115 protein-coding genes and 1 other RNA gene (1 of these 116 running past the window's edge) are annotated in these 112,772 nt (G+C 46.2%); 46 read left to right on the forward strand and 70 right to left on the reverse strand.

What is annotated here, in order from left to right:
- Positions 1 to 49 precede the first annotated feature (49 nt).
- Positions 50 to 721 (reverse strand): tail fiber protein, encoded by a 672-nt coding sequence (locus FOT42_RS12005; RefSeq protein WP_151890820.1) that lies wholly within the window; start codon positions 719 to 721, stop codon positions 50 to 52.
- A gap of 115 nt (positions 722 to 836) precedes the next feature.
- Between FOT42_RS12005 and xerA the strand changes: the two genes are divergently transcribed.
- Positions 837 to 1,655, forward strand: a complete 819-nt coding sequence (gene xerA, locus FOT42_RS12010; protein WP_192938388.1) for a site-specific tyrosine recombinase/integron integrase — start codon at positions 837 to 839, stop codon at positions 1,653 to 1,655.
- Positions 1,656 to 1,769: 114 nt separating this feature from the next.
- A complete protein-coding gene (locus FOT42_RS12015) occupies positions 1,770 to 2,702 on the forward strand; it encodes a peptidylprolyl isomerase (protein WP_151890822.1) in 933 nt (310 codons plus the stop codon).
- Positions 2,703 to 3,137: 435 nt separating this feature from the next.
- On the opposite strand, the gene FOT42_RS12020 is transcribed toward FOT42_RS12015, so the two are convergent.
- Both FOT42_RS12020 and FOT42_RS12025 read right to left on the reverse strand, forming a co-directional pair.
- On the reverse strand, positions 3,138 to 3,332 hold the full coding sequence (locus tag FOT42_RS12020; RefSeq protein ID WP_072877311.1) for a cold-shock protein: 195 nt from the start codon (positions 3,330 to 3,332) through the stop codon (positions 3,138 to 3,140).
- 83 nt (positions 3,333 to 3,415) lie between these two features.
- Positions 3,416 to 4,054 (reverse strand): peroxiredoxin, encoded by a 639-nt coding sequence (locus FOT42_RS12025; protein WP_151890823.1) that lies wholly within the window; start codon positions 4,052 to 4,054, stop codon positions 3,416 to 3,418.
- A gap of 162 nt (positions 4,055 to 4,216) precedes the next feature.
- Here FOT42_RS12025 and FOT42_RS12030 point away from each other — a divergent pair, with 162 nt between their 5' ends.
- Positions 4,217 to 4,759: a YfiT family bacillithiol transferase gene (locus FOT42_RS12030; protein WP_151890824.1), complete on the forward strand. Its 543-nt coding sequence runs from the start codon at positions 4,217 to 4,219 to the stop codon at positions 4,757 to 4,759.
- 29 nt (positions 4,760 to 4,788) lie between these two features.
- On the opposite strand, the gene FOT42_RS12035 is transcribed toward FOT42_RS12030, so the two are convergent.
- The 3 genes from FOT42_RS12035 to FOT42_RS12045 all read right to left on the reverse strand — a co-directional run bounded on the left by FOT42_RS12035 (position 4,789) and on the right by FOT42_RS12045 (position 7,634).
- Complete coding sequence (locus tag FOT42_RS12035) at positions 4,789 to 5,349, reverse strand: thioredoxin family protein (RefSeq protein ID WP_151890825.1); 561 nt, start codon at positions 5,347 to 5,349, stop codon at positions 4,789 to 4,791.
- 80 nt (positions 5,350 to 5,429) lie between these two features.
- Positions 5,430 to 5,804 carry a PUR family DNA/RNA-binding protein gene (locus tag FOT42_RS12040; RefSeq protein ID WP_151890826.1) on the reverse strand — a complete coding sequence of 125 codons (375 nt, stop codon included), beginning with the start codon at positions 5,802 to 5,804 and terminating at the stop codon, positions 5,430 to 5,432.
- A gap of 78 nt (positions 5,805 to 5,882) precedes the next feature.
- On the reverse strand, positions 5,883 to 7,634 hold the full coding sequence (locus tag FOT42_RS12045; RefSeq protein ID WP_151890827.1) for an ABC transporter ATP-binding protein: 1,752 nt from the start codon (positions 7,632 to 7,634) through the stop codon (positions 5,883 to 5,885).
- 179 nt (positions 7,635 to 7,813) lie between these two features.
- Here FOT42_RS12045 and nusB point away from each other — a divergent pair, with 179 nt between their 5' ends.
- The 4 genes from nusB (at position 7,814) to FOT42_RS12065 (ending at position 11,023) form a co-directional block, all read left to right on the forward strand.
- The gene (gene nusB / locus FOT42_RS12050; RefSeq protein ID WP_151890828.1) at positions 7,814 to 8,761 is read left to right on the forward strand and encodes a transcription antitermination factor NusB; all 948 of its coding nucleotides are present in this window, start codon (positions 7,814 to 7,816) and stop codon (positions 8,759 to 8,761) included.
- 38 nt (positions 8,762 to 8,799) lie between these two features.
- The gene (locus tag FOT42_RS12055; RefSeq protein WP_151890829.1) at positions 8,800 to 9,276 is read left to right on the forward strand and encodes a DUF1573 domain-containing protein; all 477 of its coding nucleotides are present in this window, start codon (positions 8,800 to 8,802) and stop codon (positions 9,274 to 9,276) included.
- Positions 9,277 to 9,289: 13 nt separating this feature from the next.
- Complete coding sequence (gene yajC / locus FOT42_RS12060; RefSeq protein WP_151890830.1) at positions 9,290 to 9,583, forward strand: preprotein translocase subunit YajC; 294 nt, start codon at positions 9,290 to 9,292, stop codon at positions 9,581 to 9,583.
- Between the two features lie 90 nt (positions 9,584 to 9,673).
- Positions 9,674 to 11,023, forward strand: a complete 1,350-nt coding sequence (locus tag FOT42_RS12065) for a Gfo/Idh/MocA family protein (protein WP_151890831.1) — start codon at positions 9,674 to 9,676, stop codon at positions 11,021 to 11,023.
- A gap of 167 nt (positions 11,024 to 11,190) precedes the next feature.
- Here FOT42_RS12065 and FOT42_RS12070 read toward each other — a convergent pair whose 3' ends face one another.
- The 4 genes from FOT42_RS12070 to pepT all read right to left on the reverse strand — a co-directional run bounded on the left by FOT42_RS12070 (position 11,191) and on the right by pepT (position 14,145).
- A complete protein-coding gene (locus tag FOT42_RS12070; protein WP_151890832.1) occupies positions 11,191 to 11,568 on the reverse strand; it encodes a hypothetical protein in 378 nt (125 codons plus the stop codon).
- A gap of 161 nt (positions 11,569 to 11,729) precedes the next feature.
- Positions 11,730 to 12,278, reverse strand: coding sequence for a DUF7010 family protein (locus tag FOT42_RS12075; RefSeq protein ID WP_151890833.1), 549 nt, complete (start codon positions 12,276 to 12,278; stop codon positions 11,730 to 11,732).
- 45 nt (positions 12,279 to 12,323) lie between these two features.
- On the reverse strand, positions 12,324 to 12,914 hold the full coding sequence (locus tag FOT42_RS12080; RefSeq protein WP_151890834.1) for a YdeI/OmpD-associated family protein: 591 nt from the start codon (positions 12,912 to 12,914) through the stop codon (positions 12,324 to 12,326).
- A 1-nt stretch (position 12,915) separates the two neighbouring features.
- Positions 12,916 to 14,145, reverse strand: a complete 1,230-nt coding sequence (gene pepT / locus FOT42_RS12085) for a peptidase T (protein ID WP_151890835.1) — start codon at positions 14,143 to 14,145, stop codon at positions 12,916 to 12,918.
- A gap of 100 nt (positions 14,146 to 14,245) precedes the next feature.
- Here pepT and FOT42_RS12090 point away from each other — a divergent pair, with 100 nt between their 5' ends.
- The 5 genes from FOT42_RS12090 to FOT42_RS12110 all read left to right on the forward strand — a co-directional run bounded on the left by FOT42_RS12090 (position 14,246) and on the right by FOT42_RS12110 (position 17,875).
- Positions 14,246 to 14,665 (forward strand): hypothetical protein, encoded by a 420-nt coding sequence (locus FOT42_RS12090; RefSeq protein WP_151890836.1) that lies wholly within the window; start codon positions 14,246 to 14,248, stop codon positions 14,663 to 14,665.
- A gap of 55 nt (positions 14,666 to 14,720) precedes the next feature.
- Positions 14,721 to 15,761, forward strand: coding sequence for a quinone-dependent dihydroorotate dehydrogenase (locus FOT42_RS12095; RefSeq protein ID WP_151890837.1), 1,041 nt, complete (start codon positions 14,721 to 14,723; stop codon positions 15,759 to 15,761).
- Between the two features lie 5 nt (positions 15,762 to 15,766).
- Positions 15,767 to 16,423 (forward strand): LysE family translocator, encoded by a 657-nt coding sequence (locus FOT42_RS12100; protein WP_151890838.1) that lies wholly within the window; start codon positions 15,767 to 15,769, stop codon positions 16,421 to 16,423.
- Between the two features lie 20 nt (positions 16,424 to 16,443).
- Positions 16,444 to 17,307 (forward strand): hydroxymethylglutaryl-CoA lyase, encoded by an 864-nt coding sequence (locus FOT42_RS12105; protein WP_151890839.1) that lies wholly within the window; start codon positions 16,444 to 16,446, stop codon positions 17,305 to 17,307.
- Between the two features lie 70 nt (positions 17,308 to 17,377).
- A complete protein-coding gene (locus FOT42_RS12110; RefSeq protein WP_151890840.1) occupies positions 17,378 to 17,875 on the forward strand; it encodes a hypothetical protein in 498 nt (165 codons plus the stop codon).
- Between the two features lie 3 nt (positions 17,876 to 17,878).
- On the opposite strand, the gene FOT42_RS12115 is transcribed toward FOT42_RS12110, so the two are convergent.
- Complete coding sequence (locus FOT42_RS12115; protein ID WP_151890841.1) at positions 17,879 to 18,229, reverse strand: DUF6686 family protein; 351 nt, start codon at positions 18,227 to 18,229, stop codon at positions 17,879 to 17,881.
- Positions 18,230 to 18,390: 161 nt separating this feature from the next.
- Here FOT42_RS12115 and guaB point away from each other — a divergent pair, with 161 nt between their 5' ends.
- Complete coding sequence (gene guaB / locus FOT42_RS12120; RefSeq protein ID WP_151890842.1) at positions 18,391 to 19,863, forward strand: IMP dehydrogenase; 1,473 nt, start codon at positions 18,391 to 18,393, stop codon at positions 19,861 to 19,863.
- Between the two features lie 39 nt (positions 19,864 to 19,902).
- Here guaB and FOT42_RS12125 read toward each other — a convergent pair whose 3' ends face one another.
- Together FOT42_RS12125 and lysA are read right to left on the reverse strand one after the other, a co-directional pair.
- Entirely contained in the window at positions 19,903 to 20,418 is a 516-nt protein-coding gene (locus FOT42_RS12125) for a thioredoxin family protein (protein WP_151890843.1), read from the reverse strand.
- Positions 20,419 to 20,515: 97 nt separating this feature from the next.
- Positions 20,516 to 21,754 carry a diaminopimelate decarboxylase gene (gene lysA, locus FOT42_RS12130; protein WP_151890844.1) on the reverse strand — a complete coding sequence of 413 codons (1,239 nt, stop codon included), beginning with the start codon at positions 21,752 to 21,754 and terminating at the stop codon, positions 20,516 to 20,518.
- 205 nt (positions 21,755 to 21,959) lie between these two features.
- On the opposite strand from lysA, the gene FOT42_RS12135 reads away from it, so the two are divergent.
- The 5 genes from FOT42_RS12135 to FOT42_RS12155 all read left to right on the forward strand — a co-directional run bounded on the left by FOT42_RS12135 (position 21,960) and on the right by FOT42_RS12155 (position 25,658).
- Entirely contained in the window at positions 21,960 to 22,598 is a 639-nt protein-coding gene (locus FOT42_RS12135; protein WP_151890845.1) for an LON peptidase substrate-binding domain-containing protein, read from the forward strand.
- A gap of 118 nt (positions 22,599 to 22,716) precedes the next feature.
- Complete coding sequence (sucC, locus tag FOT42_RS12140) at positions 22,717 to 23,910, forward strand: ADP-forming succinate--CoA ligase subunit beta (RefSeq protein ID WP_108423446.1); 1,194 nt, start codon at positions 22,717 to 22,719, stop codon at positions 23,908 to 23,910.
- A gap of 352 nt (positions 23,911 to 24,262) precedes the next feature.
- Entirely contained in the window at positions 24,263 to 24,598 is a 336-nt protein-coding gene (locus FOT42_RS12145; RefSeq protein ID WP_151890846.1) for a hypothetical protein, read from the forward strand.
- Positions 24,599 to 24,665: 67 nt separating this feature from the next.
- Positions 24,666 to 25,118, forward strand: a complete 453-nt coding sequence (locus FOT42_RS12150) for a TerB family tellurite resistance protein (protein WP_313788429.1) — start codon at positions 24,666 to 24,668, stop codon at positions 25,116 to 25,118.
- Between the two features lie 114 nt (positions 25,119 to 25,232).
- Positions 25,233 to 25,658, forward strand: a complete 426-nt coding sequence (locus tag FOT42_RS12155) for an Hsp20/alpha crystallin family protein (RefSeq protein ID WP_151890848.1) — start codon at positions 25,233 to 25,235, stop codon at positions 25,656 to 25,658.
- 92 nt (positions 25,659 to 25,750) lie between these two features.
- Here FOT42_RS12155 and uvrB read toward each other — a convergent pair whose 3' ends face one another.
- From uvrB to FOT42_RS12175, 4 genes are all read right to left on the reverse strand, one after another.
- A complete protein-coding gene (gene uvrB / locus FOT42_RS12160; RefSeq protein WP_151890849.1) occupies positions 25,751 to 27,739 on the reverse strand; it encodes an excinuclease ABC subunit UvrB in 1,989 nt (662 codons plus the stop codon).
- A 49-nt stretch (positions 27,740 to 27,788) separates the two neighbouring features.
- Complete coding sequence (locus FOT42_RS12165) at positions 27,789 to 29,486, reverse strand: T9SS type B sorting domain-containing protein (protein WP_151890850.1); 1,698 nt, start codon at positions 29,484 to 29,486, stop codon at positions 27,789 to 27,791.
- A gap of 61 nt (positions 29,487 to 29,547) precedes the next feature.
- Positions 29,548 to 30,381: an ABC transporter permease gene (locus tag FOT42_RS12170; RefSeq protein WP_151890851.1), complete on the reverse strand. Its 834-nt coding sequence runs from the start codon at positions 30,379 to 30,381 to the stop codon at positions 29,548 to 29,550.
- A gap of 12 nt (positions 30,382 to 30,393) precedes the next feature.
- On the reverse strand, positions 30,394 to 31,290 hold the full coding sequence (locus FOT42_RS12175) for an ABC transporter ATP-binding protein (protein ID WP_151890852.1): 897 nt from the start codon (positions 31,288 to 31,290) through the stop codon (positions 30,394 to 30,396).
- Positions 31,291 to 31,460: 170 nt separating this feature from the next.
- On the opposite strand from FOT42_RS12175, the gene FOT42_RS12180 reads away from it, so the two are divergent.
- Positions 31,461 to 32,537: a hypothetical protein gene (locus FOT42_RS12180; RefSeq protein WP_151890853.1), complete on the forward strand. Its 1,077-nt coding sequence runs from the start codon at positions 31,461 to 31,463 to the stop codon at positions 32,535 to 32,537.
- Here FOT42_RS12180 and FOT42_RS12185 read toward each other — a convergent pair.
- Genes FOT42_RS12185 through FOT42_RS12210 form a run of 6 tightly spaced genes read right to left on the reverse strand, consistent with a single transcriptional unit; the run spans position 32,534 to position 38,271 of the window.
- On the reverse strand, positions 32,534 to 33,592 hold the full coding sequence (locus FOT42_RS12185) for a nucleoid-associated protein (RefSeq protein WP_151890854.1): 1,059 nt from the start codon (positions 33,590 to 33,592) through the stop codon (positions 32,534 to 32,536). The genes FOT42_RS12180 and FOT42_RS12185 overlap by 4 nt on opposite strands.
- Before the next feature lie 38 nt (positions 33,593 to 33,630).
- Positions 33,631 to 34,143, reverse strand: a complete 513-nt coding sequence (locus FOT42_RS12190; RefSeq protein ID WP_151890855.1) for an IS1096 element passenger TnpR family protein — start codon at positions 34,141 to 34,143, stop codon at positions 33,631 to 33,633.
- A 42-nt stretch (positions 34,144 to 34,185) separates the two neighbouring features.
- Positions 34,186 to 35,199 carry a COX15/CtaA family protein gene (locus tag FOT42_RS12195; RefSeq protein ID WP_151890856.1) on the reverse strand — a complete coding sequence of 338 codons (1,014 nt, stop codon included), beginning with the start codon at positions 35,197 to 35,199 and terminating at the stop codon, positions 34,186 to 34,188.
- Positions 35,196 to 36,626: a CCA tRNA nucleotidyltransferase gene (locus FOT42_RS12200; protein WP_151890857.1), complete on the reverse strand. Its 1,431-nt coding sequence runs from the start codon at positions 36,624 to 36,626 to the stop codon at positions 35,196 to 35,198. Before FOT42_RS12200 ends, FOT42_RS12195 begins: the two co-directional genes overlap by 4 nt.
- 1 nt (position 36,627) lies before the next feature.
- Positions 36,628 to 37,188: an L-threonylcarbamoyladenylate synthase gene (locus tag FOT42_RS12205; protein WP_151890858.1), complete on the reverse strand. Its 561-nt coding sequence runs from the start codon at positions 37,186 to 37,188 to the stop codon at positions 36,628 to 36,630.
- A gap of 12 nt (positions 37,189 to 37,200) precedes the next feature.
- Positions 37,201 to 38,271: a hypothetical protein gene (locus FOT42_RS12210; RefSeq protein WP_151890859.1), complete on the reverse strand. Its 1,071-nt coding sequence runs from the start codon at positions 38,269 to 38,271 to the stop codon at positions 37,201 to 37,203.
- Positions 38,272 to 38,347: 76 nt separating this feature from the next.
- Here FOT42_RS12210 and FOT42_RS12215 point away from each other — a divergent pair, with 76 nt between their 5' ends.
- On the forward strand, positions 38,348 to 39,181 hold the full coding sequence (locus FOT42_RS12215) for a glycosyltransferase family 2 protein (protein ID WP_151890860.1): 834 nt from the start codon (positions 38,348 to 38,350) through the stop codon (positions 39,179 to 39,181).
- Here the strand turns inward: FOT42_RS12215 and FOT42_RS12220 are convergent.
- On the reverse strand, positions 39,163 to 39,966 hold the full coding sequence (locus tag FOT42_RS12220; RefSeq protein ID WP_151890861.1) for a glycosyltransferase family 2 protein: 804 nt from the start codon (positions 39,964 to 39,966) through the stop codon (positions 39,163 to 39,165). The two genes, FOT42_RS12215 and FOT42_RS12220, sit on opposite strands and share 19 nt — an antisense overlap.
- A 225-nt stretch (positions 39,967 to 40,191) precedes the next feature.
- Positions 40,192 to 41,301 carry a UDP-galactopyranose mutase gene (gene glf, locus FOT42_RS12225; protein WP_151890965.1) on the reverse strand — a complete coding sequence of 370 codons (1,110 nt, stop codon included), beginning with the start codon at positions 41,299 to 41,301 and terminating at the stop codon, positions 40,192 to 40,194.
- 98 nt (positions 41,302 to 41,399) lie between these two features.
- Between glf and FOT42_RS12230 the strand changes: the two genes are divergently transcribed.
- Positions 41,400 to 42,440 carry a glycosyltransferase gene (locus FOT42_RS12230; protein WP_151890862.1) on the forward strand — a complete coding sequence of 347 codons (1,041 nt, stop codon included), beginning with the start codon at positions 41,400 to 41,402 and terminating at the stop codon, positions 42,438 to 42,440.
- A 5-nt stretch (positions 42,441 to 42,445) separates the two neighbouring features.
- On the opposite strand, the gene FOT42_RS12235 is transcribed toward FOT42_RS12230, so the two are convergent.
- Positions 42,446 to 43,261, reverse strand: a complete 816-nt coding sequence (locus tag FOT42_RS12235) for a 2,3,4,5-tetrahydropyridine-2,6-dicarboxylate N-succinyltransferase (RefSeq protein WP_119618852.1) — start codon at positions 43,259 to 43,261, stop codon at positions 42,446 to 42,448.
- A 98-nt stretch (positions 43,262 to 43,359) separates the two neighbouring features.
- On the opposite strand from FOT42_RS12235, the gene ruvX reads away from it, so the two are divergent.
- The 3 genes from ruvX to FOT42_RS12250 are packed head-to-tail and all read left to right on the forward strand — an operon-like array spanning position 43,360 to position 44,862.
- Positions 43,360 to 43,770: a Holliday junction resolvase RuvX gene (ruvX, locus tag FOT42_RS12240; RefSeq protein WP_151890863.1), complete on the forward strand. Its 411-nt coding sequence runs from the start codon at positions 43,360 to 43,362 to the stop codon at positions 43,768 to 43,770.
- 4 nt (positions 43,771 to 43,774) lie between these two features.
- Positions 43,775 to 44,365: a peptide deformylase gene (gene def / locus FOT42_RS12245; RefSeq protein WP_151890864.1), complete on the forward strand. Its 591-nt coding sequence runs from the start codon at positions 43,775 to 43,777 to the stop codon at positions 44,363 to 44,365.
- A gap of 53 nt (positions 44,366 to 44,418) precedes the next feature.
- A complete protein-coding gene (locus FOT42_RS12250; RefSeq protein ID WP_151890865.1) occupies positions 44,419 to 44,862 on the forward strand; it encodes a DUF5606 family protein in 444 nt (147 codons plus the stop codon).
- Between the two features lie 3 nt (positions 44,863 to 44,865).
- Here FOT42_RS12250 and FOT42_RS12255 read toward each other — a convergent pair whose 3' ends face one another.
- Both FOT42_RS12255 and FOT42_RS12260 read right to left on the reverse strand, forming a co-directional pair.
- On the reverse strand, positions 44,866 to 46,440 hold the full coding sequence (locus tag FOT42_RS12255; protein ID WP_151890866.1) for a family 20 glycosylhydrolase: 1,575 nt from the start codon (positions 46,438 to 46,440) through the stop codon (positions 44,866 to 44,868).
- 13 nt (positions 46,441 to 46,453) lie between these two features.
- Positions 46,454 to 47,098: a GDSL-type esterase/lipase family protein gene (locus FOT42_RS12260; RefSeq protein ID WP_151890867.1), complete on the reverse strand. Its 645-nt coding sequence runs from the start codon at positions 47,096 to 47,098 to the stop codon at positions 46,454 to 46,456.
- Positions 47,099 to 47,265: 167 nt separating this feature from the next.
- On the opposite strand from FOT42_RS12260, the gene mazG reads away from it, so the two are divergent.
- From mazG to FOT42_RS12285, 5 genes are all read left to right on the forward strand, one after another.
- Positions 47,266 to 48,039, forward strand: coding sequence for a nucleoside triphosphate pyrophosphohydrolase (mazG, locus tag FOT42_RS12265; protein ID WP_151890868.1), 774 nt, complete (start codon positions 47,266 to 47,268; stop codon positions 48,037 to 48,039).
- Between the two features lie 160 nt (positions 48,040 to 48,199).
- Positions 48,200 to 49,567: an MATE family efflux transporter gene (locus tag FOT42_RS12270; RefSeq protein WP_151890869.1), complete on the forward strand. Its 1,368-nt coding sequence runs from the start codon at positions 48,200 to 48,202 to the stop codon at positions 49,565 to 49,567.
- Between the two features lie 36 nt (positions 49,568 to 49,603).
- Positions 49,604 to 49,831 carry a hypothetical protein gene (locus FOT42_RS12275; protein WP_151890870.1) on the forward strand — a complete coding sequence of 76 codons (228 nt, stop codon included), beginning with the start codon at positions 49,604 to 49,606 and terminating at the stop codon, positions 49,829 to 49,831.
- Positions 49,831 to 50,400, forward strand: coding sequence for a phosphatase PAP2 family protein (locus FOT42_RS12280; RefSeq protein WP_151890871.1), 570 nt, complete (start codon positions 49,831 to 49,833; stop codon positions 50,398 to 50,400). The genes FOT42_RS12275 and FOT42_RS12280 overlap by 1 nt, the downstream gene beginning before the upstream one ends.
- On the forward strand, positions 50,397 to 52,055 hold the full coding sequence (locus FOT42_RS12285) for an ArnT family glycosyltransferase (protein ID WP_151890872.1): 1,659 nt from the start codon (positions 50,397 to 50,399) through the stop codon (positions 52,053 to 52,055). The genes FOT42_RS12280 and FOT42_RS12285 overlap by 4 nt, the downstream gene beginning before the upstream one ends.
- Here the strand turns inward: FOT42_RS12285 and FOT42_RS12290 are convergent.
- The 3 genes from FOT42_RS12290 to meaB are packed head-to-tail and all read right to left on the reverse strand — an operon-like array spanning position 52,043 to position 54,943.
- Positions 52,043 to 52,921 carry a lysylphosphatidylglycerol synthase transmembrane domain-containing protein gene (locus FOT42_RS12290; RefSeq protein ID WP_151890873.1) on the reverse strand — a complete coding sequence of 293 codons (879 nt, stop codon included), beginning with the start codon at positions 52,919 to 52,921 and terminating at the stop codon, positions 52,043 to 52,045. The two genes, FOT42_RS12285 and FOT42_RS12290, sit on opposite strands and share 13 nt — an antisense overlap.
- Entirely contained in the window at positions 52,902 to 53,864 is a 963-nt protein-coding gene (locus FOT42_RS12295) for a glycosyltransferase family 2 protein (protein ID WP_151890874.1), read from the reverse strand. The genes FOT42_RS12290 and FOT42_RS12295 overlap by 20 nt, the downstream gene beginning before the upstream one ends.
- A gap of 35 nt (positions 53,865 to 53,899) precedes the next feature.
- A complete protein-coding gene (gene meaB, locus FOT42_RS12300; protein WP_151890875.1) occupies positions 53,900 to 54,943 on the reverse strand; it encodes a methylmalonyl Co-A mutase-associated GTPase MeaB in 1,044 nt (347 codons plus the stop codon).
- Positions 54,944 to 55,141: 198 nt separating this feature from the next.
- Here meaB and FOT42_RS12305 point away from each other — a divergent pair, with 198 nt between their 5' ends.
- The 4 genes from FOT42_RS12305 (at position 55,142) to FOT42_RS12320 (ending at position 58,258) form a co-directional block, all read left to right on the forward strand.
- Positions 55,142 to 55,567: an organic hydroperoxide resistance protein gene (locus FOT42_RS12305; RefSeq protein ID WP_151890876.1), complete on the forward strand. Its 426-nt coding sequence runs from the start codon at positions 55,142 to 55,144 to the stop codon at positions 55,565 to 55,567.
- 151 nt (positions 55,568 to 55,718) lie between these two features.
- Positions 55,719 to 56,255, forward strand: a complete 537-nt coding sequence (locus tag FOT42_RS12310; protein ID WP_108423475.1) for an RNA polymerase sigma factor — start codon at positions 55,719 to 55,721, stop codon at positions 56,253 to 56,255.
- On the forward strand, positions 56,245 to 56,847 hold the full coding sequence (locus FOT42_RS12315; RefSeq protein ID WP_151890877.1) for a hypothetical protein: 603 nt from the start codon (positions 56,245 to 56,247) through the stop codon (positions 56,845 to 56,847). The genes FOT42_RS12310 and FOT42_RS12315 overlap by 11 nt, the downstream gene beginning before the upstream one ends.
- Entirely contained in the window at positions 56,819 to 58,258 is a 1,440-nt protein-coding gene (locus FOT42_RS12320) for a splicing factor U2AF large subunit (protein WP_151890878.1), read from the forward strand. Before FOT42_RS12315 ends, FOT42_RS12320 begins: the two co-directional genes overlap by 29 nt.
- Positions 58,259 to 58,377: 119 nt before the next feature.
- Here the strand turns inward: FOT42_RS12320 and msrA are convergent, their stop codons facing one another.
- Positions 58,378 to 59,070, reverse strand: a complete 693-nt coding sequence (gene msrA, locus FOT42_RS12325) for a peptide-methionine (S)-S-oxide reductase MsrA (protein WP_151890879.1) — start codon at positions 59,068 to 59,070, stop codon at positions 58,378 to 58,380.
- A gap of 374 nt (positions 59,071 to 59,444) precedes the next feature.
- On the opposite strand from msrA, the gene FOT42_RS12330 reads away from it, so the two are divergent.
- Positions 59,445 to 59,681 carry a hypothetical protein gene (locus FOT42_RS12330; RefSeq protein ID WP_151890880.1) on the forward strand — a complete coding sequence of 79 codons (237 nt, stop codon included), beginning with the start codon at positions 59,445 to 59,447 and terminating at the stop codon, positions 59,679 to 59,681.
- Between the two features lie 119 nt (positions 59,682 to 59,800).
- Here FOT42_RS12330 and FOT42_RS12335 read toward each other — a convergent pair whose 3' ends face one another.
- The 8 genes from FOT42_RS12335 to FOT42_RS12365 all read right to left on the reverse strand — a co-directional run bounded on the left by FOT42_RS12335 (position 59,801) and on the right by FOT42_RS12365 (position 69,452).
- On the reverse strand, positions 59,801 to 60,970 hold the full coding sequence (locus FOT42_RS12335; RefSeq protein ID WP_226789885.1) for a sensor histidine kinase: 1,170 nt from the start codon (positions 60,968 to 60,970) through the stop codon (positions 59,801 to 59,803).
- 208 nt (positions 60,971 to 61,178) lie between these two features.
- Entirely contained in the window at positions 61,179 to 64,541 is a 3,363-nt protein-coding gene (gene secA, locus FOT42_RS12340) for a preprotein translocase subunit SecA (protein ID WP_151890882.1), read from the reverse strand.
- Positions 64,542 to 64,674: 133 nt separating this feature from the next.
- Entirely contained in the window at positions 64,675 to 64,899 is a 225-nt protein-coding gene (locus FOT42_RS12345; RefSeq protein ID WP_013551418.1) for a DUF2795 domain-containing protein, read from the reverse strand.
- A gap of 123 nt (positions 64,900 to 65,022) precedes the next feature.
- Positions 65,023 to 65,583, reverse strand: a complete 561-nt coding sequence (locus FOT42_RS12350) for a cob(I)yrinic acid a,c-diamide adenosyltransferase (protein ID WP_151890883.1) — start codon at positions 65,581 to 65,583, stop codon at positions 65,023 to 65,025.
- Positions 65,584 to 65,704: 121 nt separating this feature from the next.
- Complete coding sequence (locus FOT42_RS18105) at positions 65,705 to 65,866, reverse strand: hypothetical protein (RefSeq protein WP_192938389.1); 162 nt, start codon at positions 65,864 to 65,866, stop codon at positions 65,705 to 65,707.
- 17 nt (positions 65,867 to 65,883) lie between these two features.
- Positions 65,884 to 66,384: a hypothetical protein gene (locus tag FOT42_RS12355; RefSeq protein WP_151890884.1), complete on the reverse strand. Its 501-nt coding sequence runs from the start codon at positions 66,382 to 66,384 to the stop codon at positions 65,884 to 65,886.
- A gap of 1 nt (position 66,385) precedes the next feature.
- Positions 66,386 to 68,260 (reverse strand): ABC-F family ATP-binding cassette domain-containing protein, encoded by a 1,875-nt coding sequence (locus FOT42_RS12360; protein ID WP_151890885.1) that lies wholly within the window; start codon positions 68,258 to 68,260, stop codon positions 66,386 to 66,388.
- Between the two features lie 22 nt (positions 68,261 to 68,282).
- Complete coding sequence (locus FOT42_RS12365) at positions 68,283 to 69,452, reverse strand: lipoprotein N-acyltransferase Lnb domain-containing protein (RefSeq protein ID WP_226789886.1); 1,170 nt, start codon at positions 69,450 to 69,452, stop codon at positions 68,283 to 68,285.
- Between the two features lie 226 nt (positions 69,453 to 69,678).
- On the opposite strand from FOT42_RS12365, the gene FOT42_RS12370 reads away from it, so the two are divergent.
- Positions 69,679 to 70,404: a CDP-alcohol phosphatidyltransferase family protein gene (locus tag FOT42_RS12370; RefSeq protein ID WP_151890886.1), complete on the forward strand. Its 726-nt coding sequence runs from the start codon at positions 69,679 to 69,681 to the stop codon at positions 70,402 to 70,404.
- Between the two features lie 6 nt (positions 70,405 to 70,410).
- Here the strand turns inward: FOT42_RS12370 and lptB are convergent, their stop codons facing one another.
- Genes lptB through FOT42_RS12390 form a run of 4 tightly spaced genes read right to left on the reverse strand, consistent with a single transcriptional unit; the run spans position 70,411 to position 73,356 of the window.
- Positions 70,411 to 71,151 (reverse strand): LPS export ABC transporter ATP-binding protein, encoded by a 741-nt coding sequence (gene lptB, locus FOT42_RS12375; protein ID WP_072877456.1) that lies wholly within the window; start codon positions 71,149 to 71,151, stop codon positions 70,411 to 70,413.
- Positions 71,152 to 71,208: 57 nt separating this feature from the next.
- Positions 71,209 to 71,559, reverse strand: coding sequence for a carboxymuconolactone decarboxylase family protein (locus tag FOT42_RS12380; RefSeq protein WP_108423488.1), 351 nt, complete (start codon positions 71,557 to 71,559; stop codon positions 71,209 to 71,211).
- Entirely contained in the window at positions 71,549 to 72,391 is an 843-nt protein-coding gene (gene tatC / locus FOT42_RS12385; protein WP_151890887.1) for a twin-arginine translocase subunit TatC, read from the reverse strand. Before tatC ends, FOT42_RS12380 begins: the two co-directional genes overlap by 11 nt.
- The gene (locus FOT42_RS12390; protein WP_151890888.1) at positions 72,391 to 73,356 is read right to left on the reverse strand and encodes a KpsF/GutQ family sugar-phosphate isomerase; all 966 of its coding nucleotides are present in this window, start codon (positions 73,354 to 73,356) and stop codon (positions 72,391 to 72,393) included. Before FOT42_RS12390 ends, tatC begins: the two co-directional genes overlap by 1 nt.
- 186 nt (positions 73,357 to 73,542) lie before the next feature.
- On the opposite strand from FOT42_RS12390, the gene recQ reads away from it, so the two are divergent.
- Positions 73,543 to 75,744, forward strand: coding sequence for a DNA helicase RecQ (gene recQ / locus FOT42_RS12395; protein ID WP_151890889.1), 2,202 nt, complete (start codon positions 73,543 to 73,545; stop codon positions 75,742 to 75,744).
- On the opposite strand, the gene FOT42_RS12400 is transcribed toward recQ, so the two are convergent.
- The 3 genes from FOT42_RS12400 to FOT42_RS12410 are packed head-to-tail and all read right to left on the reverse strand — an operon-like array spanning position 75,741 to position 76,725.
- Positions 75,741 to 76,058, reverse strand: a complete 318-nt coding sequence (locus FOT42_RS12400) for a CCC motif membrane protein (RefSeq protein WP_151890890.1) — start codon at positions 76,056 to 76,058, stop codon at positions 75,741 to 75,743. The two genes, recQ and FOT42_RS12400, sit on opposite strands and share 4 nt — an antisense overlap.
- A 6-nt stretch (positions 76,059 to 76,064) precedes the next feature.
- The gene (locus FOT42_RS12405) at positions 76,065 to 76,391 is read right to left on the reverse strand and encodes a CCC motif membrane protein (RefSeq protein WP_151890891.1); all 327 of its coding nucleotides are present in this window, start codon (positions 76,389 to 76,391) and stop codon (positions 76,065 to 76,067) included.
- Between the two features lie 13 nt (positions 76,392 to 76,404).
- A complete protein-coding gene (locus tag FOT42_RS12410) occupies positions 76,405 to 76,725 on the reverse strand; it encodes a DUF2752 domain-containing protein (RefSeq protein WP_151890892.1) in 321 nt (106 codons plus the stop codon).
- Between the two features lie 80 nt (positions 76,726 to 76,805).
- On the opposite strand from FOT42_RS12410, the gene FOT42_RS12415 reads away from it, so the two are divergent.
- Positions 76,806 to 77,348 carry a Smr/MutS family protein gene (locus FOT42_RS12415; RefSeq protein ID WP_151890893.1) on the forward strand — a complete coding sequence of 181 codons (543 nt, stop codon included), beginning with the start codon at positions 76,806 to 76,808 and terminating at the stop codon, positions 77,346 to 77,348.
- On the opposite strand, the gene FOT42_RS12420 is transcribed toward FOT42_RS12415, so the two are convergent.
- Positions 77,345 to 77,866 (reverse strand): hypothetical protein, encoded by a 522-nt coding sequence (locus FOT42_RS12420; protein ID WP_151890894.1) that lies wholly within the window; start codon positions 77,864 to 77,866, stop codon positions 77,345 to 77,347. The two genes, FOT42_RS12415 and FOT42_RS12420, sit on opposite strands and share 4 nt — an antisense overlap.
- A gap of 109 nt (positions 77,867 to 77,975) precedes the next feature.
- Here FOT42_RS12420 and FOT42_RS12425 point away from each other — a divergent pair, with 109 nt between their 5' ends.
- Positions 77,976 to 79,124 carry a cysteine desulfurase family protein gene (locus tag FOT42_RS12425; RefSeq protein ID WP_151890895.1) on the forward strand — a complete coding sequence of 383 codons (1,149 nt, stop codon included), beginning with the start codon at positions 77,976 to 77,978 and terminating at the stop codon, positions 79,122 to 79,124.
- Position 79,125: 1 nt separating this feature from the next.
- Here the strand turns inward: FOT42_RS12425 and FOT42_RS12430 are convergent, their stop codons facing one another.
- Positions 79,126 to 79,773, reverse strand: a complete 648-nt coding sequence (locus FOT42_RS12430) for a hypothetical protein (RefSeq protein WP_151890896.1) — start codon at positions 79,771 to 79,773, stop codon at positions 79,126 to 79,128.
- A 140-nt stretch (positions 79,774 to 79,913) separates the two neighbouring features.
- On the reverse strand, positions 79,914 to 81,605 hold the full coding sequence (locus FOT42_RS12435; protein WP_151890897.1) for a M23 family metallopeptidase: 1,692 nt from the start codon (positions 81,603 to 81,605) through the stop codon (positions 79,914 to 79,916).
- A gap of 168 nt (positions 81,606 to 81,773) precedes the next feature.
- On the opposite strand from FOT42_RS12435, the gene FOT42_RS12440 reads away from it, so the two are divergent.
- The 4 genes from FOT42_RS12440 to rny all read left to right on the forward strand — a co-directional run bounded on the left by FOT42_RS12440 (position 81,774) and on the right by rny (position 84,157).
- Entirely contained in the window at positions 81,774 to 82,064 is a 291-nt protein-coding gene (locus tag FOT42_RS12440) for a hypothetical protein (protein WP_151890898.1), read from the forward strand.
- A 14-nt stretch (positions 82,065 to 82,078) separates the two neighbouring features.
- Positions 82,079 to 82,372 carry a cell division protein ZapA gene (locus tag FOT42_RS12445; protein ID WP_151890967.1) on the forward strand — a complete coding sequence of 98 codons (294 nt, stop codon included), beginning with the start codon at positions 82,079 to 82,081 and terminating at the stop codon, positions 82,370 to 82,372.
- Positions 82,373 to 82,427: 55 nt separating this feature from the next.
- Positions 82,428 to 82,534: non-coding RNA, 6S RNA (ssrS, locus tag FOT42_RS12450), on the forward strand.
- A 51-nt stretch (positions 82,535 to 82,585) separates the two neighbouring features.
- Positions 82,586 to 84,157: a ribonuclease Y gene (rny, locus tag FOT42_RS12455; protein ID WP_151890899.1), complete on the forward strand. Its 1,572-nt coding sequence runs from the start codon at positions 82,586 to 82,588 to the stop codon at positions 84,155 to 84,157.
- A gap of 12 nt (positions 84,158 to 84,169) precedes the next feature.
- Here rny and FOT42_RS12460 read toward each other — a convergent pair whose 3' ends face one another.
- Entirely contained in the window at positions 84,170 to 85,429 is a 1,260-nt protein-coding gene (locus FOT42_RS12460; protein WP_151890900.1) for a DUF7477 domain-containing protein, read from the reverse strand.
- 224 nt (positions 85,430 to 85,653) lie between these two features.
- Between FOT42_RS12460 and FOT42_RS12465 the strand changes: the two genes are divergently transcribed.
- Positions 85,654 to 86,073, forward strand: a complete 420-nt coding sequence (locus FOT42_RS12465; RefSeq protein WP_151890901.1) for a CBS domain-containing protein — start codon at positions 85,654 to 85,656, stop codon at positions 86,071 to 86,073.
- 40 nt (positions 86,074 to 86,113) lie between these two features.
- On the opposite strand, the gene FOT42_RS12470 is transcribed toward FOT42_RS12465, so the two are convergent.
- From FOT42_RS12470 to FOT42_RS12530, 13 genes are all read right to left on the reverse strand, one after another.
- On the reverse strand, positions 86,114 to 88,156 hold the full coding sequence (locus tag FOT42_RS12470; protein ID WP_151890902.1) for a DUF349 domain-containing protein: 2,043 nt from the start codon (positions 88,154 to 88,156) through the stop codon (positions 86,114 to 86,116).
- A gap of 142 nt (positions 88,157 to 88,298) precedes the next feature.
- A complete protein-coding gene (locus tag FOT42_RS12475; protein ID WP_226789887.1) occupies positions 88,299 to 89,036 on the reverse strand; it encodes a shikimate dehydrogenase family protein in 738 nt (245 codons plus the stop codon).
- A complete protein-coding gene (locus FOT42_RS12480; RefSeq protein WP_151890904.1) occupies positions 89,005 to 90,042 on the reverse strand; it encodes a DUF368 domain-containing protein in 1,038 nt (345 codons plus the stop codon). Before FOT42_RS12480 ends, FOT42_RS12475 begins: the two co-directional genes overlap by 32 nt.
- A 20-nt stretch (positions 90,043 to 90,062) precedes the next feature.
- Positions 90,063 to 90,980 carry a polyprenyl-phosphate transporter gene (locus tag FOT42_RS12485; RefSeq protein WP_151890905.1) on the reverse strand — a complete coding sequence of 306 codons (918 nt, stop codon included), beginning with the start codon at positions 90,978 to 90,980 and terminating at the stop codon, positions 90,063 to 90,065.
- Positions 90,981 to 91,005: 25 nt separating this feature from the next.
- Positions 91,006 to 92,406 carry a tetratricopeptide repeat protein gene (locus FOT42_RS12490; RefSeq protein WP_151890906.1) on the reverse strand — a complete coding sequence of 467 codons (1,401 nt, stop codon included), beginning with the start codon at positions 92,404 to 92,406 and terminating at the stop codon, positions 91,006 to 91,008.
- Between the two features lie 86 nt (positions 92,407 to 92,492).
- Positions 92,493 to 93,689, reverse strand: a complete 1,197-nt coding sequence (locus FOT42_RS12495) for an aspartate aminotransferase family protein (RefSeq protein WP_151890907.1) — start codon at positions 93,687 to 93,689, stop codon at positions 92,493 to 92,495.
- Positions 93,689 to 95,392: an OstA-like protein gene (locus FOT42_RS12500; protein WP_151890908.1), complete on the reverse strand. Its 1,704-nt coding sequence runs from the start codon at positions 95,390 to 95,392 to the stop codon at positions 93,689 to 93,691. Before FOT42_RS12500 ends, FOT42_RS12495 begins: the two co-directional genes overlap by 1 nt.
- Positions 95,393 to 95,483: 91 nt before the next feature.
- Positions 95,484 to 95,963, reverse strand: coding sequence for a Dps family protein (locus FOT42_RS12505; protein ID WP_151890909.1), 480 nt, complete (start codon positions 95,961 to 95,963; stop codon positions 95,484 to 95,486).
- Positions 95,964 to 96,134: 171 nt separating this feature from the next.
- Positions 96,135 to 97,403 carry an adenylosuccinate synthase gene (locus FOT42_RS12510; RefSeq protein WP_151890910.1) on the reverse strand — a complete coding sequence of 423 codons (1,269 nt, stop codon included), beginning with the start codon at positions 97,401 to 97,403 and terminating at the stop codon, positions 96,135 to 96,137.
- 12 nt (positions 97,404 to 97,415) lie between these two features.
- The gene (locus FOT42_RS12515; protein ID WP_108423512.1) at positions 97,416 to 97,871 is read right to left on the reverse strand and encodes a Fur family transcriptional regulator; all 456 of its coding nucleotides are present in this window, start codon (positions 97,869 to 97,871) and stop codon (positions 97,416 to 97,418) included.
- Between the two features lie 41 nt (positions 97,872 to 97,912).
- Positions 97,913 to 100,117 carry a RelA/SpoT family protein gene (locus FOT42_RS12520; RefSeq protein WP_151890911.1) on the reverse strand — a complete coding sequence of 735 codons (2,205 nt, stop codon included), beginning with the start codon at positions 100,115 to 100,117 and terminating at the stop codon, positions 97,913 to 97,915.
- Between the two features lie 44 nt (positions 100,118 to 100,161).
- A complete protein-coding gene (locus FOT42_RS12525) occupies positions 100,162 to 101,394 on the reverse strand; it encodes a M48 family metallopeptidase (RefSeq protein ID WP_151890912.1) in 1,233 nt (410 codons plus the stop codon).
- Between the two features lie 3 nt (positions 101,395 to 101,397).
- On the reverse strand, positions 101,398 to 102,201 hold the full coding sequence (locus tag FOT42_RS12530; RefSeq protein ID WP_151890913.1) for a TrmH family RNA methyltransferase: 804 nt from the start codon (positions 102,199 to 102,201) through the stop codon (positions 101,398 to 101,400).
- A gap of 66 nt (positions 102,202 to 102,267) precedes the next feature.
- Between FOT42_RS12530 and FOT42_RS12535 the strand changes: the two genes are divergently transcribed.
- Positions 102,268 to 103,071, forward strand: a complete 804-nt coding sequence (locus FOT42_RS12535; RefSeq protein WP_151890914.1) for a DUF6503 family protein — start codon at positions 102,268 to 102,270, stop codon at positions 103,069 to 103,071.
- 69 nt (positions 103,072 to 103,140) lie between these two features.
- On the opposite strand, the gene FOT42_RS12540 is transcribed toward FOT42_RS12535, so the two are convergent.
- The 6 genes from FOT42_RS12540 to FOT42_RS12565 all read right to left on the reverse strand — a co-directional run bounded on the left by FOT42_RS12540 (position 103,141) and on the right by FOT42_RS12565 (position 111,351).
- Positions 103,141 to 104,409, reverse strand: coding sequence for an amidohydrolase family protein (locus tag FOT42_RS12540; protein WP_151890915.1), 1,269 nt, complete (start codon positions 104,407 to 104,409; stop codon positions 103,141 to 103,143).
- 96 nt (positions 104,410 to 104,505) lie between these two features.
- The gene (locus tag FOT42_RS12545; protein WP_151890916.1) at positions 104,506 to 107,445 is read right to left on the reverse strand and encodes an amidohydrolase family protein; all 2,940 of its coding nucleotides are present in this window, start codon (positions 107,443 to 107,445) and stop codon (positions 104,506 to 104,508) included.
- 64 nt (positions 107,446 to 107,509) lie between these two features.
- A complete protein-coding gene (locus FOT42_RS12550) occupies positions 107,510 to 108,583 on the reverse strand; it encodes a DUF3810 domain-containing protein (protein WP_151890917.1) in 1,074 nt (357 codons plus the stop codon).
- An 86-nt stretch (positions 108,584 to 108,669) separates the two neighbouring features.
- Positions 108,670 to 109,776 (reverse strand): peptidylprolyl isomerase, encoded by a 1,107-nt coding sequence (locus FOT42_RS12555; protein ID WP_151890918.1) that lies wholly within the window; start codon positions 109,774 to 109,776, stop codon positions 108,670 to 108,672.
- Positions 109,777 to 109,789: 13 nt separating this feature from the next.
- On the reverse strand, positions 109,790 to 110,338 hold the full coding sequence (gene gldI, locus FOT42_RS12560; protein WP_151890919.1) for a gliding motility-associated peptidyl-prolyl isomerase GldI: 549 nt from the start codon (positions 110,336 to 110,338) through the stop codon (positions 109,790 to 109,792).
- Positions 110,335 to 111,351, reverse strand: coding sequence for a DHH family phosphoesterase (locus tag FOT42_RS12565; RefSeq protein ID WP_151890920.1), 1,017 nt, complete (start codon positions 111,349 to 111,351; stop codon positions 110,335 to 110,337). The genes gldI and FOT42_RS12565 overlap by 4 nt, the downstream gene beginning before the upstream one ends.
- Positions 111,352 to 111,425: 74 nt before the next feature.
- On the opposite strand from FOT42_RS12565, the gene FOT42_RS12570 reads away from it, so the two are divergent.
- Both FOT42_RS12570 and FOT42_RS12575 read left to right on the forward strand, forming a co-directional pair.
- Complete coding sequence (locus FOT42_RS12570) at positions 111,426 to 112,460, forward strand: alkaline phosphatase D family protein (protein ID WP_151890921.1); 1,035 nt, start codon at positions 111,426 to 111,428, stop codon at positions 112,458 to 112,460.
- Positions 112,461 to 112,510: 50 nt separating this feature from the next.
- On the forward strand, positions 112,511 to 112,772 hold the 5' portion of the coding sequence (locus tag FOT42_RS12575; RefSeq protein WP_151890922.1) for a nucleoside-diphosphate kinase. The gene runs 158 nt beyond the window's last position; only the first 262 of its 420 coding nucleotides appear in the window; it begins with the start codon at positions 112,511 to 112,513; the stop codon falls past the right edge of the window.

Genomic DNA, 112,772 nt, shown 5'->3' on the forward strand with positions numbered 1-112,772 from the left:
TAAAGAACTGGACTAGGGCTTTTCATAGGATACTTTGTTATAAGCCGTTTTAATTTTTCAATTCGAGTAATTTTTCAATTTGAGCCAATCTTTTCTCTAATAATTTTAGTCTTTCTATTTTTTTTTGTTGAGCAATAGTGTATAGAGTTAATTCCTCAATTTTTTTCAAAAGATTCATGTTCATTTCTGCAAGCATAATCCCATTTTGCTCAAATTCTTTTGCAGATGGTATTTCAGGAAGGTGACCATTTTCAATAATGTATTTTTCTAATTCCTCAATAGTTTTTAGATTATATCCATTTTCAAACACATAATCAGGTGCAGGAACACTAAGATCAATTTTAACTTCTTCGGCATGAATGTTCCCTTTAACTGTTAGTTTCATATCAGGGTTTGTAGTCCCAATTCCAATATATCCGTTTCCTTTAACGACCATTCTAATATCATCTCCATTACCCGTAACAAATAGAATATCTCTTAAAGCTGAAGTTCGAGGTTGTATTACTAGATGACCCAAACCAGCGGATTCTGTAAAAGGATAGAGTAAGTTTGTTCCGTTTTTAGTACTCCAAATCCAAGGGTTATGATGATTGGTAATAAATGATGTTTGCGATCCTCCTCCTCTAGATATTTCAATTGGTGTAGCAACGAAATGTTGGCTATAAATAACGTTGCTGGAGATTATTACAAATAATATTAAAATTGAGACTCTTTTTTTCATAGTAATTTGTTTTTATGGCTTATAACTATTGGATACAAAGAACTTTCCCTATATCCCTTTTGCATTGTCATAAATATAGTACTTTTCCGCAGGAATTAGGTATATTCACATGATCATGTCAGTTCTCGATTTTGTGAAAATATTGGAAGTTAAACGGTATAGTAAGAATACCATAGATAGCTATGCCTCCATCGTGAAAATGGCAAGGCACTTCTTTGGCAAGTCTTTGGACCAGGTGGATGAGACTGAACTCCACCGCTACTTTTACCATATGGTGCACACCAAAAAAGTCTCCTATTCATATCAAAAGCAGATTGCCATGGCCCTCAAGCTCTATTATCGTGAGATGTTCCGACAATCCATAAACCTAGAGCTTTTGTTCCCCAGCAGAAAACCCGGAAAATTGCCCGTCATCATCGCAAAGAGCGACGTGGAAAAGATCATAGAAAAGGCGAACAATGGTAAGCATAAATGCATGATAGCTCTTGTTTACAGTACTGGATTAAGGGTAGGAGAACTCATCGACCTGAAAATCGCCGACATAGATTCCACACGCATGGTCGTCCACATCAAAGCAGCCAAAGGGGGTAAGGATAGGATAGTCCCACTTTCGCACAAGGTGCTGCACATGCTCAGGGATTATTATAGGGAATTTGTGCCAAAGAATTATTTGTTTGAGGGGCAAAAGGGGGGGAAGTACACCTCGTCCAGTTTCAACAAGTTGTTGAAATCGGCGGCAAGGAGGGCAAAGATCGACAAGCATATCACGGCCCATACCCTTCGCCACAGTTATGCTTCCCATTTACTGGAAAAAGGAACGGATATCAGGGTCATCCAAAAACTTTTGGGACACAGTTCCATCAAGACCACCATGATCTACACCCAAGTTTCTGAACCTGCCCTGCTGAACGTCACAAGTCCTTTCGATGATTGAGGGACGGCCCAATTCAGGCAATTCGGCGAGGTATTGCCCCATAAAACCCCTACCTTTGCAACCTTGGAAAAACTCCGGGCATTGAAAATCGATTAATCATCTAATAAAAAAGACATGCAAGACGGAATCTATGCAAAGTTCAATACCCCAAAAGGGGAAATACTGGTGAAACTCACCCATGACAAGACGCCGGGAACGGTCGGCAACTTTGTTGCACTCGCCGAGGGCAACATGGAAAACACGGCAAGGCCCCAGGGCAAGCCCTATTACGACGGATTGAAGTTCCACCGTGTCATAGCCGATTTTATGATACAGGGCGGATGCCCACTGGGCACAGGCACTGGCGACCCCGGCTATAAGTTTGATGACGAGTTCCATCCCGAACTTGTCCACAACGGGCCTGGCGTACTCTCCATGGCCAATGCAGGACCGGGCACCAACGGGAGCCAGTTCTTCATCACCCATGGTCCGACCCCTTGGTTGGACAACAAGCACACCGTTTTCGGTTTTGTGGAGCAGGGTCAGGAAGTGGTGGATGCCATCGCCCAGGGCGACCAAATAGAAAGTCTGGAAATTGTACGGGTGGGCGATGAGGCCCAGAACTGGAACGCCATCGAGGCCTTTAGGGTATTCGAAGGAGCCAGGGAAAAACGTATTGCAGAGGCCAAGGCCAGGGCAGAGGCCGAAATGGAAAAACTCGCCGCAGGTTTTGAAAAGACACCGAGCGGACTCAGGTACAAGATTGTCCAAAAAGGAAACGGGGCCAAGGCCGAGAATGGAAAAATCGTGTCCGTGCACTATGAGGGCAGTCTTTCCAATGGGCAAGTTTTTGATTCCTCTTATAAAAGAAAGCAGCCTATCGACTTTACCTTGGGCATAGGTCAGGTAATCCCAGGTTGGGAAGAAGGTATCGCCTTATTGAGTGTAGGGGACAAGGGGCGTTTTGTGATTCCATCACATTTGGCCTACGGTAGTGCCGGTGCCGGCGGGGTGATTCCCCCGGACGCCACCCTTATCTTCGATGTGGAGTTGATGGCGGTGAAGTAACCGTTACAGCAGTGACAATAATAAAAAAAGCTTCCGAAAAAGGGAGCTTTTTTATTTGGTACGGTTCACACTTACCAGAAGCAGACAAAGGTTTAGGGCAAGCAAAAGAAGCAAAATACTAAAAAAGGTATTCATGGTTATGCTGTTTACTACGTAACAATTGAACGGTAAAATACCCTACCTATTGCCCAGAACCTTGAAATCATTTTTTAGATCCGTTAACGCTGAGCACCAACAAAAGTGCGTTGACGACCAAAAGAAAAGACAATACTCCAAAAAAAGTGTTCATGTATTCATGGTTTAAAGGTTGTGGGGAACTATGTCAATCTCAACCTTTAGATAAGGAAAAATGGAATGGTTGCGTCAAAAAGGGAAGAAAAATAAAAGGCCCGGGCAATTGCCCGGGCCTGATGTATAAAAAAGTGTGCTGGTACCTTAATCTATAACTTGTACGTTAACGGCGTTCAATCCTTTTTTACCTTGCTGTAGTTCGAATTCTACAGCGTCACCTTCTCTGATTTCATCGATTAAACCTGAAACGTGTACAAAGTGATCTGCGTTTGAACCTTCTTCAGTGATAAAGCCATAGCCTTTAGAATCGTTGAAGAATTTTACTGTTCCTTTACTCATAATAAAAATTAAAAAATTAAATCAGGGGCAAAGGTACATTTAATTTCTTGATAATTAGGAATTTTCGCAAATTTATTGAAAAATCAAGCAGAAGGGTCAGGGGTCAGGCGCAGATAGGGCTTTACTTCCTCCACGCCCTTGGTGAATATTCCCTTGGCTTCCTCGGTGGGTATCGCCGGGCTCACCACCACTTTTTGTCCATGTTCCCAATTGGCGGGAGTGGCCACTTTATGGTTGGCGGTCAGTTGCAGGGAGTCCACCACTCGGAGCAGCTCATAAAAATTACGCCCGGTGGATGCAGGGTAGGTCAGTGTCAACTTCACCTTCTTGTCCGGACCGATGATGAACACCGAACGTACGGTAAGGGTGTCGTTGGCATTGGGGTGGATCATGTCGTAAAGGTCGGAAACCTTTCTGTCCTCATCCGCTACAATAGGGAAGTTCACGGTCGTGTGCTGTGTCTCGTTGATGTCCTTGATCCATTCCTTGTGTGAGGCGGCACCATCCACGCTAAGGGCCATCATCTTCACGTTCCTTTTGTCAAATTCATCCTTGAATTTGGCAGCAGTGCCCAGTTCGGTGGTGCAAACAGGCGTAAAATCAGCAGGGTGCGAGAATAAAATGCCCCAACCATCGCCCAGATATTCATAAAAATTAAGGGTTCCTTCAGAGGTCTCTGCCGTAAAGTCGGGAGCGGTATCGCCCAATCTTAGAGTTGCCATATATGTCTTGTTTTTAAGTTGATAAATCAATATCCTACAAATTTAGTAGATAAATCAATGACATCATTTAATTTCAGTTAAAAGTGTATTAAAATTGATTTTTATGCCCCTTTGGAAATGTCACGCTTCTTTTTGCGACCCATTGTTTATTAATTTTATACCATGGAAAACAATCAACTGGAACAACTGCGTTACCCGATCGGGAAATTTGAGGTCCCATCCGCCATCACGAAGGAAAAATTGGAAGAATGGATCAGTATCCTGGAGCACTTGCCCCAGCGTTTGCAGGATTTGGTCACCCCACTTACGGATGATCAATTGGAAACCCCGTACAGGCCCGGCGGGTGGACGGTGAGGCAATTGGTGCACCATATATCCGATAGCCACCACAACAGTTACATTCGGTTCAAATGGGCACTTACCGAAAACAATCCTGTCATAAAACCGTATGACGAAAAAGCCTGGGCCAATCTTTTCGATTCCAAAACGGCGCCCATACAAATGTCCCTGGACCATCTAAGGGCGGTGCATGCCAAATTGGTCTATCTGTTGAAAGGTCTTTCTGAGGATGACCTGCAGCGGAAATTCATCCACCCCGATGGAAATATGGAATCCACTTTGGAAGTGAACATAGGGCGTTATGCTTGGCATAGTAACCACCATTTTGCGCATATTGCCAATTTGGTACAGCGGGAGGGCTGGTAGATTGGGACGGTTACGGAAACTTACTCAAACTATGCTTCTTTCCATTTAATGTTGCAGCCTATACTCGGTTTTTGGTTGGGGTCGATGGTATTGCCCTCCAAAAGTGCATCCATGGCGTCTTTCAGGTCGTTTCCGCTCAATGGAATCCCATTGCCGGGCCTTGAATCGTCCAATTGTCCGCGGTACACCAATTCCAGATCGGCATCGAAGAGATAAAGGTCGGGCGTGCAGGCCGCATCGTAGGCCCTTGCCACTTCTTGGGTCTCATCATACAGGTAGGGAAAGGTGTATCCCTCTTCCTTTGCTTTCTCTTTCATCAAATGAGGGGCATCCTGTGGAAAGTTGACCACATCATTGCTGGAAATAGCGATAAAACCGATTCCCTTGGCCTGATACTCCCGGGCGAGCTCTGAGATTTTGGGGTTGACATGGATTACGAAGGGGCAATGGTTGCAGATGAACATGATCACCGTGCCCTTGTTACCATGTATAGCTTTTAGGGACAGGTTTTTCTCCGAAACGGTGTCCCAAAGTTCAAAATCGGGTGCCTTTGTCCCCAAAGGGAGCATATTGCTGGGTGTCCTTGCCATGTGTGCTGCTTTTTGTGGTATAAAAATAAAAAACGGCCTGCGGAATGGCAGGCCGTTTTCTGTTTTTTTATGGGTGACTCCTAGATGTCGTCAAAATCTACATCGGTGAAACTTTCGGGAGTACTACCGTTTTCGTTTACCGTGGTCTCTTCTTCCTTCTTGAAATCCTTCTGATGGCGTTCGGATATCACTTCCTGTCCCTTTTCATCGATGATGTAATCCATCATCTCATCCATGATCTCCTTGAAGGCAGTAAAGTCTTCCTTGTAGAGATAGATCTTGTGTTTCTTGTAATGGAAGGAACCGTCGTCATGGGTGAACTTTTTGCTTTCGGTGATGGTCAGGTAATAATCACCTGCCTTGGTGCTCCTCACGTCAAAAAAGTAAGTTCTTCTTCCGGCCCTTAAAACTTTCGAGTAAATCTCTTCCTGATCCATTATATCTTTCTCGCCCATATGGTATAGTGTATTTAGAACAATGTTGAATTACACTACCAAAAATGTAAAAAAAATGCTAATTCAGCAAGTTTTTTATCATTCTTTGCCCGAAAGTTGGTTGAGATAGAGTTCCTTATAGTAGCCATCCACAGCGTTCAGCTCTTGGTGGGAGCCCTCCTGTATTATTTTGCCATTGTCCAGCACAATGATCTTGTCGGCATTTTTTGCAGAGGATACCCTATGGCTCACGATGAGGGTGGTCTTGCTCTCCGACACTTTTTTCAGGTTGTTCAGGATTTCTTCCTCGGTCTCGGTGTCCACGGCGGATAGGCAATCGTCGAACAGGTAGATCTGTGGGTTCTTGAGCAATGCCCTGGCAATGGATACCCGTTGTTTCTGCCCCCCGCTCAGGGTAATGCCCCGTTCTCCTAGGATGGTATCGTATTTTTTGGCAAACCCTTCTATGTTCTTGTGCACCACGGCTTTTTTTGCAACGGCCACAATTTCATCATGGGAGGCATTTTCATTGCCGAAGCGTATGTTGTTCTCAATGGTGTCGGAGAAAAGAAAGGCATCTTGCGGAACGGCACCTATGGAATTCCGTAGGCTGTTCAGGTTGAGTTTCTGTACGGGCACCCCATCGATCAATACCTCGCCCGAAGTGACATCGTACAACCGTGCCACCAAATCCAAGATGGTGGATTTTCCCGATCCGGTCTTGCCCAGAATGGCCACTGTCTGTCCGGCCTTTACTTTGAAGGAAATGTCTTTAAGCGCGGTTATGTCGGTGTCCTCATAGGTGAAGGTCACGTTCTTGAACTCAATATCACCATGAATGACCGTGGGTTGGAGCACTTCGTTCTTGATGGAAGGCTCCGCCTTCAAAAATTCGTTGATCCGCTTTTGGGAGGCCTCTGCCGTTTGGATGATGGACGTGAGCCACCCCACAATGGCCACGGGCCAGGTGAGCATGTTCACGTACAGGATGAATTCCGCGATCACCCCAATGGATTCAATGTCGCCGTTAATATATTGTCTGCCACCGATATAGACCACAAAAATATTGCTGATACCGATCAATAAGATCATCAGTGGAAAGAACCAAGCGTTCACTTTGGCAAGGGACATACTGGTGTCCTTCCCTTGATTGGCCAGTACCCTAAGCTCCGCATTGATTCGGGGCTCTATGCCATAGGCCTTGATCACCGAAATCCCGGAAAAGGATTCTTGGGTAAACGTGGACAATGTGGACAGGAATTCCTGCACCTTGGTGCTGCGCTTGTGGATCACCTTGCTGATCTGATAGATCAAAACCGACAAGATGGGCAAAGGCAATAGGGTATAGGCCGCCAAGGTGGGCGCTTTTATGAACATCAATGGCACAAGACAGACAAAAAGGGTGAGTGTCTGGATGCCATACATGATCGCAGGTCCGGCATACATCCGCACTTGGTTGATGTCCTCGCTGATGCGGTTCATCAGGTCGCCTATCCTATTTTTTTTGTAGAAATTGAGACTGAGCAATTGGTAATGGTCAAAGACCTCGTTCTTCAGGTCGTATTCGATATAACGCGATACATTGATGATGGTTTGTCGCATCAAAAAAGTGAAAAGGGCGGAGAGCAGGGCCGCTCCCACAATGACCAGGATGTATTGCAACAGCATGCCCTTGGCCTCGGAAAGGGAAATGGTGTCCGCCATAAACTCCTCCACGGCCTGAATGGACTTGTTCACATAGGAGGGCATGATCAGGGAAAAAATACGGGCTATAATGGTGATCAGCACCCCGATCAGCAACTTGAACCAGTATTTTTTAAAGTATTTGTTAAGGTGTTTTAGCTCCTTCATAAAAGGGAAAGACGGTTTTTGATTGTCAATGCAACGGGACAATCAAGCAAATATATGGCATAGCATACAAACAAAATGTTATAAAACTGATAAGAAAGCAACTTTGGTAGGTAAGATTGAAATATAAGGTTACTTTTGTGGCGTGAAAGCCAATCAACGACTTTAAAAGTTCTTTACAAATGCTCACCAGAAGGCATATCAGAGTAAAAGTGATGCAGTGTATCTATGCACTGATCCAGTCCAAGGACGATTCCTTGGTGAAGCAGGAAAAATTCCTAAGAATGAGCATAGAAAACATGTACGTGCTCTACCTCCTTATTTTGAGCCTTTTGGCCGAACTGCACCGAATGGCCGAAAAACACGTGGGACATGCATCCAAAAAGTATGTGGCCACTGAGGAGGACAACTACCCCGATCGGGAAAAATTCACAAAGAACCGCTTGTTGCTCCAAATAGCGAACAATGCCTCCCTAAAGAACGAACTCTCCAAGAGAAAACTGAACAATTGGTACTTGAACGAGGAGTATATCAAAATCCTCTACAAGGAAATTGTGGCGAGCGATATTTACAAGGAGTATATGACCAATGCGAAGGACAGTTATGAGAACGATCGTGACGTGATCATCCAACTGTTCAAGGAAATAATTGCCCCCAACGAAAAGATCTACGAATACTTCGAGGACGATAAACTTACATGGGTCGATGATTTTCCCATTGTGAACACCTACCTGGTAAAACGATTGAAGAAAGCCACCGAAAATTCGGGCGACAAGTTCTTTTTGCCCGCCCTGCTCAAGGACGCCCAGGACATGGATTATGCCAATGACCTCTTGACGAAGACCTTGCTCAATGATGCCAAATGGGAAAAAGAGATAGAGGGGAAGACCCCCAACTGGGACAACGACCGGATAGCGGAGATCGACTCCATCATCCTGAAAATGGCCATCTGTGAGCTGCTGAATTTCCCATCCATTCCAGAAAAAGTGACCTTGAACGAGTATTTGGAAATAGCCAAGGAATATTCGACACCCAAGAGCAGCATCTTCATTAACGGGGTTCTGGACAAACTTGCCAAGGAATACAAAACAGAGGGCAGATTGCAAAAAATAGGAAGAGGGCTGCAATAAACAATAATTGATTATTTTTGGGAAAACAAATTTTTATCATGAAAAGAATAACAACACTTTTTAGCTTGGTCTTCGCTATGGCCCTGGTGGGTGTTTCCTGCAAGGACAAGGCCTCCAACAAAATAGTTGCGGACAATGTTGAGAATGCCACTTCCAGGGACGAGGCACAAAAATTGGTTCCGGTAATGACTTTTGAAAAGTCTGAGCATGATTTCGGAACCATTGAGCAAGGAACCCCCCAAGAAACCATCTTCAAGTTCACCAACACGGGCAATGCCCCTTTGATCATCACCGATGCAAAGAGCAGCTGCGGATGTACTGTCCCCGATCCACCTAAAGAACCTATTGCTCCTGGAGAAACAGGCGAGCTTTTGGTGAAGTTCAATGGATCTGGACAAAACCAAGTGACCAAGACCATCACGGTCACTGCCAATACGGCCAAGGGTTCAGAGATCTTGAGGATCAAAGCATTTGTTAATCCTAAGAACGCAGTGCCCGCCGGCCCTGTGAAATAAGTAAAATACCTAAATGGAAAACTTACAACAGTTTTTGCCCCTGATATTGATTTTTGGTGTGGCCTATTTCTTTATGATCCGCCCACAGATCAAACGTCAGAAGGATGAGAAAAAATTTACCACGGAGCTGAAAAAAGGTGATAAGATCATCACCAAAAGTGGGCTTCACGGCAAGATCGTGGAATTGAACGACAAGGATTTTTCCTGTGTCATCGAAACCATGGCCGGCCGCCTAAAGTTTGACCGATCGGCCATTTCCATGGAAATGAGCAAGAAGTTGAACGTTACTCCAGAAAGTAAGGCATAGTCAAAAGACGCACCTTTTACCAATAACCGTCCCTCGGAAATTTCATTTTCGAGGGACGTTTTTTTGTACCTTATCCCAAATTTGAAAAAAATGGGTACACGCAGACAATTTGTAAAAAGAAGCACATTGGGTATGGCCGGATTGGGCACTTCGTTTCTGTTTCCCGCGGAAATGTTGGCAACCATACGAAGAACCATAAGCCCGAACGATAAGATACAGGTAGGGCTCATCGGCTGCAAAGGCATGGGTTTCACGGATTTATTGTCCCTCTTGAAAAACAGTGAGGTAGAAGTGGTGGCCCTTTGTGATGTCGATGAAAATGTGCTCGCGCAAAGAACGGCAGACCTTGAAAAAGGGGGCATCAAAAAACCAAAGTGGTATACCGATTACCGCAAAATGTTGGAGGACAAGGATGTGGACATGGTGATCATCGGTACGCCCGACCATTGGCATTGCCTGCAACTCACCGATGCCATTGATGCAGGAAAAGATGCCTACTGCGAAAAACCCATTGCCAATTCCGTGGCCGAATGCGAGGCCATGTTGGCCAAGGTGGATGCCAGTGACCGCATGGTACAGATAGGCCAGTGGCAGCGGAGCCAGCCCCATTTTGTGGATGCGATAAACTATGTACACTCTGGGAAGCTGGGACAGATACGATTGGCGAAGACCTGGGCCTATCAAGGATGGATGAAGCCTGTTCCCGTGCAGCCCAACGGAACCGCACCTAAAGGTGTTGATTACCAAATGTGGCTCGGACCGGCACTGGACCGACCTTTTAATGAAAATCGGTTCCATTTCAATTTCAGGTGGTTTTGGGACTACGCAGGCGGACTGATGACCGATTGGGGCGTGCACCTCATTGACTATGCGCTCTATGGCATGAAAGCCTCGTTGCCTAAATCAGTGATGGCCATGGGCGGTAAGTTCGCTTACCCCGATGATGCTTCCGAAACTCCCGACACCCTCCAGACCGTTTATGAATTTGATGGTTTTTCCCTGTTGTGGGAACACGCCACCGGCATTGATGGCGGAAATTATGGACGGAACCACGGTATCGCCTTTATCGGGAACAATGGGACTCTGGTGCTGGACCGTGGGGGCTGGGAAGTGATCCCCGAACGCAACAGACCTGATTGGAGCCAAGACCTTGGCCCCAAAATAGAAGCGGTTCCCCTACAGCAGGTGGATGCCAACGGATTGGACCTGCATACCATCAACTTTCTCGATGCCGTGAAAAAAAGGGACAAGACCCTCTTGAACGCTCCCATCAAAATTGGCTATGATGCCGCCATGGTGAGCCACATGGGCAACATTGCTTACAAAACCGGCGACCGACTGTTTTGGGATGCCGAAAAAGGGAAGTTCAACCATGCCGAAGCCGATGTCCTTTTGACCAAGGAGTACCACAATGGGTGGGAGTTTCCGAAGATGGGGTAGGCTATACTTTTTGAAATAAAGGAGTTTTTTTAAGAGGACACTTATCGGTTTTTTTGTAAGCCTCAGTAGAGTACTTTCTGCTGATGTATCTGATTCAGTTATTATTGTGCTTAAACACATTTTTAGACACAGTTTTTTATTTCAGTCGATTTTATTCAATTCCAACTTTATATTTTTTCAACCAAAAAGTCTTTAAATAAAGTATGGTCATTAAATTCAAACGTGTTTTTTTTAATGGTTTCAGAATTTGGTGATCGGTTGTAATTGTTCTTTATCACCCAATATTTAAATTCCGATTCCACTCTTTTATTTCCAGATTTTACTATAATCCATTCAGAATTATGAGATATTTCCAATACTGTCATAGGAACTATTTCTGTTCCTGTATTTGCACATTTTTCTTTTTTGTATAAAATTCGTCTGTCCACATTATCATATTCCGATGGATAGATATTATTCCCGAGATGATTTTCATTCGTTCCGAAACAACAGGAATTCAGCACAATTAAAAAGGTCAAATTGTAAAATATTAATCTCTTTTTCATTTGTTGCTCAAATTATCCCTGTCGGCAACAGGAATAAGGTTAATGGGTTTTTGCTTAAAACTCCAATTGAAATTTACGAATGCACCATGTGATTGACGGATGCCCAAATAGCGATAGGAAACGGACCATCAAAATGGGAGTGGTTTCAAAAATGAAGCAAACTATGCTTTCTTTCGGTTCCTTAGGATGATGATGGTGAGGATATAGATCAAAACAATCGCAAAGGGAATGGTGATAAACCGAAGTTCAGGAAACAGGTACCATAGCACAAGCACCAAAACGGTCCTCGTCAGTGCATGGAACATTCCGACCCAATGGTTGATCATCCACGAAAACGGCAACCACATCAGCCCGGACAGAATACCTACGGTTAGTGGCAGGGAAGTGTAGTCCTCAAGGAAAAATGGAATCGCGATGGAATAGACCAAGACCGCTTGCCCGACCGTGTAAAAGAAGAGGGTGTCAAACTCATTTTTGGGTTTCTGCTTATCGAGGAAATCCTCCCCGGTAAATTTGGAAATGAACATCCCCAGATAGACAATGCAGCCCGTTGCAATGAACAGCACCCAAACCGTGGTCTGATCAGGAAATAGCATACCGGAAATTCCAACCAGTGTCCAAGCTATCAGACCTGCCAAGGGTGTGGCCAGAAACTTTCCATTTTTAAATTCGGTTCGTTGTTCTTCGAGGGTTCTTTTGATGGGTTCCATGGATTTTGGTGTTTCAATTATGATTTAAATTGGCTACAGTGCAGATCATCGATACCCATCATTCAACCCAACCCCTTTTTCGATGAGGGGAAGAATTTTCTCCAACCTACGCAATTTGGTGGCTTCCTGCTTGGCTTCGGTGATGTATTCGCAGAACTCCTTTTGTTTATATGGGGTGAATTTTTCAAAACTGGATTGTAAGGCCTTATTCCGGTCCAATGCAGCTTGCAACTGTTCAGGAATGAGCACTTTCGAAGTTTTCCCCGCTTTTACCTCCAATCCTTTTTCTTGATTTTCCAGACTTTCCAGCATATAGGCAAACACCCCTTTTTCATCCAGTTCCTCCATGGAGTTGAATTTCCAATGCCGCATGCCCTTGGTTTTTCCCTCTTGGGCATTTTCCAATACCTTTTTGGGGTCTTTCAAGAACACACCATTAAAAAACCAAACCCCAAAATAGGATTTGAACTTGCAGATGCCGAACACATTCTTGCCGCTCAAGGTATAGACAGGGATGCTCCATTTAAAATTCTCCTCTGCCCCGGATTGCAGGGCCAACTCCCGTAGACGAGCTATGCCATCCTTAAAAGGATGCTCTTTTTCATAATAGGTTTCCAGTTTTTTGGCCTTTTCCATCCTATTTGATTTGACGGGCAGTGAGTTCACACACCTTTACAATCACCTCGACAGCTTTTTGCATGCTTTCCAAAGGAACATACTCATACTTTCCATGGAAATTATGTCCGCCTGCAAAGATATTGGGGCAGGGCAGCCCCATAAAGCTCAGTTGGGATCCATCTGTACCACCTCGGATCGGTTTGATGATGGGCTCAATGCCCACCGACTTCATGGCCTCTTCGGCAATCTCCACTATATGAAAAACGGGCTCTACCTTTTCACGCATGTTGCGGTATTGGTCCTCAATGACCAAATCCACATAATCGCCATGCTTCTGGTTGAGCTTGTCCACAACTTCCTTCAATAATTCCTTTCGGGCCTCAAAATGGACGGCATCATGGTCACGGATGATGAGCTCGATTTCGGCTTTTTCAATTTCCCCTTTGATCTTGTGCACATGGAAAAAACCTTCCATGCCCGTGGTGTGTTCGGGAACCTCGCGTACGGGTAGCAGACTCATAAATTCATTGGCAATGCCGATGGCGTTCACCATCTTGTTCTTCGCATAGCCTGGGTGCACACTTTTGCCCGTAAAAGTGATATTGGCCTTGGCCGCATTGAAGTTTTCGTACTCCAGTTCGCCAATTTGGCTCCCATCCATGGTATAGGCCCAGTCGGCCCCGAATTTTTTCACATCGAATTTATGTGCTCCCCTGCCAATTTCTTCATCGGGCGTAAAGGCGATACGGATCTTGCCATGTTTGATTTCAGGATGCTGCACCAAATATTCCATGGCCGTGACAATTTCGGCCACTCCCGCCTTATCATCGGCACCCAAAAGGGTAGTGCCATCGGTGGTGATCAAGGTCTGGCCTTCGTATTGCAACAGATCTTCGAAATAATCGGGAGACAGTACTATGTTCTTTGACTTATTCAGCACAATGTCCTTGCCATCATAATTTTCAATGACCTGCGGTTTTACATTTTTCCCTGAAAAGTCTGGGGAGGTGTCCATATGGGAAATAAAGCCGATGGTAGGTACTTTTTTGTCCACATTGCTGGGCAAAGTGGCCATGATATAGGCATTTTCATCGATGGAAACCTCTTGCAAACCAATTTGATGCAGTTCCATGACCAGTTTTTTGGCCAGGTTCCATTGTTTCTCAGTGCTCGGAGTGGTTTTGGAGTAAGGGTCACTCTGGGTGTCCGTGGTCACATACTCAAGAAATCGGGGCAATAGTTTTTCCATAGCAGGGATTTCACCAAAAATAACGCATATTCGAGGGTTAAATTAAAAAACAAATGGTTTAAAAAAGTATCTTTCCCGAACTTTTAAAAACCAGCTTTCATTGAAAAGGGTGATTTTTTATCTTTTTTTGATATCGGGTCTTTATGGGTCGGCCCAGATGGATTGTATTTTGGGTGTAGGTGGACCTGACGGAGACACCATGGTCCAAGTTTTCCAGTTGAACGAGGAGCAGCAGGAAAAGCTCAAAAGTTGGGCGGCCGAACTGAAGGTGCGGAATGATATTTTGAGGGAAAAGGCCGAATATTTGATGAAAAAGAACGAGAACAGTACCCCTGAAGTCTTGTTGGAAGTCTCCAAGCAGTACAGGGCCATCCAGGATAGCATGTTCCTGAACGTGCGCATGATGGACAAAAGGTTGCTGACCATTTTCAATGACAAGCAATACCAGCGCTACTTGGGCTTCTGCAACGAGCTTGCCTTGCGTCCTATCCATGTAAACAGGTCGATTGACGAAAAATAGTCGAATAGCAGAAAACTTTTTTAAGAGTTTTTATTTTTGTCCAAACCAATTTTGAATGTACAAAATCCTCATCCGACCGGTACTTTTTTTATTTGATGCAGAAACGGCCCACCACTTCACATTTGGGGCGATTGGGGTTTTTTCAAAACTGGGACTCAACCGGTTCTTCCGAAAATCATTTGTGCTGGACGACCCCAAGCTGGAGCGAGAGGTGTTTGGTGTAAAGTTCAAGAACCCAGTGGGTTTAGCGGCTGGTTTTGACAAGGATGCCAGACGGTACAACGAATTTTCCGATTTTGGTTTTGGATTTGTGGAAATCGGTACAGTGACCCCCAAGCCGCAAGACGGGAATCCCAAAAAGCGGTTGTTTCGTTTGTTGGCGGACAAGGCCATCATCAACCGGATGGGTTTTAACAACAAAGGGGTTTTTGAGGCCGTAGAGCAATTGAAAAAAAAACATCGTGTCATCATAGGAGGCAACATTGGCAAAAACAAGGTGACCCCAAATGAGGATGCCATAAAGGACTACCTGATCTGTTTTGAGGCACTTTTTGAACATGTGGACTATTTTGTGGTGAATGTGAGTTCGCCCAACACCCCCGGGCTTCGTGAACTTCAGGACAAAGCACCGCTGACAGATCTCTTGAAAAAGCTGAAACGGCAGAACAGCAAACAGGCCAAAAAACTGGTACAGAAGGAAAAACCCATCTTGCTCAAGATTGCGCCGGACCTTACCGACGACCAACTTTTAGATATCATCGACATTGTAAGGATTACTGAGATCGATGGGGTGATCGCCACCAATACGACTATCGAAAGAAAGGGATTGAAGTCGCATTTGATCCTATCCGAAGAACAAGGCGGGCTCAGCGGTAAACCTTTGGGCAACAGGAGCACCGAGGTCATCCGCTTTTTATCCGAAAAGAGCAACAAGGCCTTCCCGATCATTGGGGTGGGCGGTATCCATTCGCCTGAGGATGCTCTGGAAAAATTGGATGCGGGTGCCGATCTCATACAATTGTACACCGGTTTCATTTATGAGGGTCCCGGTCTTGTCAAGAAAATCAACAAGGCCATTTTGGAGCGGACTACCTAAAACCCATGCACAGCTTACTTTTATTTAGCGGAGAGACCATAAACTATCCCATCCTTATTGGGTTTGTGCTATCTTCTTCCGCTTTGGCCATTTCCCCTGGGCCTGATAATATTTTTGTGCTTACCCAAAGTATTTCAAATGGGGTCAGGGCAGGACTGGCAACCGTTTTAGGGTTGGTGAGCGGCTGTTTGGTGCACACCACATTGTTGGCCTTCGGGGTTTCGGAGATCATCAAACGTAGTGATGCCCTCTTTTTTGGCATAAAGCTGTTTGGGGCGATTTACCTGTTCTATCTGGCCTATAAAGTTTTCAAAAGTGATGGTGATATCCTATTGGAGGACAAAAAAGCGGCCAAAAGTCCAAAGAATCTCTTTTGGAGGGGTTTTACAATGAACGTGCTCAACCCCAAGGTGACGATTTTCTTTCTGGCCTTTTTTCCTGGATTCCTCTTCAGTACGGAATTGGACCCAGTGGTGCAGTTTTATGTGCTGGGTCTCCTGTTCATGCTGTCCGCCCTCATCATTTTTGGGGCCATTGCCCTGTTGGCCGGAAGTATTTCCAATTATTTAAAAGGCTATAACAAGGTCGGGTTTTACCTAAAATGGGTACAGATCATCGTTTTTTCCGGCATTGCCGTTTACCTCTTGCTATCGGATAAATAGTGCTATTTTTACGGGAGCCTATGTCAAAGATCAAACTCATAGAATGTCCGAGGGACGCCATGCAGGGTATAAAGACCTTCATTCCCACCAAGGAAAAGGTGAAGTATATCCAATCCTTGCTGGGTTGCGGTTTTGACACCATTGATTTTGGCAGTTTTGTGTCGCCCAAGGCCATTCCGCAAATGCAGGACACGGCCGAGGTATTGGCCCAGTTGGACCTCACGCGGACCAAAAGTAAACTTCTGGCCATTGTTGCCAATGTTCGGGGAGCAGAGGATGCCTGTCAGCATGGCCCGATAGACTATTTGGGTTTTCCGTTCTCCATTTCTGAAAACTTTCAGATGCGGAACACCCATAAGACTATTGCGCAGTCCGTGGAAACCTTGAAGGAAATACTGGACCTTGCCCGTACCCACGACAAAAAAGTGGTCACCTATATCTCCATGGGGTTCGGGAACCCGTATGGGGACCCTTGGGATGTGGAAATCGTGGGGGAGTGGACCGAACGGTTGGCAGCCATGGGGACCAGCATTCTTTCCCTCTCGGATACCATTGGAAGTTCTACCCCGGAAGTGATCGATTATCTTTTTTCCAATTTGATCCCCAAATATCCGGATATTGAATTTGGGGCGCACCTGCACACCACGCCTACCCAATGGCATGAGAAAGTGGATGCCGCATACAAGGCTGGATGCCGCCGTTTTGATGGTGCGATACAGGGGTTTGGAGGCTGTCCCATGGCCAAGGATGAACTCACAGGGAACATGCCCACCGAAAAAATGTTGTCTTACTTTACTGCAGAAAAAGCTGATGCCGGAGTGAATTGGATGGTTTTTGAGGCTGCGTTCAACAAGGCTACGGAGCTATTCTCTGTGTATCATTGAGGGCACTGCCCTGCGTTCATCTTTTTATTCAGTCTAAATCAATATATTTGGGCAGCTAATACGCACCACAATGACATACAATGGTCTGCTGGCGACTTTTCCCAAAGAAATCCGATTTTTCATAGCCACTTTTGTGGTGATACTTTCCGTTGGGTTCTTCACGGGCCTACTGTTCATCAAAGAGACAGAATCCACCACACCGGCAGGAATAGAGGAAAACTACTTGGGCAACGAGGATGATGAAGAGGCCACCGAGATGAAGTTCAAGAAAGGGGATAGGGAAATGCTCACCATTGTGCACACCCATATCCTTTCCATGTCATTGATTTTTTTCTTGCTGGGCGGGTTGGTATGGATCTCCAAAGCACCCAAAAAGTGGAAACTTTTGCTGACCATAGAGCCTTTTCTTTCGGTCATCTTGACCTTCGGGGGAATTTATCTGATGTGGATCGGGATCAGTTGGTTCAAGTATGTGGTGATTTTTTCGGGGACATTGATGACCCTAAGCTTTACAGGGGCAGCCTGTTTGGTCCTTTGGCAATGCTTAAAACCACCAAAGGTGGAATAGGGGTCAGTTTTCTATAAATTGATAATCAATATCCTGATAATCCAATAGTTCAATTTTGGTCTTTTCATAGCAAAGCAGGTTCATGATTTCATGGACTTCTTCCCGGTTCACCAAAATGATGAAATGTTTTTTCCCCACTGAAATGGGAATTCTGCGTTGATGTGCCCAATGCTTCAGATGGCTTTCCCAATAGGCAATGTCCAGTTGGCCAATGTATTCCTTCAAGGCCTCAAGTTCCCATTCATACAGCTCAAAGCACAGGTTGTTGAAAATCAATTGGAACAGTTTGCTATGGTTGCAAAAGGTCAATATTCCATTTTTGGAACGGCTCAAAGTATTCAAGGATCTGCACATAAATTCTTGTATTGGACCATAAAGATAATAATTATTTATATTAAGTCTAAATAAGTATAATTGGATTGAAATTTCTGGGCCAAAAAAAATGTCTGAGACAGCAAGAGGGTGTATTCAATAAAAATAGTGGTATATTTGCACGCAATTAATCCGTAATTGCAATGGAAGCCCACCTAAACAAAATTGTCGGCGAAGGACTTACTTATGATGACGTTCTTCTTGTGCCCGCTTATTCCGAAGTACTTCCCCGGGAAGTCAATATCCAGTCAAAATTCACCAAGAACATCACCATCAATGTGCCCATTGTTTCTGCGGCCATGGACACGGTGACCGAATCACGAATGGCTATTGCGATGGCTAGGGAGGGTGGTATCGGTGTGCTCCATAAAAATATGACCATTGAGCAACAAGCGCTCAAGGTGAGAAAAGTGAAGAGGGCGGAGAGCGGCATGATTATGGATCCTGTGACCCTTCCTTTGGAATCCAAGGTCCGAGATGCCAAGGCAAGCATGAAAGAGCACAGTATCGGCGGAATTCCGATTGTGGACGGAAACAAAAAATTGTTGGGGATTGTCACTAACCGTGACCTTCGTTTTGAAAAGAACAATGATCGTCCCATAGCAGAGGTCATGACCTCCGAAAATTTGGTCACAGTTGCAGAAGGAACCTCTTTGGAACAGGCCGAAGTGATTCTTCAAGAAAACAAGATTGAAAAACTTCCCGTGGTCAATGATAAGGACGAACTTATCGGTTTGATCACATTCAGGGACATTACCAAGCTTACCCAAAAACCCATTGCGAACAAGGATCAGTACGGTCGGTTGCGTGTCGCTGCTGCCATTGGTGTTACCGCTGATGCCGTGGACAGGGCAGGGGCCTTGGTCAATGCAGGTGTCGACGCCATCATCATCGATACGGCCCATGGGCACACCAAAGGTGTGATCGGTATTTTGAAAGAGGTAAAAAGGACATATCCCGAACTTGAGGTGGTCGTGGGCAACATTGCCACCGCAGAAGCGGCCAAATATTTGGTGGAAGCTGGGGCAGATGCCGTAAAAGTAGGGATTGGGCCAGGTTCCATTTGTACCACCCGAGTGGTGGCCGGGGTCGGTTTTCCACAGTTTTCCGCGGTATTGGAAGTGGCTGCGGCCATAAAAGGCAGTGGCGTTCCCGTGATTGCCGATGGAGGAATCCGTTATACGGGTGATATTCCCAAGGCCATTGCTGCCGGAGCTGACACGGTCATGTTGGGCTCGTTGTTGGCAGGCACCAAGGAATCCCCAGGGGAGACCATTATTTATGAAGGCCGAAAATTCAAATCCTATCGCGGTATGGGTTCTGTGGAAGCCATGAAAGAGGGCAGTAAGGACCGTTATTTCCAAGATGTGGAGGACGATATCAAGAAACTGGTGCCGGAAGGCATTGTGGGACGTGTACCCTATAAAGGTGACCTATACGAGAGCATGCACCAATTTATTGGTGGATTGAGGGCCGGAATGGGGTATTGTGGGGCCAAGGACATTGACGACCTGAAGGAGAAAGGACGGTTTGTCAAAATCACCTCAAGCGGTATCCACGAGAGCCACCCACATGATGTGACCATCACCAACGAAAGTCCTAATTATAGTCGGTAAAGGGTTAGTAAAGTGAAATGCTGGGAAAAGGGAACGTCCTTATTTTCCGGCATAGGTCTGCCAATCTTTGTCCTTGTAGATATTGTCGCCAAAATAGCGGGCAATCTGCATAAAAGGCTCCACTTTTTGGTAACCGGGCACAGGGGAGAGCATGTTTCGTTGCTCATCCAAGAAAACTACGGTAGGATAACTCAGTTTGCCCTGTAGCAGTGCTGCGGCCAATTCATGGTAGCCTTTTCGGCCCGAAGGAACGAACTTAAAGGTTTTTCCTTGGTATTCGATAGGGTCTTTGCCCTCAGCGTCCAATTTAACCATGTAGAAGTTGTCCTGCATGTATTTGGAGACTTCAGGATGTTGAAAAGTGTCCTTGTCCATTTTTTTGCACCATCCGCACCAATCGGTATATACATCGATGAATATCTTTTTGGGTTTGGCATCTGTCTGGGACAATTGCACTGCTTCATCCCAAGAAATCCATTTAATGTCTTGAGCATGGGACTGAAAACCCATCAATAGAAGAAAAAACAAGCTGATTTGGGTAAAAGTAGCGCGCATAATTTCTGTTTTTGGAACTTTTGTCGTTCCATCCATACAAAAATAACGAAAATTGTGCCAGAAAAGTATCTGGTTATCAGTACGGGAAAACCGTGGCCTATTTAACCACTTCTTTCTTAGGAGCTTCGAATAGATTTTTGACATCCACTTGGTTTCGCACGATGTCATCAAAAGTTTCCCGCTCCCTGATCAAATGCGCTTTTCCTTTGTACCAAAGTACTTCGGCAGGCCTGTATCTGGAATTGTAGTTGCTGGCCATCGTAAAGCAATAGGCCCCTGCATTTCTGAAGCAGAGGATGTCCCCTTCGGAAATCTCATTGATCCTACGGTTGCTGCCGAACGTATCGGTCTCGCAGATGTAGCCCACCACGGAATAATAGCGTTCCCTTCCATTGGGGTTGGAAATGTTCACGATCTCGTGGCTGGAACCATAGAGCATGGGACGGATCAAATGGTTGAAACCGGAATCCACGCTGGCAAAAACCGTTGACGTGGTCTGTTTTACCACATTCACCTTGGCCAAGAAATAACCTGCCTCGCTGACCAAGAATTTACCTGGCTCAAAAGTCAAGGTGAGTTCCCTGCCATATTCCTTACAGAATTGGTTGAACCTTTTGGTGAGTTTTTTGCCCAACTCTTCAATATTGGTCTGGATATCTCCTTCCTTGTAAGGCACTTTAAAGCCACTGCCAAAATCAATGAACTCCAGATCTTTGAAATTTTTGGCCGTTTCAAAAAGGATTTCGGAAGCATAGAGAAAGACATCAATGTCCAGAATATCGCTCCCTGTATGCATGTGGATACCATTGATGTTCATCTTGGTCAAATCCACGATCCGCAACAAATGAGGTATTTGGTGTATGCTGATCCCGAATTTGGAATCGATATGGCCTACTGAAATTTTTGAGTTGCCGCCCGCCATCACGTGGGGGTTGATACGGATACAAACGGGAATATCAGGGTGTTTGCTCCCGAATTGCTCCAGAATCGATAGGTTATCAATGTTCACTTGGACACCAAGTGCTGCAGCCGCCTCGATTTCCTCGAGGGAAACACCATTGGGCGTAAAAATGATGGATTCCGGCTTGAAACCTGCCATAAGGCCCAGTTTTACCTCTTGGATGGACACGGTGTCCAGCCCACTGCCCAAATGGTCCATTAACCTAAGGATGCTGATATTGGAAAGCGCCTTGGCGGCATAGTTCAGCCTGAGGCTGGAAACACCTTCAAAAGCCTTGGTGAGCCTTTGGTACTGCGAAGCGATTTTGTCCGCATCATAAACATATAGGGGAGCACCAAATTGCTCTGTGAGTTTCAATAGATCCTTAGGGTTCATGCCGTATCAATATTTAACCGACAAATCTAAAGTTTGTCTTTCGGTTTTACAAGAATAAAAACATATTTCGATGATTTTATAACAAAATGTTCTATATGCAACAATTGGTTTTTGAAGTCGATGAAATTCCTGAAGCTTCTGTAAGGAGATTCCGCTTCATTTGCCGCTTTGGTCCCCGTATAGTATTTTTAGGCAAACTCCATGTATGAAGCTACCTTTCTTCCCTTTGCAGTCCGTTTTTTTCCCCGGTGAGACCGTGCCGCTCCATATTTTTGAGGAACGGTACAAAGAGTTGATCCAAGATTGCCGGAAAGAGGCCTTGACTTTTGGCATCCCTGTTTTTATCAACAATTCCATTTCTCATGGCACCGAAGTGCAGTTGGTGGAGGTGGTCAATACATATGAATCAGGTGAAATGGACGTGGTGTGTGTGGCCCGGCAGGTGTTCAAAGTACTTTCGTTTGAGAACCAGATGGAGGGCAAACTCTACGCTGGTGGGGAAGTGGAGTTTTTGGACATGGAGAGCGATGCGGATGATGGGCTCAGAGAAGAGGTGATGCAGAAAGTGGAGGCTTTGTACGACCTAATGGATGTGCCGTTCACCAAGACGCCGCCCAAACAGTTCAACAGTTATGCCCTTGCCCATAAAATGGGGCTTTCCTTTGAGCAGGAATTTGAATTGCTGCAGATGACCAGCGAAAAGAATAGGTTGCTCTATATCAAGGCCCATTTGGAGACTACGGCCCATGTTTTGAGCGAGGTGAACCGCACCAAGGCCACCATCGAAATGAACGGTCATTTCAAGAATTTTGATCCGTTGGACTTCCCTGATTTCAAGATTTAGATTCCCTGCTGAACAAAACGGCCTTTTTAAGAACGGATATGGGCAATTATTCTTTTTTGCCCTTCTATTTGTCGATGGTGTTTTCTATTTTTGTGGGCAAACAAAAGTTAAATCGCAGATGAATCTTCACGAATATCAAGGAAAAGAGATTTTGGCCAGCTTTGGCGTTAGAATTCAAAGGGGCATTGTGGCCCGAAATGCCAAGGAAGCGGTGGATGCCGCAAAACAACTTACCCAAGAAACCGGTACCGGATGGCACGTCATCAAGGCACAAGTGCATGCTGGTGGCCGTGGAAAGGGTGGCGGTGTAAAATTGGCCAAAAACCTGAAGGAAGTGGAAGAACTGGCAGGAAGCATCATTGGGATGAACCTGATCACGCCACAGACATCTGCAGAAGGAAAAAAAGTACACCAGGTTTTGATTGCCGAGGACGTATACTATCCAGGTGACAGCGAAACCAACGAGTTCTATATGTCCGTTTTGTTGAACAGAGGGACGGGAAGGAACATGGTGATGTACTCCACCGAAGGAGGTATGGATATCGAAGAGGTGGCCGAGAAGACCCCTCACTTGATCTTTACCGAAGAAATTGACCCGGGATTGGGATTGTTGCCCTTCCAGGCAAGAAGAATCGCCTTCAACTTGGGATTGTCCGGAACGGCTTTCAAGGAGATGGTGAAATTTGTTACCGCCCTCTACAAAGCTTACGAGCAGAGTGATGCCAGTCTTTTTGAGATCAACCCTGTATTGAAAACCTCAGATGACAAGATCATGGCGGTGGATGCCAAGGTGTCCATTGATGACAATGCCCTTTATAGAAGAAAAGTATATGCAGAGATGCGCGACCTTCGCGAAGAGAACCCCATTGAGGTGGAAGCCCGTGAAGTTGGTCTCAACTATGTGGATCTCGATGGAAATGTGGGCTGTATGGTGAACGGGGCCGGACTGGCCATGGCCACAATGGATTTGATCAAAATGGCAGGTGGCGAACCAGCCAACTTTTTGGACGTTGGAGGTACTGCCGATGCCAAAAGGGTGGAAGAGGCCTTCCGTATCATTTTGAAAGACCCGAACGTAAAGGCCATATTGATCAACATCTTTGGTGGAATAGTACGTTGTGACCGAGTGGCGCAAGGTGTGGTGGATGCCTACAAGAACATGGGGGATGCCATCCAGGTGCCGATCATTGTACGTTTGCAGGGTACCAACGCTGAGTTGGCGAAGGAAATCATCGATAATTCAGGATTGGCGGTACATTCCGCGGTTCAGTTCCAAGAAGCTGCCGATAAGGTAAAAGAAGTATTGGGATAATTTTCCCGATAGCAATAACCGAACAAGACCGGGGTAACGTTGTTTTAACGTTGCCCTTTTTTATTTTTCTCGATCTTATCCCCAAAATGCCATTTTCTTTCTAAGGGTCCAAGTGTTTCCATTGGCCTTTTTCTTGTCTTTTCCTAAATGTGATGAAAAGATTTCTCAACGGGTTTTGATAAAGGTGGTTAGTGCCAATATTAGCGAAATGTTACAGAAATTAAACCTCGGTTAAATGCTGTTTTGCTGTTCGTTTTTTTGGATGTCTTCGCAGTAATTTTGGCCTGTCCTTAAAAAGAAACGTTCATTCCGAAATCAAAAACCCATTCATCATTTAATCAAAAAACAAAACATGAAAAAAATCAAAGTTATTTACGTAGCGCTTGCATTGTTGGCCACAATGGGTGTTTTTGCGAACAAGGGAATCAACATCAAAATGGAAAAAGACCTTTCATCCCAAATTTATGAGATGTTGAAACAATATCCTTTAGAGTTGAAATCGGACGATTTGACCGCTGAGGTGCGCTTCACCATCAACAATAAGGGAGAGCTGGTGGTACTTTCTGTGGAAACCCAAAACGACTTTTTGGAGAACTATGTGAAAAGCCGTTTGAACTACAAAAAAGTGGATGTTGGACACGGTGGTTCAGGTAAAATTTACAAAATCCCAGTGCGGATCACTGCCTAGTCGGCAGAATTTAGTTTGAGTTAGTCAGTCAGGCCCTGAAACTTTCAGGGCTTTTTTGTGCACTAAAATGAGCAACATTGGAGTTATCTATACAAGTGCAGGGCCAAAACTGAACCATATGGGTACTTATGAGGAAAAATTGGGCATTCTTTCGGAACTGATCTCTTTTGCGAGAGTGGACCATTCATTGAAGCGGTCCGAATATGAGTTTTTGTTGAAGGTGGCCTCCAATTTAGGGGTGGACAAGGAAGTCTTTGATGGGCTCCTGAGAAAAGAGTCCCCAAAAGTGAAACTGAAGACCCAAGCGGAGCGTATTGTACAGTTCCATAGGTTGTTGCTCCTAATGAACATAGACCAGGAGCAGCATAAAAAAGAGATAGATACACTGTACAACATTGGACTCAAAATGGGTTTGCCGCCTGCTGCCATGGCGCAGGTACTGGAAATCATGCACCGCTATCCCAATAAGGTGGTGCCCCCCGATGTGTTGATCAATATCTTCAAGGCGCACTACAATTAGCGACACTTTGTCATCTTATTTTCTTTGATTAATGCCATAAAGTCATGTTTTTGGCGTTGGTACAGGTTTTGTCTATGGTTGGGTGTTCGAAGTTTAATTTAAAATTGAATCACCATGAGTATAGTAAAAAGAAACAACCTGTTTTTCCCTGCTTTGATGAACGATTATTTTGCCCCAGACTGGTTTGGTGGCACAGAAAAGTGGAATGCTTCCGCTCCCAAGGTCAATATAAAGGACAATGAAGGGGAGTTTGAATTGGAACTTGCCGTTCCAGGTATGAAAAAAGATGATTTCACTGTGGAGGTGGACAATGATGTGCTCACCATTTCAAGTGAGATCAAATCAGAGAACGAGGAGAAAAAGGACAATTACACCCGAAGGGAATTTTCGTTCACTTCTTTCAAAAGAGCCTTTACATTGCCAGAGACCGTGGACGGCTCCAAGATAGATGCTAAATATGAAGATGGAATATTGAAGCTGACCTTGCCCAAGAAGCAAGAAGCTTTACCCAAGCCCAAGCGATTGATTTCGATTGGATAAGATATTGAAGGCACCAACTCGGTGTTTCATGATGGTTGGATTAGTTGGTTAGTTTGTTGGCGCGCCCCTTGCATAGCTTGGGGCGCGCTTATTTATTCTTTCTCTTGCAATACCTTTATTTCGTCCCTTAATTTGGCCGCCTCCATAAAATTGAGCTCTTTGGCGGCTTTCTCCATGGCCTTTCGTTTTTCCCGGATCAACTTTTCTTTTTGATCTTCGGTCAGGTAGGCCAGATCAGGTTCTGCGGCACGCAGTTCTTCCTTCTGAAAATGATAGGTGGAAACGGAATTTTTGGCAAGGGCATTGTCCAAGCTTTTGTTCAGGGCCTTTGGGGTAATGTTGTGCTCTTTATTGTAGGCCATCTGCTTTTCCCTACGGTAATTGGTCTCATCAATGGTCTTTTGCATGCTCTCTGTAATCTTGTCGGCATACATGATGGCCTTCCCATTGAGGTTACGGGCTGCACGGCCAACCGTCTGTGTCAGCGAACGGTTGCTTCGTAAAAACCCTTCTTTGTCCGCGTCCAATATGGCCACCAAGGAAACTTCGGGCAGATCCAATCCCTCTCGGAGCAGGTTTACGCCGATAAGTACATCGAACAGGCCTTTCCGAAGGTCCTGCATGATCTCTACACGCTCCAAAGTGTCTACGTCACTATGGATGTACCGACAGCGTACATCGATCCTGGATAGGTATTTGGTGAGTTCCTCGGCCATTCGTTTGGTCAAGGTGGTCACCAAGGTGCGCTCATCCAGTTCCACCCGTTGTTGTATCTCTTCCACCAGATCATCGATTTGGTTGGCACTGGGCCTCACTTCGATGACGGGGTCCAAAAGCCCTGTTGGACGTATGACCTGTTCCACATAGACCCCACCACTCAGTTCCAGTTCATAATCGGCCGGGGTGGCACTCACATAGAGGGCTTGGTTCTGAAGGGCCTCAAATTCCTCAAATTTTAAAGGTCGGTTGTCCATGGCTGCGGGCAATCGAAAACCATATTCTACCAAGTTTTCCTTACGCGAGCGGTCACCTCCGTACATGGCGTGTACTTGGGGAATGGTCACGTGGCTTTCATCGATCACCATCAGATAATCATCCGGGAAATAGTCCAACAAACAGAATGGCCGTGTGCCCGGTTTTCTACCGTCCAGATAGCGGGAATAATTTTCAATACCTGAGCAATAGCCCAGTTCACGGATCATCTCAAGGTCAAAATTGGTGCGTTCCTCCAAGCGTTTGGCTTCCAATGGTCTGCCTATTTCTTTGAAATAGTCCACTTGTTTCACCAGATCGTCCTGAATTTCCCGAATGGCATTTTGCAGCACATCGGGAGAGGTGACGAACATATTGGCCGGATAAATGTTCAGGGAATCATAAATCTCGATGACTTTATTGTTGAATGGGTCCAATGCCTCAATTTCCTCGATCTCGTCGCCAAAAAAATGGATGCGGAAGGCATGGTCGGCATAACCGGGGAACACATCCACCACATCCCCCTTCACCCGGAAATTGCCATTTTTGAAATCGGCCGTGGTGCGGGAATACAGGCTCTGCACCAATTGTTTCAAAAATTTGGTACGGGAAATCACTTGCTCCCTATGGATGGAGATCACGTTCTTCTGGAACTCAATGGGGTTCCCGATACCATACAGACAAGATACCGATGCGACCACCAGCACGTCCCTTCTTCCTGAAAGGAGCGAAGAAGTGGCACTCAAGCGCAGTTTTTCGATGTCCTCATTGATGGACAGATCCTTTTCGATATAGAGTCCGCTGGAAGGAATATAGGCTTCTGGCTGATAGTAGTCGTAGTAGGATACAAAGTATTCCACGGCATTGTTCGGAAAAAACTGCTTGAATTCCGAATACAATTGGGCGGCCAAGGTCTTGTTATGGGCCAATACCAAGGTGGGTCGCTGCACGGCCTCCACCACATTGGCCACGGTGAACGTTTTGCCCGAACCCGTTACCCCGAGCAGGGTCTGATGCCGTTCATTTCCCTCAATGCCCTCCACCAATTGCTTAATGGCATTTGGCTGATCTCCCGTAGGTTTGAATCCCGAAACTACCTGAAATTTCATTCGATAAAAATACTAAAGGATGCACCCAAACGGAAGCAAAAGGGAAAGATTATCTTTTCAGGGTAAAATGGCCCTTTATTTCCCTATTGGAATCATCTGTGGCCACAAACCAATAATCTCCGGAAGGCAGCAATTTTCCCTGAAAAGTACCATCCCACCCCAAAGAGTTTTGGGAAATCTGCTTTAGGAACTTGCCATAACGATCAAAAATCCGGATCTGTTGCAGCTCCACTGGGTCCGAGTCCTTGGGTTGGATGAACTGCCAAAGGTCATTGACATTATCCCCATTTGGGGTGAAAAATTTTGGGAACCCCTCCACGGTCAAATCCTGTGTGAATGTTCTTTCTGCCACACCACATCCATTGATGTCACGGACATAAAAAGTGTGCGTTCCGGGTTCCAGACCACTGAACACATTGTTGTTGGAATAGGGACCATCAATGTTCCCTGTTGCATATTCATAGGAGCCATTGCCTGAGGCCATGACCGTTACCTGAATGGTGCTTCCCGTGCTTTGGACCCTAAGGTCTTCAATAGTGGGTGTTTCAGAAGCTACTACTTCAAATGTTTTTGAGGTGGGACATTCTATGGTGTTGCCAAATTGATCTACCGTATTGTAGGCCTCATATCGATATAGCCCATTTTCGGTAATGGATACTTCCGAGGTTTCCGAGATCAAGGTTTCAGTATTGAATTGGTTTAGCCGGTACCATCGATAACCTTCAGCGATATCTGTTGCGGTAATCACCAACGGTCCATCGTTGGAACAAGTGGAAAAGTAATCGGGTAGGTCCGTTTCCGGATTGATGACCACATATTCACCGGTTTCAAAATCCAAATAGGGGCCACAGCCCAATAAGGTGGTAAAGCTGGTTTGCACACAGCCTTCCGCCTGACCTGCTTCATTGAATGGGGTGATGGTCATGAAAAAGGTCTTGTTGGGTTCAAAGTTGAAAATAGGGGTGGAGTTTGTATAGAAAGTGGAACTGTTGAGGATATCGCTGCCAGATGGTGTGGTTCCAATGTTCACGATGTAACCTGTTGCATCGGGTATCGCATTCCATTCGATTACAGGGTTCAAGGGCACATTGGTATCCCCATCTAAGGGATATATCACATCGGTGCAATCCGGTATTGCGGAGGCTGTACGGGTCGTGAATTGTTGGGAAGCACATCCTACCGCTGTGCCCAAATCGTTATAGGGAATAATGGTCACGTAAATAGTGGTTTCCGAAGAAAGGTCCACAGGAGGGTTAAAGCTGAGTGAGTTTTCCGCATCATAATTGTTCAGGATGTCTCCACCACCGGGTGTTGTGCCCAAGTTGACAAAGTAACCTGTGGCACCATATTGATAGGACCATGCTATGTTGGTGTTTGGGTTTACATCAATGGACATATCCGCAGGACGGGTCATTTGGGTACATGCAGGAATCCCTGGCAATGATTCGGTAGTGAACACGAAGCTGGGACAGGTAATGTTCGGTGCATCAAAAAAGAAAAGCGTAATGGTCACATAAATGGTGGTACTGGCCGGAAGTCCCATGGGCGGGGTGTAGGAGGAACCACTAGCAAACTGGGAGGTCAGAATATCATCCGCTCCAGGACTTGTTCCCAAAATGATATTGTATGAAGGCACACCTTCCACTGATTCCCAATCGATGGTAGCATTGAGGGGAACACCTGAAGTACCATTGGCAGGATATACAATGTCAGGGCATTCCTGAGCCGAACCCCAAGTGACGGCCAAAAGGACCCATATAAAAAAAAGTCTGTTCAGTTTTTAGCGTGATTTATGCATCTACAAGATACTATAAATCACGTTTTTTCAACAAAGCATAGGATAAATAGATGAAAATGGCTGTCCAAACGATGACAATCAAGAACTCGTACCAATACACATGATAATCAAACTTCATGTCTTCGCCGATTTGTTGCCCGATGTTCTGTACGGCAGAAAGTCTGGTAAACGGTTCTTTGATCAGATTTGACATGGATTGTAACGGGAAAAAGTCTTTTACCATCCGTGCAGCATCCCAACTCATGACTTTCCATCCCATAAGACCGAACACCACCTGCTCCAAAATGGTCCACAGGATGAGAAACCCCAACGCAAAAGCGGAACGTTTCACCAAAATCCCCAAAAAGAGACAGAAGGAGAAGAAACCGATCAGCTTAAAAAAGAAGGCAGGTAAAAATTCCAGATCGGAAAAAATGATGGACAATTCATTGTAATCCGAATAGGCAAGCCCCAAAATCATGGAAACCACAAATACGAACACGGTCGATATCAAGGCAAAGGATACCACAGTAAGCACTTTGGAAAGGATGAACTCTTTCTTGGAGAGGCCATCTATTAGGTTTTGTTTGATGGTCTTGTTGCTGTACTCATTGGACATCATGGAAACGATGACAATGGCCAAAAAAAGTTTGAAGAGGGCAGTCACAAAGGTGTTGAAGTGCCAGATGTAGGGAAAGTTGAAGATTCCTTGGTCGGCCAAATGGAACTGGACCGGACCAATGTCAAATTTAATGGCAGCAATCAGTGCAATGGAGGTCAAGAGTACAAAGTAGGCAATGATGAGTACCTTACTCGCCCTATTGTTCCAAAGTTTTATGAATTCTATTTGTAGGAGACGTAACATTCGTTTTTTTGATTAGTTGTTCTTGGTCAAGGTTAAAAATTGTTCTTCCAGGCTCTCTTTGCGTTTCACCAAATGGGAGAGTACGATGCCTTTCTCAAAGAGCATCTTGTTGAGTGTCATGGCGTCCATTTCTTCCTTGAGGTAAGCAGTCAGTGTCCCGTTGAAGTTCTCGATCTTTCCAAAACTGGCATTTTTCTCCAATAGCGATTTTAATTGATCCATTTGTTGGCAACGGAGCTCAAAAAAACCATGGCTTGCCAGCATGCTGTCCACCGGACCTGAGTATAGGTTTTCCCCCTTTCGGAGAATGACCACGTGCGAACATACTTTTTCCACCTCGTCCAGCAAGTGGGAGGCCAACAAAATGGTGGTACCCTGACCTGCAATGGTCTTGATGATTTCCCGAATTTGATGGATCCCTTGGGGGTCCAGACCGTTGGTGGGCTCGTCAAGTATCAGTATTTCCGGGTCGTTGAGCAGGGCAGAGGCAATGGCCAAACGCTGTTTCATCCCCAGGGAATAGGTCTTGAACTTGCTGTCTCTACGGTCCCAAAGTCCGACCAGTTCCAACTTTTCCTGAATTTTGGTCTCCGGCACCTCCTTGATCTTACAGACCAGTTTTAGGTTTTGGATGGCCGTCATGTAAGGGTAGAAGTTGGGTCGCTCGATAATGGCCCCTACCTTTTTCAAGGCCTCGTGGGTGGAGGTGTTGCCATCGAACCAACTGAAATCGCCCGAAGTGCGGTTCACTACGTTGAGGATGATGCCCAAAGTGGTGGATTTTCCACTTCCGTTGGGCCCCAAAATGCCATACACGTTGCCCTTTTCAATGGTAAAGGAGAGGTCTTTGACAGCAGTGAGGTACCCGAATTTTTTTGTGAGATGGTTTACGGTCAGTATTGTTTCCAAGCCGGAATCGTTTTTTGATTTGTTTATAGTAACTTGACGAGGTTTAATGGAATTTGTTACAATAAAACTAAATTTTTGACCATATAGGACAAATAAGGGAAGTTGAGAAGTCGGAAGTCGGACATCTCATACCTTGTTTCCTGTGTCCTATATCCAGAACCATAAAGAATATGTCCGAGGAGAAATTGATGTCGAAGAAAAAACCAGCCTATCCGGTCAACAAAAAACTGGACAGCTATCTGCACAGGTACAACCGAAAAATAGAGATCCCTATTTTCTATGATGATCTGTTGCGCTTTTCCGGTTCGGTGGTCGTTTATGATAACGATGGGGAGGATACCCTTTGGGTACGGGTCTATTATTCTGATTTTGATCGAAAGGAAATCGATATCAGCCTAAAAAAGGTCTATTCCATCCTGCATTCGGATGGTAGTGACCGTATCCAGGAATATTTGAACGTGGATGCCGTAGATTTCTGCACCTTTGGCAATTCCAAGCCGTTCCGCATCAAGGTGAGGAACATCCTCAATGACAACTACACCTATTTTTATGTGAAGAAGACCGATGCTTCACGGATTTATGGGTTGGAGCTGGAACACATGCTCTCCCCCTATAACCTTAACTTTTTGGTGTACAAGGACACCCTGATCGAGGAACACATTGCGGGCATTCCGGGCGATGTGTTCATCAATTATATGCTGCCCAAATGTTCGGCGTCCGAGAAGGCCCAATTGGCCAAGGAGTTTGTGAAGTTCAATGAGCGTTGTATGATCCGTTTGTTGGGCGATATGCGCTCCTACAATTATGTGATTGTTCCCGTGCACGATTTTGACCATGTGGTCTATAAGATCAGGGCCATCGATTTTGACCAACAGTGCTTCGAGGGGAAACTGAAGGTGTACCGACCCCAGTTTTTCAAGGAAAACTATAAAATGGTGGAGCTGGTGCGCGATAAATTGCAGAAAAACTCTGTGGACCAGTACAAAATAGAGGAACGGTCCATTGTTGCCAAGCGGATCCTCAGTTCGGGCAACCGCATCAAGCGTTTGATAGCCGCCGCAAGACCGGATACCATATCATTGCCGGAAAACATCGACCGACTAAAACACGAAATTTATGACCTCACGAAGGACATTGATTTCAAAAAAAGCAGCACCATGGGCGAAGTACTGTCCCTGGCCCTTGATTTTGTAAAGCGTAACTACCAGGATGTCAGTATGAAGCAGATTATCGAGAAGAAGTTCTAGCTCTTCTGCTCCTTGTTGAAATACACCAGATAATAGTACATCTGTCGCTCCTCGTCCCAGCCCTTTTCCACAAACTTTTCGGCGGATTCAGGGTTGATGAAATCCAGTTTTATCTGGATATTGGTGTCGAGGTTGATGACATTCTTTATTTTTTTCCGGGCATCTGAAACGGCCTTGTTGGCGATGTCAAAATTTGAGACGTCCTCAATGCTGTACTTTGGCCCCTTTTCCACTTTGTAATGCTTGAACTCGGGAATCAGTTCCGGGTTTTCCATCACTTCGTTCAAAAAGGCGGTCTCTTCAAAGGCATCGTTTTTGGCAAAATGGTTCACCGCCCGGTTCATGAAAAGGACCTCTTGCTGCTTGTCCTCAGCCGGAAGAACCACGTCCTTGGCAAAGTTCTGGCAGAATTTCAGGTAGTTTTTGGTGTAGAAATTCTCGTCGGTCAATGGGACCAAACCTAAAAAATTCTCCAGCCAATATTTGGCATCATAGCGGTTACTGTCCACGGATAGGACTTTGTACCCTTCTTCCTTGTCCACATTGAAAACGATACAGCCCTTGTCCAACTTGTTGATGTTGATGCCCTGTTTGATAAGGATCTCCAAGTTTTGCTCCTTTTCCCGGAACTGAAGGAAATCATGCTTCAACTCACTTTTAAAAATGCCCACGGCATCCGTTTTTTTGTTGTCGATGACCATGTCCGAAAAATGGACGACATATACCTCCCCACTTTTAATGTGCGGGTGGTTGGATTGGTCAAAAAGGTGCTGGGTTATTTTTTTGGAAACCTGGTGCCCGTTCGTTGGATTTTCAAACAGTTCCGAAACGGATTTGAACACTTCGTTGAACTCCAGGTCCACTTCATGCGCAAACCTGAAGTAGTTCTCTTCCTTTTCCCGAAACGGCCTAAAGAAATACTCCTTTAGCAAACCGGCCATCTCATCGTTGAGCAAAAAAGGCTCGGCGGACATAAAAGCAGCTTCATTTTTGCTCTTGTTGCCCACGCGGTGGAGCGAGATGCTTTCAATCTGGGCGGTATATAGGTTCAGCATATTTTTGGGTAAAGTGTTATAGGTTAAAGTAAGGAGGGCTAGTTCCAGTTTTCGTCAAAATCCATATCGTCATAGCTGTCGAGGAAATCATCGTCGTCACCAAAGCTGTCCTCCAGATCACCTTCCTCTGCTTCAAATTTTTTCTCCGGTGGGGAGTCCGGTAGTTCCCCGAAACTGAACAATAGACTGGGGTAAATTCTTCCGTCTTGATTTTCAACCACGTCGGCCAGTTCTACAAAGAAGGTCCACATGTTGAAAAAATCATACACATAGATCATTTTTGGGCTCTGTTCCGACAGTACGTCGTCCAAGGTGGTCTCGTTCATCAACCGGATATCGGAACCATTGTCGCTCATATCGAAGAGTGCAATTTCCTCATCTTGGTTCCAGTCCTCGTCGCAGGTATAGAAGGAGGCCATTTCACCTCCTTCAAATCCAAAGGCCTGGGTTATGGCATTGTGGAAATCTTCCAGTGTATCGTTTTCGTCAATTTCGATATCCCGAAAGATATCTTCCTCAGCATCAAGTATTATCCTGATTTTATAGATCATCAAACAAAATTAAAATGTGTGCAAAGTTACAATAAATACCCCTTATTTGGTGAACCGGTGCAAGGTAAAGGTCATGGCGGCCAAAAGGAAAAAAGCTCCAATTTGGTGCGCAATGCCTAGCCACAGAGGAACGGCGTAGATCAATGTCAGTACGCCCAGTACAAATTGTAGGAATACCAATCCCAATAGAGTTTTGAGGCCGTTTTCCTGTATGGGTGTCCGTTCCACTTTGCGGGTGCTGAACCATATCCAAAGGATAAAGCCCACTACAATATAGGCCAGATAACGGTGCACGAACTGCACCCCGCTCTTTCCTTCATAAAAGTTTTTGATGACGGGCTGGTGCTCTATGTACACGGTTTCGTGCATCAATTTTCCTTCGTTCATCAGGGGCCAGTGGTTGTGGATGAACCCGGCATCCAGACCGGCCACAAAGGCGCCCCAGATGATCTGGAGCAAGAGAACGGCCAGCCCCGCCCTGATGAGGTTCCTGATTTTTGTATTGACTTCTTTTTTGTTGGGATATATCAAATCCAAGGCCACCCAAAGGCTATAGGCAAAGGTGATGAAGGCCGTGGTCAAATGGGCGGCAAGCCGGAAATGGGACACATCCGGACGGTCAACGAGGCCGCTTTTGACCATGTACCAGCCCAAAAATCCTTGAAAGCCTCCCAAAAAAAGCAGGACAAGACATTTTTTGATAGTGGGCCTGTCCAATTTTTTGGTAAAAAGAAAGTATAGGAAGGGCAGGATAAAAACGACTCCAATAAATCGCCCAATAAATCGATGCAACCACTCCCAAAAATAAATATCCTTAAAATCCTCTAGATCAAAATGGGAGTTGAGTTTTTGATACTCAGGGTATTGTTTGTAAAGTTCAAAAGCCTCTTCCCAAGCCTGCTCGTTCATCGGAGGCAAGGTCCCGTGGATCAATTTGTAATCGGAAATGGAAAGTCCGGAATGGGTGAGCCGGGTAATGCCACCGACGAGGACCATTACAAAAATGAGGGCACAGCCCGTCAATAGCCAATAAACTACAGCTTTGTTATTTTTCATTCCGTATGGACTTTTAGGTTCATTTCTTTGCCCTTTTCCAGCATAAATTGGTAAGCGGCATCATATTCGTTGGGAATTTCACCTTCCAGAATGGCCTCTTTTATGGCATCCTTTATAATCCCGATTTCCTTGGAAGGTTTTAGATTGAAGGTTTGCATGATCTCCTCACCGGAAACAGGGGGCTGAAAGTTGCGCACGTGGTCCCTTTCCTCGACCTCCACTATTTTTTGGCGTACAATCTGGAAATTGTTCTTGTACTTTTTCTGTTTTTTGGGGTTTTTGGTGGTGATGTCCGCTTCGCAAAGGGTCATGAGGTCGTCCACGTGGTCCCCGGCATCAAAGACCAAACGACGGACGGCTGAATCGGTGACATGGTCCTCGGCCAAGATGATGGGGCGTGAACTCATCAGCACCATTTGTTGCACGAACTTCATTTTCTCGTTCAAGGGCATCTTGAGTCGTTTGAACAGTTTGTACACCATTTTGGATCCCACAAACTCATGTCCGTGGAAGGTCCACCCGATTTTTTTGTGGAACTTTTTGGTAGGGGCCTTGCCTATGTCGTGAAGCAGGGCGGCCCACCGCAACCAAAGGTTGTCCGTGGTTTCGGCAATGTTGTCCACCACTTCCAGGGTATGCCAAAAATTGTCCTTGTGTCGTTGACCCTCCACCTCTTCAATACCCTGAAGGGCAGTGAGTTCGGGTAGGATATAGGGTAAAAGCTCTGTTTGGAGCATCAACTTGAACCCAACGGATGGCTTGCGGGCCATCGTTATTTTGTGCAATTCATCCACAATACGTTCCTTGGAAACGATTTTGATACGGTCCTTGTTTTCCGTGATGGCCTGAAGCGATTTCAGTTCAATGCTAAAACCCAATTGGGTGGCAAAACGGATGGCGCGCATCATGCGCAGCGGGTCGTCGGAATAGGTGATGCCTGGCTCCAGTGGGGTCCTGATGGTTTTTTTGTCCAAGTCGGACAATCCATCAAAAGGATCCAAAAGTCGTCCAAAGCTGTCCTTGTTCAGCGACAGGGCTATGGCGTTGATGGTAAAATCCCTTCTGTTTTGGTCATCTTCCAAGGTACCGTCCTCCACAATGGGTTTTCGGCTGTCCCGTTGGTAACTTTCCTTTCGCGCGCCCACAAACTCGAGTTCCATGCCCTGATGTTTGATCATGGCCGTACCAAAATTCTTGAACACGGAGACCTCAGGTTTTCCCTTGAGTTTGGAAGCCACTTTTTGGGCGAGTTCAATTCCGCTCCCAATGGCCACAATGTCTATGTCCTTCGGAGTGTTTCGTTGTAAAAAGTAATCACGTACATAGCCGCCGATCACATAGGAGTCGATGCCCAGTTCATCAGCGGTTGAACCGATCAGCTCAAAAATGGGATGTTGTATGGCTTCTGTATGGAATTCCTTCGTCATTCTATTCCCGGATTACCTTCACCTGGCCGTCATTGCTCAATTTGATGATGGAGGAAGGGGAAGGGTTTTTGTTTTCGTCCGGCAAATTTACCACATAGTCCACTCCTTTTAAAATTTCCGGGGCTATATCCTTGAAACGTTTTGGTGTTGGCTCTCCGGAGATGTTGGCCGAGGTGGAAACAATGGGTTTTCCAAATTTGTTGATGAGGTACTGGCAGAATTTGTCCGACGCGACCCGGATGGCCAGTGTGTTGTCTTCTGCAACGAGATTTGGGGCCACGCCCTTCGGTTCGTCAAAGACGATGGTGGTGGGCTTGGTGGCCAGGTCCATGATGTCGTAGGCCACTTCGGGCACCTGTTTCACATGGCGTTCCAGCATCGCTTGGTTGGCCACGAGGCAGATCAGGGCCTTGCTGTCCGCCCTTTTTTTGAGGGCATATACTTTTTTAACGGCTTCGGGGTCAGAGGCATCACAGCCAATGCCCCACACGGTATCGGTAGGGTAGAGGATAAGGCCCGCTTCTTTCAGCACTTTGATGCAGTTGTTGATTTCTTCGGTCATTGGATGAAAATTCTAATTGCTTTCCAAAAAGGTGATATATCGGTTTTTCTGCTCCAAAAAATCCCACTTTTTGGAAACGTATTCTTTTTTGTCGCTTTTTCCGGTACGTATGCTTTCAAAAACTTCGGATAGTCCATCGGCACCTGTGTAAAAAAGGGAGTGGGATTCCATATCCGGGATATGTTCAAGTCCGGTAGGGGAAATCAGGTTTTTTCGGTATCCGAATGCCTGATTGTAGCACCCCATGATCTTGTATTTGGCATAATTGTCCCCAACGGAATCCAAGGGAATCAATATATAGTCCGATTTTTGGATGTAATCGTGGAACGTGTCGTTGTCCAGAAAAGCATCAAACGTGATAAAATTATCTTGAAGACCAAGGATTTTGATATGGTCCAAAAATTCTTGGCTTTTTGGATCGTTGGCATTGGTGCTGCCCAATATCAGGATCTTTAAGTTGGATTTTGTCAAAGTCTTTCGAAGTGCCTCTACCACCAAAAAATAGTCCCTCCGGCCAAAATCCAGTTTCCCGGGAATACTGATCCAGACCTCTCCTTCTGGTTTTGAAGGAGCGGTACTGTCATATTCTGGGAAGAAAATGGGGTAAAAAGCTTCCAGTTGAAGGGAACTGTCCTCCAACTTGACGGAATCCAGCAAAAAATCATTCAGCACGAAGAATTTCTTTATGGCCTTGTTGATGAGTTTTTGGGAAAAACTGTGGTTTGCTTTTTTCAAGTTGTGGAGAATCCCGAAAAGTTTTGTTTTTCGTTTCAACAAATGGCTCAGCAAGATGACTTCCAATCGGGAACTCGCCGTGTTGAAGATGAGCGTTTCCACCTTTTTCTTTCCCAAGAACCTGCTCAGACCAAAAACAAAGGCAATACGCTTGAACAGATTTTTTTGTGATGAACGTTGGAAAATGACGACTTCTTCCGCAAGGTGAATATACTCGGAAGCCCTTTCATGGATCTGTTCGCTGATGATGAGGGTTACCGAATGTCCTGAATCCGTCAAAAACCTGATCTGCGAGTACAGGCATTCGTCATGATAGGAGTTGAACTCGACAAGGGCTACTTTTCCCATGGACAGGTTTTTTGAAAAGACAGTACTTTTTTGCAAAGTTATCTTTTAAATTACAGACTTTACTATTTTTGCCTGAATGAGCCACGAAGAACGCGAAGTACCGAAAATATCCGTAATAGTGAGCACCTACAATGCCGAGGAGTGGCTGGAAAAGGTGCTTTGGGGCTTCAATTGTCAGATTTTCAAGGACTTTGAGGTGGTGATTGCGGACGACGGCTCGGGACCCAAGACCAAGGAACTTCTGGAGGAACTTTCTGAAAAGGTGTTCTACAACATTGTGCATGTGTGGCAGGAGGATGATGGGTTCCAGAAATCAAGGATCTTGAACAAGGCCGTGGAGGCCTGTAATGCGGAATACATCATCATGACGGATGGGGACTGTATTCCCCGGGAGGATTTTGTGGAGGTACATTACATCAATAAGGAACCCGGATATTTTATCTCGGGCGGTTACTACATGCTGCCGATGAACATTTCCAAAATGATCACTTTGGACGATATTGAAAAGCAAAATTGCTTCAACATCCATTGGCTGATGGACAAGGGCATTCCAAAAACGTTCAAGAACAACAAGCTCACTGCGAGCGGTTTCATTTCAAAATTGCTGAACACCTTCACCCCGACCAATGCCAGTTGGAACGGCCACAATTCATCGGGATGGAAAAAGGATATCCTCAATGTGAACGGTTTTGATGAGCGTATGCAATATGGCGGTCAGGACCGGGAATTGGGCGAACGCCTCTTCAATTTTGGGATAAAGTCAAAGCAACTGCGCTACAGTGCGGTCTGTGTGCATCTAGATCATAAAAGGGGCTATAAGACACCGGAGTCCATCGCCAAAAATCAAGCCATACGAAAGGAAACAAGGTCCAAAAAAGCGGTCTGGACGCATTACGGCATTACCAAATAGTAGGCCAGCTCGTTCTTTTTTTCCAGTCTTTTCAACTCCCTGAACCTTTCCAGAACACCAAGTGCATTGAGATAACAAATGGTGATTCCCTTTTTGCCGTCCAAAAAGCCCAACCTGATCACGTAGTGGTTGAAGAATTTCCACAATGGTTTTACCGTCATCAATAGGTAATTGAAATGTTTTTCCTTGTAAAAATCCTCTTTGGCCTTCAATTGACCGTATTTCAGCATCTTGCCTTTGTAGTCCTCGTAGTTCTTATAACAGTAGTGGGTCAGTCGTTGTTTGAGGATACCAGAACTTCCCTCTACCTCAAGGGTCTCGTGCACCAACTTTTTATCCGTGAACTGCACCTTGCTTTTTCGGAAAAGTCTATGGTTTTTATCGGTCTGCCAACCACTGAAATGCAACGGTTCATTTTGGAACATAAACTTGCGATAGAACCAATAGGCCTCTTGGGCATTGGGTTTGTTTATGGTCTCGATGATTTCTTTTTGGAGCTTTTCAGTGACCACTTCGTCCGCATCCAGGAACAGGACCCAATCATGGGTCGCTTGCTTGAGGGTAAACGATTTTTGTGCGGTAAAATTTTCAAACGGATTTTGGATGACAGTCACTTTGGGGTGGTTCACCAAATATTCGTAGGTTCCATCCGTACTATAGGAATCCACAACAAGAATCTCATCAGCAAAGCAAACGGAATCTATACATTTTTCAATGTAGCCCATTTCGTTGTAAGTAATGATGAGTGCTGATAATTTTTGCTTTGGGGCGCTCAATCCAGCCATATTATTGGTATGGGGTTAATGGTTTACAAATCTATAACAAAAAAAGAGGAGGAAAATTGTTTTTCCGTTTCTTTTTCTTACAACAACTGACTGCTTGAATCCCCTACCATTGTTGTTCCAATAAGGGTTCTTTGCAATGCAGTTTCTTTCCTTTAGATAGGCCCCCGCAGTGATGGTTGCGTAAGGATGTGGTTTTTTTGTCCTATTGTAGATGTGGGAAAGTTCTCAGGGCAGTAGTTTCCTTGTTTTGGCCAGAGCGGCACCGATCACTTGGTGCATGTCATAGTATCTGTACTCTGCCAATCGGCCCCCAAAAATTGTCGTTGTCTCCTGCTCAGCCATTTTTTTGTACGTATTGAACAGATCGGTGTTCTTGGCATCGTTGATGGGATAGTAAGGTTCATTGTCCGAAGAGGCCTCCAGCGGGTATTCTTTGGTGATCACCGAAGCCTTTTGCTTGCCAAACTCAAAATGCTTGTGTTCAATGATCCTCGTATAGGGGATGGAGGCTTCCGTATAGTTCACCACGGCGTTGCCCTGATAATTGTCCTGATCGAGGGTCGTGTGCTCAAAATGAAGGCTACGGTATTCCAGCTTGCCATGGCGATAATCAAAATATTCATCGATTTTTCCGGTAAACACTACTTGTTTGGCCAGGCTTTCCAATTTTTTTCGGTCCTTGAAAAAATCCACATTTGTTCGGCATTCAATGCCCTCCAGAAGACCTTCGGTCAATTTGTTGTAACCACCAACGGGGATACCTTGGTGATCATCGTTGAAATAATTGTTGTCATACGTAAATCGTAAGGGCAACCTTTTGATGATGAAGGCCGGAAGCTCCGTTGCTTTTCTGCCCCACTGTTTTTCGGTATAGCCCTTGATCAATTTTTCATAGATGTCCTTGCCCACCAGCGAAAGCGCCTGTTCTTCCAAATTGGACGGTATCTTGTCCTTGTATTCCTTCGTCTGTTCCGCTATGATGGCCTTGGCCTCATCTGGAGTGGAAATCCCCCACAATTGACGAAACGTGTTCATGTTGAACGGGAGATTGTAGAGTTCACCTTTGTAGTTGGCCAACGGGGAGTTGGTATATCTGTTGAAGGGAACAAAACTGTTCACGTAGTCCCAAATAAACTTGTCGTTGGTGTGGAAAATATGGGCCCCATACTTGTGTATGTTGATGCCGTCCACATCCTCACAGTAGGTATTGCCGCCAAGATGTTCCCTTTTATCGATCACCAAACATTTTTTCCCCTTTTTGTGGGCTTCATGGGCAAAAACGGCACCATACAGTCCAGCACCTACAATCAGAAAATCATATTCGGGTTCACGCATGTTGTCCACAATCTTTGGTTTATAATTTAAAGGCGATTGGTCGCAATTTATGGATTCGAGAAAATAAAAAAGGATATTTTTGAAAAAAACGGACCAAAATGCCAAACCGAAAACTGTTCTATATCTCCAGAAATTACAAGTTTTCCAGAAATGCGGCCTCCAAGCCCAAAATGGACTGTGAGGAAGTGCTGTCCAAATCCGGATTCAAAAACCTTGGATTCCGGCAAAGCAACCATCCCAGTTCGGCCATTGGGGCGATCATCAGCTTTTTTGGCATCACATGGGGATTGGTCCGGTTGCCATTTTCATCGGTGCTCTGTATGCAATATCCGCTCAGTAAATTTTTCGGTTATAAGGTGGCCGTGGCCAAGCTGAAAAGGTGTAAACTGATTTTGATCGTACACGATGTAAAAACGCTCATGGGTAAGAACAGGGATGCTGGAAAGGAGATGAGGCGGTTCAACAAGGCCGATGTGCTCATATTGCACAATCAGGTGATGATGCAGTGGTTCGCCGAAAATGGATACAAGGGAAAAATGGTTCCCTTGTACCTCTTCGATTATCTGTTGGCCGATGGGCAGAAACTGCCCGAACAGTCTTTGGGCCAAGGGAATGAAATCGTTTTTGCAGGGGGACTGGGCATGGAAAAAAGTGCCTTTCTCTACCAATTGGATGAATTGCATCCGAACTTTACCCTCAAACTTTATGGAAACGGCTTTCAAAAGGAGAAAGTAAAAGAAGGTTCCGCATTGCACTACCAAGGAGTTTTTGCCCCCGATGAGGTCCTGGACCACTTGAAGGGAAATTTTGGCCTCGTATGGAACGGAAATGCCATCAGGGAATGCGATGGCGACTTTGGCAAGTACATCCAATACAACAATCCACACAAAACGTCCCTGTACCTATTGGCGGGCCTTCCCATCATCATTTGGGACAAAGCGGCCGTTGCCCAATTGGTGGAAAGGGAAAAAATAGGGTTTGCGATTGCCTCCTTGGAAGAATTGTCGGAAAAACTAGCCCAAATCGATGCGACCACCTACGACCAAATGGTCGCCAATGTGCACACCATGAGAAACAAGATTGCCAATGGCCACTTCTTACAGGAAGCCGTTGCAAATGCCTTGGCAGAGTTGGGGTAGTAGGGTTACACCGCTACGTCGTGCTCCCTTAGGGCGTTGTTCAAAGATGTTTTCTTGTCTGTACTTTCCTTACGTTTCCCGATGATGAGGGCACAGGGAACTTGGTACTCACCTGCGGGGAATTTTTTGGTGTAGCTTCCAGGGATCACCACCGATCTTGCAGGCACCCTTCCTTTCAATTCTATAGGTTCGTCGCCCGTTACATCAATGATCTTGGTGGAAGCGGTAAGGACCACATTGGCTCCCAGTACGGCCTCTTTTTCCACACGGACCCCTTCTACAACGATACAGCGCGAACCGATAAAGGCATTGTCCTCAATGATCACAGGGGCGGCTTGCAAGGGCTCCAACACCCCGCCAATGCCAACACCACCGCTCAAGTGGACGTTCTTCCCGATCTGGGCACAACTGCCCACCGTGGCCCAAGTGTCCACCATGGTACCTTCATCCACATAGGCGCCAATGTTCACGTAGCTGGGCATAAGGATGGTTCCCTTGGAAATGTACGCGCCATGTCTGGCCACCGCATGGGGCACCACACGCACGCCTTTCTCTTTGTATCCTCTTTTCAGTGGAATCTTATCGTGATATTCAAAAATGCCAGCTTCAAGGACCTCCATTTTTTGGATGGGGAAGTAGAGTACCACCGCTTTTTTCACCCACTCGTTGATTTGCCATCCCTCTTCGGTAGGCTCTGCACAGCGCAATTGGCCCAAATCGATTAGGTCTATAACCTTACGAATGGCCGTTTGGGTCGTTTCCTCTTCCAACAATGTTCTATTGTCCCACGCTTTTTCTATGAGCGTCCTTAATTCTGTCATTTCCTTAAATTTTTCGCAAAGATACGCCCCTCCACAGAATATTGCCCCCATTTTTAAGGCCATAACATTTTTAGGGTTATTTTTGCCAAAAAATTGTCTTGGCAAGAATTTTGGCTTTGGATTATGGTAAGGTGAGGACGGGAATTGCTGTCACGGACGAGCTCCAACTGATTGCTTCCGGGCTTACCACGGTGGAGACCAAAGATCTGATCCCGTTTTTGGAAAATTATTTTAAAAAGGAACAAGTGGAACGGATCGTGGTGGGACTTCCCAAGCAGATGGACAATACGCCCTCGGAATCCGAAGCCCTTATCCAGGAATTTTTAAAGAAAATGTCGGCCAAGTTCCCTAGCTATCCCGTGGAGCGCCAAGATGAAAGGTTCACTTCCAAAATGGCGGTACAATCCATGTTGGACAGTGGAATGAAAAAGAAAAAGCGCCAAGACAAGGCCTTGGTCGATGAAATAAGTGCCACGCTCATATTGCAGGCCTACTTAAACCGATTTTAGTTTTATGATTTTACCCATTGTTGCATACGGTGATCCCGTTCTACGAAAAAAAGCAGCTGACATTGCCCCCGAACACCCAAAGTTGGAAGAGTTGATCTCCAACATGTGGGAGACCATGTACAATGCCCATGGCGTTGGATTGGCGGCTCCCCAAGTGGGATTGCCCATACGTTTGTTCGTTGTGGACACCACCCCTTTTTCCGATGATGAAGATCTGAGCCCTGAAGATCAGGAAAAGTTGAACGGTTTCAAAAAAGTGTTCATCAATGCCAAGATCACAGAGGAGACCGGAAAGGAATGGGATTTTAACGAAGGTTGTTTGAGCATACCCGATATCCGGGAAGATGTAAAACGCAAACCCGAGATCACCATCAGCTATTTGGATGAAAACTTCAAGCCACATACCGAGACTTACGATGGTCTGTTGGCAAGGGTGATCCAACACGAATATGACCACATTGAGGGCATCATGTTCACGGACAAGCTGTCTTCCCTCAAAAAACGCCTGCTCAAAGGCCGTTTGGAAAAGATTTCCAAAGGAAAGATCGATGTGGACTACAGGATGAGGTTCCCCAATATCAAAAAAGGACGTTAAAAAAATCACAGTTTCCGATAATACCATATTTTTGCCCGCATAAAATATTTTAAATGGCACTAGACAAGATTTTATCTATTGGCGGAAAGCCCGGACTTTACAAACTACTGACCCAAACCAGAAGCGGCTTTGTCGGCGAATCCCTATTGGACGGCAAGCGTGTTACCGTGGGATTGCGGAGCAATGTGAGCGTACTTTCCGAAATCGCCATTTATACCTTGGAAGAGGAAGTGCCACTTCGTGAAGTCTTTCAAAAGATAAAAGAAAAGGAAGACGGCAAAAAGACCACCATCAACCACAAGGCCGACAAAATTGAGTTGGAGGAATATTTCTTCGAGATCCTCCCCAATTACGACGAGGATAGGGTGTATGCCAGCGATATCAAGAAAATCATCCAATGGTACAACATCCTGGTCGATAACAAGATCACCGATTTTGTTGTGGCCGAAGACGCTGAAGAAGTCCCCGCTGAAACAGCTTCCAGCGAGGAAGAATAAACTTTATTCCTTGGCCCAGTCCACCAACTTTGTTGGGTAATAATTGATTTTCATCTCGTTCAGATAGGGCACTTGCTGCGCCAAACGCTTTCTGTAGTTCTCCCAATCGCAATGTTCCGTTGTGGACCAGCCCAGTTCAGCATACCCAATGGCACGGGGAAAGGCCAAATATTCCATTCCGGCACTGTCGTCGATGGTCTCGGACCACAAAGGGGCCTCAATACCAAGGATGCTCTCCACGGGAAGGCCCTCCACCAAGGTTTCAGGGAGCCAATTGTAGGCCACGTCCACAGGGATAAGGCCTGCCCAGGTCAACCCATATTCCGAAATGGAATCGTACTTCATGTCCATATAGGTCTTTCCGGCCATCGAAATAAGGATCTTGGAACCGTTTTTGGCCGCTTTGGTGGCATGCTCCGGTTCGTTCCATAGTTGGACCACGGTGGAGGCATCTATGTCAGCTTGCGCAATTTCGTTCCAGCCAATGGATCTTTTGCCGTGCTTCAGTACAATCTTCTCCACTTTTTCCACAAAGTGGATGTAGTCCTTCTTCTTGGTCACATGGCTTTCATCCCCACCGATGTGGAAGTACGGGCCAGGGGTGATGGCTGCTATTTCGCCGATCACGTCATCCAGGAAACTGTAAACGGTATCTTTTTGGGCGTCAAAAGTGCTGAAACCAACTTTTGTCCCGGAGTAAGGTTTCACGGGTTTTCCATTACCGTTCAAAAAAGGATAGCTCACCGAAGCAGCGTTCGTATGTCCGGGCATGTCCACTTCGGGAACAATGGTGATGTGTCTTTCAGCGGCATATCGAACCAATTCCTTATAATCCTCTTGGGTGAAAAAACCACTTTTGCCACCACCTACTTCGGTCGCTGCACCGATCTCTGTCAATTTTGGCCACGATTTTATCTCGATCCGCCATCCTTGGTCGTCCGTAAGGTGCAAGTGCAGCGTGTTGTATTTGTAATAAGCGAGGATGTCCATGAATTTTTTCACTTCGTCCACTGTAAAGAAATGTCGTGCCACGTCCAGCATGGCCCCACGATAGGCAAACTTGGGTGCGTCCAGTATTTTTCCAGTCGGTATGAGCCACAAAGGATGGTCGGTAAGTGTGTCATTGCTTTGCTGTGGGATAAGCTGTCTAAGAGTCTGTATGCCCCTAAAGGCGCCCGCAGCGGTTTTGGCGTTCAAAAGGATCGAATCTTTCTTGATGTAGAGCTGGTAGGCCTCGGCCGACTCCAGTTCCAAACTGTCCGATTGGTTGATATAGATCATCCGTTCCACCTTGTTGTCAGGTGTGGCGTTCACCGCAAGGTCCAGACCGGTCTTTCCCTTTATTTTTTCGGACAGGTATTTGCCCACCTCCTCAAATTTGGGGTCAACCGTCGAGGTATAGATGGTCGTACTGCTGTCCAGTCCAAAGGCACTGTGTGTGGCAATCGTCTTGACAGGTTTGGGGATCAAGGGAACAGTGGTCAAATCTGTTTTTGGAAAAATGATTTCCTTTTTTTCGGTTTGACAGGCGGCCAAACACACGATGGCAGCGAACAGTACTAAGGATCGGTATATCATAATGATCGATTGGTTATTCTACGTAATTTTTGATGACATCGTACCAGATGTCATACCCTTTTGAATTCATATGGAGTCCATCTTCAATAAAGATGTCCTGTTTTAGTTTCCGTTTCTCCAACATCGGGTACCAGACATCCACAAACTCCACACCCTCGGTTTTTGATGCCAATTGGGCCAATTTTCTGTTCAAACGCCTGTACTTGCCCCGCAACTTCCATCTTGAAATACTGGGTTTGGGCGAAATAAGGACAATATCCATGTCCGGTTTTCTTTCCTGAAGGGTCTGTATGATCTTTTCAGATGTGTTGAGGATGTCCCTTAATCTTTTTTTTGCAGAAATGTCATTGTCCCCTTCATAAATGAAGACCTTGGTCGGGGTGTAGGCCAGGATAAGATCATCAAGATACAGGGCCAGATCCGAAAACTGGGAGCCACCAAAACCCGTGTTCAACACTTGGTGGTCTGGAAAACGTTCTTGGAGATCGTTCCAAAATCGGATACTGGAACTTCCCGTGAATACTATAGTGGGCTGTGATGCATCCCAAATCGTGTCATATTTTTTCTGGATATCCACCACCTCTTTTTCGAAAGGTCCGGGGGATTGCGAATGGCCAAGGTAGGAGAGGAGCAATAGGGCAACTAGGATTCTCTTCATGGATCGAGATGTTTTCCCAAAAATAAGACATATGAACTTCATCCTAGGCTTGTCCTTTCTATTCCGTTTGAAAAAGTGTTGAAAAATGGTTGATACTCTTCACAAATAACACCAAGATCCATGTGGTCTAAAGTAGGGGATTTGTACTTTTGGCTAAAATATTATAGATGAACGCAAGACCAGAGCAGCTAAAAGCATTGGAACGCCTGTTGAACATCATGGACGAACTCCGTGAGCAATGTCCTTGGGACAAAAAACAGACCATGCAGACCCTCCGCCACCTCACCATAGAGGAAACCTACGAACTGGGTGATGCCATTCTGGACAATGACCTTGATGAGGTGAAGAAGGAATTGGGTGATTTGTTGCTGCACATTGTCTTTTATGCCAAGATCGGTTCCGAAACCCAGGATTTTGACATTGCTGATGTGGCCAATGGTATTTGCGAGAAATTGATCAATAGGCATCCACACATTTATGGCGATGTCAAGGTGCAGGACGAGGAAGAGGTGAAGCAGAACTGGGAGAGCATCAAACTGAAGGAAGGGAAAAAAAGTGTACTCGAGGGTGTGCCCAATAGCCTTCCGGCATTGGTGAAGGCCAACCGCATCCAGGAAAAAGTGGCCGGCGTGGGGTTCGACTGGGAGCACCCGGAACAGGTCTTTGAAAAACTGAAGGAGGAATTGGCGGAGCTCCAGCATGAAGTGAAGCAGAATGACATGGACAAGATGGAGTCCGAGTTTGGGGATGTACTGTTTTCCATGGTGAACTATGCCCGTTTTCTGAAGATCAATCCAGAAAATGCCCTGGAGCGTACCAACAAGAAATTCATCAAGCGTTTCCAATATTTGGAGGGCAAGGCCAAGGAATCGGGAAATACCTTACGGGAAATGACCTTGGCCGAGATGGATGTTTTTTGGGAAGAAGCAAAAGGTCTTTGAACAATACCATTCTGACCAAAAGAATTACTTACTGAACTCCATAGAGGCATTGTCCCCTTGAGGGGACTTTAGGGGTGTTTTATCCCAAAAAGTTTATACAGATTCGGGGTGAAAAAAATTCCGATCCCACTATCTTTACGCTCTTTTTTAAACCACCGAAGTGTTCCAGCAATACACCAAAGAATTCGCCTATAACCTCAAGTTGTCCTACCCCGTTATCTTGGGGATGTTGGGGCATACTTTTGTGGCCTTTGCCGACAACATCATGGTAGGGCAATTGGGTACGGCCGAATTGGCCGCAGTCTCCCTCGGAAACAGTTTTGTGTTCATTGCCATGTCCTTGGGCATTGGCTTTTCAACGGCGATAACCCCTTTGGTGGCGGAGGCCGATGGAGCAGGGGACCAAGCAGCGGGCAAGAATGCTCTAAAGCACGGTTTGGTACTCTGTACACTACTGGGACTTTCCCTGTTCGGGGTCATTTTGCTTTGCAAGCCCTTGTTGTACCATATGGAGCAACCTCCCGAGGTGGTGGAACTCGCTATCCCATATTTGGAATTGGTGGCCTTTTCCTTGGTCCCTTTGGTCATGTTCCAAGCGTTCAAACAGTTTTCTGATGGATTGTCGCAGACCAAATACCCCATGATTGCCACCATTTTGGCCAACATGGTGAACATTTCCCTCAATTACCTGCTTATTTTTGGTTCATTCGGATTTCCCAAGTTGGGGATTGTCGGTGCTGCCATCGGGACCTTGGCGTCACGTGTGGTAATGGTTGCCTTTATTTGGTTTTTGTTGAAGCAAAAGAAAAAGTTCAAGGTTTATGTGACCCACTTCAATTTTAAAAAGATTGAAAGAAAGGTCATGAAGAAAATCATCAACCTTGGGTTCCCCTCTGCTTTGCAGATGTTCTTTGAAGTGGCCATTTTCACGGCGGCGATCTGGCTGAGTGGGGTATTGGGAAAAAATGCACAGGCGGCCAACCAGATTGCCCTCAACCTGAGCAGCATGACCTTCATGGTGGGCATGGGTCTCAGCGTGGCGGCCATGGTGCGCGTGGGCAACCAAAAGGGACTCCAAAATTTCAGGGATCTCAAGCGCATAGCCGAATCCATCTTTTTTCTGACATTTTTATTGGAAATCGTATTTGCCGCCCTCTTTTTGATGGGCAGGCACTGGTTCCCCACCATTTATTTGGATGTGGACGACTTGATGAACCAAGCGGACAACACCGAGGTGATTGTCATAGCGGCCAAGCTGTTGCTGGTCGCCGCCTTTTTTCAGATATCGGACGGATTGCAAGTGGTGGTGCTCGGGGCACTTCGTGGGCTTCAGGATGTAAGGATCCCAACGCTCATCACCTTTGTGGCCTATTGGTTGATAGGGTTCCCGATCAGTTACTATTTGGGACTGTTCACGGATTTTGGCAGCACGGGCATCTGGATCGGATTGCTGTCGGGGCTAACAGCATCGGCGGTAATGTTGTATATTCGATTCAACTATTTGACGAAAAAATTGATTTCCCAATAACAAGGCTCCCAATGTTTGGGACCAAATTGAAAACACATGGAACTACCTAAATTTTTATTGGCCGATAATACCGATTATCCTACGGCCATTTTCATAGTCCATACCGAATATCCACGATTTGTCATCAATCTGGAAGATGATGAAGTAGAGTGGCTGGAAGAATTTTCCCAAGAGGACGAAGCAGAGCTTGCCGAAGCGGCCGAAAGCCTTATCGAGGCGGCCACGGCGTTTTACGATAGGGAAGTCTCCAGATACGACGAATAATGCTGGACCAGCTCCTACAGTTCGATAAAGAGCTTTTCCTGTTCCTGAACGGATTGGGAACGGAGGCATGGGACGGTTTTTGGATGTTCATGACCACCACCCGTAATTCCGCTCCGCTCTATCTGCTGTTGCTCTACCTTACCTACAAACATTTTGGACTGAAGAAAACTGCTGTTGTGTTGGTTTCCATTGCCTTGCTGATCACTTGCACGGACCAGTTGTCCAATTTCTTCAAATATGGTCTGGCCCGGTTACGGCCTTGCCATGACCCTGAGGTCAGTACCGTGATGCGATTGGTGAAAAGTTATTGCGGTGGGCAGTTCGGGTATTTTTCGGCCCATGCGGCCAATTCCTTTGGCCCGGCCATTTTCTTCACCGTTCTTTTTCGCAATAAGGTGAAATACATGGGTTGGATCTTGATGCTTTGGGCCTGTGTTGTGGCCTACAGCCGGATCTATATCGGTGTGCACTATCCTTTGGATGTGGTCACCGGGGCTTTGGTCGGGTCTTTCTTCGGATGGGTATTTGCTAGGTTGGCTATATTTGCATTCCAAAAAATAGGTTCATGATCTCCACGGCCCGATATTGGTTCTTTATTGCCCTGATTGTATTGGTGTACATCATCGGGATGTTCGTGACCCTCTTCGAGAACGATTCTGCCCAATTCGCGGTGATGGCCATGCGAATGGTCCAAGAGAATGATTTTTTGAGTCTTTTCAAAGGTCCGGAAGAATATCTGGACAAGCCACACATGCACTATTGGTTGGCAGCCCTTTCCTATACAATTTTTGGCATCCACGATTGGGCCTACCGCATCCCGGGCATATTGGCCACGTTTTTGGCCGCTTACAGCTGCTACGGACTTGGAAAATTGCTCTATAACAAGGATGTGGGACGCTTGGCCTCTCTCATATTCATGACCGCACAGACCATAGTGCTGGCCACTATCGATATCCGCACCGATGCCGTGCTGACCGGTTTCACCATTTTTGCGATATGGCAATTGGCGACTTTTATTGAAAAGGGAACTTTACAGAGTATCGCCTTGGGCGCCTTTGGGGCAGGGATGGCCTTTTCCACCAAAGGGCAGATTGCCTTGGTGGTCATTGGGATTTCCCTCTTGTGCCATTTGGCCTATACCCGAAAATGGGCACGTTTGCTCAATTGGCGATTGCTGGTGGCCCTTTTGGTCTTTGGGTTGACCATTTCCCCAATGCTGTATGCCTATTACCATCAATTTGACCTGCATCCGGAAAAGGTGATTCGGGGCAAGGACCACCGTAGCGGTATCTTCTTCATTTTTTGGGAACAGAGTTTTGAACGGATGAGCGGTGAAGGCGTTGGAAAGAACAGTAGCGATTTCTTTTTCTTCTTCCACACCTTCTTGTGGGTGTTCTTGCCATGGACCGTTCTGGCATTAATCGGCTATTGGACGCAATTGAAAGCATTTTGGCAAGCCAAATTTGCCCAGCGTCCACAATTGGAGTTTCTGACCGTTGGTGGCATTTCCATTCTATTCTTTCTGATCAGTTTTGCGCAGTTCAAACTACCGCATTACATCAATATTTTGATTCCACTCTATGCGGTGATGTCGGCCGCTTTCCTGTTTGGGCTGTATCAACGGGAAAAACAGAAAATGGCCAAGGTGATCCTGGGCATCCAATATTTTATATTGGGATTGGTGATCGTCTTTGCGTTGTTGGTCTGTTTCTATGTGTTCCGATTGGAACAATGGTACGGGTATTTGCTTTTGGTGGCCGCACTGGTGTTGGCGGCCTATTTCATCTTGAAAAAAGAAACGGTCTATGCAAAGATCGTGACGGTTGCCATTCTCAGCTCGGTAGTGTTGAACGGGTTGATGAATGCCCATTTCTATCCCAAATTGCTTGAATATCAAGGAGGTTCTACCATGGCGGAAAAGGTGAGGGAGAACAACATTCCGGTGGACAAGATCTATAAGATTTCAGAAAGGTACTCTTGGTCGTTGGATTTCTACAACAAAAAGCCGGTACAGATTACTTCACTGTCGGAAATAGCCGATAAAAAGGATATTTGGGTCTATGCCACGGACGAGGAACTGGAGCAGTTGCGGAAAAATGGGTTCCAATGGGAAGAACAGATCACGGTAGATCAATTCCGGATTACCCGCCTACAGGCCAAATTCCTGAACCCGAATACCCGTGAGGGCAAGCTCAACCACATGCATTTGGTTCATTTGGATTGATTCGATTCCAGTTCCGGTTTTTTGAAATGGTACGCGATTCCCACAAAGGAAACGAGGGCCGTAATCAAAAAGAAGGTAAAACTGATACCGATGGATGTGCTCGCGTCCAGTCCCAACCATTTGGCACCATACAGAAAAGTGACTTCCCGGCTTCCAATGCCACCAATGGTCAATGGAATGACCGACACAATGGACGAGATCAAAAAGACAAAAAGATATTCGATGGCGTCCAGCGTAACCGATAATGACTTTAAAATAAAGAGCGCACAGACCAATTGTGCCAATTGCACGAGTGCCGAATACCCAAACGATTTCCAAAAAACGGGAAGGGTAGTGGGAAAGAACGATTTGTTCACGAACCAAAACACGACCACACTTGCCGGAATGGCCACCATCAGCAGCCAGAAAAAGGATTGGAGGAATGCATTTTCCGATAATAAGGCAAGGGCGCAGGCATACACGAACAGCAATAGCATCCCGCTCAACCGGTCCAGCAGCAGACTTGAAACCACTTTTTTGGTACCGGGTTGATAGGCTTTTTGGACCACGTAGCCCTTGTAGGCATCCCCACCGATTCCCCCGGGGAGGAAGAGGTTATAGAACATCCCGAGCAGGTACAATTTTAGGTTGCTGGTGTGCGAAAGTTGGGCTCCTATTTGGTGAAAATAAAGGTTCAGCCTGAATGCGGAGAGTACTTTGGAAACCACAAAGAACAGGAGTGCAAGGAACAGAAAAAGTGGGTCGCTCTTTCGGAGTGTCTGCAAAACGTCCTTCAGATCTATTTTGGTGAAGATGAAGTAGATCAGCGCTGCACTTACAATGATCTTTAGGACAGTGATTCCCTGTTTACGCAGCTTTTCCGTCACCTATGGTAATTTTTTTGATGCGATAGGGCCGTTTCTGTTGGGATTCGTAGTAGGTGCGTATCAACAGTTCCATCACAATACCGATGGTGAACAATTGGATGCCCCCCAAGATGAACATCATCCCAAAAATGAGCAAGGGCCTGCTGCCGATGTCCTCACCAAACCCAAGTTTCACGATCAACAGGTAGATGTTGATGAAAATCCCGAGGATGATCAGCAACACCCCGAAAATTCCGAAAAGGTGGATGGGACGTTGGAAATATTTCCGGATGAAGAGCAACAACATCATGTCGGCCACCACCTTGAAAACGCGTTCCAGTCCATATTTGGAGACCCCGGCATGGCGCGCATGGTGCTTTACGGGGACCTGCTTGATCTGCCCGCCTTCCAAAAAAGCCAAAAGCGTGATGAAACGGTGCATTTCCCCATACAGGTTCAGTCCTTTGGCTATATCCCTGGTAAATACCTTCAAGGCACAGCCATTGTCCTTGATGTCCAGTTTGGTCACCCTTCGCACCAAAAAGTTGGCGATTTTGGAAGGGATTTTCTTCACGAGGGAATCCTTTCGTTTTTGGCGGATGCCCGTCACCACATCATATTCTCCGCTCACGGCGTATTCCAGCATGTGCGGAATGTCTGAAGGGTCGTTCTGGAGATCGCCGTCCATGGTGATGATGTATTCGCCTTCCGCATAGTCGAGTCCGGCGGCCAGGGCAAGGCTCTGTCCGTAATTTTTTTTCAGTTCGATGAGATGGACCTTGTCATCATCCATATCCTTGACCCTTTTTCGGGTCTGGTCCGTGGAAAAGTCGTCCACATACACAATCTGGTAGTGGTATCCTTCAAGACTTTCATGGATCTTTTGGGTGAGAAGGACCACATTGTCCTCTTCATTGTATAACGGAACCACTATGGATAAAAGGGAATCGGTGACGGTGCTCATTTCATTTTTGATCTGTGCAAATTTATCGCTTTTATTTAAAGTTCCTTGGTAATCTTGTCCAATAGGATTTTGGCCGCATAAAAAGGGGACACTTTGTTCTGCTCGATGTCCTTTAGCAATTCGTTCTGCACCTTGATGAAAGCGGGTTTTTGATGGAAAAACTGTTTGAGGTGATCGTCCACGGTCTGAAGGAACCAGTTCTTGTTCTGGTTTTTCCTGTTTTTTTCAAAGAAGCCATTTTCCTTGTTCTGGCGTGCAAAATCTTCCACCATGGCCCAGATTTCACGGATACCGGTGTTTTCGGTAGCCGAACATTTCATCACTTTTGGGGTCCATCCGTTCTGCTTTGGAGGATATAGGTGCAAGGCCCGTTGAAACTCGGTAACGGCCAGTTTGGCCTTCTCCACATTGCTGCCATCGGCCTTGTTGATGGCGATTGCATCCGCCATTTCCATAATGCCCCGTTTGATGCCCTGTAGCTCGTCCCCTGCACCTGATAGCTTCAACAATAAAAAGAAATCCACCATACTGTGCACGGCCACCTCGCTCTGGCCCACGCCCACGGTCTCCACCAAGATCACATCGTATCCCGCCGCTTCGCAGAGCATAATGCTCTCACGGGTCTTTTGGGCCACCCCGCCCAACGAACTTCCCGAAGGGGAGGGCCTGATAAAGGCATTGGGGTCATTGGAAAGGGTCTGCATTCGGGTCTTGTCGCCCAAAATGCTGCCCTTGCTCAACGAACTGGAGGGGTCCACGGCCAGTACAGCGACCTTTTTGCCCAAACCCGTAAGTGTGGTGCCCAAGGTTTCGATGAACGAGCTCTTGCCCACACCGGGCACGCCCGTAATCCCCAGCCGGATGCTCTCGACCGGCCTTGAAAGGCATTTTTCCACCACGGCATTGGCTTTTTCAAAATGGGCGGGCTGTGTACTTTCCAAAAGGGTGATGGCCTTTGCCAATAGGGCCTTGTCTCCCTTGAAGATGCCTTCGGTGAGGGTGTCCACGGAAATTTCCTGCCTGCGGAGGGTTTTGATTTTCGACACGGTATCTTCGGGTGTGCTCTTTTTCTTTGCCAAGGGTCGATGCTGGTTCAATTCATCACTAAGGTATAAAGTTTTTGTGGGTTAAAGGGAATGGGGGCGGTGCCTTTCTGTGGTCATTTCACAAAAATTTAATACCTATTGTAGGGGACTTCCAAATTCAAATTGGTAACTTTTCAACTCAATGTTCGGTCATTTTATGGAACCGATACAGAAACCTATAAACTAGATATGATGAAGACAATTTTTGAAAGTAAAGCGACCAATACCGGAGGTAGGGCAGGACATGTGGAGAGCGAGGACGGCGTATTGGATTTTGATATTTCCATGCCCAATTCCAAAGGAAAGCCCAACCCCAAGTCCACCAATCCCGAGGAACTGTTCGCGGCCGCATATTCCACTTGTTTTGCAGGGGCATTGCAGGCCGTGGCCAAGGAACATGGAGTGGACGATCTCGGGGATTTCAACGTGACGGCCACCATAGCCTTCAATAAAGAAGAGGAAGGATTTTTCCTTGAGGCCACCTTGGATGCCTATTTGCCAACGGTGGATCAAGAGACAGGGGAGGATTTGATCAATGCCGCCCACGAAATATGCCCATACAGCAAAGCGACTAGGGACAATATAACTGTCCACTTGAATCTGATGCTGGACGAATAAAAAAGCATAACCTGTTCAAAATGAATCCTGTCGGTGAAAATCGGCGGGATTTTTTTGTTAAAAATCAGCAAAAAACAACCTATTTTGCAACGTTGCGTTTTTCGCTTCGTCCTTAAGTTGAACAGCTAAACGACCAAACATAGAACCGAGCTTGTTTCATATTGAACTGGTGGAAAAGTGCAAGGCGAACGATCGTCAGGCACAATTGAAACTGTACCGACAGTACTGTGATGGTATGTTCGGGGTTGCCATGCGTTTCCTCAAAAATGCGGATGATGCGGAAGATGTGCTCCAAGAATCGTTCATCAAGGCCTTTCAGCGCATACATCAGTTCAAGGGTGAGGTCACGTTCGGGGCATGGTTGAAACGGATAGTGGTGAACGGGAGCATCGATTTTCTGAAATCAAAACACCAACGGACGGAGGAACTGGATGAAAACTATATGCATGTCGCAGAAGAAGATGATTGGTCGGTCGAGGAAAGCATTTCCTTGGAACAGGTAAAAGCAGCGATTGAGGAGTTGCCGGGAAAATATAGGTATGTGGTGCAACTGTTCTTGGTGGAAGGGTATGATCACAGCGAGATCTCCCAGGTATTGGGGATTTCGGACACGGCATCTAGAACCCGGTTGTTACGCGGAAAAGCACAATTGAAAGAGAAATTAAAAGATTTGGTATATGGCACATGATCTTCGGAAAATGTTCGAAAAGGAAAGGGAGGAGAAACGCTATTCCATGAAGGATGGCCATGAGGCCCGCTTTCTTGAAAAATTGGATGGACAACTGCCGGCAGGGCCACGGAAAAAGAAAGTTTATACCCTGTGGTTGCAAATAGCGGCCTCCGTGGTAGTGGCGGTGGGATTGTCCGTGTATTTTATGAAGGGTACCAACAAAGTGGATCTGCCGGATGAAAATGTCATCGTTGTGGATAGACAAAACACGAGTGGGCAGGAACAGACCATTTCTCTGGGCGACCTATCCCCCGATTTCAAAAAAATAGAGACCTATTACACCACCAATATCAATCTGCAACTCTCCGATTTGGAGATGACCGCTGAGAATAAGGAGCTCATGGACAGTTACCTGGAGCGATTGGCGGAACTGAACGACGAATATCAACAGTTGAACAAGGAACTGAACGAACTGGGACCCAACGATCAGACCATAAGTGCCTTGATCATGAATCTGCAGCTCAGGTTGCAATTGTTGCAAAAATTAAAAACAAAGTTGAATCAATTAAAATCATCAAAAAATGAACAGGAATCGTCTCATATTATGTAATGGGTTGCTCTTGCTGCTCGCGGGCTTTGTCTGCCGTGCGCAGGAGAAATCAAAGACCTACAAGGAAACGTACAGTGTAAACAAGGACACCGAACTGAACCTCAATACCAGCCATGCGGACATTGAGTTTGAAGCTTGGGACAAGGACCAAGTGGAGATCACCGTGGTGGTGGAACTCGAAGGAGTGGGTGACGAAGAGGCCAAGGCGTATTTTGAAAAGGACCTCGTCAAGATCATGGGGAACAGCAAGGAAATTGAGGTGAGCACCAAAGGTGCTGGCCCCTATTTGTACAACTTTAAGGAAATGAATTTCGATTTTCCAGAGATTCCTTCCATTGATCATATCATGGCGACCATAGAAATTCCTGAAATGCCAGAGATAGCCGTACTCCCAGAGATTTCTTTCATGGCGACCATGCCACCCATGCCCCCGACCCCTTTTGTGGAGTTTGATTATGATGCCTATAAAAAGGACAAGGAAAAGTACTTGAAGGAATGGAAGAAAAAGTTTGACAAGACCTTTGACGAAGAGTACAAAAAACGCTTTGAGGAATGGGGCAAGGAGATGGAGGAAATGGCCAAGGATAGGGACAAACACCGGGAAGAAATGGCCAAGCAAAGGGAAGAACTCCAAAAAGAGCGTGAAGAGAAGCGCAAGGAAATGCAGGAAGACCTTAAGCAGCAGCGTGAGGAACTGAGAAGCCAAAGGGAAGAGATGAGAAAGCAATATGCGGAGGAGGCCAGGACATTGCGTTCCAGCCCCAATGTATTCTATTTTTCCTCAGATGGGGAGAACAAGGAGTACAAGGTAAAAAAGCGCATCAAGATAAAAATGCCAAAGTACCTCAAACTGAACATGGACGTGAGGCATGGAGAGGTAAAATTGGCGGCCAATACCAACAACATCAATGCAAGCTTGTCCTACGCAAGCTTGCATGCCCTCACAATTGATGGAGACAGGACCTATATCCGGGCCTCATATTCCCCTGTTGTTGTCCAGCAATGGAACTACGGGAAATTGAAAACAGACTATTCCGACAAGGTCAGCTTGAAAGAGGTGGTAGAACTGGACCTCAGTTCGGTTTCCTCCAATGTGGTGATAGGGAAACTGGCCAGTAAGGCATTGGTGAACAACAAGTTCGGGACCCTGAGCATCAATATGGTATCCAATGGGTTCAAATCCCTTGATGTTTCCGTGGAAAATGGAGAGTTGGCTTGTAAATTGCCCTCAGCCCCCTTTGTGATCTTTGTGAATGAGACCGCATCGGACCTTCAATATCCCAAAACGTTGAAACTGGAAGGTTCTAAAAAATCCGGTACCAATATACTCAGCGGTTACCATGTGAACAAGAATGGTGGCAAATCCATCAATATCAATTCCAAGTACAGCGAAGTGGTCCTGAAGGAATAAAATCTTACCATATTCCGAATCCCAAATACTTCTACAACCACTTTTGGGCCATTTCATCTTATTGCCCACACCAACTCAGCTTTCCTTCCTTTATTTAAAATAGTTTCCTATCACCTGCATCAATGGGTATCCTCTTTCAGGTATGATTTGAAATTTTCCTTGAACCGGTTCAATCTGGGAATGGAAACGTTTCTGATATATGAGTTGTCAGGATTTCTTTTTTCGTAATCTTGGTGGTACTCCTCCGCCCTATAGAATTTGTCAAACTTTTTCACCTCGGTGACAATGGGTCGGTCATACACGTTTTCAGCTTCCAATTGGGCGATATAATCCGTGATGATTTTCTTCTCAGCTTCGTTTTTATAGAATGCAATGGAGCGGTACTGGGCACCCCTATCCGGTCCCTGTCTGTTCAGGCTGGTGGGATCGTGTGAACCAAAGAACACCTGTACCAGTTGGGCAAAAGAGATGATCTTTGGGTCATAGTACACTTCCACAGCCTCCGCATGGGTTGTTTTTCCATAGGAAACCTCTTTATAGGTCGGGTTTTTCTCGGTTCCGCCCGAATAGCCCGAATAGACTTCCTTGACACCTTTGACACTTTCAAAAATAGCCTCGACACACCAAAAGCAACCACTTGCAAAATAAGCGGTCTCATAACCTTTCAATTGCTCTGCTGTTAGTTTTACCTCCGCTAAAGCATTTTCTTCAGCTTTTTGGACGGTTTCGGGTTTGTCCGATTTGTTTTTGGGCTGGCAGCTTGTGGATGCCAGAATAAGGAATAGGAAAAGGGAAGTTCTCACAATGTTCATTTTTTTACTTAGTTGCCATAAGGTACTAAGTATTACGCCAAGGTTTGTTAAAAAATGTTAATGGCTGCTATACGGTCATTTTTACTTTTCAACAGCTGATGCGACATGTATAACCTATGCATTCGTTATGTGAGAATTTTTTCCTACAAACAAGGAGCTTAAAACCAGAACGTTGTAAAAGTTCGCTTTTCAGAAGATCGATGAAATGCACATGCGGTCGGCATCCTGTTTTTTGCTTCCAATACGTTCGTCGTCGATAAAATGCACTTCGCCCAAGAAAAGTTTTTATACCGAATAAAGAGTGTTGTTGGGCGATTGAAATCTTGGTCGGGTAGGTGCGATGGTAATTTTACCTCGTAATACAAACCCAGATCATGAAAACAATTTTGACCATCATCGCAGTAACTTTTTTCGGGACCATGGCCATGGCACAGGATATTTCCAAAGAGAAAAAGGTAGAGACCATCACTGCCGATGTAGTCTTGGACGTAGATTTTCAGCAAGTTATCCGCAAGGACAGAGAAACGGCCAGATTGTACAAATTCAAGAATTCCAGGGTAAAACAGGCCCTTTCCTTTACTACAAAGAAAAACAAATCGATATTGGCCTAATCATGGTTCTAAACCTTCTGATACCTTTTGCCCTTTTTATCAGTTTGGCCTTTGTGGTGGCCACAATAGCCTTTTCGTTCAGGGTAAGGAAGTCTTAAAAGCAGATGGGATGGACCCTATCAATCCACCGAATTGAACTCTTCGATGATTTCTTCAAATTCAATGCAGTAGTAGGTGCCCTTTTTGTCATAGTCCCTACTGATGGTGCCTCGAAGCTGGCGGCTTAGGTTGTAGATCAGTTTAAGTCCCAATGAATTGGATGTTCTTGGGTTGATATCCTCCGAATATCCGATCCCATTGTCGCCAAGGTACATTTGATAGCGTTTTTCCCCTATTTTCTTGACCGAAACATGGATTTCGCCACCATTGGCATCCGTTATCCCATATTTAAGGGCGTTGGTGATGGTCTCATTGATGATGAGGCCAATGGGGATCACGGTATCTATACTGAGCTTATGGTCGTCGATATCCAGGTCCACCTTGACATTGCTGTTGCTCCCCTTGACGGAGCGCACCAAATAATCACATAGTTCCTTTACGTAGGGTCTAAGCTCAATTTTGGAAAGATAATCGTCCCTTTTATAGAGCATTTCGTGTACCATGGCCATGGACACCACACGGTTTTGGCTACTCTTGATGATACTACTGATCTTTTCGTCAGCAATGGCCCTGGATTGTAGGCTCAGCAGACTGGAAACGGTTTGGAGGTTGTTCTTCACCCTATGGTGGACCTCTTTCAGCAGGGTTTCCTTTTCCTCTATACGTTCCTGGATCTCATTCCTTGATTTGTACAATTTGTGATGGGCCATAAGAAGGTTCTTCCCAAAAACCCCGCCCAGCAGGTATACTGCAAAAACTGCACTGAGAAAGGCAAACCAACTGCGCGATTCCAATGGTACGGTATTCTCGGAAATACTAAAATCCCCGGTGTCATATAGAAAAAGTATGGTGAGCACGGCCAAATTGACAATCAGGTACAATTGGCCAAAAACCTTTGTGGTCACATAACCGGCGAAGACGATGATGGCCAGTACAAAAATGAAAGGGCTTTGGATACCTCCACTATACATGGTAATGATAATGGCCCCGATCATGGATAGGATGGAGGTAAGGTTGTAGGTGAGTACCAAATTTTTGTGCCGCTGGTACAAGCTCGTATTCAATAGGTTGATGAAGGCATAAACAATAAAGGTATAGGGAATCACCTCTTGAATGTCCAAGAAAAAAAAGCAGATCAGCCCAAACAGGGCTGCAAAAACGGATGAACTGTAATTAACCTTGAGTATCAAATCAATCTTGTCTTGTAGCCGATATTTATCCTTACCAGGAACTTTCATATACTGCACGTGATTGTAATCCTCTACTACCAAGGTTGATTTGGGGTAGCAAAAGTAGCTTAATGGGGTGTATTATGGTGTAAATCTAAATATGTTTTTGATATAAAAAAAGTGACAGCTATAAAATAACTGTCACTTGTATGATTGCATTTAACCTAATTTAATCTTCGATCAAGACCCATTCCCCTTTTTCGATAAGGGATTCCGCCTGCTTGTATTTCATGGTCTTGCTCTCGCCGGACATGATGTTCTTTATGGTAACCTTGTCATTACGGCCAATTTTTGGCTTTTCCCTGGTAATGGTTTCGGTCACCTGCTGACGTTGTCCCTGAGTTTGGCCCGCTGCCCTATGCTGGGCGGCAAGCTCATCACTGTTGGGGATTTCTTCCTTCGAGGTCTGAAGGTTTTCCTTGGGTCGTTGCACGTTCCTGGCCTCTTGGATCTGATTGGTGTTCTGCGATGGCAGTTCCCCTTTGAAAAGGAAGGAAATAACCTCTTTGTTCACTTTGTCTATCATTTCCTTGAAGAGTTCGAACGCCTCGAACTTATAGATCAGCAAAGGATCTTTTTGCTCATGGACGGCCAACTGTACGGATTGTTTCAACTCGTCCATCTTGCGTAAATGGGTTTTCCAGGCATCATCGATGATGGCCAAGGTGATGTTCTTCTCAAAATCCGTGATCAATTGCTTTCCATCCGTATTATAGGCCTTTTCCAGATTGGTGACCACGTTCAAGGTCTTGATGCCGTCCGTGAAAGGGACCACAATGCGCTCGAACTTGTTGGCTTGGTCCTCATACACCTTTTTGATGACCTGGAAAGCCACGGTGGCACTACGCTCCATTTTGTTCTTGTAGAAATCGTAGGATGCCTTGTAAATGGTATTGGCTATTTCCTGGAAGTTCATCTTTTTGAACTCTTCCTCGCTGATGGGCGAAGTGATGGAGAAATATTTGATGAGCTCAAACTCGAAGTTTTTGAAGTCATCGGCCATTTTGTTGGTCTCCGCGATCAGCTCGCAGGTGTCATAGATCATGTTGGCGATGTCCACTTTGAGGCGCTCGCCTTGAAGGGCGTGCTTTCTTCTCTTGTACACCACCTCACGCTGGGCGTTCATCACATCATCATATTCCAATAGGCGTTTACGGATGCCAAAGTTGTTTTCCTCCACTTTTTTCTGGGCCCGTTCTATAGATCGGGTCATCATGGAGTGTTGGATGACCTCGCCTTCCTCCAGACCCATACGGTCCATCATCTTGGCCACACGGTCCGATCCGAACAAACGCATCAGGTTGTCTTCCAAGGAAACATAGAACTGCGAGCTTCCCGGGTCTCCTTGACGCCCGGAACGACCTCTCAACTGCCTGTCCACCCGTCTGGAATCGTGGCGCTCCGTACCGATGATGGCAAGTCCGCCCGCTCCCTTTACATCCGTGGTGAGCTTAATGTCCGTACCCCTACCGGCCATGTTGGTGGCAATGGTGACCACCCCTGATTTTCCTGCTTCGGCGACGATGTCGGCCTCCTTTTTGTGGAGTTTGGCGTTCAGTACATTGTGGGAAATTTTACGGACACTCAACAGTTTGGAGAGCAGTTCCGAAATTTCCACCGAAGTGGTACCGATCAAAACGGGTCTGCCCGCAGTGGAAAGGTTGGTCACCTCCTCAATGATGGCGTTGTATTTTTCGCGCTTGGTCTTGTAGATGAGATCATGGCGGTCATGTCTTGCAATGGGCCTATTGGTAGGGATTTCCATGACATCCAACTTGTAGATCTCCCAAAACTCGCCTGCTTCGGTTACAGCCGTACCGGTCATACCGGCCAGCTTGTTGTACATCCTAAAGTAATTTTGCAGGGTGATGGTGGCGAAGGTCTGGGTCATGGCCTCGATCTTCACGTTCTCCTTGGCCTCGATGGCCTGATGGAGTCCATCGGAATATCGTCTGCCGTCCATGATACGTCCAGTCTGCTCATCCACGATCATCACCTTATTGTCAATCACCACATACTCCACATCCTTTTCAAATAGGGTATAGGCCTTCAACAATTGGGTCATGGTATGGATCCGCTCGCTCTTGATGGCAAAATCCTTGAAAAGCTCTTCCTTGAGCTCGGCTTCTTTTTCAATCTCCAGATCCTGACGCTCGATTTTGGCAATCTCACTGCCAATGTCCGGCATCACGAAGAAATCCTTGTCCTTGTCCCCGGAAATGTAATCGACCCCTTTATCGGTCAATTCTATCTGGTTGTTCTTCTCATCGATCACGAACAACAGGTCGGCATCCACTTTGGGCATTTCCCTGTTGTTGTCCTGCATGTAGTAGTTTTCTGTTTTCTGGAGGAGTTGTTTCACGCCTTCCTCACTCAAAAACTTGATGAGTGCCTTGTTCTTGGGAAGTCCTCGGTGCACACGGAGCAGAAGGAACCCGCCCTCTTTGGTATCTCCGGCGGCAATGAGTTTTTTGGCCTCGGCAAGCACGCCCGTCAAGTGTTGGCGTTGTTGCTGTACAATGTCGGCCACTTTTGGCCTTAGTTCGTTGAACTCGTGGCGGTCACCCTCGGGCACGGGACCGGAGATGATCAATGGGGTACGTGCATCGTCGATGAGAACGGAATCCACCTCATCCACAATGGCGTAGTGATGTGGGCGCTGTACCAGATCGTCCGGGGTGTGCGCCATATTGTCACGTAGGTAGTCAAAACCAAATTCGTTGTTGGTCCCATAGGTGATGTCAGCATTGTAGGCGGCCCTTCTTCCGTCGGAATTGGGCCTGTGCTTGTCGATACAATCCACGGAAAGTCCATGGAACTCAAAAATGGGGGCCATCCAGGCGCTGTCCCTTTTGGCCAAATAATCGTTCACGGTCACCAAATGTGCCCCTTTGCCTGCTAGGGCGTTCAGATAGAGTGGGAGTGTGGCCACAAGGGTCTTACCTTCCCCGGTCTGCATTTCCGCAATCTTTCCTTGATGGAGGGCAATACCGCCAATGAGCTGTACATCGTAGTGCACCATGTCCCAAGTGACCTCTTTTCCTGCAGCGTCCCAAGAGTTGTTCCAAATGGCCTTGTCGCCCTCGAGCGTCACATAATCCTTGTCGCCCGACAGTTTTCTGTCAAATTCGGTGGCCAGTACAGTGAGTGTCTCGTTGGCGGCAAACCGTTTGGCGGTCTCCTTTACTACGGCAAAGGCTTCGGGAAGGATATCGTTGAGTGTCTTTTCGGAAATTTTATAGGCCTCTTCGTTCAGCTTGTCTATCTCGGCATACATTTCCTCGTTGCGGTCGATGTCGTTGGAATTTTCGACCTCTTTCTGAAGTTCGGCGATATTGTCATTGACCGTTTTGCAATCCTCGGCGATCCTTGCCTTGAAAGCAACTGTTTTTTGTCTCAGTTCGTCGTGGGTCAATCCTTCCAGCTGCTGCTCAAAGGATTTTATCTCTTTTACCAAGGGTTGTAGGGACTTTACATCTTTCTCCGATTTGTCTCCCACAAAAACCTTTAGTACGGAATTGATAAAACTCATGAATTGTATTTTCGTTAGAATGGCAAAAGCTGTTCCATTGACGGGAATGTCGGGAAATTCTTTTGCTGGGCTGTCAAAATTACATAAAAAAAAGCCTCAAATGAGACTTTTTATTGTGCTTGTTTTATTGATATCAATATTCATCCTCGTTCCAGAGGTAATCTTCCTCGGTGGGATAATCAGGCCATATTTCTTCGATGGACTCATATATTTCGCCGCCTTCTTCTTCCATGGACTGTAAATTTTCTACAACTTCCAATGGTGCTCCGGTACGGATAGCATAATCTATCAGTTCGTCCTTGGTGGCTGGCCAAGGCGCATCACTCAAATATGAGGCTAGTTCTAACGTCCAGTACATAGTAACGGTTTGATTTTAAATTTTTTGCAAAAATAATTTTTAAACCCAATTCGCCAAGTAAAAACAACATTATTTAAAAATTATTTTGATGTTGGCAAAACTTTGGCGTCAAAAAAAACGATTTTATTGGTCCAACTTCTCCGGGATCCACTTGACTTCTTGGGCTTTTAACTCCTTGGACAACTTCCGTGCCAATACAAAGAGATAATCGGAAAGACGGTTGATATAGGAAAGCAAGGTGTCGGGAACGGGTTCATTTTCGTGCAGGTAGGAGATCATGCGTTCCGCCCTTCGGCAAACGGTTCTGGCAATATGACAGTATGACACGGTGGTGTGCCCGCCGGGAAGGATAAAATGTGTCATTTCGGGCAATTCCTCGTTCATCTGGTCCATTTCCTTTTCCAGAAGCTCGATATCAGCATCACCGATACGGGGTATTTTAAGGCGTTTGTCCTTTTTGGGTTCCGTGGCGAGGATGGATCCCACGGTGAAGAGTTTTTCTTGGATGAGGGCCAACATTTCCTTGGAATGGGCGTCCATTTCCTGATCGCGAAGCAGTCCCAAAAAGGAATTGAGTTCGTCAATGGTGCCATAACTTTCGATGCGGATATGGTGTTTGGGTACCCGGGTGCCCGTGAACAGTGCCGTGGTGCCCTTGTCACCTGTTTTGGTGTATATTTTCATTTTTTCATTTATCAATAATCAATTTACAGTGATCAATTATCCATGCAAATTGGTTTGGGAGGATATGGCGTTTGAGAGGGATTGGAGTATTGTCCATGGTTTATTGAACATTGGTAATTGCTCATTGTTCATTGTCCCTTTCATGTTGGCGTTTACCCTCCATGAACCTTCTCGACTTTCTTCTTCTGGTCGATTTCTTGTTTCGGAACAGAATGATCAGATAGATGAGTCCCAATATGGCGAGAACATACCAAACCGTGTTGTCTGTTGCTGCATTTTCCATAATTTAAAGTTACTTTTTTAAATCCGAATCGTAAAATGCTCCTTCACTTGTTCTTTTCGGATGAAGACGGCCCCGCAATGGAACATATCTATGCTCACCGTGATTTTGGGCGACGCGATCAACGTCTTCCAATCTTCCATTTTTTTTTCATTTTGATGGATGCCCTCCACCAGGATCATGCTGTCATTGTGCATCGTTCCTTTGGAAAGAAGCTTTTCAAAACGTGTGTTGTCCAATCGGTCGGTATAGATGACGTCCGCAGGTTTGGTGTCAAAATGGACATTGGGAAACATTTCCTTGACGGTTTTTTCAAGAGAAGGATTGGGGTCCATATGGATACTATTTGCCTTGAAGTGGGCATTGCTCTTCAGCAGCACATTGATGGATTTGTCCCTGTGCATTTTTTTTCCGGCATACAGGCACTGGGTCACATACTGGAAGACAAAGGGGGAGTGTACTCCATGTGCATTGGTGGATTTAAGCAGAAATTTCAGATGTGAAATAATCTTGCTTTCCATTTTATCCCTCTAAAATGGATGAAAGCTCGAACCAGCGTTCTGTTTTCTCCTCGATGGTATCCGAAAGTTTCTTCAGTTCCACCGAAAGTTGGTTGATTTCGTCCCCGTTCAGACCTGGATCGGCAAACTTGTTCTGCAAGGCTACCTTTTGCTCTTCCAGTTTTTGGATGTCCTTTTCCAGTTGTTTGTGTTCCTTCTGCTCCAGATAGGAAAGTTTGCCACCGCTTTCCTTTTCCTTCCAATGGGTCTTCTCCGTTTTTTCAGGAATATCCTTGTTCTCCCGTTCCTCAATCAGCTTGCTGCTCTCATAGACCCTGTAATCGGTATAGTTGCCGGGAAAATTTTCAATTTCCCCCTCGCCCCTGAACACAAACAAATGGTCCACGATCTTGTCCATGAAATAGCGGTCATGCGACACCACGATCAAGCATCCCGGAAAATCCAACAGAAAACTTTCCAGGACATTCAGGGTCACAATATCAAGGTCGTTGGTGGGCTCATCCAGGATCAAGAAATTAGGGTTTTGGATAAGTACCGTGCACAAATACAAGCGTTTGCGTTCCCCGCCACTGAGTTTGTCCACAAAATCATACTGCTTTTTGCGGTCAAAGAGAAAACGTTCCAACAACTGCTGTGCGGAAATCTGCTTTCCTTTTTTCAGCGGTATGTAGTCCCCGAACTCGCGGATGACATCGATGACCTTTTGCCCTTCCTTATCCGGAATGCCCTTTTGGGTATAGTAGCCAAACTTGATGGTGTCCCCAACCACCACCTTTCCGCCGTCCACACCCTCTTTTTGGGTGATGATGTTCAAAAAAGTGGATTTTCCCGTTCCGTTCTTCCCAATGATCCCGATCCGTTCACCTTTGGTGAAGTTGTAATCGAACTTGTTCAAAATGGTCTTGTCACCATAGGATTTGGAAATGTTATGGAGCTCCAGGATTTTGCTGCCCAAGCGCTCCATATTGAGTTCCAGTTCCACTTCATGGTCTTTTCTCCGTTGGTTTGCCCGCTGTTTGATCTCATTGAAATCGTCTATCCGTGATTTGGATTTGGTGGTACGTGCCTTGGGCTGTCGGCGCATCCATTCCAACTCCTTTTTGTAGAGCAACTTGGATTTATGTTGTTCCACGGCCTCACGTTCCATCCGGCCCTCTTTTTCACTCAGGTAATAAGAGTAGTTGCCCTTGTAGGTGTATAACTGATTGTTGTCCAGTTCTATGATCTCGTTGCAGACACGGTCCAGGAAATACCGGTCGTGGGTGACCATGAACAGGGTCATGTTCTCTTTGGAAAAATAGGCCTCCAGCCATTCGATCATCTCCAGGTCCAAGTGGTTGGTCGGCTCGTCCATAATAAGCAGCTCGGGCTTGTTCAGCAGGGCATTGGCCAAGGCCAGACGTTTTCGCTGCCCGCCGGACAATGTGGCCACCTTGGCATCGAGTTGGGTAAGCTGTAGTTTGAAGAGGATCTGTTTGTACTGCGTCTCAAAATCCCAGGCATTGTGGCGTTCCATGGCCTCGAAGGCTTTTTGGTAGCGCGTACTGTCCTCAGGATTCTCCACGGCCTTTTCGTAGGCGGCAATGATCTTGAGGATCTCATTGTCGGTCGCAAAAATGGTCTCCTCAACGGTCAGGTTGGGATCCAAACGGGGCTCTTGTTCCAAAAAGGAGATCTTGATGTCCTTCCGGATGGTGACCTGTCCCGTTTCGGAAGTGTCCTTGCCCGACATGATGTTGAGAATGGATGTTTTTCCACTCCCGTTTTTGGCTATCAGCGCAATTTTTTGGTCTTTGTTGATGCCAAAGGAGATGTCGGAGAAGAGTACCAGTTCCCCATACGATTTTGATATGTTTTCTACCGTCAGTAAGTTCATGAATGCTGTTTATGGGCCAGGTTCAAAGTTTGGAATACCGGATGAGGTACACATACCGAATGGCCAGGGTCAAAAATAAGGGAATCAGCACAGGTGAAAAAGATTGTACCTGGATTATCCAAAGCAGCAATACAATCCCGATGAGCCCCAGAGCGGACCAGAGGTATTTCGATGACCATTTGGGCAATCTATCTTGAAAAGCAAAAATAAAGGCGACCACCACATTCAGCGGAAAAGCCCAAAGCACGTTGAAGTTGTTTGGGGTTGAAGTGTGGTCTGTCGCAAACCAAAGGAGCAACAGGAAGGTGCCCACCAAACCTGTCAGGAACATGAGCGAAAAATCCAACCAACGGCTTCTGGTCTTGTGGGTATGATCAAAATAGGTGATGGCGCAGGTAAAGGCCAACAATAAGATGAACCAAAACAAAGGGGACAATGGGAAAAAACGTTGTTGGGTGTGTTCGTTGTAGTCCAAAATGGTGCGTTCCCTTTTCAATAGTGGCTTGCCGTTGAGACTTGTGTTGCGGATCTGTTCCATGGCATAATAGGGGAGGAACATATGTTCCTGCACCGTGGCCTTTCGGTCCACATTGGCTCCAAAAGCGAGGTCAATACCGAACATGGACCAAGAATTGGTGTCCAAGAACTGCCTTACCAATTGACGGAAAGTATATGGTTTGTCCAAGTAGGAGCCATCAAATTCAATGGCATCGCCAAACTGTTTCTTCAAAATATCACCAGTGATGCTGGAGCAATTATTTAGTAAGGGGTCATAGAGGTAATCCCTGTTCTGGGGCAGATAGTTGTCCTCAAAAAAGACGAGTAGTTGGTTCCTTTCCTCCAAGGTCAGATCAAAAATCTGCTCCTTTACCCACCTTTTCTCCAGTTCATATTCGTACAAAAAGGCATCAAAACTGCGGCGGGAAAGGGAATAGATCATTCTTCCCTTTACGAAATTGAGATAAAAATTGGGCTGGTCAAAATCGAAAGTACCATAATTATAGACCACATCGATGCCCAAAACAGGATCCTGCACCCGAAATGCACTGTGGCCAAAGGCATAGTAGAGCTCATCGCCCGCTGCGCAGGTGAGCAGACTTACCTGTGATCGTTCGGTGAGTTGTGGTGTTTGCGAAAACAGCACATTTCCGATCAACAGCAAAAGAAATGAAAAAAGGTATTTTGGTCTCATCCTGAAATTCATCACGGCAAATATCAGAATAAATACGATATGACTGGACAGGGGAACACAATGAAGGCAGGTACTATTGAAATAAGTTCGAGTCAACAACCGAATAACCAAGTCGAGGTCGGAAGTCGGAAGTCCAAAAAAACTTGAAACCTGAAACTTCAAATCAAATCATCCAATAACCGAAAAACGACTTCTTTGCCTTATTTTTACGAAAATCTGACCCTGTATGAAGTCGTATATTCCCAACTTTTTGACCTTATTGAATGTGTTGAGTGGTTGTATTGCCACGGTTTTTGCGGTACTCAACCAGCTGGAATGGGCGGCCCTCTTTGTTTTTATTGGGATATTTTTCGACTTTTTTGATGGCTTGGCTGCCCGCGTTTTGAAGGTGCAGAGTGAAGTTGGCATGCAATTGGACTCCCTGGCGGATGTGATCACCAGTGGTCTGGTCCCGGGGGTGGTCATGTTCCAATTGTTGAACATGGCAGAAAGGGGAGGTTGGAACCTGGGAGTTTTTGGACATGGTGCCGAAATGACCGTGCTGCCTTTTTTTGGGTTTGTGATCACCTTGGCATCTGCCTATCGGCTGGCTAAGTTCAATGTGGATGAGAACCAGGTTTCGTCCTTTGTGGGGTTGCCCACACCAGCCAATGCGCTGCTGATTTTATCGCTTCCCCTGATTCTTTTGTACCATAACAACGAATTGCTGAATGGGATTATCCTGAATCCATGGTTTTTGATCGGGTTGACGCTTTTGAGTGCCTACTTGTTGAATTCGCCCATTGCGCTTTTTGCCCTGAAGTTCAAAAATTGGAGTTTTAAGGACAATGGTGTGCGCTATCTGTTTTTGATCGGAAGTCTGATCATGTTGCTGACCTTGAAGTTTTTGGCCATACCCTTGATCATTCTATTTTATATCCTGGCTTCCTTATTGATGCCTTCTGAAAAATAGAAGGGTTTAGAAATCCAGTTTCTTTTTGCGGAGCTCGAAGTTTTGCCCCAGATACACTTTTCGTACCATTTCATCCACTGCCAATTCTTCTGGAACACCCGCTTTTAGGATTCCCCCTTCGAACATGAGGTAGGAACGCTCGGTAATGGCCAAGGTTTCCTGCACGTTGTGGTCGGTGATCAAGATGCCGATGTTCTTGTTCTTCAATTGGGCCACAATACGTTGGATATCCTCCACGGCTACGGGGTCCACCCCGGCAAAAGGTTCGTCCAGCAAGATGAACTTGGGGTCGGTGGCCAGTGCACGGGCTATTTCCGTACGTCGGCGTTCACCTCCGGAGAGTAGATCTCCCCTATTTTTTCGGATATGTCCCAACCCGAATTCATCAATAAGGGATTCCATTTTCATGTGTTGCTCCTTTTTGCTCAATTTGGTGAGCTGCAACACACTGAGGATGTTTTTTTCGATACTGAGCTTACGGAATACGGAGGCCTCTTGGGCCAAATAGCCTATGCCGTTCTGGGCCCTTTTGTACATGGGAAAGCTGGTGATGTCCATGTTTTCGAGGTAGATGTTGCCACCATTGGGTTTGATCAGCCCCACGATCATGTAAAAAGAGGTGGTCTTCCCGGCCCCATTGGGTCCCAAAAGCCCCACAATCTCCCCTTGGTTCACTTCCAGCGATATGCCTTTCACAACCTTACGGCCCCGATAGGCCTTCATGATATTTTCTGCACGTAGCTTCATAGGAATGGACCAAAACTAAACATATTCTTTTTCTGCAGGGCGCTCTTTTGGATTTTTTTAAGCATCGTTCTCCTCCAGGGCTTCCCAAAATTCATAGGCGCGCCGTAAGTGTGGGACAACGATGGTACCTCCCACCAAGGTGGCAATGCCCAAGGTCTCCATCACCTCTTCTTTGTTGGCACCGGCTTTTTTGGAGCTTTCCAAGTGGTACTTCACACAATCATCGCAACGGAGCACGGCCGAAGCGACCAGTCCCAACAGTTCCTTGGTCTTCACATCCAGGGCGCCTGCCATGTAGGCATTGGTGTCCAGGTTGAAGATACGCTTGATGAGCTTGTTGTTGTCGGCAAGCAACTTTTCGTTCATTTGGGAACGATAGGCATTGAATTCCTCTACTTTATTTGGCATCCTTTTTCGCTTTTTCTTTTTTGGCCTCTCTTTTCACGACTATTTTGGAGATCTGTATGCTTATCTGATACAGGATCAGTACGGGGATGGCGACCACAATTTGGCTGGTAACATCCGGGGGGGTGATGATGGCGGATAGGATCAGGACAATGACCAAGGCCATTTTCCTGTATTTTTTAAGGATCTCGGGGGTCACCAATCCCACTTTGGTCAGGAAATAGATGACAATGGGGAGTTCGAACATTATACCGCAGGCAATCACCGATGCCCTTACCGTGGAAACGTACGATGCCAAATCGATTTGATTGAGCACCTCCGAACTGACCTGATAGGTCCCCAAAAAGTTGATGGATAGGGGCGCCACCACATAGTATCCGAAGAGTACCCCCAAAAAGAACAAGAAGGAGGCTGTCAAGATAAAACCCCTGGAATGCTTTCTTTCGTTTTCGTAGAGTCCAGGGCTGATGAATTTCCAGAGTTCGTATAAAATATAAGGAAACCCCAAGATGACCCCGGCCCAAATGGAGGTCCAGATGTGTGCGGAAAACTGTCCGGCCATCAACCGGCTTTGGATGGTGATGGGAAGGGAGTCCCCACAAAACTCGGATGTTACCCCAAAGTACGTGGCAATCTGGCAAAAGAACCTGTAGGTGGGAAAATCCATGTTCTTGGGTCCGAAGAGGATAACATCAAAGATGAAGCCTTTGAACACAAATGCCACACAGGCGATGATGACCACGGCCAAGGTTGAGCGTACGAGATGCCAGCGCAATTCTTCCAAATGGTCCAAAAAGGACATTTCATCCGGACTTTTCTTTTGTTTTTTAGCCATTATAGGATTCCCTCGTTTATAAGGTTATGGATATGGACCACTCCTGCGTAGTTGCCCTCATCAAAGGCCAACAGCTGTGATATGTTCTTCTCTTGGAGCAGTTTGAGCGCTTTCACGGCAAGGGTGTCCACCTCCACCGACTTTGGATCGGAAGTCATGATGTCCTTGGCCGTGAGTCCGCTGATATTGTCATGTTTGCTGAGCATTCTTCGGATATCCCCATCGGTCACAATGCCCACTACTTTGCCATTTTCGGTCACTGCGGTCACGCCAAGCATCTTTTTGGAAATCTCCACGATCACCTCCTTTACGCTCGAGGCTACATCGACCTCTGGCTTTTGGTTGCTCACCACAATGTCCGCTACCCGTAAATACAGTTTTTTGCCCAATGAACCGCCTGGGTGGTATTTTGCAAAATCGGCACTGCTGAAACCCCTGAGCTCCAACAGGCAGATGGCCAGTGCATCGCCCATGGCCATTTGTGCCGATGTGCTTGTGGTTGGGGCCAGATTATTGGGGCAGGCTTCCTTTTCCACATAGGTGCCGAGCACAAAATCTGCTTGCTTGGCCAAAAAGGAATCCATGTTGCCCGTGATGCCAATAAGTTTGTTGCCACCACTTTTGATGAGGGGAAGCAAAGCTTTGATTTCGGTGGTGTTGCCACTTTTGGAGAGGCAGATGACGATATCGTCCTTTTGGATAGTCCCCAGGTCTCCATGGATGGCATCGGCAGCATGCATGAAAATGGCGGGGGTTCCGGTGGAGTTGAGCGTGGCCACGATCTTGGAGGCCACAATGGCGCTTTTCCCAACGCCTGAGACCACGACCCTTCCTTGGGAATCCAATATATATTGGACGGCTTGGGCAAACTGTTCGTCAAGTTGCCCGATCAAATCCCCAATGGCCTTGCTCTCTATTTCTAGCGTTCGTTTTGCAATGGATAAAATGGACTGTGTGTCGCTCAAGGTAATTAACGGATTATCTGATTGTATTCCTAAAAGAATATCTTATATTTAAGATTACAAAACTAATCAAACTATCTTTTACAGACCATAATGGAAGATAGAATACTTCGTACTTTTGATGGACTTTAAAAAATACAGATTCAACGGCCCCTCAGGTTGCTTGTCATAAAATAGAAAAATGCGGAAATGAGCCTAATGAACACCGATTTGCATTCCTCTCTCAAAAAATATTTTGGTTTTTCTAAATTCAAGGGTCTTCAGGAAAATGTGATCCAGAACATCATGGAGGGCAAGGACACTTTTGTGATCATGCCCACGGGCGGCGGAAAATCACTCTGTTACCAATTGCCTGCCATCATGAAGGAAGGGACGGCCATTGTGGTATCGCCCTTGATCGCACTGATGAAGAACCAAGTGGACGCCATAAGGGGCATATCCGAACAGAACGGCATTGCCCATGTGCTGAACTCGTCACTCACCAAGACCGAGATCAAACAGGTGAAGCAGGACATAGCCAACGGGGTCACCAAACTTTTATATGTGGCACCGGAATCCTTGACCAAAGATGACAATGTCGAATTCTTGAGAAAGGTGCCGCTTTCTTTTGTTGCGGTGGACGAGGCCCACTGTATCTCGGAGTGGGGACATGATTTTAGGCCCGAATATCGCAACCTGAAGGGAATCATCAATCGCTTGGGGGACGATATTCCCATTATCGGGCTTACGGCCACGGCAACCCCAAAGGTGCAGGAAGACATCATCAAAAACCTAGGCATGAACGATGCCAAGGTGTTCAAGGCTTCGTTCAATAGGCCCAACCTGTTCTACGAGGTGCGCCCCAAAACCCAAAATGTGGATGCGGACATCATCCGCTTTGTGAAGCAGAACCAAGGCAAATCGGGTATAATCTACTGTCTGAGCAGAAAACGGGTGGAAGAACTGGCCCAAGTGCTACAAGTAAACGGAATAAGTGCGGTGCCCTATCACGCTGGTTTTGATGCCAAGACCCGCTCCAGGTACCAAGACATGTTCTTGATGGAGGAAGTGGATGTGGTGGTTGCCACAATTGCCTTCGGAATGGGGATAGACAAGCCCGATGTGCGGTTCGTGATCCATCACGATATCCCGAAGAGCATCGAAAGCTACTATCAGGAAACGGGCCGAGCTGGAAGGGATGGCGGAGAAGGTCATTGCTTGGCATTCTACGCCTACAAGGACGTGGAAAAACTTGAAAAGTTCATGTCCGGTAAGCCTGTGGCCGAACAGGAAATAGGGAGCGCCCTGCTCCAAGAAATCGTGGCCTATGCCGAAACTTCCATGTCCCGCCGGAAATTCATCCTCCACTATTTTGGGGAAGAGTTCGATGAGGTGGAGGGTGAGGGTGCCGATATGGATGACAATGCCCGAAACCCAAAACCCAAGGAAGAGGCCATGAACGAAGTGGTGAAACTCTTGAGTGTGGTCCGGGACACCAATGAAAAGTTCAAGGCCAAAGAAATCGTCAGGATATTGGTGGGCAAGGTCAATGCGATGATCTCTTCCCATAAAACCGATGAAAAGCACTTTTTTGGCATTGGGGCCGAAAAGGACAAGGCCTATTGGATGGCTTTGGTGAGACAGGTGCTTGTGGCCGGTCTCCTTAAAAAGGAAATAGAGCGATATGGGATTTTGCACTTGACGGAGGCCGGGAGGAAATTTCTGGAAAAACCAGAATCTTTCCTGATGACCAAAGACCACACCTATACAGGGGAAAGTATGGATGCCGTGGCCACTGCCACAAAATCCGTGGGTGCCGTGGCCGATGACAATCTGTTGAAAATACTCAAGGACCTTCGGAAAAAAGAAGCCCAAAAGCGTGAAGTGCCCCCTTTTGTGGTATTTCAAGATCCTTCATTGGAAGATATGTCACTCAAGTATCCCATCACCATGGATGAGTTGCTCAATATCCAAGGGGTAGGGGAAGGAAAGGCCAAAAAATATGGCCAACCCTTTTTGGACCTGATCAACAAATACGTTCAGGAAAACGATATTGTAAGGCCCGATGACCTTGTGGTGAAGAGCACAGGGGCCAATTCAGGATTGAAGTTATATGTGATCCAGAGCATTGATAGGAAATTGCCCTTGGATGATATTGCGTCTGCCAAAGGACTGGAACTTTCAGAGCTCATCAAGGAAATGGAGCAGATCGTTTTCAGTGGTACCAAGCTCAACATTGGCTATTGGATAGATGAAATCCTGGACGAGGACCAACAAGAAGAGATCCATGATTACTTCTTGGAGGCCGATACGGATTCCATTTCGCAGGCCATTGAGGAATTCGATGGTGACTACGAGGATGAAGAACTCAGGCTGTACCGATTGAAATTTATAAGTGAAGTGGCGAATTAATATCCGCCACCCCAATCATTTCCATTTGCGGTTATCATGGCTATGATAAAACCGAAGTACAGGATGACCAGCACCAAGGAAATCAAGGCAAATGCCAGACCAATGTAGGCCAAGATCTTACCGGTCTTTACATTGCTGTAATCCGTGTAGTTTTCAGGACTTTGTTGGTATAATTGATTGGCAGTTTTGGCCTTGACCAATGCGATGATGCTAAAGATGGCCCCGAAAGGCCCACAGCAAAACAAGGTGCCGACAATGGAGAGTATCCCCATTGTCAACACAGTACTTGCCCCAGGTAAGGGTTGTTGGCTCATATGCTATTATTGGTATTGTTCCAAGATTTCTTGCATTCTCTCTGGGTCTTGCAAAGTTTCCCATCCAAAGAAGGAAATGGCCCAGATAAAATATGCAAGGGCCAATATGTTGAGGATAACCCCAATAATGGCCAGTATTCTTCCTGTTTTTACATTCTGTATTCCGTCATACATTTCCGGGTTTTCAGCATATAGCTTCATTGCCTTATTGGCCAAGACCAGGGCGATTACCCCGAAAATAAGACCAATGACGCCATAGCAGCAGCAAGTCACGATCGATATGATGCCAAATACGAGGATCAGCGTTGCATTTGGAAGTTTTTGTTGTTCCATAATTTTAGGTTTTTTAGTTAAACAGTTTATTCATTTTGATGATGTAACTTACAATTATGACTCCCGCTATGGTCAGCATCAGTGCCAATCTGATTTGGTGGGAGAATCTAAATTTCACAAAGAGGTTGGATACCAAAAAAAGTAATAGGAGGGTGATGGGGTAAATGGCCGGATACATTTTGAATGCGGCCGCAAACTCTCCGTGCAGCAATAGGTCTACAGAACGCTGCATGCCACAACCGGGACAGTCCAACCCTAACAACTTTTTGTTGAGGCAGGGAAGCATATAGTCCTTCAGGCTAAGGGAGAATATGGTCGGTTGTGCGTACATCATAACTATGACAGCCGAAAAATACTATTATTTTTGCTTATGGGATTCATCTTTCCCATCATTTTTTTAACAGATATTTAGGTATGGGTGTTTTTAAGATAGGGGACAAAGTGGAGGTGCTGGACGAGGCCATTTCGGGGACGGTGCAGAAAGTGGATGGTGATAGGGTCACTTTGATGACCAGTGAGGGTTTTCCCATGCAATATCCTGCAAAAGATCTGGTGAAAACAGGAAGGGACATTTCCATCTCCAATTTCGAGGTGGCCCAGGTAAAGCAGGAAAAAGAACTTCCAAAACGAAGAAAGTCCACGGGCACAAAACCGAAGGAGCGGCATGCCCCCAAAATGGAAGTGGACCTTCACATCCATCACTTGGTGGGATCTACCAAAGGACTCAGTAATTTTGATATGCTCAACCTACAATTGGAAAAGGCCAAGGGCCAGTTGGAGTTTGCCATGCAGAAGCGTATCCAAAAAGTGGTTTTCATCCACGGTGTGGGGGAGGGCATCCTAAAAGAGGAGTTGCATTGGCTCTTCCAGAAATATGAAAACCTTGAGTATTACGATGCGGACTACCAAAAATATGGTCTAGGTGCTACGGAGGTCTATATTTTTCAGAATCCTTAGTTGGTAGGGATGGCTGTGCTGACCTCGCCAAACTCGGAGATGTTCAGGTTGGTGATGCGTTCCCCATTACCCGTCACAAATGAAATCCCGCTCAAATTTATAGTATGGACAAAGTTGGTGCTGTCCGCATCCATGATGGTCTCAATGATGACCAGTCCGTCTTCGGCTTCGACCTCATCGATCACCACAGGATCTGCCGTAGGAATGTCGTCGCAGAAATAATTTTTGTCCACATCATCCGAAAAAATCCGATACGTGATCTGTGACTGGGCAGGTACGGTACTTTCCGTAATAATGGTATCGCCCACAACTCCCCTGTTGAGCACTCCGCTCTGAAGTTCCAATATCAATGCCTCATTTTCATTGATCTTGAAGAGGATGTTTTTGGTCGTTGTGCTCGGGGTGGTACAGTATTGCAGGGAGACACTGTCAAAATCAATGGTCTCTATCTGAAGATCACCGTCGCTGCAGGAAAAAAACATCCCGGCACAAAGCATTGAAAGGAAAAGTTTTCTCATGCATCAAATTTAAAGCAATTCCATTTTAATACCCCAATCCTTCTCTCCACTTTAAAAGAAATTAACTTTATTTCCCGTATTTTTGCCCCTCTAAAATCACAACTGGACCATGCAAAAAGTGTATCTGGACAATGCGGCCACAACGCAGGTAAGGGATGAGGTAATCGCAAGAATGCAGGAGGCCTTGGCCGTGCATTACGGCAACCCGTCATCGACCCATAGCTTTGGAAGATCGGCAAAGACCATGGTGGAACAGGCCCGAAAGACCATTGCCAAGACTTTGAACGCCCAAGCTTCGGAAATCATCTTCACTTCGGGAGGAACAGAGGCGGACAATATGATCTTGCGATGTGCCGTCAGGGATTTGGGGGTAAAGACCATCATCACCTCCAGAATAGAGCACCATGCCGTGCTACACACCGTGGAAGAGCTGGAAAAGGAATATGGCATTGAGGTTGGGTATGTGGATCTGGACGAGGTCGGTAATCCGAAACTGGACCATTTGGAGCAACTTCTTCAAAAAGACAGTTCCAAAAAACTGGTGAGCTTGATGCATGTGAACAACGAGATTGGGAATGTTGTTGATATTGAGGCTGTTGGCAAGATGTGCAAAGCAAACGGGGCCCTTTTTCATTCCGATACCGTACAGTCCATTGGTCACTATCCATGGGATGTGCAATCTGTTCAGGTTGATTTTATGACGGCTGCAGCACACAAGTTCCATGGTCCCAAGGGCATTGGTTTTGCCTTTATCCGAAAAAATTCAGGGTTGAAGCCACTGATCGTGGGTGGTGCCCAAGAAAGGGGGTTCAGGGCAGGTACAGAACCTTTCCATAATATCGTGGGATTGGAAGAAGCCTTCGTGAGGGCCTACGAACACTTGGAAGAAGAGACCAAGACCGTGAAGGAGCTCAAAAAGTACTTTCTTGAAAAAGTTAAGGAAGAAATTCCCGGGGCTGTATTCAATGGACTTTCAGGGGATATGGACAAGAGTACCTACACCCTTGCGAATGTCCGTTTGCCCTTGGACAAGCAAAAAGGTTTGATGCTGTTGTTCCACTTGGATATGAAAGGAATTGCCTGTTCCAAAGGAAGCGCATGCCAATCGGGAAGCGATAAAGGCTCGCATGTGCTCACGGAAATCCTATCTGACGGAGAACTGGCAAAACCATCGTTACGTTTTTCGTTCTCTATGTACAACACCAAAGAGGATCTGGACTATACGATTGGGGTGCTCAAGGAGTTTATACAGGTATGATTCAATCCCTGTCCCTTTTTTTTTCCTTGTCGTAGGGAAACTTTCGGGAGGCCGTTTTCATCATTTTGTCGATGAGTTCCGTGGTGTTCTTCCCTGTTTTTTTAGTGATCTCGTTTTCGTATTTCCAGAGTAGTTTTCCCGTTTCCCCATCACTGATCTTCACACCGATCCTACCATAATTGGCATCGCCGCTGAAATAATCAAAAAGACTGAAATCTGTGGGGACACCCTCGGAAAGTAGGATGTTCAGGTTAAGATTCCCGCTGATGATGCCGTCCACTTTCAATATATCGCAGAGCTCCTGCGTGGTGAAGGTGTCTATATTGTTGTATTCAATACCGTTCTGGGCCAAAATAGCGTTGGTGTTCCGGATGTTCTGGAAATCCACATTGAACTTTTTCCGTTTTTTGCGTTTGGCAAAATAGGTTTCCAGGGCATTCTGCACCGCATAACCCTCCCTTTGTGCCAAAACCTTCAGTTCGTCACTGTCAACTGCTTTCTTGAGCTCCAAATGGGCAATGAAGGGAACAATGGCAAGCATTTCATGGGCTTCGGTAAGGTCATCGAACCGGGTGTTCTCATAAATGTTCTTTTGGGCCGAAGCAAAGGCGGCTGTGGACAGAACAAGAATGAAGACGATTTTTTTCATGGTCATATCTTTTATTGGGAACAGGCTCTTGATCTTCAGGGAAGTAATCTGCCTAAAAAAAGCGTTATTGCCAACCCTGTTTTTGGGGGTATTCCTGTGAAAATCGTCTGGCTGGCTGTTTTCCGCAGGCAAAAATAAAGCTATTTCCTGAAAAAAGTACTGATAAAGGTATTTGAATTGCCCACATTGTCCGTAACGGTGACTTTCAGCTCGCACTCTGTGGCATTCAGGATCTTATCGTCAAAATTATAGGTGATGGTATTGGTCTTGGGTTCGTATTCCATCAATATCCAATCCCCGTTCAAAGTGGCCGAATAGGTGTCTATCCCGCTCAAATCATCAGAAATAGTAAGGCTCAGGTAACTGTAATTGCTCAGCCATTGTCTTTCCTTGAAATTTTTGGGCGTTATGGAAGGGGCAACACTGTCCTTGGAAAGGGTATAGGTGCCCAAGGTGCGCGTTCGGGTCGTAAAGGAGCCATCCCTTTTGTAGGTTTTGGAATAAGAAGGACGACCATTTTCGTCCAGGTGTGCTATGAACATTTGGTCGCGTTCCGATGGGGGGTATTTGGAGGGGTCAAAACTAATGGTGAAGTTTCGGTGCGCTGCCACACTGTTGTCGTGTATCATCACGGTATCCTCCCCTTTTTTCAGGTCGATATAAAAATCATCATAAAAAGTATTGGCCGGAAAATAGACCTTGGCCGCTCCAAGGTCGAAGTTGTTGGGTTTGTCCGCAATGATGAAATCAGAAGTGGTTTTGTCGTCCCTAAGTTTTTTGGGAGACTCTTTTTTGCCCTCCACAGGGATGATGAGCGTGATGGTGTTGCCCGCAATATCCGAAATGAGGAGTTCCACGTTGTAGGACATGCCTTCCTCTAGGTCAATTTTTCCATCATTGTAAAGGTTCTTGTAAATGCTCAGATGATTGAAGGGCTCCTTGAAGCATTTTTGGATACGCTGCCGGAACTTATAAAAATGGGCATAATCGATCAAGGTGTTGATGTACCTAGTCTCCCCGAAGGAAAATGTTTCAAAGTCGAACTCGGAGTATACCCTACCGTTCACGGTTTGTCGTACTGAATAAACCCCATTCTGGTTTGCGGCCATGTCCTGTCGGTCAAACGTGTTGATCCCAAAACCGATGGAACCCGAAGCCGTGACCTTGTCCGCCAAAAAGGAACCATCCGCTTGCTTTGTGTAATTGATCTGTATCTTCTCTTCACTTTGGTTGATCAAAGCATCCTTGGACAAAGGGTAAGCGTAGAGCCCCAAAAGGGTAGGGTCGGTGGCGTCCCTAACCTCATAACCATAGAGCAGGGGGTTGGTGGGTTTTTCATTGACGCTGCTCCGAATTTCAAAGTGGAGGTGGGGCCCAGATGAGCCCCCTGTGTTTCCAGAAAAGGCCACGGTGGTGCCTTGGGTCACCTTTAATTCCCCATAATCAGGAAAGATCTCGACCTCATACGACTGCTTGGCGTATTGTACCTTCTTCACATACTCCTCTATCTCAGGCCCAAACTTTTTCAGGTGTCCATATACGGAGGTGTATCCGTTGGGATGGGCCACATAGAGCGCCTTTCCATATCCCCAATGCGAGACCACAATCCGCGTGACCGTACCATCCGCAATGGCAAGAACGGGCAGTCCCTCCCGTTGTTGAGTCTTGATGTCGATACCCGAATGGAAATGATTGGAACGAAGCTCCCCGAATGTTCCAGCAAGCACCAAGGGAATCTCCAAAGGGGATTGGAAAACTTCCTTGGGGTATTTTTCTTGGGCATGGAGGATTGGGGCAACTACAAAAAGGAAGGCAAAAAAAGAAAGGCGCATATGGTTTTTTATAATTACATACGAAAGTAACCAATGTTTTGTTCATGGAAAACCCTTTGAAGCCCTCTTGACCGTCCAAAAACCGCCTCAAAGAATAAATACCGAAAAGTATTGTGAAGTTATCCTAGGATCGTTAACTTTGTGTAATACGCATTGTTGTTTGCATCTATGGGCGAACTTGTTGAGATTGTGGATTCTTTGGAGAACAAGGTGAGCAAACTGCTGCACAAAATGGAACTGTTGCACCAGATGAACACCAAGTTGAAAGAAGAATTGGAACTTGCAAAAGAGGAAAGCAAGCTCAAAGAAGACGCTTTGGCAGAATGGGAAGAGAAATATAATTCCCTGAAAATGGCAAACACGATGCTGGGTAGTAATACTAGCAAAACAGAAGCTAAGCTCAAGATAAATACATTGATCCGCGAATTGGATGTTTGCATCGCCAAGCTCTCGGATTGATCAGTACCGAAACCATGGAAGAGAAGCTCAAAATAAAGCTTTCCATTGCTGACAGGGTATATCCATTGACGATAGACCCCAGGCAAGAGGAAGGATTGCGAAAAGCGGCCAAGAACATTGAGAACCTGGCCAAAAAATTTGAGCAAAACTATGCGGTTCGGGACAAGCAGGATGTTCTGGCCATGTGCGCCTTACAATTTGCATCAAAGATTGAGCAAGGTGGAATAGACCGTTCAGAAAATGCCGAGGCCGCCCTGCAGCGTCTCAAGGCCCTCGATGAACTGGTACATTCCAAGCTGGTGGAATAAGTTCTTTTAAATAAAATTATTGTTACTGCCCACATTGGTAATACATTTTTGACAAGCTCAACACTATTATAATTAAAAAGGGTGAGTTTAGGTTGTAAAAGCATGCCCTGTCCAAGGGATCCTTGATCAGCCTGTTAGCCCTAAACCTGTAATTAGGAGTTTGTACAAAACTTCGGCCAATGTGGGCTTTTTTTTAACTAAACACAATCAAACATGGATAATATCATAGTGATCGTTGTAGCAGCTGTTGTAGGGCTGGGCATAGGGTTCGCCATAGCCAAGATCATGGAGAAGGGAAAGGCATCCAAGACCATAGCCAACGCGAAGAGAGAAGCATCGGACATCATAAAAGAGGCCAACAAGGAAGGGGAGAACATCAAAAAGGACAAGATATTCCAGGCCAAAGAGAAGTTCCTTGAGCTGAAGGCCGAACACGAAAAGGTCATCATCAGTAAGGACAAAAAGATAGCAGAGGCCGAAAAACGTATCAGGGACAAGGAATCCCAAGTGAGCAGTGAGCTGGCCAAGAACAAAAAACTGAGTGATCAGCTCCAGGAGCAGATCAAGGAAGTCAATTACAAGGGGGAGATACTGGACAAAAAACAGTCCGAGGTGGAAAAACTCCATAAGAGCCAAGTGCAGCAACTGGAAGTGATTTCCGGACTGTCCGCAGAAGATGCCAAGAGCCAATTGTTGGAATCCTTGAAAGAAACGGCTAAATCAGATGCAATGGCCTATCTGCAAAGCACTTTGGAAGAGGCCAAACTTACCGCACAGCAAGAGGCCCGTAAAATAGTCATCAATACCATACAGCGTATCGGTACCGAAGAAGCAGTGGAAAACTGTGTGTCCGTTTTCAATTTGGAATCGGATGACGTCAAAGGGCGCATCATCGGTAGGGAAGGAAGGAACATCCGTGCCCTCGAGGCGGCCACTGGCGTCGAGATCATTGTGGACGATACCCCGGAAGCCATCATCCTCTCCTGTTTTGACTCGGTGCGAAGGGAAGTTGCTCGACTTTCGCTGCACAGATTGGTGACCGATGGACGAATCCATCCTGCGCGCATCGAAGAAGTGGTGAAGAAGACCGAAAAACAGATAAATGAGGAGATAGCCGAGATCGGTAAGCGAACCGTGATCGATTTGGGCATACACGGACTACATCCGGAATTGATAAAGGCCGTTGGGCGGATGAAATACCGTTCTTCCTATGGGCAGAACCTGTTGCAGCACTCCAGGGAAGTGGCCAAGCTTTGCGGTGTCATGGCTGCAGAACTCGGGCTCAACCCCAAGTTGGCCAAAAGGGCCGGACTTCTGCACGATATTGGTAAAGTGCCCATGGCTGAAGTGGAAGTAGAAACCCCACACGCCATTTTGGGGATGCAGTGGGCCCAAAAATATGGGGAGAAAGCCGAGGTATGCAATGCCATCGGTGCCCACCACGATGAAATTGAGATGACCACGTTGATCTCGCCCATCGTTCAGGTTTGTGACGCCATCAGTGGAGCACGTCCTGGAGCTAGAAGACAGGTGTTGGACTCTTATATACAACGTTTGAAAGACCTGGAGGACATCGCTTTTGGTTTCAACGGAGTACAGAAAGCCTATGCCATCCAGGCAGGAAGGGAGCTTCGTGTCATTGTGGAAAGTGAAAAGGTGAGCGACGACAAGGCCGCTGAACTATCCTTTGAGATTTCCCAGAAAATACAGACCGATATGACCTATCCGGGCCAAGTGAAGGTGACCGTAATCCGTGAGACCCGTTCCGTGAACGTGGCTAAATAAGCTATCCTCTTCTCAATCCCTGGTATTTTTGAATATCCATTCCAAAGGAATGTCACTATAGCTCGAATAGGATGTGTTGTAGTCATAGATGCTCCTTTTGGACATCACTACGAACCACTTTCCGTTGCCATGTGCAATGGTAGTGATATCGTAACCATCATTCGATTTTTCCTTGATATACTCTAGCGGATATTCAGAAAGTGTCTTCCAGCTCTGAAGGCCCAACTGAGACTCTGTGCTCATCGTGACCGCCCAAAGTCCATTGCCATAATTGGCCGAAGTGATGGAATAACCTTCGTTCCAATTCTGCTCTATCCACTCTTTGGGTATCTCTGAGTTGTAGGTTTTCCATCGTTGTTCACCATACCCTGTATTTTGGTTCATGACCACGACCCATTCCCCATTGGCATAGGCAAGGGAAGTGATGCGATAACCATTGTTCCATTTTTCGTTGATCCAATCCTTGGGAAAAAATTCAGATAATTTCCAGGATTGAATCCCCCATCGGGAAGTTTTGCTCATGACCAATAAAAAGGTGTTTTTGGTTTTGTCGAACTCGACAGAGGTAATGGTGTACCCCAATTCCCAGTGGGTTTTGATCCAATCGGAAGGGAAAGTTTCCGAATGGAATATTTTTTGTTTTTCATAGGAATTGTTTCCCATGTCGCTCATTACCACCGACCAGACGGACTCACCCTCTATTTCTCCATTTGCGAACGCTGTTATGGCATTGGTATAGATGGGAAGTTCCAGTTCCCCGAAATTGTTAAATAACAAGGCCTTATAGATGTCCTCGTCTTTGTTGATGAAATCGTCCAGGTAACCTTCGTTGACCGATTTTGGATCTAGGTTGATCCAATAGAGTGCAGGCTTCATGTGTTGTGTGATATCCCCGCCAGCAAAAGCATTGTCATCCACCGTGTAGGCCTTGAATGTGCCATCGGACATTTCTTCCAGATAAAAGTTGTCGGGACTGTAACTGGAACTTTCAGGACCTCTGATAATTAATGGGTTTTCTCCATCCAGAAAATAATCCTTGGTACCATCGCTCTTGGTAAACTCTTTAAAAGTGCCTTTATATTGGGCCACTTTGTCCGAGCCGTTGGTAAAATATTTTATCCGGATCAAGGCCTCGGTATCACTATAAAAGAACACAAAACCAGTGTACTTCACACTGTTGCTGATCCAGCTGGTCTCATAATAGTATGATTGGGAAAATGCTTGGAAGCCTAACAAAAGATATAGGGCCAAGAAAATAGTTCTTTTGGTCATTGGTAAAAGGTGTTTTGGTTGGTACTTGGTTTGATTTTCCTCAGAAATTTCCCCTTTATCCCCGAATCTTCAAAAGAAATGCGGTGTACAGTTCAAAAGCGATAGCCAATGTTTGTTTTTTGGATGTCAGCGAGGCATCTCCCTGCACAGACGCTGACAATTATCATACTTTTCCCAGTATGATCACACTAGCTTTATATGAGGAACAATAAACTTCTACAAGGATGAAAAAAGGTGTGCCTGTTTCCGAGATCATGACCAAAAAATTGGTCACATTGGGGCCAAAAGATGACTTGGTCACTGCCGAAAGACTTTTCAAGAAGCATCATATCAGACATATTCCAGTGGTAAAGGGCGATACCATCATTGGAATATTGAGCTACACGGATCTGCTCCGCATCAGTTTTGCGGATGCCATAGACGAACATGAGGAGTATGTGGACACCATAGTCTACAATATGTTCACCATACCCCAAGTGATGGTGCACGATGTGGTGACCGTTACCTCTATGACCACGATCAGGAATGTGGCGCAGTTTTTATCGCAAAAGGAGTTCCACGCCCTCCCGGTTGTGGATGATGGAAAGCTGGTGGGCATTGTCACCACCACGGATTTGATAAGGTATCTGTTGGAGCAATATTGAACCGGACCCAAAAATTATCGCCCCAATTTTGGGGCGATTTTTATTCTTCTTCATTACTGTTCTCTTCCTCTTCGGCCTCCCTATTGAGCCTGTTCTCAAGTATGTTGAGCTTTTTGAGCTTTTCTTTCCAGGTCTGTAGGGCTTCTTTCTGCTTGTCTATATTTTTGATCACCTCTTGCACCAAAGGGTTGTCCTCGGAACTGTTGGAAAAGAATTGAAGGTTGTTCTCCAACTGGCGTATCTCGGACTTGCTCTCATCGATTTTTCTTCGGATGAAGACCCGTTCATTGCCAATGGCACGGTCGTCCTCCGTTTTGGCCAGCTCTTGTACTTTGTTTCCATATTTGATGAGTTCTGACTCTTGCCGGCTCACCCCTAGCTTTTTCAGAAGGGCGTCCACGATTTTGTTGAACTTCCCATTGATGTGTTTCTTGTTGTAGGGAATCCGTCCGTATTGTTTCCACTCGGCAAGGAACTCCTTGATTTCGGCCAGGTCTTTCTTTTTGTCCCCGCTCAGTTGGAACTCTTTCAATCGTTCAAGACAGGCATTTTTCTTCTCATAATTTTCATACTCGTCCTTCTGTGCCTCGTTCTTTTCCGAGTGAAGGCGGTCAAAATAGTGGTTGCACGCATCCTTGAACTCTTTCCAGATCTTGTCCGAATACCTTCTGGGAACGTGGCCGATTTTCTTCCATTCACTTTGGATGCGCTTCATTTCGGGGGTGACTTCCTCCCAATCATCCCGGTCCTTTAAGGAAATGGCCAAGTCCAAAAGAGCCTGTTTCTTGTCGAGGTTATGCTGTTGCTCTTTTTTCTGGTTCTTGTAAAAAGCGTTCTTGTTCCTATTGAATTTACGGACAGCATCCTTAAAGTGGCTCCAGGTTTCCTCATTTACCCGTTGCGGTACCTTGCCGGCTTTGAAGAAGGAATCCCTCAGCTTTTCAACTTCACTGATTTGTTGTTGAAGTGCCCTGTGGCTATTGGCCACATTTCCGGAAATCTGTGCAATGGAGGCTATGATCTCCTGTTTTTTCTCCAGATTTTTTTCATAGACCTTTTCCTGTTCTTGGAAATGCTCTTGCCTTCGCTGGTGCATGGCCTTGGTGGCATTGCTGAACCTTTCCCAGATTTCTTCCCGATTCTCCTTTGCCACGGGGCCAATGTCCTCTTTCCAAATTTTATGAAGGGTCTGGAGTTCCCTAAAGGCTTTGTTCAGGTCGGGTTCATCGGCCAAGGCCTCTGCCCGCTCCACCAATTTTTGTTTTTCTTCCAGGTTGTGTTTGAAATCCAGGTCGCGCAGTTCCCGGTTCAGGTGCAGGAAATCGTAGAAGATTTCCATGTGGTGATGGTAGGTGCGCCAAACATCATTATAGTTGTTGCGGGGAATGGGGCCTGCATTTTTCCAACTTTCCTGAAGGTTTTTGAAATTGTTGTAGGTGGTGTTGATGTCTTCCTCCACATCAATAAGTCCCTTCAGTTCTTCAATGATCTCCAAACGCTTGTGGAGATTGTTTTTTAGGTTCTGTTCCAGTTGTTTGTAGTACTGGTCCCGTTTTTCACGATAATCGGCATATACTTCATTGAATTGCCTTTTGGCCACGGAGTTGTACCTGAAATCAATTTCATTGCCTCCCTTGGACACGAACTCTTCTTTCTTGTGTTCCAAAAACTCCTGGAATTTTTGGTCAAACTCATATTTTATGGCACTGACATGTTTTCCAATGGCTTGTACCTTTTCGTTCCGCACCAGTTTTTGGAGCTCGCCCACCAAGTTTTCCATGGGCATGGTGTGGTAATCCAAGAATGGGATGTAGTGCCTCTTTTCATTGTCGGTGTCTTCCGCATCCTCCGCATTGGATTCGTCTATTTCATCGATGGGGTCTTCAGAACCATCGGAATCCTTTGCATTGTCCTCATTGGAAACGCTGCTTTCTGCCTTGGGTTCTTCCTTGTTTTCAGATACAGTTTCCTCGGACACGTTCGGTTCAGAAATGGGGCTTTCTTCCAAAGATGCTTTGCTGTTGTCCGATGTTTGCTCTGTGCCACCTTCAGCTTGCTGAAGTTTGTGTTCGTTGTCCTGCATTGGTAAGTAGCTTTAGCTTTTGATTGATGATAATTATAGCCAATTTAACAACTTAATTGGCCATTAGCAAAAGTATTGATTCTTCTTTTGCCTTGGCAATAAGATGTTTGGATATATCAAAATGGTATGCGGAAGGCCTTTTTTAAGGTGTGTTCCAGATTTCCCAAGCCTTTTCGGCCTGCCATTGCAGCATCCCGAGACCATTCTGGATAGTTGCGCCCTGGGCTTCCCCCAAGGCAAGGAAAGTGGTTTTGGCTGGGTTGTAGATCAGATCGTAGAGCAAATGTTCCTTTCCAATGTGTTGATAGGGAATGTCAGGTTTTTTTTCAATATCAGGGTGGGTGCCCAAGGGCGTACAGTTCACGACCAGGGTGTTTTCTTCCATGATGGCCTTGTCCAGTTCATCATAGGTGTACTGTCCCGCTTTTTTGCTTCGCGAAACGTAGGTGGTGCTTATGCCCATTTCTTCGAGTACAAAACGGATCGCTTTGGAAGCACCGCCCGTGCCTAAGATCAGGGCCTTTTTGTGATGCGGTCTTAACAAGGGATCAAGCGATTTTTCAAAACCATAGGCGTCTGTATTGAAGCCTTTCAGTCCATTTTCGGTGATCTTGATGGTGTTGACGGCACCGATTTTTTCCGCTTTCGCGTCCAATTGGTCCAGATAGGCCAATACCTCTTCCTTGTACGGAATAGTTACATTGAACCCCTTGATGTTGTCCTGCGAAAGTACGGTTTCCAGTTCGGAGATGTCTTGAAGGTCAAAGTTTTCATAACTGTGGTCGTCCATACCAAGATTCTTGAATTTTTGGGTGAAATAGCCCTTGGAAAAGGAATATGAGATGTTCTTACCGAGAAGTCCGTACCTGTTTTTTTTCATTTCTGTTCTTTCCATACCAGTCCAATAGCAATAATACCAAAATCCCAAGGATTATTAAAAGCAAAGCCCACCAGGTTTCGGCCAGTGCCATGTCAGGAAGATAGCGTTTGTAGTTGAGTATTATTTTGTCCCCATTGGAATCCAGCAAGGGATTCCCTTCGGGACTGAGTTTGAACATGGTCCTTTTCCATGGCCAAAGTACCCCGAGCGAGCCTGTGATGAACCCTAAGATCACAGCCGTGGTCGTGGCCTTGTAATGCTTGAGCACATAGCTGAGCAAATGGGAGAAAGTGACCAGTCCTGTTGCGGATCCCAACGTGAACACGGCCAATATCTTTAGGGTCCGGATGCGTTCGCCATTGTCCACAAAACTGAAGTCACCTGCAAAAATGTCTGAAAAAGTGTCATAAAGGGCATTTACCGAATCCACCAAGAGCAATACATAGTTGCCCAGAAGGATGAGGATGAAGGAGCCCGAAAGTCCGGGAAGGGTCATCCCGGAAACACTGATGATCCCACAAAAGAAGATGAAGATCAGATTGTCGTTTTCCTTGGCCGGGTTAAGAAAACTGATGGAAATGCCAATGATCAGTCCTATGATGCCGGCTGGGATTGTTCTTCGGTTCCATGGCTCAAAATCCTTGCCGATGTAGTAGATGGACCCAATGACCATCCCAAAAAATGAGGCCCACACGAATATCTCGTTATGGTCCAAAAAATAATCCAAAATCCTTGAAACACTGAAATAGCTCACCAGCATCCCGAAGATCAACAGGATCAAAAACTGCGCGTTGGTATATTTATAAAAACTCTTGAACCTCCCATTGAACAGCAGTTTTATTGCCTTGGAGTTCAGTTTTTGGAGGGAATAGATGAACTCTTCGTAGAAACCTCCCACAAAGGCCACGATACCTCCGGAGACCCCAGGCACCTTGTTGGCCGCCCCCATGCAGAGGCCCTTGATAACCAAGAAGAAATTATCCAGAAACGTCCTAGGTTGGTGCATGGGCCAAAAATATGTTTTTTCTATTTTTTGGAAGCTGCTTTTTCCAGGATAAAAATAAGCGAAAAACCGAGGATGGCTAAGATTATGGCAAGCATTAATTGATTATCGCCCTCAAATGCACCGGGCAGTACGTTGACGTCGTCGACAACAATGGTCTTATCCCCAAAAGTACGGGTCTGGAGCACCTTTTTCCATGGCCAGATCTTGTTCAGTGAGCCCAAAATGAAACCGGTGAGCAGGGCCAAGGTGATGTTCTTGTAGTTGTTGAACATCCATTTCAGCAAGCGGGCAAAACTCAAGAGCCCCACAATGGCACCGAGGGCAACGGTGAGCACTATTTTGATGTCCCTTTCATGAACGGCATCCAAAATGGTCTTGTAGGGACCTAGCAGCACCAAGATGAAAGCCCCGGAAATGCCGGGGAGGATCATGGCACATACCGCCAAGGCACCCGACATGAAAAGATAGGGAAGGCTGTCCGTGTTTTCGCTTACGGGAAGTTCGGTGATAAAATAGGCAACGACGGCACCCAGAACAAAAACCACCACAGTGCCCAAGTTCCATTTTTGGATCTCCTTGCCCACAAAAAATACGCTGGCCACTACCAATCCGAAGAAAAAGGACCACAGCAGCACGGGCTCATTTTCCAAAAGCCAGCTAAGAAACTTGGCCAAGGAAAGCACGCTGATGAAGATACCTGCAAAAAGGGCGAGCAGGAAATTCCCGTTGATCCTGCTCCAAAAAGCCTTGATACCCTCTTTTCGCAAAACGGTGATAAGGGAGAGGTCAATATTGTTGATGGAGGTAATAAGCTCCTCGTAGATGCCCGAAATAAAGGCAATGGTGCCCCCGGACACCCCTGGGACCACATCTGCGGCACCCATGGCCATTCCTTTGAGGGTAATAATAATATAGTCCGTTAATCGGCGTGGTTTCATGTAATTGGGATATAAGGGTAGGGGATTAGGTAGAGGTCTTTTTTATTTTGGAAACCAAGGCCTTTACCCATTTCACTTCGCTGAACTCAGGGAATTCCTCATCGAACAGTTCCAGTTTGTCCAAATCCATTTTCATGGCATCTGCCAGCGTTTTCTTGGCTCCGGTAACATCATTGTTCTTGAGGTAGATTCCGGCCAATTTATAGGTGAGCTTGGCGCTGTCGGGATAAAATTCCAACCCTTGGATCAAGACTTGTATGGCGGAGTTCAGATCACCCATTCTTTTCAGTACCTCTGCCCAATTTTTCCAGGTGTCCAGTTCATAGTTTCCTAGGTCCACCGTCTGTTTGTAGGCAAAATCGGCCTCGTCCAGATTGTCAAGGGCAAAGTAGATCTTGGCGGCTTTTTTCCAATAGAGCGGGTTCTCCCCATCAATATTGATGGCCTTGTTGATATAATAAAGTGCCTTTTCGTGGTTCTTTTGCCTAAAATGGAAATCCGTAATGGCCAACCAGCCCTTGTCCAGCAAAGGGTCTTCATGTACGGTGTGGTAGTAATAGTATTTGGCCAGATCGTAGTTGCCCAGTTTTTCATGGCATTTTCCAAGACGTAGGAACGCATGGGAAGTAGGGTCTTCCATGGAAATGGTGGCCTCATAATTTTCTATGGCCTCGTTGTAGCGTCCCAGCTTTTCGAGCACCTTGCCCTTTTCAAAATAGGCACCTATGAAGGAATCATCGGAAATAACGGCAAAATCGAATGCGGTCAGGGCTTCTTGGAACATGTCCATGGCGTAGTACATCTTGCCCAATTGGTGCCAGGCCACTTCGCAATAGGGATTCCGTTCCAAATAATCGTTCAGGTAGTGTATGGCACCATCAAAATCTTCGAGGAACTCGAAACAATAGATGACATTGTAGAGTGATGAATAGTCACTTTCATCATACTCCACGCATTTCATGAAACTGAACTTGGCGCGTTCGTGGTCATCCATGAAAAGGTATTCCATGCCCAAGAGGGAATGGATGTCAAAAGTGTCGTCCGTCAAATGTAGGGCGTCCAATAACAGGTTTACCGCAGCTTGGTGGTTGTCCTGTTTGGATTGGATGTTGGCCCGTTGGATATAGATTTCCTCGTTGAGGGCATCTATGTCCTGGATTTCGTCCAGTAATTTTTCAGCGGCCTCGAATTTGTCCTCAAATGCCAATACTTCAACTTGCAACAGTTTTAGCTCCAAGGAATTGGGATGTTGTTCCAGACCTATTTGGATGGCTTTCTTCCCTAGGGAGATTTTTCCGTTGTTGAGGTAGTGGTGAATGATTTCCTCAAAGTCCTCGGAGTCAAAGAAATAGACGTCGTCCGTCTTGAGCATTGACTCGAATTTGCTGATGGATTTGTCAGGATATTCGTTAGAATCTAACGCCATAGGAACTTTTTTGGTTTGACTATGGACTTAAAATTAACCCTTTGAGTATCTCTTTAGGTCCAAAAATCAGGTATGTTATCAACAAATTAGTTAACAGTATCGGGTTTGTACTCGTTCAAAATAGTAATGATTAAGTCGCAACCAACCTCAATTTCTTTCATCGAGATGGTCAAAGGAGGTGAAATTCTTGCTGCCCTACCTTCAAACAACAGCCAAAAAAGGATGAGTCCCCTTTTGGCAGCCTCCAATATCAAATAGTCGGCCACTTCCTTGGTTTCCAGCATTGCGGCCAGCATCAGTCCTTTGCCCCGAACCTCGGTGATCAAGGGGTGGACCAACAGTTTTCGGAACAGTTTTTCCTTCTCCAGCGTCTGTGGGATCAGGTCGGTTTCCGTTAGTTCCTGCAAAGTGGCCAAACTGGCAGCAGCAATCACGGGATTTCCACCAAAGGTGGTGATATGCCCCAGTTTTGGGCTGTGCTGCAACTGGGCCATCATCTCTTTTGAGGCCACGAAGGCACCTGCGGGCAAGCCGGAGGCCATTCCTTTGCCGATCACGAGGATATCGGGCACGCAGTTGAAATGTTCAAAAGCGAAAAGCTTCCCTGTTCTTCCAAACCCAGGCTGGATCTCATCAAAAATGAGCAATGCGCCCATTTCGTCACAGCGTTTCCTGACCTTTTCCATATACCCATTTTCCGGAAGGATGAAACCTGCTCCCCCTTGGATGGTCTCCAAGACCACAGCGGCGGTTTTTTCGGTGATCTTGGCCAAATCCTCTTCAACATTGAAGTTGATAAAGCGTACATCGGGAATCAAGGGCCTGAACGCGCTTTTACGTTCCTCATAGCCCATAAGGCTCAAACTGCCCATGGTGTTTCCGTGGTAGGCATGGTTGGCCGCAATGATCTGAGATCGCCCTGTGTGTCTTCTGGCCAGTTTTATGGCCCCTTCCATGGCTTCGGTGCCAGAATTGACCAAATAGGTCGTCTCCAAAGTTTTGGGTAGGTGGGCGGCCAATAGTTTGGTGAATTCCACCGCTGGCCGCTGCACGTATTCCCCGTAGACCATCACATGCATGTATTTGTCCACTTGTTCCTTGATGGCTCCAATCACCCTTGGATGCCCATGTCCCAATCCACAGGCGGACACGCCGGCCACAAAGTCCAAGTGTGCCTTTCCTTCTTGGTCGTAGATATAGCTGCCCTTTGCATGGGAAACCTCCAACCCCAAGGGATGTGGTGTGGTCTGGGCTTGATAAGTGAAAAAGTCGTCTTTGTACATTAGGGGGCCTGTACTTTTTTTACTTGGGTCTTTTTGGGCTGTGTGGCCTTGTTGTTCTGGGCATTGATGGGATCGTTCTCATTTTTTTGACGTTCCTCTTCCTCTGCATCGATGTCTATGGGATTATCGATCCCGCGGATTTTTACCAGTTCGATAGTATTGTCGTCCTCATCAAAGATCTCGTCCTTGGACATGATACGCTCATCGCCCCGCCAGACAAAACCTTTCAACTTTCTACTCTCCACGGGCAGGTCCTTTTCGGGGAAAATGTCCCCATCGGGATTGACGAAGAAGGTAATGTCCTCAATGTCGTTATTGGCCATGATCAATCGGATCTTACTGCAGATGGTCTTGTCAATGCCGATAAGTTCCTCATCATCATTGTACATGTAATAAATGACCTCGGTATTGGCGACAAGATCTATGATCTTCAGCTCGTTTTCGATGAACTTTCCGTAGAGGTTCTTTCCCTTGGCCTGATTATAACCAGTTCCACTAATGGTGTCCAAGGAAATGATAAAGGCATTTTCGATGACTTTGAGGGAATCCAGTTTTTCGGTCTCCATATCGGAAATCAGATGGATGCTGTCCCCCGTGATCTGGTTGTCCACATTCCACATAATGGGATCTTTGATCAATTGGGTGATTCCAGTGGTTTCATCAAAATGGATGGAATCACATTTACCGCTCAGGTCCGTTTTGTAGAATTTGGCATTCCTGAAAGCCCTAAGGATCCTTTTTTCGGGTTTTCCGGTCACCATAAGGGTATCACCGTGCATGTACAGGGAATCATTTTCCACCAGACTGATGGATACGGCCCGCTTGGTGGCAAAAACGGAATCCAGTGCCTTGTATACCTCTGCATAATGGGCTTTGATGACCCCGTTGTTGATGGTATCGGTGATTTTGATGTTGTTGGTAGCGGAAGCAAACTCACTGACTTTGTCAAAATAAAGGCTATCTCCTTCTATGATCTTATTGTCGTAATCGATCCGTGTGTTCTTTATACCATACCCCCGTTCGATTTTGGTATCATAAAAACCTCGTTCACAATAGATTTTGTATTCTTCCCCCGTGATGGTGGAGGGACCGTACATGTATGCATTTTTGGAAGTGGTGTAGTAATCCAATTGCTCTGAATCGATGATGTACTCGGGGTTGTCTATGTGCACGTTCCTTTGGAACTGGTACTTTTTTGGAGTCATGAAATAGGTGCCCACCTTGCTGGTCAGCACATTGGCGGAATCCACCACCTTACCACCGGAATTGTAATAAGCCAACTGCTTTTCACGGTCAAAATAAAGGGTGTCGGTGGTCAGGGTCATCTGTCCGTTGGTCAGGTCCACACTTTCCCAGGCCTTGGCCAGTTTGGAGTTGCCATCATAATCCATCTTGCCACTGTTCATCTCTATGGAATCCCCCTGTTGCAAACGGATGTTGCCAATGGCCTTCAGCCGGTTTTCCTCGGTATAAAATACGGCGATATCGCACCAAAGGTCTGCGCCTTGGTGTTCAAACTGTACCTGTCTCTCATCGTCCTTGCTGAATATGGATCCACCGGGAAACTGGGCCTCATCCTTGGTGAAAGTGCCTCCATAGACAATGTTGATCTGCTTGTCCTGGGGTTTCTGACCATTTTGTTGGGCACTGGCCCCCGTAAAGCACAGCAATAGAATGAAAAAAGAAATTCTTTTCAAATCCATGGAATTTTGCCCAAAAGTAGGGTTTTTGGGGAAAGTGGCATATAGCCTTTAGAAAGCTTTGGCAAATGTGGGACGGTTTTGCCCCATTTTGTCATTCATTCAGAAAGGCTGAATACATCCACACCAGTTTTTCCTGTTCCCGGATATAATCGCTCATCAATGCATTTGTGCCCTCGTCGTTGGAGTCCCCCGACATTTCCAGCAGCTCCCTTTCCAATGGGAGCAATACCTCATAGCCCTTCAAGATTTCTTTGATGGCCTCTGTTCCATTGGATACGTTTTTGGCTGCCTTTATTTTTGAAAGGGATGAATAATCGGCATAAGTATGGAGCGGCGTAAAGCCAAGGGTCAAGATCCTTTCGGCAATCTCATCGATCTTGATCAGGGAATCGTTGTACAATTCCTCAAATTTGAGGTGGAGTTCAAAGAATTTATGGCCCTTGATGTTCCAATGGAATCCGCGGGCGTTCATGTAGAACAATTGGTAGTTGGCCAAAAGCTGGTTGAGTTTGTCAGAGAGTTCGCTCGATGTCTTTTTGTCCAGTCCAATTTGATTGAGGTTCTTTGCCATGTCCTTATTTTTTAAATGATTTCACTACCCAAATTTTGTCGGGTTTGGATCAGGTTCCTTTCAAGCAAGTTAGATAATATCCATCATCCCCAAAGTGACAAAAGTCACCCAGTTTCAAGAATTTTTTTCTTTAGAAAAAAAATCGAACTGACGCTTTTATTGCCAAACAAATTATCGGCGTATGGTCTGAAGCCTATCTGGTCCTACGGAAACAATTTTTATGGGCACTTGTAGGTGTTCCTCCAAAAATGCAATGTAATCGTTCAGGGCAGGAGGAAGTTCCTCTGCAGTGGTCAATTTGGTAAGGTCCTTTGCCCATCCCTTTAATTCAGTGTAAATAGGCGTAACGTATTCACTTTCAATGTTATAGGGGAGGTGCTGTATTTTTTGTCCCTTGTAGTCATAGGCAGTACAGACTTTAATGGTCTTGAATCCGCTGAGTACATCGGCTTTCATCATCATCAGTTCGGTGACGCCATTGATCTGAACGGCATATTTCAGTGCTACGAGGTCCAACCAGCCACAACGCCTTGGTCTTCCTGTGGTGGCACCAAATTCGTTGCCCACACGCCCCATGGTCGCTCCATCCTCATCAAAAAGTTCGGTAGGGAAGGGGCCACTGCCCACCCGGGTGGTATAGGCCTTGAAAATGCCCAGCACTTTCTCAATCTTGTTGGGTGCGACACCCAGTCCGGTACAGGCACCTGCTGCGGTGGTGTTGGATGAGGTGACAAAGGGATAGGTCCCAAAATCGATATCCAAAAGGGAACCCTGCGCCCCTTCGGCCAATATTTTCTTTCCTTCGGCCTGTGCTTTGAAAATGTATTCCTCGCTGTCGATGAAGGTCAATTTTTTGAGGGTTTCCACAGCTTCGCAGAATTCCGATTCCAATTCGGCCAGATTGTATTCGATTTCCACGTTGTAAAAATCGATCATGGCCTCATGCTTGTCGGCGAGGGCACGGTATTTGGTCTTCCAATCGTCAAATTCGAGATCGCCCACACGCATTCCGTTGCGTCCGGTCTTGTCCATATAGGTAGGTCCGATACCCTTGAGGGTGGAACCGATCTTGGCTTTTCCCTTGGAGGCTTCGGATGCGGCATCCAGCAATCGGTGCGTGGGAAGGATAAGGTGTGCCTTGCGTGAAATCAAGAGCTTGGACACGATATTGATGTTGAACTTTTTGAGGTTGTCCAATTCCTTTTTGAAGATGACGGGGTCAATCACCACGCCATTGCCCACAATATTGATGGCATTTTTGTGAAAAATCCCAGAGGGGATAGTATGCAGTACGTGTTTTATGCCGTCGAATTCCAAGGTGTGTCCTGCGTTGGGGCCTCCTTGAAACCTGGCGATAATATCGTATTCCTTGGTCAGTACATCAACAATTTTTCCTTTTCCTTCGTCTCCCCATTGGAGTCCAAGCAATAAATCTACCATGAAATGAGTTGGTTATTCTGTTAGGTTTTCTTCTTTGTTTCGGGTTCCGTAGAAATATAACGAGTGGTTGTTGATCTTGATGTCAAAAACCTCTTCGATCGTCTTTTTTATGGATTGGATACGGGGATCGCAAAATTCCACCACTTCACCGGTATCGGTGAGTATGACATGGTCGTGCTGACGGTCAAAATAGGACTTCTCGTATTGGGCCTGGTTCTTTCCAAATTGGTGCTTGCGTACCAGTTTGCATTCCAATAAAAGTTCGATGGTATTGTAGAGCGTGGCGCGGCTCACCCTATAATTCTTTGTTTTCATTTTGATGTAGAGGGATTCCACGTCAAAATGATCGTCACTTTCATAGATTTCCTGTAAAATGGCGTAGCGCTCAGGTGTCTTCCGGTGCCCCTTTTCCTCGAGGAACGTAGTGAACACGTTTTTTACAATTTCCTGATTCTTATTGTTTCCCATGGCTTTCTACCTATGCTAATGCACAAAGGTACAGCTAAAAATTAAATTCTGGTGACTTTGTCGATCCCCTCTACCTGCTTTAGATTGTCCATGAGCCTTTTCAGGATGTTGTTGTTTTTGACCACAAGGGTGATCTTCCCTTTGAAGGTGCCGCCATCTGCACTGAAATTGAGGTTTCGCATGTTCACGTGCATGTTCTCGGAAATGATCTTGGTGATGTCCTTGACCAGTCCGAGGTTGTCTATTCCTGTAATCTGTATGTCCACCGAAAACTCTTCCTGGGTGGAGTCTATCCACTTGGCACTCATGATGCGGTAGGCATAATTGGATTGAAGGGAGATGGCGTTCGGGCAGTTTTTCTTGTGCACCTTGATGCCGTCGTTCACGCTTACGAAACCGAACACCTCGTCCCCGGGAATGGGGTTGCAGCACTGTGAAAGTTTGTAGTTCAACCGTTCCTCTTCCTTGCCGAACACGAGCATGTCGTATTTGGTGGTGATCTCGTCCTTGTCCACATCTTTCGGTACAGGGGTTTTCCGTATCCGGTTCTTGAAGAAGTTGATGAAGGCATTGTGGTAGGACGAGGCGAAGTCCTTCAGCTTGTCATTGTCTATGACCCCGATGCCCACCCGATAGAACAGGTCCAGACTGGTCTTCAGTTTGAAATAGTTCACCAGTTTGTTCACCGTGTCCTCGTTGAGGGTGATCTTTTGGGATTTCAGCTTTCTGCGAAGGATTTCCTTGCCTTCCTCGGCCACTTCCTTTTTCTCCTCCATCAACGAGGATTTGATCTTCGCCCTGGCCCTGGCCGTATTGGCATAGTCCAGCCAGCTTTGGTTGGGCTTGGCCGTTTCCGAGGTCATGATCTCCACTTGGTCGCCACTGTGGAGCTCGGTGCCCAGCGGCACCAATTTCCCGTTCACCTTGGCCCCACGGGTCTTCATGCCAATCTCGGTGTGGATATTGAAGGCAAAGTCGAGGGCCGTGGCTCCTTTGGGCATGGATTTTAGATCTCCCTTCGGGGTAAACACAAAGATTTCCTTGGCATAGAGGTTCAGTTTGAATTCCTCCACAAAGTCAACGGCATTGCCATTGGCACTTTCAAGGGCTTCCTGTAGTTTATTGAGCCATTCCTCGATGCCCTGTTCCTTTTGGTCGCCATGTTTGTATTTAAAGTGCGCTGCATAGCCCTTTTCCGCTATTTCGTGCATCCGCTCACTTCGGATCTGGACTTCCACCCATTTGCCCTTTGGGCCCATTACGGTGATGTGGAGCGCCTCGTAGCCCGTGGATTTGGGGGAGGTGATCCAATCGCGTAAACGGATGGGATTTGGGGTGAAGTGGTCCGTTACAATGGAATAGATCTTCCAGGCAAGGAACTTTTCATTCTTTCTGTCGGATTTATAGATGATCCGGATGGCGAACTTATCATATACCTCATCAAAGGAGACATTCTGGGCCTTCATTTTCCTTCGGATGGAAAAAATGGACTTCATCCGGCCCTTGATCTGGTAATTGAGTCCTTCCTTGTCCAGTGATTGTTTTATCACATTGGAAAAGGCATCGATATAGGCCAAACTCTCTTCCTCGGTATCCTCAACTTTGGCCTTGATGTCGTTGTACACCTCTGGTTCGGTATACTTCAGGGAAAGGTCCTCCAAATGCGTTTTGATGTTGTAGAGCCCGATCCTGTGTGCCAAAGGGGCATAGATATAGAGGGTTTCCGAAGCGATCTTGACCTGTTTGTGCTCTGGCATGGACTCCATGGTGAGCATATTGTGGTACCTGTCGGCAATCTTGATGATGATGACCCGGACATCGTCATGTAGCGTGAGCAGCATTTTCCTGAAATTCTCCGCTTGCTGGCTGATGTCCATGTCCTTTTTGAGGTGGGCGATCTTGGTTAGGCCATCGACAATGCGGGCCACTGTTTCACCGAACATCCGCTCTATGTCGGAAAGGGTGTAAGGGGTATCCTCGACCACATCGTGCAGCAGGGCCGCTGCTATGGACACGGCATCGAGACCTATCTTGGAGGCCACGATCTTGGCCACGGCTATGGGGTGGAAGATATATGCCTCGCCAGATTTGCGCCTTTGGTCCTTATGGGCATCCACGGCCACATCAAAGGCGGAGCGTATCAACTTTTTGTCCTCATCGGTCAAAGTTTGATAGCTTATGCGAAGCAGTTCTTTGTACTGCTTTGCAATCTCCTTGTTCTCTTTCTCAATAGCAGCCTCTGTCATAGTATATTAAAGTTACCACAATCTTATTAGCTAAGCAACAAAAACTATGCCTTAAGGTTTCTGATCCGTTCAATCAACGGAGGGTGGGAATAGTGCACAAAAACGTAGGCAGGGTGTGGGGTCAGGTTGCTCAAGTTGTTCTTTGAAAGTTTTTTCAACGAAGTGACCAATGGGGTTGCCGCAAAGGTGTTTTTGGCAAAGTCGTCCGCTTGGAACTCAAACTTTCTGGAAAGGTAGTTCATCGCCAGACCCGTTATTTCCGAAATAGGGCTATACAAAAGTGCAAATCCTACCAAGGCCGCATGAAAACTGGGAGTGGACACTCCAATGGCCAGCGATATCTCGGGATGGTTAATGAAAAGGGAAAGCACGTATAAGGTGAAGCCTGTCAAGGCGAGGGAGACCATTAGGTTGAAAACGATGTGTTTTTTCTTGTAATGCCCTACTTCGTGGGCCAGGACTGCTACAATTTCCTCTTCACTCAGGTCATCTATCAACGTATCAAAAAGGGTGATGCGTTTCTCCCTTCCCAATCCCGAAAAATAGGCATTGGCCTTGGTAGAGCGTTTGGACCCGTCGATCACAAAAATATTCTTCAGCTCGAACCCCACTTTTTGGGCATAACCTTCTATCGCCTTTTTTAGACTGCCTTCCTTCAGTGGGGTCTGTTTGTTGAAAAGAGGGACGATCAAACGACTGTAGAATAGATTGACAAAAAGGATCACGGTGCCTATCATGGCCCAGGTGTAGATCCAAAAGTTGTGGCCTGTCCATTGCAGGAACACCATGAACAAGGCCAATAGGCCGCCACCCAACACGACCGTGAGCAGGCCACCTTTCAGTTTGTCCATGAAAAACAATTTTCGGGAGGTTTTGTTAAATCCATATTCCTCTTCGATAACAAAGGTCCTGTAATAGGAAAAGGGCAATCCAAGGAGGGTGCTTCCCAAGGTGATCAGCCCAAAGAAGACCAATGCCATGGGAATCGGGCTTTCAGTGATGGAACGAGTGATGCCGTCGATCCATCCAAATCCACCAAACCACAGAAAACAGATGGTGACCGCCAACGAAAAGCCATCTGAAATCAATCCAAACCTATAATTGGCCTGTTTGTACTGTTGTGATTTTCGGTACTCCTCCTCCTCAAAGACATCGGAAAGTTCCATGGGCAAGTTTGCCCCAAAACGCTTGGCGTTCAAGTATTCCAGAAGTTGATGGACCAAATATTGGACTATCAGAATGATGAGAATGACATAAAAGAGCAAAGTCTTTTCCATAGCTTAGAATCCGCGTTGCCGCTTCGCCTCAAATATAAGTATTGCCGCCGATACGGAAACGTTCATGGAATCTATTTCTCCCTGCATCGGAATTATAAGGTTTTGGTCGGAACTTTTGAGCCAAACGTCCGTTAGCCCAGTGGCTTCCGTGCCCATCACAATGGCGGTGGCGCCCGTAAGATCACAGTCCACATAATTTTTGGAAGCGGTCAGTGCGGCACAATAGATTTTGATGTGGTTTTTCTTTAGAAAATGGATGATGTCCTGAGTGGAGCCCATGCCAATCTGATTGGTGAACACGCAGCCCACGCTTGACCGGACAATGTTTGGGTTGTACAGGTCCGATTTGGGATTGGCAATCAACACCGCATCCACGGCAGCGGCATCGGCAGTCCGTAGCAGGGCACCGATGTTGCCCGGTTTTTCCGGGGCCTCGGCCACCAGCACCAAAGGTTCTTTGTTCTTGAAATGGATCTTGTCCAAACCATGGTCCTTTGCTTTCAGGATTCCCAAAACGCCTTCGGTGGTGCCCCTATGGGCCATTTTTTCATAGACGGGTTTTGTGATCTGAATAGTTTCTGCCTTGGGATTTTTCAGGAAAGCTCTGATTTTGGAGAGGTCCAAAATATCCGGACAATAAAGAAAGGTGTCCAATGAGTAACCACCCTTTTGGGCGAGCTCCAGTTCCCGCTGCCCTTCCACCACAAAAAGTCCCGATGTTTTCCGTTCCCGGGATTTTTCTTTAAGGAGCAGTATTTTTTTTACCAATGGATTTTGGACACTGCTGATCAGTTTGGTTTCCATCATAAAGTAAAAATAGCCATTCCTGTAATGTAAAAAAGGGGTTTTCGACCAAGTGACCAAACTTATACCATGAAAAAAACAACCATCCTATTGGCTGTGCTGGCCGTTTTTGCCTGTAAACAGTCCCCTAAAAATGAAGAAAAAAAACCGCAGATGACCATGGAAGAGAAGATGGACCAGCATGCTTTTCCAGAAGCACTTTCCAAGGTTTTTGATGCCCACGGCGGATTGAAGCTCTGGAAAAAGCAGCGCACCCTTTCCTTTGTATTACCCAATCCCAATCTTCCCGAGACCCACACCATAGATCTGTGGTCAAGAAAAGATCGAGTGGATACCGATACATTTTCCATGGGATTTGATGGGAAACAGGTCTGGCTTTTGGATCCGCAAGAAGCCTATAAGGGAGATGCCGCATTTTACCATAACTTGATGTTCTATTTTCAGGCCATGCCCTTTGTTTTGGCAGATGATGGCATTGTGTACACCGCTGCAGAAAATTTGGAATTTGAAGGAAAAAGCTATCCGGGCATCCAGATTGGTTACAAGACCGGGGTAGGGGCTTCGTCCAAGGATGAATATTACATCCATTTTGATCCCGAAACCCATCAAATGGCTTGGTTGGGCTATACCGTGACCTACGGCACCGGGGAGCCTTCGGACAATTTTAGATGGATCCATTATAACGAATGGCAAGAAGTCAATGGTTTGTTGCTCCCCAAGACCATTACCTGGTACAACTATGAAGGGCGTACCCTTTTGGATGCAAAGAGTTCAGTGGTCTTTGAGAATGTGATGCTGTCCGAGGACGCCAAACCGGAAAGTCTGTATGCCAAACCCGAAGGGGCGGAATTCATTCCCTTGAGCAAGAGTTAGGGTCGGAACAAATAAATAAGGGCGGTTTTCCTTGGAAAACCGCCCTTATTGTTTTTTTAGGCCATGGATTTATTTTCCCTCGCCTTCATACTTGCCCATATACCTTTTCCAAAGTTCGGTCTGGTGGGTTTCCAATGAAACATCCCGTCCATCGATATAGGCTTTGGATAGTTTGTTCGTACGCATGTCCAAAGCATCGCCTTCCGAAATGAACAAGGTGGCACTCTTACCAACCTCCAAGGTGCCGTACCTATCGTCGATACCCAATATTTTTGCAGTATTCCCTGTCACCAGTTGCAGAGCGGTCTCTTTGTCCAGTCCTTGACCGACCGTTTGTCCAGCGTAAAATGGTAGATTCCTGGTCTGGAAATTGGCTGCACCTTCATTCTGTAAACCAACCAACAATCCTGCATCCACAAGCAATTTGGGCAATTTGTAGGGAAGGTCGTAATCGTCATCGTCATATTCAGGCAACGAATGGGTAAGGTTTACCAATACGGGAACATTGTTTTCCTTTAGGAAATCTGCAATTTTATTGGCACGGTACCCGCCTACGATCACCACATTCTTCACGCCTGCTTTTTTTGCGGTAGCCACGGCATCCGTCATTTCCTTTTCACCATTGGCGTGGATGTACAAATGTTTGGAGCCGTCAAATAGGCCCGACATGGCTTCAAAAGGAAGGTTTGTTTCCTTTTCTGCTGATTTTCCATAGGCGTTGGAATTTTGGAAGAATACTTCGATGTCGCCTACTTGTCCTGTATATTCCTTATTGGGGATGTAGCCTGTGTCTTCTCCCATCCACCATCTGCCTCTCCTGAAAAAGGACGGCCAGTTCAAATGGATGCCATCATCGGTCTTCACAGCGGCATCCTCCCAGTTCCATGCATCGAATTGGACTATGCTCGATGTTCCTGAAATGGTACCGCCCTGTGGGGTCACCTGACCCAACAGAACACCGTTTGGGCGCATGCTTTCGACTACTTTGGATTCTGCATTGTAGGCAATGATGCTCCTGACGTGTGGGATCATTTCCCCGATTTCATCTTGGTCGTCAGTGGCTCTTACGGCATCCACTTCTACCAAACCAAGGGACTTGGAGGGAGCTATGATGCCCGGATACACGTGTTTTCCTTTGGCATCTATCATGGTGCCAATGGTCGGGGCCATCAGGTCGGAACCTATGGCCGTTATCTTTCCATCCGTAAATATGATGGTGCAGTTTTCTATGACCTCTCCATTGCCGATGTGGGCGGTCGCCCCAAAAATAGCGACTTGCTCGGACTGTTTGGGGGCTGGAGTCTGCTGGGCGGAAGTTGTAAAACTCAAAGCTAGCATGACCAAGAAGGTGAGGCGCCTCAAAAACACCCCTAAAGTCCCCTCTAGGGGACAATGATTGTTTGAATTTATATCTGAAAATTTCATTATCTTACTTTAAAGGGTTTCACATTCAAATCGTTCTTTCTTGTTTTGAACGGGTGTACGGGTCTTTCCACCATTTTTCTTTTCGTTCAGCATCATGCCGATCAATTGGTTTCTTTCCTTTTTCACAGACTCCCGTAACATTTGGTCCTTTTCCAAATCAAAATAGACTTTACCTTCGATCAAGGTTTTTTCTGCCTTGGCATATACGGATAACGGATGGTCGCTCCAAAGCACCATATCTGCCTCCTTGCCTTCTTGGATGCTGCCTACGCGGTCGTCCAAATGCAAAAGTTTGGCAGGGTTAAGGGTGACCATCTTCCAAGCCTCGATTTCGGACATATCCCCATACTTGACGGTTTTCCCGGCCTCTTGGTTCAGCCTTCTGGACATCTCGGCATCATCACTGTTGATGGCTACGGTAACTCCTTGGCTTGCCATGATGGCGGCATTATAGGGGATGGCGTCATTCACTTCATATTTGTAGGCCCACCAATCGCTGAAGGTGGAACCTCCAACCCCATGCTCGGCCATTTTATCGGCTACTTTGTACCCTTCCAGAATGTGAGTGAAGGTGTTCATGCGGAAGTTGAACTTTTCCGCCACCTTCATCATCATATTGATCTCACTTTGCACATAGGAGTGGCAACTGATGAACCTTTCCCCATTGAGAATCTCGGCAAGGGTTTCCATTTCCTCATCATAACGGAAAGGCTTTCCGCTCTTCTTTTTCGCATCATATTCCTTGGCACGTTGGAAGTAGTCGGTATAGACTTGCTCCACCCCCATACGGGTCTGCGGAAAACGGGAAAAACTGTTCCAGTTGGACTGTTTCACGTTCTCTCCCAGCGCAAATTTGATGAATTTTGGTGCATTGGGGAATACCAATCCATCTGCGTTTTCCCCCCATTTTAGGCGTAGGATGGCAGAACGGCCCCCGATCGGGTTGGCAGAACCGTGCAATAATTGGATAGTGGTGACACCACCTGCAAGATTTCTATAAATGTCCATGTCCGTTGGGTCGATGACATCTTTCATGCGTACTTCCGCGGAAGAATTGTGTCCCCCTTCGTTGATAGCCAAAGCGGCAATGTGCGAATGCTCATCAATGACCCCTGCAGTAAGGTGCTTTCCAGTGGCATCGACCACAGTGGCCCCTCCTGCTCGAAGGTCTTTACCGACCTTGTCTATCTTTCCATTTTTGATCAACACATCGGTGTTTTCCAAAATGGCTTCCCCGGTCCATACCGTTGCGTTCTTGAAAAGAATGTTCTCCTGTTTGGGTTTTTCCTTGTATCCAAAACCTACATTGGGATAGGAGAGTGCCACCAATTCTGGTTTTTCAGTACTCTTGTCTTCGGATTTTTCTTCGAAGGGGGAAGTTTTCGTCAAATTGGCCATGGTCTCGTTCCCATTGGGGAGTACCATCTTGCCGCTGATGGTGTTCGATCCAGGAACAACCCGGGCAATCATACGGTAAGAGCCCATATTGTCGTCCGAGAAGGAAAGGTTCAACCAGTTGTCGGAGAAGTCCATTTTGGAGTCGACCTTGTCATCGCCTTTCTTCAATTCGGCTTTGGGCTTGTCTATGGAACCGGTAAGTGACACGGTATAGGTGTTGCCGTTCACGTTGAGGTCATAATTCCCACGGATGTCCACCAAATCCATGGACTGGATGATGTCCTTGGTCCCCTGTACCCAGTTTTCGTAAAGGATGGTGTTCTCGTCAAAAATTTCGCCGGAAGTGATCAAAAAGTTGGCCTGACTGCCGGTCTGGAGGGACCCGATTTGGCCGGACATGCCCAAAATGCTCGCAGGCACTGTGGTCAAGGCTTCCAAAGCCTTGGTCTTGGAAAGTCCATAAGTGATGGCCTTCATCAGTTTTTCCTTCAGGTCGGAAGGCGATTTCAATTCGTGGAGGGTAATGGAAAATTCCACGCCGTTATCTGCCAATACCTTAGGGTTGGAAGGTGCCAAGTTCCAGTGCCTCATATCTTTCAAGGCGATATATTCGGCTTGATAGGGGTTGGATACATCAAAGGCATCCGGAAAGTTCAAAGGAAGGATCAATTTGGCATTGGTGGCCTTGATGTCGTCAATGCGCTCATACTCATCGCCACCGCCCAGGATGGTGTACTGGATGCCGAACAGGTCGCCGATCTTATCGGCCCGCAGCACATTTCCGTTGTCACCTGCAGCAAAGATTTGGGTCAGTCCCTTGTTGGCGGCCAATGCTTCCAACGAACGGTCCTTGGTATCCACATTGCCCTTGCTGTACCAGTCCAGATCATAGTACAATTGTCTCATCAAGGCCATGGCACCCATCAAGGAACCGGGATAGGATTGCCTTTTGGCCACGCTTTTTTCGAAGGAAAAGTATTGTCCGGATTTGTCCGAAAGGATTCTTTGCGCCTCGGAACCTTCGTCGTTCAATGCGACTAAGAGGCCCGTGCCCCGCGCTATACCGTCCTGAATATGGGCGTTCACCGCACCAAAACCTGCCTTTCGTAGCTCTTCGGCTTTTTTGGAATCGTAGGAGAAACTGCTCACTGCATTGTTCTCTGGCATGATGTGGTCGTTCCAATAAAACCCTTCCCGCTCTGGGCCATATTGGGCCGATCTTCCTGCATTGTTTGCCCTTTCGGGGGTCTTTACCCCAAAATTTGAAAAAATGTCCACAAAGGAAGGGTAGATGGACTTTCCATCAAGATCTTGGACCACGGCATTCTTGGGAATGCTCACGGACTTCCCAACCTGAACCACTTTGCCGTTCTGGATCAGTAAGGTGCCTTTTTCAATGACCTGTGTGGGGGTCATATAGATCTTGGCATTGGTGAATGCCGTGTAGTTGTTGTTCTTTGTCTTTACACCGTCATTTTTTGGAAAATAATCTTGTGCGAACAAAGAAATACCGCCCAAAAGAAAGGACAGTGCCAAGAGTTTAATTTTCATAAAGTTATAATTGAATTAGTTTAGCTCGTCTAAATATAAAGGAAGTGTGCATATCGCACAAGTTTCATTCCCTGCTCCCCAGCTGTTTTTGGTGGTTGATCATCAATCCAACGACCGAGTTGTAACTTTTGATCCCCTCCTTTTGGTTGTTCACCTTCAAAAAAGTGTTGAACACGGCCTTGAAGACAGGCTCCATCGGATTTTCATATTTTTTCCAAAAATCTGCCAATTCCCTGTAATTTTTTTTCACACCGGGGTTGAGGGCGTCCAAAATGTCATTGTACTTGGGTTCATCCTTATTGTACAGGTCCACAAGGCAATAGCCCAATGCATGGTTGTATGCGGCATATTTGAAATAGGGGTCGTCGCTCTGCGATGTGACCAAAAACCCTATGAAATTGGTGGCATCCTCAGCGGAATAGCCCAATTGATGCCCCACTTCGTGCCCGCTCACGGCCGCCAACCGGAACAGGGGGATCATGCCGTTTACCTGTGCCTCATTGGTAAAAGGGTTGAGATAGCCTCCATATCCCATATAAGTCAGGGGAAGGCTGTACAGTGATGATTTCAGGCTTGGGGTTTCATACTTAAAATAGGGATACTGTTTTTGTAAGAGATGGTACGCCTTTTCCGTTTTTTTGAAGACTTCCTTTCTGGGGTATGGCACTTGGACAGGGGAAAGGCTGTCCCCAGTGATTTCATGTTGATAGTGGTTGGCCCTTTCTGCGAGATATTCGGTGAAGTCCACCAACTCATCGAGGGTATATTCACGTGCTATGCCCAACCGCCATGTGATGGGCTGTCGATAATAGTTGAGTCCCCAAAGTATGTGGAACGCAAAATAGGCGATGGAGAGCACCATCAAGATGTCTTTGAAAAAAAGAAGTGGCTTCTTTTTGATGGTCTTCCAATGTCGGTAACAATACCTGATGGCCATTACGGTCAAGGCGGTATAGATCAGGTCCCCGAAAGAAAAGGGAATCCATCCGAAGAGCGTCCGCAGCGATTGGGAGATATAAGGATAGATCCCATTGCTGTAATAATTCTCGACGAAGAGGGGATAGCTGCCCATCCATTTGACCAATATGATTTGGACCGGAAGCGCAATGGCTAGGATTGTTTTCGTTTTTTGTCCCATCAATATAACAAAGCGAAAATAGGTGTGGCCATAAATGGAAAAGCCGCACGGAAAAGTACGGCTTTTTTAGGTTCATTTGCTGGTTTTTAATCTTGGATTCCCACAACCTCTAGGTCAAAGACCAATGTGGAGCCTCCAGGAATAGGACCGTAGTCGTTGTCACCATACCCCAAATGTGGTGGGATGAACAAACGAATTTTGTCGCCCACTTTCATGGTAAGCAGTCCTTCCCTAAAGCCAGCAGCCAATTGGGCATCTGGGCTGTAATCCATGGGGTAGGGTACGTATCCTCCCTGATCTCTTTTTCCAGGGTTCACTTGGTTGAACTTTTCGGCAATTTCCAGGATGTTGGTGTCGAACAGTTCGCCATTGGATAACCAGCCGGCATAGTTCACCATTACTTTTTGGCCAAATTTGGGATGTTCACCATCACCTTCTTTCAATTTCAGTATTTTCAAACCAGAAGGTGTTTCCTCGGCCTCGGCCATTTGTGCGGTAAATTCAGCGACCCAATCCTCTTTCATTTTTTTGAAAGCGGCTTCTTCAGCTTTTGCTTCTTCAAAGTAGTCGCCCATCACCTTTACGGCATCGAATTTTTTGGCCTCTTTGCCATTTCGTACAATCTCGACCTTGTTCATCACCACATCCACCTTTGGCCTGTCACCAGGGCCCGTTTCCACATTGGCGATGGAGTCAACGACCTCCATTCCTTTGACCACTTCCCCAAAAACGGTGTGTTTGCCATTGAGCCAAGGGGTTTCTTTGTGGGTGATGAAGAACTGGCTGCTGTTGGTCTTTGGGCCTCGGTTGGCCATGGAGATGATCCCTTTTTTGGAGTGGGACAGCGAGTCGTGGATCTCATCCTTGAAGGTATATCCAATATTTCCACTGCCTGTACCTGAGGGATCGCCGCCCTGGATCATAAAATCTTTGATGACTCTGTGGAAAACAATGCCATCGTAGAACTTTTTTTCTTTGTATTCGTCATTCACAAAGGGGTTGTTCCCTTCTGCCAAGGATACGAAGTTGGCTACCGTGACCGGGGTCTTTTCGTATTCCAGTTTGACGATGATGTCACCTTTGGTGGTCTGGATGTCGGCAAAGATGCCATCCCCCAGATCAGCATGTTTGCTGGACTTGCACCCCAAAATGACCAAGGAGAACAGGGTTATGATGTAAAGTGATTGTTTCATTGTGTGTATGGATTTAGTTTAAACTGTCTTTATGGATAATGATCGTATGTAGTTCCACCGAAGATTTCAATGGCGTCCGTGGGCCAATGGCCTTATTGTCTCCCTGATAGCCATAGGCTTGCAATGAGGGGAATATGAACGTGGCCTTCTCGTTGATTTTGAGGAGTTTAACTGCATTTTGGAGCCCAGGGAACAATTGCTGTTTGTCCACTACGTGCGATGTCGGACCTATTTCTTCAGCGGTATAAATGGTGTCGTTTTGCAATGACATCAGATTGTAGGAAAACAATATCTGGTCCTCTGTTTTGGGCAGATAGGTGGCCGTATCGTTTTTTGTTTCATAATAATACCAGAAACCATTGGGACTGGTACTATATTCGTGCAGCGTGTCCTTGGCCATGAGTTCTTTGATCATTTCCTCTTCCTTGGCCAACAATTGTTTGCTCCGTTCTATGGATTCCTTGTAAAAGCTGCCAGATTTTACTTCCACCGGTTTTCGTGGTTCCGGGCCTCTGCAACTGGCAAAAGCGAGTACGGCGATGCATAAAACGACAATTCTCATGGGTTCAATCGGCTTTTATAGGTTTTCAGGATGGTGTTGAACTGGTCAATGGTCTCTTCCATACTTAGGTCACTTTTGCCACCAGCGGCATTGTCGTGTCCGCCGCCCTGAAAATGTTTTCGGGCAAATTCGTTCACCGAAAAGTCCCCAACGGAGCGCAGGGATATTTTGATGATGCCTTCTTCTTTGTTTTCAATAAAGATCAAGGCAAAAACAATGTCTTCCAAGGTAAGTCCGTAGTTCACAAATCCTTCCGTGTCCCCTTTCTTGAAATCGTGGGCATCCAGTTCTTCCTGCGTGAGGGTGATGTATGCCGTCCGATATTCGGGCAGGATGACCATATTGCTCAGGGCAACGCCCAGCAGGTGCAATCGGGATGGCGAATTGGTATCGAACACCTGCCTGTGGATCTCCATGTTCTCCGCACCTTTGTCTATCAGCTCGGCCACTACGCGATGTGTTTTGCTCGATGTGGACCGGTACTTGAAAGAACCGGTATCCGTCATGATGCCCGTGTAGAGGTTGGTGGCAATTTCCTTGGTCACCTGCTCGGCTCCGCCCAAAAAATCGATGAAATTATAGACCATCTCGCAGGTAGAACTCATGCTGACATCGGAATAGGTCACCCTGGCATAATCACTGGGTTGCTGGTGATGGTCTATCATGATGAAATCGGCCTTGGCCGCCCTCAATGCGGATTCCATTTGGCCCACTCGGGACAGGTCGTTGAAATCCAAAGTGAAGATAACGGAGGATTCATCCAACAACCGCTGTGCCCTTTGGGCCTCCCATTCAAAATTGATGACCGTTTCGTTGCACGGCATCCATTTCAGGAACTTGGGGTAATCGTTCGGGGCAATTACATGGACCATGTGGCCCATTCCCTTCAAAAAACCATAGAGTGCCAAGCAAGAGCCCATTGCATCGCCATCGGGATTTTTATGAGGGACGATCACAATTTTTTGAGGCTGGGAAAGTATCGACTTTACTGTCGTGATATCCGCTGAATTCATGCGGCCAAATATACAATAATATAATATAGAGGTAACTTGCATTATCCTTATTTTTGAACCTCTAAACCCTATTAATGAAGCACACTTCCGTTTTGTTCGCCCTTCTGGTCCTCTTCATGGGATGCAAAAGGAAAGAAGGGAAACAACCCTTGAAAAAAGAAAAGGAACAGCCTGATTTTGTGGTGGCCTTCGGGTCGTGCAATATGCCACAGGAACCCAATTCATTTTGGGATGATGTGGTGGCCGAAAACCCTGATGTGTGGATCTGGGGCGGTGATATTGTCTATGCCGATACGGACGATGTGGATAGGATCAGGGCCATTTATGCGATGCAGGATACGGTACAGGGCTATGCCCGATTGAAGGCCGAGGTTCCCATCATCGGGACTTGGGACGATCATGATTTTGGAATCAATGATGGTGGCTCGGGATTTGCCATTAAAAAAGAAAGTCAGCAGGTGTTCTTGGATTTTATGGGAGTGCCTTTGGATAGTGAAAGAAGGAATCGCGAAGGAGTCTACGCCTCGCATGAATTTGAATTGCCTCAGGGAAAAGTGAAGGTCATTGTTTTGGACACCAGATATTTCCGAAGTGACCTGATTAGGGACGAAGACCCCAGAAGAAGATATAGGCCCAATACCGAGGATGGCGCCACCATACTCGGGGATGCCCAATGGGAGTGGTTGCAGGGCGAGTTGGCCCATTCCGATGCGGATTTCAATCTGATCATGTCCAGCATACAGATATTGTCCGGAGAGCATGGTTTTGAGACCTGGGGCAATTTTCCTGATGAGGTCGAAAAATTGGAAACCATGATCGTGGACTCAGGGGCTAAGGGAGTTATCATTTTGTCAGGGGACCGTCACATCTCTGAATTTTCAAGGGCCAACATCACTGGGTTGCCCTATCCCTTGATCGATTTTACGAGCAGTGGACTGACCCATTCCTATTCCAGCTTCAGTGGAGAGCCCAACAAATATCGGGTTGGTGAGGTGGTTTCGGATAAAAGTTACGGGATCATCGACCTATATTTCAAAGAGAAAGAGGCCCACATGAAGATCATGGGCGACAACGGAGCTGTGCTTCAGGAGTTAAAACAAACCTATTAAGCCTTGCCCGTTGTTCCAAAAACTGTACTTTTGCGCAAAATTTAAAGAAAATGACGGGAAATAGAACGTTTACCATGATCAAGCCAGATGCTGTTGAAAACGGGTACATCGGTGCGATTTTGGAAAAAATAACGGCTGCCGGATTCAAGATCGTGGCCATGAAGTACACCCAATTGAGCCAAAGGGATGCAGAGGAATTCTACGGCATCCACAGGGAGCGTCCTTTCTTTGGTGAATTGGTCGAGTTTATGACCAGGGGTCCCATTGTGGCCGCCATATTGGAGAAGGACAATGCCGTTGATGATTTTCGTG

The sequence above is a fragment of the Flagellimonas hadalis genome, from assembly GCF_007785775.2.
In the GTDB taxonomy this organism is placed as follows: Bacteria; Bacteroidota; Bacteroidia; order Flavobacteriales; family Flavobacteriaceae; genus Flagellimonas; species Flagellimonas hadalis.

Excerpts from the sequence above, each read along its gene's own strand:
- FOT42_RS12005 (WP_151890820.1), bottom strand. The coding sequence starts at position 721 with ATGAAAAAAAGAGTCTCAATTTTAATATTATTTGTAATAATCTCCAGC.
- xerA (WP_192938388.1), top strand. The coding sequence starts at position 837 with ATGTCAGTTCTCGATTTTGTGAAAATATTGGAAGTTAAACGGTATAGT.
- FOT42_RS12015 (WP_151890822.1), top strand. The coding sequence starts at position 1,770 with ATGCAAGACGGAATCTATGCAAAGTTCAATACCCCAAAAGGGGAAATA.
- FOT42_RS12020 (WP_072877311.1), bottom strand. The coding sequence starts at position 3,332 with ATGAGTAAAGGAACAGTAAAATTCTTCAACGATTCTAAAGGCTATGGC.
- FOT42_RS12025 (WP_151890823.1), bottom strand. The coding sequence starts at position 4,054 with ATGGCAACTCTAAGATTGGGCGATACCGCTCCCGACTTTACGGCAGAG.
- FOT42_RS12030 (WP_151890824.1), top strand. The coding sequence starts at position 4,217 with ATGGAAAACAATCAACTGGAACAACTGCGTTACCCGATCGGGAAATTT.
- FOT42_RS12035 (WP_151890825.1), bottom strand. The coding sequence starts at position 5,349 with ATGGCAAGGACACCCAGCAATATGCTCCCTTTGGGGACAAAGGCACCC.
- FOT42_RS12040 (WP_151890826.1), bottom strand. The coding sequence starts at position 5,804 with ATGGGCGAGAAAGATATAATGGATCAGGAAGAGATTTACTCGAAAGTT.
- FOT42_RS12045 (WP_151890827.1), bottom strand. The coding sequence starts at position 7,634 with ATGAAGGAGCTAAAACACCTTAACAAATACTTTAAAAAATACTGGTTC.
- nusB (WP_151890828.1), top strand. The coding sequence starts at position 7,814 with ATGCTCACCAGAAGGCATATCAGAGTAAAAGTGATGCAGTGTATCTAT.
- FOT42_RS12055 (WP_151890829.1), top strand. The coding sequence starts at position 8,800 with ATGAAAAGAATAACAACACTTTTTAGCTTGGTCTTCGCTATGGCCCTG.
- yajC (WP_151890830.1), top strand. The coding sequence starts at position 9,290 with ATGGAAAACTTACAACAGTTTTTGCCCCTGATATTGATTTTTGGTGTG.
- FOT42_RS12065 (WP_151890831.1), top strand. The coding sequence starts at position 9,674 with ATGGGTACACGCAGACAATTTGTAAAAAGAAGCACATTGGGTATGGCC.
- FOT42_RS12070 (WP_151890832.1), bottom strand. The coding sequence starts at position 11,568 with ATGAAAAAGAGATTAATATTTTACAATTTGACCTTTTTAATTGTGCTG.
- FOT42_RS12075 (WP_151890833.1), bottom strand. The coding sequence starts at position 12,278 with ATGGAACCCATCAAAAGAACCCTCGAAGAACAACGAACCGAATTTAAA.
- FOT42_RS12080 (WP_151890834.1), bottom strand. The coding sequence starts at position 12,914 with ATGGAAAAGGCCAAAAAACTGGAAACCTATTATGAAAAAGAGCATCCT.
- pepT (WP_151890835.1), bottom strand. The coding sequence starts at position 14,145 with ATGGAAAAACTATTGCCCCGATTTCTTGAGTATGTGACCACGGACACC.
- FOT42_RS12095 (WP_151890837.1), top strand. The coding sequence starts at position 14,721 with ATGTACAAAATCCTCATCCGACCGGTACTTTTTTTATTTGATGCAGAA.
- FOT42_RS12100 (WP_151890838.1), top strand. The coding sequence starts at position 15,767 with ATGCACAGCTTACTTTTATTTAGCGGAGAGACCATAAACTATCCCATC.
- FOT42_RS12105 (WP_151890839.1), top strand. The coding sequence starts at position 16,444 with ATGTCAAAGATCAAACTCATAGAATGTCCGAGGGACGCCATGCAGGGT.
- FOT42_RS12110 (WP_151890840.1), top strand. The coding sequence starts at position 17,378 with ATGACATACAATGGTCTGCTGGCGACTTTTCCCAAAGAAATCCGATTT.
- FOT42_RS12115 (WP_151890841.1), bottom strand. The coding sequence starts at position 18,229 with ATGTGCAGATCCTTGAATACTTTGAGCCGTTCCAAAAATGGAATATTG.
- guaB (WP_151890842.1), top strand. The coding sequence starts at position 18,391 with ATGGAAGCCCACCTAAACAAAATTGTCGGCGAAGGACTTACTTATGAT.
- FOT42_RS12125 (WP_151890843.1), bottom strand. The coding sequence starts at position 20,418 with ATGCGCGCTACTTTTACCCAAATCAGCTTGTTTTTTCTTCTATTGATG.
- lysA (WP_151890844.1), bottom strand. The coding sequence starts at position 21,754 with ATGAACCCTAAGGATCTATTGAAACTCACAGAGCAATTTGGTGCTCCC.
- FOT42_RS12135 (WP_151890845.1), top strand. The coding sequence starts at position 21,960 with ATGAAGCTACCTTTCTTCCCTTTGCAGTCCGTTTTTTTCCCCGGTGAG.
- sucC (WP_108423446.1), top strand. The coding sequence starts at position 22,717 with ATGAATCTTCACGAATATCAAGGAAAAGAGATTTTGGCCAGCTTTGGC.
- FOT42_RS12145 (WP_151890846.1), top strand. The coding sequence starts at position 24,263 with ATGAAAAAAATCAAAGTTATTTACGTAGCGCTTGCATTGTTGGCCACA.
- FOT42_RS12150 (WP_313788429.1), top strand. The coding sequence starts at position 24,666 with ATGAGCAACATTGGAGTTATCTATACAAGTGCAGGGCCAAAACTGAAC.
- FOT42_RS12155 (WP_151890848.1), top strand. The coding sequence starts at position 25,233 with ATGAGTATAGTAAAAAGAAACAACCTGTTTTTCCCTGCTTTGATGAAC.
- uvrB (WP_151890849.1), bottom strand. The coding sequence starts at position 27,739 with ATGAAATTTCAGGTAGTTTCGGGATTCAAACCTACGGGAGATCAGCCA.
- FOT42_RS12170 (WP_151890851.1), bottom strand. The coding sequence starts at position 30,381 with ATGTTACGTCTCCTACAAATAGAATTCATAAAACTTTGGAACAATAGG.
- FOT42_RS12180 (WP_151890853.1), top strand. The coding sequence starts at position 31,461 with ATGTCCGAGGAGAAATTGATGTCGAAGAAAAAACCAGCCTATCCGGTC.
- FOT42_RS12185 (WP_151890854.1), bottom strand. The coding sequence starts at position 33,592 with ATGCTGAACCTATATACCGCCCAGATTGAAAGCATCTCGCTCCACCGC.
- FOT42_RS12190 (WP_151890855.1), bottom strand. The coding sequence starts at position 34,143 with ATGATCTATAAAATCAGGATAATACTTGATGCTGAGGAAGATATCTTT.
- FOT42_RS12195 (WP_151890856.1), bottom strand. The coding sequence starts at position 35,199 with ATGAAAAATAACAAAGCTGTAGTTTATTGGCTATTGACGGGCTGTGCC.
- FOT42_RS12200 (WP_151890857.1), bottom strand. The coding sequence starts at position 36,626 with ATGACGAAGGAATTCCATACAGAAGCCATACAACATCCCATTTTTGAG.
- FOT42_RS12205 (WP_151890858.1), bottom strand. The coding sequence starts at position 37,188 with ATGACCGAAGAAATCAACAACTGCATCAAAGTGCTGAAAGAAGCGGGC.
- FOT42_RS12210 (WP_151890859.1), bottom strand. The coding sequence starts at position 38,271 with ATGGGAAAAGTAGCCCTTGTCGAGTTCAACTCCTATCATGACGAATGC.
- FOT42_RS12215 (WP_151890860.1), top strand. The coding sequence starts at position 38,348 with ATGAGCCACGAAGAACGCGAAGTACCGAAAATATCCGTAATAGTGAGC.
- FOT42_RS12220 (WP_151890861.1), bottom strand. The coding sequence starts at position 39,966 with ATGGCTGGATTGAGCGCCCCAAAGCAAAAATTATCAGCACTCATCATT.
- glf (WP_151890965.1), bottom strand. The coding sequence starts at position 41,301 with ATGCGTGAACCCGAATATGATTTTCTGATTGTAGGTGCTGGACTGTAT.
- FOT42_RS12230 (WP_151890862.1), top strand. The coding sequence starts at position 41,400 with ATGCCAAACCGAAAACTGTTCTATATCTCCAGAAATTACAAGTTTTCC.
- FOT42_RS12235 (WP_119618852.1), bottom strand. The coding sequence starts at position 43,261 with ATGACAGAATTAAGGACGCTCATAGAAAAAGCGTGGGACAATAGAACA.
- def (WP_151890864.1), top strand. The coding sequence starts at position 43,775 with ATGATTTTACCCATTGTTGCATACGGTGATCCCGTTCTACGAAAAAAA.
- FOT42_RS12250 (WP_151890865.1), top strand. The coding sequence starts at position 44,419 with ATGGCACTAGACAAGATTTTATCTATTGGCGGAAAGCCCGGACTTTAC.
- FOT42_RS12255 (WP_151890866.1), bottom strand. The coding sequence starts at position 46,440 with ATGATATACCGATCCTTAGTACTGTTCGCTGCCATCGTGTGTTTGGCC.
- FOT42_RS12260 (WP_151890867.1), bottom strand. The coding sequence starts at position 47,098 with ATGAAGAGAATCCTAGTTGCCCTATTGCTCCTCTCCTACCTTGGCCAT.
- mazG (WP_151890868.1), top strand. The coding sequence starts at position 47,266 with ATGAACGCAAGACCAGAGCAGCTAAAAGCATTGGAACGCCTGTTGAAC.
- FOT42_RS12275 (WP_151890870.1), top strand. The coding sequence starts at position 49,604 with ATGGAACTACCTAAATTTTTATTGGCCGATAATACCGATTATCCTACG.
- FOT42_RS12280 (WP_151890871.1), top strand. The coding sequence starts at position 49,831 with ATGCTGGACCAGCTCCTACAGTTCGATAAAGAGCTTTTCCTGTTCCTG.
- FOT42_RS12285 (WP_151890872.1), top strand. The coding sequence starts at position 50,397 with ATGATCTCCACGGCCCGATATTGGTTCTTTATTGCCCTGATTGTATTG.
- FOT42_RS12295 (WP_151890874.1), bottom strand. The coding sequence starts at position 53,864 with ATGAGCACCGTCACCGATTCCCTTTTATCCATAGTGGTTCCGTTATAC.
- FOT42_RS12305 (WP_151890876.1), top strand. The coding sequence starts at position 55,142 with ATGAAGACAATTTTTGAAAGTAAAGCGACCAATACCGGAGGTAGGGCA.
- FOT42_RS12315 (WP_151890877.1), top strand. The coding sequence starts at position 56,245 with ATGGCACATGATCTTCGGAAAATGTTCGAAAAGGAAAGGGAGGAGAAA.
- FOT42_RS12320 (WP_151890878.1), top strand. The coding sequence starts at position 56,819 with ATGAACAGGAATCGTCTCATATTATGTAATGGGTTGCTCTTGCTGCTC.
- msrA (WP_151890879.1), bottom strand. The coding sequence starts at position 59,070 with ATGAACATTGTGAGAACTTCCCTTTTCCTATTCCTTATTCTGGCATCC.
- FOT42_RS12330 (WP_151890880.1), top strand. The coding sequence starts at position 59,445 with ATGAAAACAATTTTGACCATCATCGCAGTAACTTTTTTCGGGACCATG.
- secA (WP_151890882.1), bottom strand. The coding sequence starts at position 64,541 with ATGAGTTTTATCAATTCCGTACTAAAGGTTTTTGTGGGAGACAAATCG.
- FOT42_RS12345 (WP_013551418.1), bottom strand. The coding sequence starts at position 64,899 with ATGTACTGGACGTTAGAACTAGCCTCATATTTGAGTGATGCGCCTTGG.
- FOT42_RS12350 (WP_151890883.1), bottom strand. The coding sequence starts at position 65,583 with ATGAAAATATACACCAAAACAGGTGACAAGGGCACCACGGCACTGTTC.
- FOT42_RS18105 (WP_192938389.1), bottom strand. The coding sequence starts at position 65,866 with ATGGAAAATGCAGCAACAGACAACACGGTTTGGTATGTTCTCGCCATA.
- FOT42_RS12355 (WP_151890884.1), bottom strand. The coding sequence starts at position 66,384 with ATGGAAAGCAAGATTATTTCACATCTGAAATTTCTGCTTAAATCCACC.
- FOT42_RS12360 (WP_151890885.1), bottom strand. The coding sequence starts at position 68,260 with ATGAACTTACTGACGGTAGAAAACATATCAAAATCGTATGGGGAACTG.
- FOT42_RS12365 (WP_226789886.1), bottom strand. The coding sequence starts at position 69,452 with ATGAGACCAAAATACCTTTTTTCATTTCTTTTGCTGTTGATCGGAAAT.
- FOT42_RS12370 (WP_151890886.1), top strand. The coding sequence starts at position 69,679 with ATGAAGTCGTATATTCCCAACTTTTTGACCTTATTGAATGTGTTGAGT.
- lptB (WP_072877456.1), bottom strand. The coding sequence starts at position 71,151 with ATGAAGCTACGTGCAGAAAATATCATGAAGGCCTATCGGGGCCGTAAG.
- FOT42_RS12380 (WP_108423488.1), bottom strand. The coding sequence starts at position 71,559 with ATGCCAAATAAAGTAGAGGAATTCAATGCCTATCGTTCCCAAATGAAC.
- tatC (WP_151890887.1), bottom strand. The coding sequence starts at position 72,391 with ATGGCTAAAAAACAAAAGAAAAGTCCGGATGAAATGTCCTTTTTGGAC.
- recQ (WP_151890889.1), top strand. The coding sequence starts at position 73,543 with ATGAGCCTAATGAACACCGATTTGCATTCCTCTCTCAAAAAATATTTT.
- FOT42_RS12400 (WP_151890890.1), bottom strand. The coding sequence starts at position 76,058 with ATGAGCCAACAACCCTTACCTGGGGCAAGTACTGTGTTGACAATGGGG.
- FOT42_RS12405 (WP_151890891.1), bottom strand. The coding sequence starts at position 76,391 with ATGGAACAACAAAAACTTCCAAATGCAACGCTGATCCTCGTATTTGGC.
- FOT42_RS12410 (WP_151890892.1), bottom strand. The coding sequence starts at position 76,725 with ATGATGTACGCACAACCGACCATATTCTCCCTTAGCCTGAAGGACTAT.
- FOT42_RS12415 (WP_151890893.1), top strand. The coding sequence starts at position 76,806 with ATGGGTGTTTTTAAGATAGGGGACAAAGTGGAGGTGCTGGACGAGGCC.
- FOT42_RS12420 (WP_151890894.1), bottom strand. The coding sequence starts at position 77,866 with ATGAGAAAACTTTTCCTTTCAATGCTTTGTGCCGGGATGTTTTTTTCC.
- FOT42_RS12425 (WP_151890895.1), top strand. The coding sequence starts at position 77,976 with ATGCAAAAAGTGTATCTGGACAATGCGGCCACAACGCAGGTAAGGGAT.
- FOT42_RS12430 (WP_151890896.1), bottom strand. The coding sequence starts at position 79,773 with ATGAAAAAAATCGTCTTCATTCTTGTTCTGTCCACAGCCGCCTTTGCT.
- FOT42_RS12435 (WP_151890897.1), bottom strand. The coding sequence starts at position 81,605 with ATGCGCCTTTCTTTTTTTGCCTTCCTTTTTGTAGTTGCCCCAATCCTC.
- FOT42_RS12440 (WP_151890898.1), top strand. The coding sequence starts at position 81,774 with ATGGGCGAACTTGTTGAGATTGTGGATTCTTTGGAGAACAAGGTGAGC.
- FOT42_RS12445 (WP_151890967.1), top strand. The coding sequence starts at position 82,079 with ATGGAAGAGAAGCTCAAAATAAAGCTTTCCATTGCTGACAGGGTATAT.
- rny (WP_151890899.1), top strand. The coding sequence starts at position 82,586 with ATGGATAATATCATAGTGATCGTTGTAGCAGCTGTTGTAGGGCTGGGC.
- FOT42_RS12460 (WP_151890900.1), bottom strand. The coding sequence starts at position 85,429 with ATGACCAAAAGAACTATTTTCTTGGCCCTATATCTTTTGTTAGGCTTC.
- FOT42_RS12465 (WP_151890901.1), top strand. The coding sequence starts at position 85,654 with ATGAAAAAAGGTGTGCCTGTTTCCGAGATCATGACCAAAAAATTGGTC.
- FOT42_RS12470 (WP_151890902.1), bottom strand. The coding sequence starts at position 88,156 with ATGCAGGACAACGAACACAAACTTCAGCAAGCTGAAGGTGGCACAGAG.
- FOT42_RS12475 (WP_226789887.1), bottom strand. The coding sequence starts at position 89,036 with ATGAAAAAAAACAGGTACGGACTTCTCGGTAAGAACATCTCATATTCC.
- FOT42_RS12480 (WP_151890904.1), bottom strand. The coding sequence starts at position 90,042 with ATGCACCAACCTAGGACGTTTCTGGATAATTTCTTCTTGGTTATCAAG.
- FOT42_RS12485 (WP_151890905.1), bottom strand. The coding sequence starts at position 90,980 with ATGAAACCACGCCGATTAACGGACTATATTATTATTACCCTCAAAGGA.
- FOT42_RS12490 (WP_151890906.1), bottom strand. The coding sequence starts at position 92,406 with ATGGCGTTAGATTCTAACGAATATCCTGACAAATCCATCAGCAAATTC.
- FOT42_RS12495 (WP_151890907.1), bottom strand. The coding sequence starts at position 93,689 with ATGTACAAAGACGACTTTTTCACTTATCAAGCCCAGACCACACCACAT.
- FOT42_RS12500 (WP_151890908.1), bottom strand. The coding sequence starts at position 95,392 with ATGGATTTGAAAAGAATTTCTTTTTTCATTCTATTGCTGTGCTTTACG.
- FOT42_RS12505 (WP_151890909.1), bottom strand. The coding sequence starts at position 95,963 with ATGGCAAAGAACCTCAATCAAATTGGACTGGACAAAAAGACATCGAGC.
- FOT42_RS12510 (WP_151890910.1), bottom strand. The coding sequence starts at position 97,403 with ATGGTAGATTTATTGCTTGGACTCCAATGGGGAGACGAAGGAAAAGGA.
- FOT42_RS12515 (WP_108423512.1), bottom strand. The coding sequence starts at position 97,871 with ATGGGAAACAATAAGAATCAGGAAATTGTAAAAAACGTGTTCACTACG.
- FOT42_RS12520 (WP_151890911.1), bottom strand. The coding sequence starts at position 100,117 with ATGACAGAGGCTGCTATTGAGAAAGAGAACAAGGAGATTGCAAAGCAG.
- FOT42_RS12525 (WP_151890912.1), bottom strand. The coding sequence starts at position 101,394 with ATGGAAAAGACTTTGCTCTTTTATGTCATTCTCATCATTCTGATAGTC.
- FOT42_RS12530 (WP_151890913.1), bottom strand. The coding sequence starts at position 102,201 with ATGATGGAAACCAAACTGATCAGCAGTGTCCAAAATCCATTGGTAAAA.
- FOT42_RS12535 (WP_151890914.1), top strand. The coding sequence starts at position 102,268 with ATGAAAAAAACAACCATCCTATTGGCTGTGCTGGCCGTTTTTGCCTGT.
- FOT42_RS12540 (WP_151890915.1), bottom strand. The coding sequence starts at position 104,409 with ATGCTAGCTTTGAGTTTTACAACTTCCGCCCAGCAGACTCCAGCCCCC.
- FOT42_RS12545 (WP_151890916.1), bottom strand. The coding sequence starts at position 107,445 with ATGAAAATTAAACTCTTGGCACTGTCCTTTCTTTTGGGCGGTATTTCT.
- FOT42_RS12550 (WP_151890917.1), bottom strand. The coding sequence starts at position 108,583 with ATGGGACAAAAAACGAAAACAATCCTAGCCATTGCGCTTCCGGTCCAA.
- FOT42_RS12555 (WP_151890918.1), bottom strand. The coding sequence starts at position 109,776 with ATGAAACAATCACTTTACATCATAACCCTGTTCTCCTTGGTCATTTTG.
- gldI (WP_151890919.1), bottom strand. The coding sequence starts at position 110,338 with ATGAGAATTGTCGTTTTATGCATCGCCGTACTCGCTTTTGCCAGTTGC.
- FOT42_RS12565 (WP_151890920.1), bottom strand. The coding sequence starts at position 111,351 with ATGAATTCAGCGGATATCACGACAGTAAAGTCGATACTTTCCCAGCCT.
- FOT42_RS12570 (WP_151890921.1), top strand. The coding sequence starts at position 111,426 with ATGAAGCACACTTCCGTTTTGTTCGCCCTTCTGGTCCTCTTCATGGGA.